Source organism: Serratia sp. BNK-4, assembly GCF_048685115.1.
Classification (GTDB): domain Bacteria; phylum Pseudomonadota; class Gammaproteobacteria; order Enterobacterales; family Enterobacteriaceae; genus Serratia; species Serratia bockelmannii.
This window is the reverse complement of sequence record NZ_JBLQTM010000001.1, coordinates 1,079,607-1,189,521: the sequence shown is the minus strand read 5'-3', so window position 1 is coordinate 1,189,521 and position 109,915 is coordinate 1,079,607. Positions and strand designations below refer to the sequence as shown.

Here is a 109,915-nt window from a genome sequence, read left to right as displayed (position 1 = left end):
TGTCTGAGTCCGGCATGCGTCATCACCCGGTCACGCCAATGACCGACAGCAACCTGCTTCGCCTGATGGAATCCCAGGCCACCGGACGCTGTGGGCTGGTGACGGCGGCAGAAATGGATCGCGGCGCCGAGGCGGTCAGCGAGAAGCTGCAGCAATTGGCGCAGGACGGCGTGCGCTACGCAGTGCTGGATACGCTCAACGAACGGCATCTGCTCACCCAGGGTGAAGCGTTGAAAACGATGAAGCTGGTGACCGGCGGTTCGGGCCTGGCGATCGGCCTGGCGCGTCAATGGGCGCAGAATGGCGAACGTTCGGCAGAGGCGGCCGGTGCGCCGCAGGGGGAAAAAGCGGCGGTGCTGTCGGGCTCGTGTTCTGTGATGACCAACCGGCAGGTGGCGCACTACCGTGAACGCGCGGCGGCGCAGGCCATCGATATCGGCCGCTGTCTCGATCCGCAGGCGCGAGCGGCCTACGCCGCCGAGTTGGCGCATTGGGCGCAGCGCCATGCCGGGGAAGCGCTTGCCCCGCTGATCTACGCCACTGCATCGCCGGAGTCGCTGCAGCAAACGCAACAACGGCATGGCGCCGCCGCCAGCGAAGCGGTAGAAGCCTTGTTCGCCGAACTGGTGATGCAACTGCATCAGTTGGGGTTCAACCGCTTTATCGTCGCCGGCGGCGAAACCTCCGGCGTGGTCACGCAGGCGCTGGGCATTCGCGGCTTCCATATCGGCCCCAGCATTTCCCCCGGCGTTCCCTGGGTGCGCGCCAGCGATCGGGCCATTTCCCTGGCGTTGAAATCAGGCAATTTTGGCGATGAAGCCTTCTTCTCACGCGCGCAAACGGAGTTTTCAGTATGAGCATGACCACCGAACAGCAGGCGCGTGAAGAGATGGTGCGCCTTGGCGCCTCGTTTTTCCAACGCGGCTACGCCACCGGCTCTGCCGGCAACCTCTCGCTGTTGCTGCCGGACGGCGCGCTGCTGGCGACGCCGACCGGCTCCTGTCTCGGCGAGTTGCAGGCCGACCGCCTGTCTAAAGTGAGCCTGAACGGCGACTGGCTCTCCGGCGACAAACCGTCGAAAGAGATCAGCTTTCATCGGGCGCTCTATCTGAACAACCCGGAATGCAAAGCGGTAGTGCACTTGCATTGCACCTACCTCACGGCGCTCTCTTGCCTGCAGGGGCTGGACGCCGACAACGCCATCAAACCGTTCACCCCCTATGTGGTGATGCGCGTCGGCAAGGTGCCGGTGGTGCCTTACTACCGGCCCGGCGACGAAAGGCTGGCACAGGATCTGGCCCGCCTGGCGCCGACCCACCGTGCCTTTTTGCTGGCCAACCACGGGCCGGTGGTGACCGGTAAAGACCTGCGAGCGGCGGCGGACAATGCCGAAGAGATGGAAGATGCGGCGCGACTGATCTTCACCCTCGGCGATCGTCCGATCCGCTATTTGACCGATGATGAAATTGCCGAATTACGGAGCTGAACCATGCCTAAATTTGCCGCCAATTTGTCGATGATGTTTACTGAGGTGCCATTCCTCGATCGCTTCGCCGCCGCTGCCGCACAGGGCTTCAACGCGGTGGAATTCCTGTTCCCTTACGAGCATCCCGCGGAGCTGTTGGCCGAGAAGCTGCGCGAACACGGCCTGCAACAGGTGCTGTTCAACACCGCGCCCGGTGATGCCGCCACCGGCGAGTGGGGGCTGGCGGCGCTGCCGGGCCGCGAGCGGGATGCGCGCGCCGATATCGATCGCGCGCTGGCCTACGCCATCGCCCTTTCCTGCCCCTGCGTGCACCTGATGGCCGGCGTAGTGCCCGCGGGCGCTGATCGACAGCGTTATCTCGACACCTTTATCGCCAATGCGCGCTATGCCGCCGACGCCTTCGCCCCGCACGGCGTCAAGGTGCTGATCGAAGCGCTCAGCCCGCCGGTCAAGCCCGACTACCTGTTCGCCAGTCAACATCAGGCGGCGGAAGCGGTGGCGGCGATCGAAAGACCGAACGTGTTCATTCAGTTCGACTTTTTCCACGCGCAGTTGGTGGACGGCAATATCAGCGGGCTGCTGGAGACGCTGGCCGGGCGCTACGCGCATATCCAGATAGCCTCGGTGCCGGATCGCCATGAGCCTGACGAGGGCGAACTGAATTACCCGTGGCTGTTCGACAAGCTGGATGCGCTCGGCTATCAGGGCTGGATCGGTTGCGAATACCGCCCGCGCGGCGACACCGCCGCCGGGCTCGGCTGGCTGAAGCCTTACCGCTAAAGCCGCACGCCGACACCAGGAAATCGATTTTATAACAATGAAACGCACCCGTATCGCCACGCGGCGATCGCGGTGCCAACGCTTACCCAACGAAAGGCTTTTTCATGTCTACCTCTCTGCTGTTGCTGATTGCCGTACTCGGCGTGGTGCTGCTGTTATTGATGGTGATTAAGGCGAAGGTGCAGCCCTTTGTCGCGCTGTTGGTGGTCAGTCTGCTGGTGGCGTTGGCCAGCGGCATTCCGACCGGTGAAGTGATGAAAGTAATGACCGCCGGGATGGGCGGCGTGCTCGGCTCGGTGACCATCATCATCGGTCTGGGGGCGATGCTCGGGCGCATGATCGAACACTCAGGCGGCGCCGAGTCGCTGGCGCAGCGCTTCAGCCAGGGGCTGGGGCCGAAACATACCGTCGCCGCGCTGACCCTCGCTGCATTTATCCTCGGCATTCCGGTGTTCTTCGACGTCGGCTTTATCATTCTGGCGCCGATTATTTACGGCTTCGCCAAGGTCGCCAAAGTGTCACCGCTGAAGTTCGGCCTGCCGATGGCCGGCGTGATGTTGACGGTACACGTCGCGCTACCGCCACACCCCGGCCCGGTCGCCGCCGCCGGCTTGCTCAACGCCGACATCGGTTGGCTGACCATCATCGGCCTCGCGATCTGTATCCCGGTCGGCGTGATCGGCTATTTCGCCGCCAACTACCTCAACCGCAAAACCTATCCATTATCGATAGAGGTGCTGGAACAGCTGCAGCTGGCGGCGCCGGAGCCGCGTCCGGAAGGGCAAGCGCCCCTCAGCGATCGCATCAACCCGCCTGGCGCCGGCCTGGTGGCGGCGCTGATCGTCATCCCGATCGCCATCATCATGCTCGGCACCGTCTCCGCCACGCTGTTGCCGGCTGGTTCGGCGCTGCGCGATGCGCTGTCTCTGCTGGGCTCGCCGGCGGTGGCGCTGATGATAGCCCTGCTGCTGGCCTTCTATTTCCTGGCGCTGCGCCGCGGCTGGAGCCTGCAACACGCCAGCGACGTGATGGGCGCCGCGCTGCCGACCGCCGCGGTGGTGATCCTGGTGACTGGCGCGGGCGGCGTGTTCGGCAAGGTGCTGGTGGAATCCGGCGTCGGCAAGGCGCTGGCCGAAGTACTGACGGCCATCGGCCTGCCGCTGGTACCCGCCGCCTTTATCATTTCGCTGGCGCTGCGCGCTTCACAGGGTTCCGCCACCGTGGCGATCCTGACCACCGGTGGCCTGTTGTCGGAAGCGGTCAGCGGGCTGAATCAGCTGCAGCTGGTGCTGGTGACGTTGGCGACCTGTTTTGGCGGGCTGGGGCTTTCCCACGTCAACGACTCCGGTTTTTGGATCGTCACGCGCTATTTGGGGCTGTCGGTGGCCGATGGCCTGAAGACCTGGACGGTGCTGACCACCCTGCTCGGTCTGAGCGGCTTTCTGTTCACCTGGCTATTGTGGCTGACGGTGTGATTTCTCTGGCATACTGAACGCCGTTGTTTTTCATCGCCTTTCACCCTGTGCAGGAGCAGCAACATGACCGTAATCAACACCGCGCCAACGCTTGTCACCGAACGCCTGCGGCTGGACGCACACACGCTGGACGACTTCGACTCGCTGGCCGCTCTGTGGGCCGATCCGCTGGTGGTACGCTATATCGGCGGCACCCCGCGCGACCGAGAAGACTCCTGGGGGCGCCTGATGCGCTACGTCGGCCACTGGGCGCTGTTGGGGTACGGGTATTGGGCGGTGCGTGACAAACAGAGCGGCGAGTATCTCGGCAGCATCGGCTTCTCCGACTTCCTGCGCGACATCACCCCAGCGCTCGATGCGCCGGAGATGGGCTGGACGCTGGTGAGTTCGGCGCACGGCAAAGGCTATGCCACCGAGGCGCTGCGGGCGGCGCTGGCCTGGGGGAAAACGCACCTGCCGGGGGAAAAAACCGTCTGCATCATCTCGCCTGAAAACCAGGCTTCGCTGGCGTTGGCGAAAAAGGTCGGCTTCAGCGAAAGCCACCGCAGCGAGTATCACCAGAGCCCGATCGTGGTGATGCATTGCCCGCTTTGAATACCTAAGCGCGTTGCACCGCCAACGCCGTCTGAATGAAGTTGTCCCGCAGCGCGTCGGTGCGCTGCGGATCCCAGGCGATACCGACCTGCCACTCCGTCTCCTCGCCGCTCAGCGGTAAAATGTCGATGCCGGCCGGCGCGATATGCGTGATGCTGTGCGGCAGCAGCGCGACACCGACGCCGGCGGCGACCAGCGCCAACAACGTTTGGATATCACCGGCCTGCTGCACCACGTTCGGCGTCAACCGGTGAGCGGCGATAAACCGCAGCGACTGATCGCTCAGCCCGCGCCCGCGTTTCGGCGTCAACTGCAACAGCGGCAGCAGATTGAAACGCGCCATCAGGTCGTCGGCACGTAGCGCCAGCGCACCCGGCGCAGCCAGCACCAACCGATCGCTCAACAACGCGACGCCGCACAGCGGCGTATTGACCGGCAAGCGCACGAACCCCGCCTGCAACTCTCCCTGCAGCAACAGCTGATACTGGCGTTCGGACGGCAAGTCTTCCAGGCCGATCGCTACCTCGGGGAACCGTTGGCGAAAGGCGGCCACCAGTTGCGGTGCCAGATGAAAACTAGAAAGGCCAAATCCCAGCGACAGCCGCCCCGCTTCCCCGAGCGCCACCCGCCGAGCGCGCTGCTGAAACTGCTGGTACTGCGCCACCAGCACCTGCGCCTCCGGATAGAGCCGCTGCCCGCCGGCGGTGAGCACCGCCCCCTGTCGGCCACGCTCGAACAATCGAACGCCGAGCTGGGTTTCCAGCGCCTGAATTTGCTTGCTCAGCGCCGGTTGGCTGATGCATAGCCGGCTCGCCGCCTGACGATAGTTGCCCTGTTCGGCCAGCGCCACCAGGGCGCGCAGTTGTTTTATATCCATTCCATTAAGTTATCGAATAGGGAATTTAATTGATTATACAGTAATCAATTCGCCTGCTGTAATCAACGCAGACCCTAACCGGAGAGACAACATGACCATCTCATTACGCGCCGCCACGGTGCAATTCCAGCATCGCGCCAACGATAAAAATTACAACCTGTCGACCATGGAGCGCTTTATCGCTCAGGCGGCCGAGCAGCAGGTACAGCTGCTGGCCTTCCCGGAAATGTGCGTCACCGGCTATTGGCACGTGCGCCATCTGTCCGACGCCGAAGTGCGGGCGCTGGCGGAGCCGATCGTGAGCAGCCCCTCGCTGGCGCGCATTCGCCCGCTGGCTGAGCGTTACAACATGGCGATTGGCGTCGGGCTGATCGAGCTGGGCGATGATGGCCGGTGTTACAACGCCTATGCCGTTTGTCTGCCGGACGGCGAACTGCATGTGCACCGCAAACTGCACGCCTTCGAGCACCCGGCTATCGCCAGCGGCGACCGCTATACGGTGTTCGATACCCCCTGGGGCGTACGCGTGGGCGTATTGATCTGCTGGGACAACAATCTGGTGGAGAATGTGCGCGCAACGGCGCTGCTGGGCGCGGACGTGCTGATCGCCCCGCACCAGACCGGCGGCACCCATTCGCGCAGCCCGCACGGCATGAAGCCGATCCCGCAGGCGCTGTGGCAGCGGCGGGTGGAAGATCCGCAGGCGATAGAAGCCGCCTTTCGCGGCGAACACGGCCGCGGCTGGCTAATGCGCTGGCTGCCATCGCGCGCTCACGACAACGGGCTGTTCTTGCTGTTCAGCAACGGCGTGGGCCGAGATGACGATGAAATACGCACCGGCAACGCGATGATCCTCGATCCTTACGGCCGCATCGTAGCGGAGACCTGGGCGGCGGAAGACCGGCTGGTCAGCGCCGATCTCGATCTGACGCTGATCCCGCTCAGCACCGGCCGCCGCTGGATTTACGGACGCCGCCCCGAGCTGTACGGGTTGTTGACCGAACCGCAAGGCTATGAACGCGATGCCCGCAACGCGCGCTTTTCGACACAGCCGACGGGGCGCGGCAGCCGATAACAGATAAAAAAAATCCGCCCGGAGGCGGATTTTTTATCGGTGCGACAAAAGCTGCCGCAGGTTCATGCCCTCAGGCACGAACACACTTAGAAGCGGTAGCCTACGCCAACGTTCCAGGTGCCAACGTCAACGCTACGAATGCGGTTCTGCTCGTAACCGACATCCAGGGCAACGTTCTCGATTGGGTTGAACTGCAGACCGGCACCGTAGGTGAAGCCGTAGTCAGCGGTATCGTGACGAGAAGTACCGTTCTGAGCGTTGGTAGTGAATTTACCGTAACCCAGACCAACCAGACCGTAGATGCTCGCCCAGTCATTGATGCGGTATGCTGGACCGGCAGAGATAGAGTTGTACTGAGCTTTGTTGTAGAAACCGTCCTGAGAACCGTCCTTTTCCAGGTGGGTAAAGGAACCGATTACGCCCAGTGGGTTGTTGTCGAACTCGTAACGGTATTTCAGGTTGAAACCGTCGGCCTTGTTAGCAACGCCTTGGAAATCACCCTGCGCATAGCCAGCGGATACGGTGCTCTGACCAGCGAATGCGGTACCTGCGCTAACTGCTAATACGCAAGCTGCTACTGCGGAAAGACATGCAATTTTTTTCATAACCACCTCAAACGCGTTTTATTATTAAGTACATCCATTTGTTCATGCTTTGAAAATATAACAAAAATTAGCGTGAAACTCTGCCTTGAAATGAGTGTCTAATGCTTTATATCGTGTAACAGAAGATTTCAAGAACAGTGTATCTGCTTCTTTTCGCTCTATTTTCGGCCATATTCTACGGCTTTCTGTGACAAAAATCACCAATTTAATATCCAGATAATTCTTAAGAAAAAGCGCACTTTTTGACCAAATCCACCCCATCTCATCCGAGGATCGGTGGATTTCACCGCGATGCGCGCTTTTCTCAGACAGATTTTCGCCATTTCATTTACACTGCTCGCATCCCCGTTTCGACCGTTTTCTCAAGGCTGAGGAACGGCGCATAAAAGGCCCGTTAAGGATGTCGTTATCTACTTCCGGCAGAGCGCCCTCCGCGCTGCTGCCTATCTGTCTGTTAATCATCGCCATGGTGTCTATCCAGAGCGGTGCCTCGTTGGCCAAAAGCCTGTTCCCGATCGTGGGTGCGGAAGGCATTACGACGCTGCGTCTTTTCATCGGCACCCTGATTCTGTTCATTATCTTCCGCCCATGGCGTATGCGCATCGCCGCCGGTAGCCGCTTGCCGCTACTGATTTACGGCCTGTCGCTCGGCGCGATGAATTACCTGTTCTACCTGTCGCTGCGCACCGTGCCGCTCGGCATCGCCGTGGCGCTGGAGTTTACTGGCCCGCTCGCGGTGGCCATGTTCTCCTCGCGGCGGCCGCTCGACTTCCTCTGGGTGGCATTGGCGATCGCCGGATTATGGTTCCTGCTGCCGCTCGGCCACGGCGTGGGCGGGATAGACCCCTTCGGTGCCGCCTGCGCGCTTGGCGCCGGCGCCTGCTGGGCGGTCTATATCATCTTCGGCCAGAAGGCCGGCGGCGATCACGGCCCCGGCACGGTGGCGCTCGGCTCGCTGATCGCCGCGTTGGTGTTCTGCCCGATCGGCGCCTGGCAAACCGGCAGCGTGCTGTTCAACGTTGAGATTCTGCCGATAGCCCTGGCGGTAGCCATCCTCTCCACCGCGCTGCCTTATTCGCTGGAGATCATCGCGCTGCCCAAAATTCCGGCGCGCACCTTCGGCACCTTGATGAGCCTGGAACCGGCGATGGCGGCGTTATCCGGCATGCTGTTCCTCGGCGAACACCTGAGCGGCGTGCAATGGCTGGCGCTGGCGGCGATCATCGCCGCCTCCATGGGCTCCGCCCTCACCATTCGCCCCAAACCTCGCCTCGAAAGCCTTTCCTGATCGCCCGACCCGCCTGCAGACCGCAACGTCGGAATGCAGGCGGGTTAACTGTTTTCCTCGTGACAAGTCGGCATACTTCCCCTTAGCCTGTATCGCAGGCTCTTTGGACTTTCGCTCACATGGAGAATAACAGTGATTCACAACAGCCTGTTCAACCCACGCTTCGGCCGCGGACTCGCGCCGGCGCTGGTTTCAACCCTGACCGAGTTGCGCCGATGCGACCTGCCCGAACTGGCGCTGGGGCATCACCCGATCGACGGCGACAACATCTTTATGGACGTGATGACGCTGACCACCGCGCCGGCGGCGGAAAAGCGCGCCGAAATGCATCAGGAATACATCGCGCTGCATCTGCTGATCACCGGTGAAGAACGAATCGAATACGGCCTGGCGGGCAACGGGCATCGTGAACACCCCCACGCGGAAAATAGCGATCTGCTGCTGCTGGACATTAAACGTCACCCGCAAACGCTGCACATGACGCACGGTATGTTCGCAATCTTTTTCCAGATGGAACCGCACAAGACCGGCTGCCTATGGCAGCGCCCGCAGCACATTAAGAAAGCGGTGGTGAGGATCCATCACCGCCTACTGCTGTGACCCTGCGGCAGCGCCCGTAGAAAATCGGCGGCCTGGCGGGGAGAGCGCAAGCGCTTGAAATGGCGCCCTACATCGGTACGGGCCATCTCCGCCAGGTATTTTCGCCGGTTCTTCGAGTAAGTGCGGATCGTCCACAGCACGATCGACTCACGGCTGAAGAAAGAACGGCGGAAACTTTCACGATTGCCGGTGCCCGGCCACAGCTCACGTTTGCTGGCCGCGCGTCGGCACGCCCGGCGCACGGCCTGCCACAGCGTGCGGCAGAAGCCGTAGTCCAACCACAGGATATAATCGACTTCGCGCCACTTAATCGGTTGCGTGCGGCTGTAGTTGCCGTCCAGCACCCAGCCTCCTCCCGCTTCGGCCAGCGTCTGCTCTAACCGCGCCAGGAACGCGTCATCGGGCGTACCCTGCCACTCGGGCCGCCAATACAGGCTGTCCATCTCGATATAGGGAACGTCAAGCCGTTCCGCCAATTGACGCGCCAGGGTGCTTTTACCGCTGCCGCTGGTGCCGACGACGTTAATTTTCATCACTCGCCAATAAAAACTGGGATAATTCCCTTACTTTAACCGCATCAATTACGGCTATCAATCTGAATAGGCTTACAATTAACAGCACGATAACAATATGGATATTTAGTCGAATCAGCCTATCCGCAGAAAATAAGATAACAGGGATAAATCGTCACTAACCAAAACAATAACAAAAAAAATAAAAATAGCAATTAAATTCATTGCATTACATAGAAACACAAACCAAATTAAAATATTGACATTAGACCAAGCCTATTTGTGCAATAGCCATTTTCGTACGGCAAAAATAAATACCCCTGCTATAATTGATCCCGTAACGAAATAGGACAACGACTAATCAAGAGGATATCTGATATGAGTACCGCTAAACTGGTGAAAACGAAATCTTCTGATCTGCTGTATACCCGTAACGATCTGGACGAAAAAGTCAAACTGGCCGCCATCAAGGCGCTGAACCATCAGGTCGTGCAATTTATCGATCTTTCGTTGATCACCAAACAGGCGCACTGGAACATGCGCGGCGCGAACTTCATCGCGGTTCATGAAATGCTGGACGGCTTCCGCACCGCCATCATCGAGCATCAGGACACCTTCGCCGAGCGCGTAGTGCAACTGGGCGGCGTGGCGCTGGGCACCGTACAGGTCGTTAACGATCAGACGCCGCTGAAAAGCTATCCGACCAATATCCACAGCGTGCAAGAACACCTGAAAGCGCTGGCCGATCGCTACGGCGCGGTGGCGAATGACATCCGTAAGGCCATTACCGAAGTGGAAGATGAAGACACCGCCGACATGTTCACCGCCGCATCGCGCGATCTGGACAAGTTCCTGTGGTTCATCGAATCCAATATCGAATAACGCCGCAACGCGTTGCAGACCGCCCGTCGTGCCGGGCAGAACAGGCTGGGCTTCGCCCGGCCTTTTTTCTTTTGCGCGGTCGTTGAATTGTGCAAAAAACGGCCCATATTAAACGGTAGGGTTCCCTTGTTAGGAGGTGATGATGGCCAGCGGCTGGGCGGCAGATGGCGCCGTACAAGATCAGATTGACTCCACCATCGACGATGCGGTGCAGCGTGCGCGTGATGCGCTCGGGCATGGCGAGAGCGAACGCTATTGCCAGGAATGCGGAGAACCGATCCCGGAAGCGCGCCGCAAGGCGTTAACAGGCGTGCGTTTTTGTCTCGCCTGCCAGGCAGAACAAGACAAAAAACACGCGGCCAATAGCCTGTACAACCGGCGCGGCAGCAAAGACAGCCAGTTGCGTTAGCATTATCTGCTCCCCTTTTTCTCCTCTCGCGGCCCCCGCTTGCACCGTCGGTGCATCATGAAAGTTAGAGTTAGTTATCAATATTGAAGCAAAAACGTTAAAGAACGGTTGTTTCACAGCCAAAATTTGGTTAATGATAGCCCCGTGCACCAAGATAATTCTTACGCACCATTTCGGTGCCTCATTGTGGTGCACAACCATAACAATTCGCCTTTTCGGCACAACATCACGAAGTAACTCTTTGTTTTTATAGTAGTTGAAAACATGGCACGATTTTTTCATGGCACCAACTGCAATATAAAAAATGGGTAATCCGCAACCTGTACAGGAATTCCTCTCATGAAGTCGATTTTTAAAGTCTCCCTGGCCGCACTCTCTCTGGCCTTTGCCGTAAGTTCCCACGCAGCAGACAAACTGGTGGTTGCCACCGACACCGCTTTCGTTCCTTTTGAGTTCAAACAAGGCGACAAATACGTCGGCTTCGACATCGATCTGTGGGCGGCTGTCGCCAAAGAGCTGAAGCTGGACTACACCCTGAAACCGATGGACTTCGGCGGCATCATTCCGGCGCTGCAGACCAAAAACGTCGATCTGGCGCTGGCCGGCATCACCATCACCGATGAGCGCAAGAAAGCTATCGACTTCTCCGACGGCTACTACAAGAGCGGCCTGCTGGTAATGGTCAACGCCGACAACAACAGCGTGAAAAGCATCGACGATCTAAATGGTAAAGTGGTGGCGGTGAAGAGCGGCACCGGTTCGGTGGATTACGCCAAGCAGCACATCAAAACCAAGGATCTGCGTCAGTTCCCTAACATCGACAACGCCTACATGGAGCTGGGCACCAAGCGCGCCGATGCGGTGCTGCACGACACGCCAAACATCCTATACTTCATCAAGACGGCCGGCGCCGGCAAGTTCAAAACCGTCGGCGATTCGCTGGAAGCGCAGCAGTATGGCATCGCCTTCCCTAAAGGCAGCGACGAGCTGCGTGAGAAGGTGAACGGCGCGCTGAAAACCCTGCGCGAGAACGGCACCTATAACGAAATCTACAAGAAGTGGTTCGGTACCGAACCTAAGTAAGCTGTGAATTTGGCAAGCTATTAACTTAAGCACAGGGGGTCGCTTAACCCCCTGCGCTTCGTTGTATCTGATACCCACGTTTGGGATCACCGGGAGAAATATCATGCAGTTCGACTGGAGCGCCATCTGGCCCGCCATTCCTATCTTGTTAGAGGGCGCCAAAATGACCCTGTGGATTTCGGTCCTCGGTCTGATTGGCGGCCTGATCATCGGCCTCGTCGCCGGCTTTGCCCGCACCTACGGCGGATGGATCGCCAACCACATCGCGTTGGTGTTTATCGAAGTGATCCGCGGCACGCCGATCGTGGTGCAGGTGATGTTCATCTACTTCGCCCTGCCGATGGCATTTAGCGACTTGCGTATCGATCCGTTCACCGCGGCAGTGGTGACCATCATGATCAACTCCGGCGCCTACATCGCGGAAATCACCCGCGGCGCGGTGCTGTCGATTCATAACGGTTTCCGCGAAGCCGGCCTGGCGCTCGGCCTGTCGCGCCGCGAAACCATCCGCTACGTCATTATGCCGCTGGCGCTGCGTCGCATGCTGCCGCCGCTGGGCAACCAGTGGATCATCAGCATCAAAGACACCTCGCTGTTCATCGTGATCGGCGTGGCGGAGCTGACCCGTCAGGGTCAGGAAATTATTGCCGGTAACTTCCGCGCGCTGGAAATCTGGAGCGCCGTGGCGGTTATCTACCTGATTATTACCCTGGTGCTGAGCTTCGTGCTGCGTCGTCTGGAAAGAAGGATGAAAATCCTGTGATTGAATTTAAAAACGTCTCCAAGCATTTTGGCCAAACCCAGGTGCTGCACAACATCGATTTGAAGATCGACAAAGGCGAAGTGGTGGTGATCATCGGGCCATCCGGCTCTGGCAAATCCACCCTGCTGCGCTGCATCAACAAGCTGGAAGAGGTGACCAGCGGCGATCTGATCGTCGATGGCCTAAAAGCCAACGATCCGAAAGTGGACGATCGGTTGATCCGCCAGGAAGCCGGCATGGTATTCCAGCAGTTCTACCTATTCCCGCACCTGACGGCGCTGGAAAACGTCGCCTTTGGCCCGATCCGCGTGCGCGGCGCGAAGAAGTCCGATGCGGAAAAGCTGGCGCGCGAGCTGCTGGCTAAGGTCGGTTTGGCGGAGCGCGCCCACCACTACCCGTCCGAACTGTCGGGCGGCCAGCAGCAGCGCGTGGCCATTGCGCGCGCGCTGGCGGTGAAGCCGAAAATGATGCTGTTCGACGAGCCGACCTCTGCGCTCGATCCGGAGCTGCGCCACGAAGTGCTGAAGGTGATGCAGGATCTGGCCGAGGAAGGCATGACGATGGTCATCGTCACCCACGAAGTCGGCTTTGCCGAAAAAGTGGCGTCGCGCCTGATCTTTATCGATAAGGGCCGGATTGCCGAAGACGGCAACCCGCACGACCTGATCAACCATCCGCCAAGCCCGCGTCTGCAGGAGTTCCTGCAGCACGTTTCCTGATCCTGGCGGTTTAACGGCGGGCGCGTGGCGCGCCCGCCGCTTTCATTCCGCACGCGTTCCCACGCCCCATCGCGTTTCCTTTCCTACTATATTCATTGTTTTCATCGTATTGCTCTGACATCCGCCGATCACAGAACGCCAAAGAGAGGAACAATGCCGCCAAACGCATACTCCCGACGAGGTTCTCATCTGCGAGAACACCTGCTTTTCCTGCTGCTGTTGCTGACCTTGAGCGTCTTCGCACCACCGGCGCTGGCGCAAAACGCGCCGCCTGCGCCCGCCGACAAGAGCGAGCAGCAGAAGGCCGCCTACGCCGCGCTGGCCGATCTGCTGCAAGACGACAAAGCGCGCGCGGAACTCATCAATCACCTGAAACAGACCGCCGGCGACGCCCCCGCCGCAGCGCCGGCAACGTCGGAGGAATCGACGCCAGCCACGCTGAGCGACAGCCTGAACTCGCTGGCGCAGGAAGGCATCGGCACCTTTAACCAGAAGCTCGGCGCGCTGCAAAAGCTGATCGACTCCGGCCCGAAGCGCGTTTTCAATCCCGCCGGCTTTTTCCGCGCGCTGGGCTACTTTCTGCTGACGGTGGCGGTCACCTTTGCGCTGTTCCACCTGATCCGGCGGTTGATCGCGCCGCTGTACAAACGCATGGGCAGTTGGGGACACAATGCGCGGCTGCAGCGCGGCCCGTGGTATAAGCGCCCCGCCGCCATTCTCGGCGCTTTCGCCGTCGATCTGCTGGTGCTGCTGCTGGCGCTGGCGGCGGGCAATCTGTTCGCCCGCCACGTCCACGCCGACAGCGCCACCATTCTGCGGCTGCAGACCCTGTTTCTCAGCGCCTTCGCGGTGATTGAATTTTTCAAGGCGGTGCTGCGGCTGATTTTCGCCCCTAACTTCGACTACCTGCGTCCCTTCCCCTTCAGCGACCGGAGCGCACGCTACTGGAACACGCGCCTCGCCTGGCTCAGCGGCCTGATCGGCTATGGCCTGATGGTGGTGGTGCCGGTGGTGGCGGTACAAATAAGCTACCCGGCCGCCGCCGCCGTCAACCTGGTGGTGATGCTGGCGCTGACGCTGTACGCCATTTGGCTGATCCTGCACAACCGCAAACCGATACAGCAACAGATCAACCTGCTGGCCGAACGGTCGATGGCGTTTTTCAGCGTGATCCTGCGCGGCCTGGGGCATATCTGGCACCTGCTGGCGATCGCCTATTTTCTGGTGTTGTTCGTGCTGTCCCAGTTCGACATCGGCAACAGCCTGCGCTTTATGATGAGCGCCACGGTGAAAAGCCTGCTGGTGGTCGGCGTCGGCGCCCTGCTGTCCGGCATGCTGACCCGCTGGATCTTCCGCCGCATTTCGCTGCCGACCGACGTCAATCTGCGCTATCCGATGCTCGAGCGGCGCATCAACTCCTACATCCCCAACGGGTTGAAGATACTGCGGGTGATGGTGGTGCTGGCGGTGACGCTGTTTCTGCTCGACGCCTGGCACCTGATCAACCTGTACCAGTGGGCGGGCAGCGAAAATGGCCAGCGGACGCTCGGCGGGCTGGTGCATATCCTGCTGATCCTGCTGATTGCCGTCTTCAGCTGGACGCTGATGGCCAGCATCATCGAACACCGCCTGGCGCTGGAACTGAGCAACGGCGTGCGGCCGAGCGCGCGTGAACGCACGTTGCTGACGCTGTTTCGCAACGTGCTGGCTATCGTTATCAGCACCATTACCGTGATGATCGTACTGTCGCAGGTCGGGCTGAACATCGCGCCGCTGCTGGCGGGCGCCGGCGCGCTGGGGCTGGCCATCAGCTTCGGCGCCCAGACGCTGGTGAAAGACGTGATCACCGGCGTGTTCATCCAGTTCGAAAATGGCATGAACACCGGCGAATACGTCACCGTCAGCGGCATCACCGGCACCGTGGAGCGCATGACCATCCGCTCGATCGGCCTGCGCGACGACTACGGCGTCTATCACATCGTGCCGTACTCTTCGATCACCACGCTGGCCAACTATGCGCGTGAGTTCGGGGTGTATCGCGCCAACTACACCGTCAGCCGCGACGAGGACATCGATCGGGTCAATGAGGTGCTGCATCAGGCCATCGAGGCGCTGAAGCAGGATGAACAGGTGAAGCATTTCCTGATTGGCGAGCCGGTCTTCAACGGCGTGGTGGCGCTGGGAGACCGCTCGTTCACCACCCGCGTGACGGTGCGCACGCAGGCGCTGAAACAGTGGGTGGTGCAATACGCCCTCGACCGGCTGGTGAAAATCCATTTCGATCGGGCCGGTATCGGCATGCCGCAACAGGCTATGCAGATCTCCCGCGCGCCGCAGCCGCACGAAGAACAGGCGCCGCCCGCGGCGATCTGAGGTTAGCGCCCGCGCCCGCAGGGCTGAGCTGCCAGGAAGGCCGCCACGTCCTGCCGGTAGGCATCGTATTGCACCGAGCGCGGCGCAAACAGGCCCACCACGTTGATCAGCCACGGATGGCGCGCGAACAGCGGTTTGATCATCACGTGGTCGGCTTCGTCGATGCGCGTCACCGTCAACAGCGAGGCCGGGACCGTTTGCCGATAAACGCGCTCGGTTTCGTCCGCGTCCACGTTGACGTCACGCCCGCCCAGTATCAGGTGTACCGGCGTGTTGAAATTTCGTAATCCCGCCGTCGCATCGCTGGCCATGTTGGCGCGAATAAAGCGCCAGCGGTCGGCGCTCAATGCGGCGGTGGCGCCATACTCACGGCGGTACTGCGCGTAGCCGTCCGGTTGTTCGAGCAGCGTTTGAATGTGGCGCCAGTGCGCCTCGCGCGCGGCGATCGACGCTTCATTGTCCCCTGCCGCCACCATCGCTGCCCGGGTGTTATAACGCCCTTGCCGCAGCCAGTTGATCGCCGGCGCCAACGCCAGCGTGAAGGCGATGTCGGGGCGCAAACGCGCCACCTCCGGCATCACCCACCCCGCCTGGCTGGTGCCCCAGAGCCCCACGCAGCGCGCATCGAAGCGCCCGTCCCGCCGGGCCCAGTCGATGATATCGGCGGTTTCCCGTGCGCGATCCGCCATGGTCTGATGCAGCCAGTTGCCGCCGGAGCCGCCAACGCCCGGCTTATCGAAGGATAAAACCGCATAGCCCTGCTGCGCCATCACCTCCCAAATGCCGTAATAGCCTTCGTCGCGGCTGGCGTTAGCCGGCCCATCGCCGTGCACGAACACCACGATGCCGGGCTTGATCGGCGCATGCTGCGGCAACACCAGCGTGCCGGTCAACCGGTTGCCGCCGGCGGTCACCACGACCGGTTCGGTGACAAAGCGAAAGTCGTTGACGTAAATCACCCAGCCAAGCGCCGCCAAAACCAGCGCCACGAGGCACAGCCCTATTTTGCGCACGTCGCCTCCCCGTTGCGTTTCTCCATCAATATCCAATCGGCCTGGCCGAACAGTAAGCCCAGCGAGGCGTAATGCTCTTCGCGCCGCACCTGAAAGCCGCAGCGCCGGTACAGACGCTGAGCATCCACGTTGCGCCGGCTGACGTGCAGGCTCAGACGCCGGCCTGTGCCTTGTTCGGCGGCGTAGTCGTTCATCCACTGCAGCAGCCGCCTGCCCACCCCTTTACCGCGCTGGTTCTCGGCCACCGCCAGGTAAGAGAGATACAGCTCACCGGCCGCCGGAGTGTGCTGCAGCACCGCAATTTGCAGATACATGCGCCTAACGTTTAGCCAGCCATAGCGGCGGCACAGCCGCCAAATCGGCAAGGTGCGCGGACGCAACCCGACGTTGTTCTCGCCAGCGGCCGCATTGAGCGCAAAGGCCGCCACCACCTGTTCATCTTGCTTCACCACGAAGCTGCGCTCCCGGCTGCCGCTTTGCTGCCAACTCCACAGCCGATAGAACAGACGCCACTGAAGGCGGGCGCTGAGACGGCGCGCGCGCTGAAACTTGTCGCTGAACGCGGCGTAGATCAGCGCCGCCGTTTGCAGGCGATCAGCGTCGCGATAAGGATCAATATGCAACATATCAACCTCGTCTAGGGTTGGCGGTAGAGCAGCTGCTCCAACAGCCGCACCGGCGCGGTCTCCTCCGGCGCAGGCGACGCAAAGATCGCCTGCCGCCAGGCCTGGCTTTCGATCACGTCCAGCACCAGCTGCGCGAGCGGTAACGGCGCTATCGCCGCCGCGATCTCACCGGTTTGCTGAGCCTCGGCGATCGTCGTCGCCAGCGCCTCAATCAGTTGCCGCTGGTTGGCGCTGAACGGCTCGGCCAACGCCGGGTTGCGTGCCACCTCCGCCACGATTTCCGCCGACAGTTGCACATTGGCCGGCTCGGCGACAAAGGCGTGATAGGCGGTGAAAAAGGCCGACAGCGCCTGTTTCGGCCGCGTTCTGTCGGCCCGCAATCCGGCGGCGAACTCGGCGAATATACCGTTTTCCAGCAGCGCAATTTCGCCGATCAACGCCTCCTTGCCGGAAAAATGGTTATAGAGGTTGCCGACGCTGACGCCCGCTGCCTGCGCGATATCTCGCATGCTGGTCTGGTGAAATCCCTTATGGGTAAAGCTGTGCAGCGCGGCCTCGACAATCTTTTCTCGATTTCCCATCGTCAGTTCCCGAAACGGTGAAGGGGCGCCTGGCGCCACAAATTGACATCAACAAATGAACGAACGTTCGTTCATTTTCAAGTCTAGCATAGACCGATAAAATTGAACCGCAGCTCAACGGCGCAGGAATCGGTAGGAAGAGGCAAACGCCGCCCCGCTTTTAGGGGCGGCGCCCGGCACACTCAGTGCAGCGCGTCGCCCTGCTTCACTGACGTAAATGCTTGCATCAGCTTCACGACGTCGTGCATGCCGATGTTGACCTGGTTGATCACTTCTCCGGCGTCATGGGTCAATGCCACGCCGCCGCCAGCCTGTTCCACGCAGGTCGCCATGCCGGCGATCGCCGCCGCCACGCCCTGCTGGATAGACTTGGTCATGCGTTCGATCTCGGTCGCCGCCTTGCGCGACTGCTCCGCCAGCGTGCGCACTTCGTTGGCCACCACGGCAAAACCGCGCCCGTGCTCACCGGCGTGGGCGGCTTCGATGGAGGCGTTAATCGCCAGCAGGTTGGTTTGGGAGGCGATTTTACGAATGGCTTCGACGATGGTGCCGATCTGCTGAGAGCACTTACCGAGCTCGGTGACCACGTCTGAGGTTTCGCGCGCCGCCGCTTCGACCTGCTGCATGCCCTTCACCGCCTGCTGCACGATGATCGCGCCCTGCGCCGCCTGCCGATCGGTATCGAGCGACAGATGATGCGCGTTGCGCACCATCTCTTCTTCGTGCTGCTGCTGTTGCATCAGCCGGGTGATGTCCTGGGCGATCTTCACCACTTTCACCACCTGGCCGTCGTTGTCGAGGATCGGGTTATAGCTGGCCTCCAGCCATACCTGTTCACCGCGCCGGTTGACGCGCTCAAAACGCCCGGTGATGAACTCGCCGCGCGCCAGGCGCTGCCAATGCCGCCGATAATCGTCGGAAGCGGCGAACTCCGGCGGGCACAGCACCGCATGCGACTGCCCACACGCCTCTTCCAGCCGATAGCCCATCAGCGCCAACATATTGTCGTTGGCGCTGACAATGGTGCCCTGCGGCGTGAAAGAAATCATCGCCATCGAGCGATTCAACGCCGCCAGCAGGCTGCGGTGCTCCTGTGCCTGCGTCACTCGCTCGGTCACTTCGCTGGCGATCTTGACGATTTCCACCACCTTACCCTGTTTATTCAGCACCGGCGCATAGGTGCCCTGCAGCCACACCGCCTCGCCGTTTTTCGCGATGCGCTTTATGGTGTCCGTGATGGGTTGGCCTTTATTCAGCGTCTCCCAATGTTTGCGATATAACGGGCTGGCGACATAGTTCGGATCGCAGAAAATACGGTGATGCTGACCTATCACGTCATCACGTTGAAATCCCAGCGTGCTGAGGAAAAGATCGTTGGCGCGCAAGACCGTGCCGTCGAGCGAAAATACGATCATCGGAACGGCGTGTTCTATCGCGCTCAGCTCGGCGCCTTTGTGGGTAGTTAACTGACTGAATCGTAACAGCATAAGGTGTAGTCCTTGTGGCAGATGATGGCGCTTTTCTTATTTTTCCTGGCCACATGCCGCGCCCACACGCAGACGTGCCATCGCGGAAGGAACGGGCAGCGCCGCTCCTTCTGGTTATTGCTCTTAACCGGATTAAATTTATTTATTCAGTAAAGTAATTATTCGAATTTAAATAAACCAACAACCTAAGATTTTTATTATGAAAACTGTATTGAGAATAACGTAAGTGATGAAAATTGAAAGGTAAAATGCGGATTTTTGTCGGCGCCGGCAGGATAACCGGCGCCGGGAAGATTAGCGCCAGCGTTCGGCTGCCCAGGCGGCCTGTTGCTCGGCGTCGTGGAAGGTCCAGGCGACGAAGCGGCTGATCTTCTGCCCTTGCGCCATCTCGATGGTGCGTACCTCGGCCGCCCCCGCCACTTTCAGCGCATGGTAGATGGCCGGCAGCGTGGTGTTTTTCGAGATGAGCGAAGTGAACCACAGGCAGTTGTTGGCCTTGCTGACGCTCTCTTCCACCATCTTGCGCACAAAGGCTTCTTCGCCGCCTTCGCACCACAGCTCGTTGTTCTTGCCGCCGAAGTTTTGCACCGGCTTGTCGGCCACTTCCCCTTTGCCCAATTTATGCAGCTTGCGGCGGGTGCTGGCGCGCGCTTCCTGCTCGGACGCGTGGAACGGCGGGTTGCACAGGGTGGCGTCGAATTTCTCGGCCGCGCCGATGATGCCGCTAAAAATCAGCTCAGGCTGTTTTTGCAGCCGCAGACGCACGCTATTGCGCAGTGTCGGGTTCATCTCGACGATCATCTTGGCCGCGTTGAGCGACACCGGATCGATTTCAGACCCGGTGAAACGCCAGCCGTATTCGCGCAGGCCGACGATCGGGTAGATGCAGTTGGCGCCGACGCCGACGTCGAGGATCGCCACGCCCTTGCCGCGCGGGATCTCGCCGCCGTTGCTGGTCGCCAGCAGATCCGCCAGGTGGTGCAGATAGTCGGCGCGGCCGGGGATCGGCGGGCACAGGTAGTCCGCCGGAATATCCCAGTGTTCGATGCCGTAAAAGTGTTGCAGCAACGCACGGTTGAGCATTTTCACCGCCGCCGGATCGGCGAAATCCACCGAGACATCGCCCCAGGCGTTCGGTTTCACGAACGGCGCCAGCGCAGGGCAGCTGGCGATCAGCGCCGGGAAGTCGTAGCGCGAACGATGACGGTTGCGCGGATGCAGGCCGCTTTTCTGCTGCGGGAAGGTTTTCTTTTTTTCCACCGTGACGGGCTCTCTTGAAGGGATTTCCGGCGCGTAAGATAACACATCCGGCCCGCAATGGCGCAGCGGCGGGAAACCCGGCACAATGAAAGCTTCATCGATTGCCGCAGGGTCCCCCATGAACCGTGAATCTCGTTATTATTATGAACCCGCCGCCGGCCACGGCCTGCCGCACGATCCGCTGAACGCCATCGTCGGCCCGCGCCCCATCGGCTGGATCTCTTCCCGCAGCGCCGCCGGCTTGCGTAATCTGGCGCCCTACAGCTTTTTCAACTGCTTCAACTACCGCCCACCGATCATCGGTTTCGCCAGCACCGGCTGGAAAGACAGCGTGGCGAATATCGTGGAAACCGGCGAGTTCGTTTGGAACCTGGCGACGCGCCCGTTGGCGGAAGCGATGAACAACAGTTCCATCACCCTGCCGCGCGGTGAGGACGAATTCGCCTTCGCCGGCGTCACGCCGCTGCCCGGGCGCCGGGTCAAAGCCGAGCGCGTGGCCGAAAGCCCGGTGAACTTCGAATGCCGGCTGACCCAATGCATCCAACTGCAAACCGCCGCCGGGGAACAGGTGGAGACCTGGCTGGTGTTGGGCGAGGTGGTGGCGGTGCATCTCGATCCGGCGCTGCTGGATGAACACGGCGTCTACCAGACCGCCGCCGCCGAACCTATCCTGCGCGCCGGCGGCCCGACCGCCTACTACGGCATTTCCGAACAGCACCGTTTCGATCTGACGCGCCCGTCACGCTGATCGTTTCCCCCGTTTATGCAGAAGATAAACGGGGCAATTAACGATCAAAAATTCTGAATAAAACTATCAACACTCTCCGATTTCATCCCGCCTGTCACTGCGCAATAATCTTCCCATCGAAAGGCAAACCCTTTCTCCCTAATTCACTTTGACAGGAATGACGAACATGAAAACCATCAAAACTTTTGCTGCTGCTATTGCTCTGGCCACCGTTTCTTTCACCACTTTTGCCGCTGAACACGTCAGCGCCCAGGATGCCGCCCAATTCGAAAAAGCCGGCGTGATCGTCGCCAGCGGCGCAACCGACCTGAGCAGCCTGACCTCTCAGCTGGCCGCCAAAGCCGATGCCGTAGGCGCCAAGGCTTTCACCATCACCTCTACCAGCGGCAATAACCTGATGCACGCCACCGCGGTTATCTACAAATAATCGCCGCCCCAGACGTCAAAAAGCCCGCCGGATATCATCCCGGCGGGCTTTTTTTATGTTCGCGTACGTCAGCGCTGAATGGGTACGACAGCAATTTTCCTATCGTCCGCTTTGTCAGCAACCCACGCGTCAACGACCCGGAAAATACCGTCGCCAACAGGCAGAAACCCTTTATTTAATGGGGTTTGCAGGCAGTTAAGCACACATTTTTTTACCACCCCATTGCTGGACTAACGGGAGAGGATGATTATCATGTTACGCAGACTACAGATGCAGAGAGCGTTGTATGCAACATATCATTGAAGGTTTCCTCAGTTTCCAGAAAGAGATTTTCCCGCAGCGTAAGGAACTCTTTCGCAGCCTGGCCTCCAGCCAAAATCCTAAAGCGCTTTTCATCTCCTGTTCTGACAGCCGTCTGGTGCCCGAGCTGGTGACGCAGCAAGAACCTGGGCAGCTTTTCGTTATCCGTAACGCCGGTAACATCGTCCCTTCCTTTGGCCCGGAGCCGGGTGGGGTTTCTGCGACTATTGAATACGCGGTGGTGGCGCTGGGCGTGACTGATATCGTGATTTGTGGCCACTCGAACTGTGGCGCCATGAAGGCTATCGCATCCTGTCAGTGCCTCGATCCCATGCCTGCCGTTGCCCACTGGCTGCACTACGCGGATGCGGCCAAAGCGGTGGTCGAGAAGAAAACCTGGAATAGCGAAACAGACAAAGTGAACGCTATGGTGGAAGAGAACGTTATTGCTCAGCTAAATAATATCAAAACCCACCCTTCTGTGGCGGTGGGTCTGCGCAACAGTGGGCTGCGCCTACACGGCTGGGTATACGACATCGAAAGCGGCGAAATTCGCACGCTGGATAGAAACACCAAGAGCTTCGTGTCTCTGGCCGATAATCCCGACGTCTATTTCGAATAAAATAACGCCCGGTTTTTATCATTAAATAAAATCCACGCCGCGGCGTGGATTTTATTGTCAGCCTTAAGGCAAGCGCGCCTCTATCGCCGCAGCGAAGTCGCGGCACATCCGCTCGTCACCCTCGGCGTTGTCCGCCAATACCGTCTCGCCATCCACCACCCGGATGTGCGCCTGCAAATCGAAATCTGCCGGCGGCTGCGGGCGCTTGGCCGCGGCGGCCATCGTCTGCTGCGCCTCATGCCACGCCTGTGCCACCGTCTGGTTGCAGGCCTGCGCCAGATAGTCAGGATTAAACCCTTCGCCGGTCAGGCTGCGCAGCGTGTCGTCATGGCTGACGCTGTTGCCCGGCAACCAGTAGTGTTGCGCCAGATCCGGGCCAATGGCCGGGTTGTCCGTCAGGTAACCGTCGCGCTGCAGGAAGAAGTGACGGGTTTGCTCTACCGCCATCATCGCCAGCAGATAGCCCTGGTAGGAACAGGCGGATTCTAGCGACAGCAGGTGCGGGATCGCCAACGTCGGGCGCGGGCTGCCGCTGATGCCGAGGATCTTTTGCTCGACCTCGCGCGCCAGCGCGGTAATGGCTTCCGGCGTGCGCTGCTCGTCATCCCACTGGTACAGCGCCCACTCGAAGTACGGCACCAGCAGGATGTGGCGTTCGTTGAACGCACGCATCGGCTGGCGCGCCGCGATGCCGGCCTCGATCAGCGCATCAGGCACCGCTTCGCCGGCGGCGTTTTTCGCATAGCGTTTCAGCCAGTCGGCGTCGTCCAGCAGGCTGTCGCAGAACATCGACTGGGTTTCGGCATAGGCCATCGAGGTCGGTGGGAACTCCTGCGAGAAGCACGGCGCATTCTGGCGAATGTTGGCGAAGTGCGCCGCGTGGCCGCCCTCGTGGAACAGGGTGTTGAGCCCGTAAGCGCCGCTGCCCACCTGCCCCGGCTGCGCCAGGCTGGTGAAGTTGATGCGCGCCGGCACCCATTCCCCCTGGCGCACAAACGGCGGCACCGGGCCGTGCATAAAGCCGTTCTCATACTTGCCTTTGCGCACCAGCAGATCGAGGTTCATCTCGGCGCCGCCAAAGCCGATGTGCAGGCGTTTGAAGCTGTCGACCCAGCGTTCCAGCGAACGAGAAAACGGGAAGTAAGGATCCAGTTGACGGGTGACGTCGCCGGCGCTGGCGAAGCGTACGTTCCACGGCTCCAGCGCCTGGCCGCCCTTGTCGGCCGCCAGCTGTTGCAGGCTGCGCGCGTTGGCCTCGCGGGTTTCCCGCTCGAAACGATCCAGAATGGCGAACAGCTGCTCCGGCGTCATGCGCTCGGTTTTGTTCACCTTGTAGTCGAAATAGTTGCGATAGCCCATCTGGCGCGCAAAGCGGTTGCGCAGGCCAATCAGCTCCGGCAGGCCGTTATGCAGCAGCCATTGCTCCAGGTCGCGCAGCGCCTGCTGCGAGCTGCGGCGGTAGTCTTCGTTCGGGTTGGTCGCCTGGTTGGTCAGCAGCTCGCCGAGCGAGGCCGCCACCCGCTGGCCGTCGGCGTTCAGGTGCGTGACCTGATAGCCCTTGCGGCGCGAGTAGAGATCGGATTCGGCATGGATGATCTGATCCAACAGCGCCTGCGCCTGCGGATCTTCAATGGCGTTACAGTCGAAGAAACGCAGCCAACCTTGCAGACCGAGGATCAGCGCATCGCGCTGCGCCTCCTGCGGCAGCGCTTCCAATCCGGCCAGCAGATTGCGGATCTCGGCCAGCCGGCGCGGTTCGGCGATAAAGCGCTTATAGGCGCTTTCCGCGGCGGAAAAGCGCGCCGACACGCCTTCATCGCCGGTGCCCATGTAGTTTTGCCAGAACAGCTCTTCTTTGGCGCGGTGAACGTCGAGGTAATCCTGGTTCAATTGATTGAAGTAATCGAGAGCCTGTTGCATAACCGTCCTTCTCAGCCGATGAGGAAATATCCCAGTATAGTCGCGCTTAGGCCTGACGCAGGCGCTGCAGCCCCTGCTCAAGCGTCTCGCTCTCGCCGGCGGCCACTAGGCAACAGGCGACCTGCCGCTGGATGGCCTGCGGGATCGCCACCTCGCCCGCCAGGCAGCGCTCGGTCCAGCGTGCGGTGGTTTCCGCGTCTTTCGCCGCCGGCAATGCCGGCGTTTCATCCTGCAAGGTGCGCTCCAGCAATACGTGCTGTTCGCCGCCGACGATATGGTGAATCTGCGGGCAGCGCTGCGGGTTGGCGTAGGCTTCGCCTTCGGTGCCGTGCATCAACAGCCCGCGGGCGCCGATCTGGCGGAAAAACGACGCCACCCGGCCAACATACTCCGGGTGAGAGACGCTGGCGAGGCGCAGCGCATCCTGTTCGCCGAACGGCGTCGCCAGCTTGGCCAGCGTATGGGCGCTGTTGCGCACCCCCATGCGCCAACGCAGCCCAAGCTGCTGCGCCAACGGCGCCGACAGCGCGGAAACCGGCATGAATACCGCCTCGCCGTTATCGAGGCGCTGCTGGGCATGAGCGGCCTGTTCCGACCACGGCAGCCCCAGGGCACGGAAAATCTCGGCGCTGGTCACACGGGTGCTGTCGTCCAGGATGCCGTGCACCACCACCGGCAGGCCCACTTTCGCGAGCAGCAGCGCCAGCAGCGGCGTCAGGTTGGCCTGCTTGCGCGCGCCGTTGTAGCTCGGCAGCACCACCGGCAGTGGCCGCCCCTGCGGCGCCTGCAGCGGCAAGACCTGCTGCTGCATCGCCTGATAGAAGCCCAGCATCTCCTCTTCGGCTTCGCCCTTGATGCGCAGCGCGATCAGAATGCCGCCCAGCTCCAGCTCGGGGACCTCCCCGGCCAGCATCGCCTGATACAGCTCAAAGGCGGTCTGCCGGTCCAGGTCGCGCGCATGATTTTTGCCGCGGCCTATTTCTTTGATAATTTTGGTGTAATCCATCCGAAGGTTCCCTCAGCTCACTCTTCGGTTAGCATACCCTATCCGCGCCGCCGCTCAACCTCCGCCGCCAGTCGCCGCTGCGCGTCATCGCCCTCGCGCAGCCCGGCGATCACCCCGCCGGCATCGTCGGCGCTGCGGTTTTGGCTCATTTTCCATTTGCCTTCGCGCCGGGTGACGGCAATCTCGATACCGACGATGCCTTTAAGCTGTGCGGCGATATAGTTGGCCGGCGCGTCGTCGAGCCGCCAGGGCGCCGGGCGGCGCCCTTCCTGTTGTGCCGTCAGGTCGATCAGCTGGCGGCGCAGCCAGACCGGATCGTCCGTCACCGTCGGCACGCCATACAGCTGCACCATGCTGTAATTCCAGGTCGGCACCACTTTGCCGGTCTGGCGCTTGCTCGGGTACCAGCCGGGGGACACATAGCCCTCCACGCCCTGAAAAATCACCAGGCATTCCGCCGCGTGCTGCAGCCGTCGCCAGTGCGCGTTGGCGCGCGACAGGTGCGCCCGCAGCCGGATCTGCCCCTGTTCGACATCGGCCAGAAACGGCAGCGGATCGGCCGTTAATCCCTGCTCGCCGTGGCTGACCAATAGCCCCAACGGGTGGGCGCGCACCAGCGCCAGTTGGGCATCCAGATTGTCTTCGCGAAATGTGGCGGGTTGAAACATCAGTGTGGCTCCTTATCGCTCTCTCATGATGACAACAGTAAAGCACCCGCCGGCGGCCTACTTAAGATCCGCTTTCTGAGTATTTCGAGTGATCCGGTTTAACAACAGCAGGGCGATGCCCATCGCCAACAGATTAAATACCATGGCGCCGGCAAAGGCCTGGGCATAGCGCTCCGCTGCGCCGCCGCTCGCCAACAGCGGCACAAAAGCGACGCCGCTGACCACGATGCCCAGCGCGCCCCCCACCTGCTGCACGGTGGCAACCAGACCCGCCGCCATGCCCGCCTGCCGCTCCGGCGCCAAACCCAGCACCAGATTCAGCAGCGGCGTCATGCTCAGCGCCTGACCGAATCCCAGCACCACTAACCCCGGCAGCAGCCGCAGAGGGTGCGCCAGCGCCTCACCCCACAGCGCCTGCGCCATCAATAGCGCCAACCCGGCGGCGTAAATCGCCACGCCCACGCTCAGTACGCCATTGCCCCAACGCAGCGCCAGCCGGGGCGCCAGCATCGACGCCAGCATAAAGGCCGCGCTGGCCGGGGCGAACAGGCTGCCCGCCTGAAAAGGCGTCAGCCCCGCCCCCGCCTGCAGCAGCAGTGCGAAACACAAGAAAAACGAGGAGGCGGTGGCATAAATCGCCAGCACCACCGCCATGCCCGGCGCGAAGCCCGCCTGACGGAACAGCGCCGGATCGAGCACCGCATCATCACCGCGCTGCGCCAGACGGCGCTCCCAACGCAGAAAGCCCCACAGCGTCAGCATCGCTAACGCCAACATCGGCGCTATCCACCACGGCCAGCCGCGCGCCGGCCCCTCCAGCAACGGCAGCAACAACAGCGACAGGCCGGTCGCCGCCAGCCACAGGCCAACGCCGTCCAGCCGCTGCGCCTGCGCCACGCGCGATTCGGGAATGCGCCGCGCCGCCCACAGCGCCAGTGCGCCGATCGGCAAATTGATCAAAAAGATCATGCGCCAGCCGCTGCCGAACAGGTTAGCCTCGATGATAAATCCGCCGAGGATCTGGCCGAAGATCGCCGCCAATCCCAGCGTCATGCCCAGCCAAGCGAAGGCGCGCCGCCGCTGTTGCGGCGCGTACAGGACCCGCATCAAGGCGTAAATTTGCGGGAACAACAGCGCCGCCGTCGCCCCCTGCAGAATACGCGCGGCGATCAGCAGGCCGAGCGATCCCGCCAGCCCGCACAACAGGGAGCTCAGCGTGAATCCCAGCATGCCGAGGCTGAACAAGCGCCGACGCCCGAAGCGATCGCCCAGACGCCCACCGGCGATCAACAGCACCCCAAACGCCAACTCATAACCGGCGACGATCAAACCGATCCCGGCGAAATCGGCGGCGAACTGCCGCTGGATCACCGGCGCCGCCACGTTGACCACGAACAGATCGAACACCGTGACGAACCCGCCCAACAGCAGCACCGGCAGGCCGGGCAGCCCTCGCCGCTCACGAGATAATGAATGTTCCATACCACCTCCAGAGATTATGATGGCCGCAGTATGGAACAAGGTTTAAACTGTTACTATATAGCCATTTATACTATTACTGACAGCAACAGGACGGCCGACATGCCCCCACGCACCCTCGAACGCACCCGCCACGAACTGGGGGATTTTCTGCGGCAAAAGCGAGAACAACTGTCACCAGAGTCAGTCGGCTTGCCAAGCGGCAGCCGCCGCCGCACGCCGGGATTGCGGCGCGAGGAGGTGGCGGCGCTGGCCGGCGTCGGCCTCACCTGGTACACCTGGCTGGAGCAAGGCAGGGAAATCAATGCGTCGGTGACGTTTTTGGAAAATCTGGCGCGGGTGCTGCAGCTCGACGCCGCCGGCCGCTACCACCTGTTCTTATTGGCGCATCAGCGCCCGCCGGTGCCGGTTGGGCATCAGTGGTGCCAGGTTTCGCCGTTGGTGCGGCGCCTGCTGGACGATTTGACGCTGCGGCCGGCCTACGTCATGAACCTGAGTTGGGACATCATCGCCTGGAATCCGGCGGCGCAGCGGCTGTTCGCCATCGGCGATCGCCCGGCGCAAGAGCGCAACATGTTGTGGATGCTGTTTGCCGATCCGCAGCTCAATGCGCGCCTGCTGGAGTGGCGGGCGCAGGCGCCGCAAATCCTGGCCAGCTTCCGCCGCGACTACGCCCGCGCGCCGGAGGATGAGGTGATGCGCCAACGGGTACAGGCGCTGGAGCAGGTATCGCCGCAATTCCGCCAGCTCTGGCGGCAGCATGACATTCACGGACGTTGCCAGGGGCGGCGCAGCTTCATCGTCCCGGCAATCGGCCCGGTCACCTTTGACCACGCCTCTTTCATCGTCGACGAAGAGAACCACCTGCGGCTGGTGATGTACAGCGCGCTGCAGGACGAACCGGCCAGCGCGGCGTTTGAAGCGCTGCTGCGCGAGGGTTAGCGGCGGCTGTCGAAAATGAGTTTGCAGGCCAGCCCGGCGAATACGCCGCTCAGCAGGTAGTTCGGCCAGCGGGCGCTGAAGCGGCGGCCGGCGAAGCGGCTTTTCATGCCGCTGACCGCCAGGATCACCCCGCCGTTAATCAGCAATCCCACCAGATTCAGCACCGTCGCCAGCGCCAGCATCTGTACCACCACCGAGCCGGCACGCGGATCGATAAACTGCGGGAACAGCGCCAGCACGAACAGCGCCATTTTCGGGTTGAGGATGTTGGTGAACAGTCCCTGCCGGAAAATTCGCGCCGTCGGCACGGCCTGCAACCCGGCAGAAGCCTGCAGACTGCTGCCGGATCGCAGCGTTTTCCACGCCAGGTAGAGCAGATAGGCGGCGCCCAACATTCTCACCGCGTCGTAAGCCAGCGGCACCGCGACGAACAGTTGCGACAACCCCAGCGCCGCCGCCAGCGCGTGGCAGTATGTGCCGAGCTGAATGCCCGCCAGCGAAGCGAAACCGGCGCGCCGCCCCTGGCTGACGCTGCGCGAAGCGATCAGCAGCATATCCGGGCCGGGGGTCAGCGCCAGCGCCACACAGGCACCGGAAAACAACAACAACGTTGCGGCATCAATCATGAATCACCTGATAAGAAGACGGACGGGGATGGAGCGTCCATCATAGCGACGCCGACGTGGCTTGTCAGCGCCGCTCACCTCAGATCACCCACAAATCGAGATACTCGTTGACCGGCATCTGCGCCAGCCGCTGGCGGTCCAGCGACACCTCGAGAATGCGCTGCTGCTGCAGGGCTGGGAACTGGCGCGCCAGGTTGGTTTTGAACTTCTCGATCAGCAGGGGGATGCCCTCTTCGCGCCGCCGCGCATGGCCGATAGGATACTCCACCGCCACCTCATCCAGACGGCTGCCGTCGGCGAACTCCACCGTCAGCGCATTGGCGATCGAGCGCTTTTCCGGATCGTGATAATCACGCGTGAAAGCGGGATCTTCATGGCAGTGGATCTTACTACGCAATGCGTCGATACGCGGATCTTCGGCCACCCGGTCTTCGTAATCCGCCGCCGTCAGCCGGCCGAACAGCAACGGGATCGCCACCATATACTGAATGCAGTGATCGCGATCCGCCGGGTTATCCAGCGGCCCCTGCTTGTCGATAATGCGCAGGCAAGCCTCGTGGGTGCGGATGCTCACCCTGGCGATGTCGGCGGCGGTTTTGCCGGCGGCCTGCATCTGGCGGTGCAGCGTCATGGCCGCCTCCACGGCGGTCTGGGCATGGAACTCCGCCGGGAACGAAATTTTAAACAGCACGTTCTCCATCACATACGCGCCGTACGGCCGCTGGAAGCGGAAAGGTTTGCCGTTGAACGAGACGTCGTAGAATCCCCAGGTCGGCGCCGTCAGCGCCGAGGGGTAGCCCATTTCGCCGGTGGCGGCCATCAGCGCCAGCCGCACCGCGCGGGCGGTCGCATCCCCCGCAGCCCAGGATTTGCGGGTGCCGGCGTTCGGCGCGTGGCGATAGGTACGCAGCGACTGCCCGTCCACCCACGCCAGCGACACCGCGTTCAGGATCGCCTCGCGGCTCAGACCGAGCAGCTGCGCCACCACCGCGGTGGACGCCACCTTCACCAGCAGCACGTGATCCAACCCTACCCGGTTGAAGGCGTTTTCCAGCGCCAGGCAGCCCTGGATCTCATGCGCCTTGATCATGGCGATCAGCACCTGCCGCATGGTCAGCGGCGCCTTGCCCGCCGCCACCGCCTGGCGCGATAGCCAGTCGGCCACCGCCAGGATCCCGCCCAGGTTATCCGACGGATGGCCCCACTCCGCCGCCAGCCAGGTGTCGTTGAAATCGAGCCAGCGGATCATGGCGCCGATATTGAACGCCGCCTGCACCGGATCCAGTTGGAAACGGGTGCCGGGCACCCGGCTGCCGTTCAGCACCTCGGCGCCCGGCACCACCGGCCCCATCAGTTTCTTGCAGGCCGGGTAGCTCAGCGCCTCCAGCCCGCAGCCGAGGGTATCGAGCAGGCAATAGTGAGCGGTGCGGTATGCCGCCGGGGTATCGACGGCCTCTTTCATCACATAATCGACGATATCGACCATTTCGCGATCGAACGGCGGACGGCGGGTATTGGCAGACTCAAGCATCATGATTCCCAAAGGCTCCAGAGTGAAAACGACACGATAACGACCGGCGCTCAGCGCTGATCCAGCGGTACGAACGCCCGCGCTTCCGGCCCGGTATAGTTGGCGGACGGGCGAATGATTTTGTTGTCCTGCCGTTGCTCGATGATGTGCGCCGACCAGCCGCTGACGCGCGCCATGACAAACAGCGGCGTGAACATTTCGGTGGGCACCCCCAGCTGGTGGTAAGACACCGCCGAGAACCAGTCGAGGTTGGGGAACATGTTTTTGGTGTCGTGCATCACGCTTTCCAGCCGATCGGCGATGTCATACAGCTTCATCGCGCCCGCTTCCTGCGACAGGCGCAGCGCGATCTCTTTGATCACCTGATGGCGCGGATCGGAGACGGTGTACACCGGGTGCCCGAAGCCAATCACCACCTCTTTGTTGTCGATGCGGCGGCGAATGTCGGCTTCCGCTTCGTCCGGCGTTTCATAGCGTTGCTGGATCTCCAGCGACACCTCGTTGGCGCCGCCGTGCTTCGGCCCGCGCAGCGCGCCAATGGCGCCAACGATCGCCGAATAGACGTCGGATCCGGTGCCGGCGATCACCCGGCCGGCGAAGGTCGAGGCGTTGAATTCATGCTCGGCGTACAGGATCAATGACGCGTGCATCGCCTGCTCCCAGCTGGCAGAAGGCGCCTCGCCGTGCAGCAGGTGCAGAAAGTGGCCGCCGATGGAATCGTCGTCGGTCTCCGGCTGAATGCGCTCGCCGTTGTGGCTGTAGTGATACCAGTAGAGCAGCATCGATCCCAACGACGCCAGCAGCCGATCGGCAATGTCGCGCGCGCCGGCCGCGCCGTGCTGCTCTTTTTCCGGCAGCGTGCAGCCAAGGGCCGAAACGCCGGTGCGCATCACGTCCATCGGGTGAGACGCCGCCGGCAGCGCCTCCAGCACCGTGCGCACGCTGGCGGGCAGGCCGCGCAGCGCCTTGAGACGGTGTTTATAGGCCTGCAGCTCGTCGCGGTTGGGCAACTTGCCGTGGATCAGCAGATGGGCGACCTCTTCAAACTCGCAGTGGCGCGCGAGATCGAGGATATCGTAACCGCGGTAGTGCAGATCGTTGCCGCTGCGCCCTACGGAACACAGCGCGGTATTTCCGGCGGGCACGCCGGATAACGCCACGGATTTTTTCGGCTTAACGCCAGTCGGGCTTTGCGGGGGGATCGCTTGGCTCATACTGTCCTCATTTGGCTTCTGCGTGAATGGCGCCTATTCGTCGCGCTGGCGAGCAAACAGGGCGTCGAGTTTCTCTTCGAACAAATAGTAGTTGATGCTTTCGTACAGCTCGTTGCGGGTCTGCATGGTGTCGATGACGCTTTTCTGCGTGCCCTCCTCGCGCAGGGCGCGGTACACCCGCTCCGCCGCCCGGTTCATCGCCCGAAAGGCCGACAGCGGATACAGCGCCATATCCACCCGAGCGCTGCGCAGCTCGTCGGTGGTGAACAGCGGCGTCGCGCCGAATTCGGTGATGTTGGCGAGGATCGGCACCTGCGTCGCTTCGGCGAAACGGCGGTACATGCCCAGTTCGGTGATCGCTTCCGGGAACAGCATGTCGGCCCCGGCCGCCACGTAAGCTTGAGCGCGCTCGATGGCCGCCTCCAGCCCCTCCACCGCCAGCGCGTCAGTGCGCGCCATGATCACGAAGTCCGGATCGCTGCGCGCATCTACCGCCGCCTTGATGCGATCCACCATCTCTTCGGTGGAGACGATGGCCTTATTGGGCCGATGGCCGCAGCGCTTGGCGCCGACCTGATCTTCGATATGCAGCGCCGCCGCCCCGGCCTTGCTCACCGAGCGCACCGTGCGGGCAACGTTAAACGCCGATGCGCCGAAACCGCTGTCGACATCCACCAGCAGCGGCAGCGGGCAGACGTCGGTGATGCGGCTAATATCGGTCAACACATCGTCCAGCGTCGAAATGCCCAGGTCCGGCAGCCCCAGCGAACCCGCCGCCACGCCGCCGCCGGAAAGATAGATGGCCTGGAACCCGGCCCGCTGGGCCAGCAGCGCATGGTTGGCGTTGATCGCGCCGGCGATTTGCAGGGGTTTCTCTTTATTCAGGGCCTGACGAAAGGCGAGCCCGGGTGAGCGCAGCGTCATGACGTTCTCTCCGATTAGCTAGATGGAACAGACAGAGCAAGAGGCGGGCCAGGTTGTGCTTCGGTGAGAAGAAAAATTAAAAGCGATAAAAATAAAGGTGTTACAAAACCTGCTATGCCAATCGCCAGGCTAAGGGATAAAAAAACGTTTCAGTTAACGTTTCAATCATTGTTTCACGTAGCGCATTTGAAACAGAGTTGAAACCGGGCTACACCTATACCTAAATAATTGGAGCTGCATCAAGGCGGCAAGTCTGTAAGTCCCCAGGAACATAGACAACTATGTGACTGGGGCGCACAGGCGCAGCCAACAAAGAGGCGGCTTCAAGTATGACGGGTATAATGCAGCCACTTCCATTCGGTAACCCACCATGAGCGATCACATCACGCCATCCCGCGCGCCGGACAAACCGGTGATCTGGACTGTCTCCATCACCCGCCTGTTCGATCTGTTCCGGGACATCAGCCTCGAGTTCGACCATCTGGCGACCATCACCCCGATCCGTCTCGGCTTCGAGGAGGCGGTGCAGCACATCCGCGCACGCCTGGCTACCGAGCCTTGCGACGCCATCATCGCCGCCGGCTCCAACGGCGCCTACCTGAAAAGCCGTCTGTCGGTGCCGGTCATTTTGGTCAAGCCCGGCGGCTTCGACCTGCTGCAGGCGCTGAGCAAGGCGCGCAGAACCGCCGATCGGATCGGTGTCATCACCTATAAAACGCCCCTGCCCGCGCTGATGGAGTTCCAGCAAACCTTCGATCTGCCGCTGGAGCAGCGCAGTTACGTCACCGAAGAGGACGCGCGCGGCCAGATCGCCGAGCTGAAAGCCGCCGGTATTCAGGCGGTGGTCGGCGCCGGCCTCATCAGCGATCTGGCGGAAGAGGCCGGGCTCACCGCCATTTTTCTCTATTCCGCCGCCACCCTGCGCGCCGCCTTCAGCGATGCGCTGGACGTAACGCGCCTGATGCTGAGCGGCGGCAAACGCGGCGGCGATTACGCCGCACGCGATACCCTGCAGCCACGCTATGGGCTGGGCGATTTGCAGGGCAATTCCCCGCAGATGGAACAGACCCGGCGCACCATCATGCTGTACGCCCGCTCGCCGGCAGCGGTGTTGATTGAAGGCGAAACCGGCACCGGCAAAGAGCTGGCGGCGCAGGCGATCCACCGCGAATACTTTTCCCGGCGCGGCGCGCCGTCCAGGGGCGCGACGCCGCCGTTCGTCGCCATCAACTGCGGCGCCATCGCCGAATCACTGCTGGAGGCGGAGCTGTTCGGCTATGAGGAAGGCGCCTTCACCGGTTCACGGCGCGGCGGCCGACGCGGGCTGCTGGAAACCGCCAACGGCGGCACCCTGTTTCTGGATGAGATCGGCGAAATGCCGCTGCACCTGCAAACGCGACTGCTGCGCGCGCTGGAAGAGAAAACTATCACCCGGGTGGGCGGGCAACAGCCGGTAACGGTCGACTTTCGCGTCATCAGCGCCACCCACACCCGCCTGGAGCAGGCGATTCAACGGGGCGGTTTTCGCGCCGATCTGTTTTATCGCCTGAGCGCCCTGCGGCTGCAGCTGCCGCCATTGCGGGCGCGCGGCGACGATATTGCGATGCTGGCGGAACACTTTCTGAAACAGTCGCTGGCGGCGCTCGATGTGCCGCTGACGGAGCCGCTGCGCACCGCCCTGGCCGGCTGTTACGCCGCGCTAAGCCATTACGCCTGGCCCGGCAACCTGCGCGAACTGCGCAACATGATGGAACGGGTAGCGCTGATGCTGAGCACCGGCGCAGCGCCGAGCGGTGAAACGCTGCAGTGGCTGTTGCCGGAGCTGGCGGCGGTCACGCCGCCCGAGACGCAGGCGGCGCCCATCTCCGCCCACGAAGCCCTGGCGCGGTGCGGGGGCGACCACGCCGCCGCCGCCCGGTTGCTCGGGATCAGCCGCACCACCTTATGGCGCCGGCTGAAAAAACCGAACTGAGCATCAGCCGGCGCGCCGGCCGTCCGAGGCCGGCAGCAGTCGCGCTCGCCGATCGCCCAGCAGGTTCATGCCCGCCGCCGCCAGCAGGATGATCGCCGCGCCCAGCAGCTGCCACGCCGACAGGCGGTGGCCAAACGCCAGGCGATCCACCAACATGGCGGCGATCGGGTAGATAAACGACAGCGAGCCGATCAGGTTGGTGGGCAGCTTCTGCAGCGCACCGTACATCAACACGTACATCAGGCCGGTGTGCAGCACGCCGAGCGTCGCCAGCATCCCCCACTGCCCAACGCTAGCCGAAACATGGAAATCCACCAGCGGCAACAGCATCACCGCCCCTACCGTCACCTGGATCAGCGCAATGAGATGCGGCGGCGTGCCCTTCAGCCGCTTGGCCGCCAGCGCCATCAGGGCGTAGAAAAACGCCGCGCCGAGCGCCAGCGCGATGCCCGCCAGATAATGGCTCTGCTCCCCCGCCTGCCGCGGCTGCGCCAGCACCACCAGCATCATACCGCCGAACGCCAGCCCCAGCCACAGCAGCTTGCGGGCGGTCAGCCGTTCCCCCAAAAACAGCGCCCCCAGCCCTACCAGCATAAACGGCTGGGTGTTATACACCGCGGTGGCGATGGAAATAGAGGCATAGGAATAGGCGGCAAACAGCAGCAGCCAGTTGATCACCAGCGCGACGCCGCCGGCGATCGCCAGCAGCAGCGTGGCGCGCGTCAGCGCATCGCGTCGCAGCTGCCCCAGTACGCCGCACACCGCCAGCAGCACCAGCGCGCCTACCGCGCAGCGCCAAAACACCACGTTGATAACCGGCTGGCCGGACATCAACACAAACCAGCCGATAGAGCCGGAAATCAACATCGCCGCCGCCATCTCCAGCGATCCGCGTTTTATCTCTGCATTCATTCTGCATTCCTCGAAGCTTGCCCAGAGACATAGCTTGCGGCTTCGCGGGGCGGCTTTCCATAGCATAAAAAAGGCAGATATGCTTAACTGCCTTTTTCTCGCAGCTATAATAAAGAAAATACCTAACGGAGGCGTTATGGATGATATCGATCGCCAAATCCTGACCATTCTGGCGGAAGATGCGCGTGCATCGTTGAAGACGCTGAGCGCGCAGGTGGGGCTGTCGTCGCCGAGCACGTCGGAAAGACTGCGGCGGCTGGAGGAAAGCGGCGTGATCCAGGGTTATACCCTGAACGTCAATCTGCAGGCGGTAGGCTATGCCTTCGAGTCGCTGGTGCGCATCAAGCCGCTGCCGGGCATGCTGAAGAAGGTCGAGCAGCTGATTCAGGCGATCCCGGAAGTGGTCGAATGCGATAAGGTGACCGGCGAAGACTGCTTTATCGTGCGGCTGGTGGCGCACTCGATGGAACAGCTCGACCATACCCTCGATCGGCTGGCCGAGCATGCGCAGAGCAACACCTCGATCGTGAAAACCACGCCGGTCAAGCGCCGCCTGCCGCCGCTGCTCTGATCAACGCCGCCGTTTGCGGGCGAACGGGTTGCCGCGCTTCTTCTCTTTTTTGGCCGCGTCGGCGGCGGATTTCAGCGCCGCCAGATGCGCCTTGTCGGCCTCCGGCACCGCGCGCTGCTCAATCGGGAACACCGGCAGCGACGCCAACAGCCGCGAACCGTAGTTTTTGGTCAACAGCCGGCGATCGTAGATCACGATCTCGCCGTAGCATTGGTTACTGCGGATCAGTCGGCCGACCTGCTGGATCAGGTTGAACGAGGCGCTCGGCAGGCTCTGCACTTCGAACGGATAGCGCTTCAGTGATTTCAGCCACTCGCCTTCGGTGATGATCACCGGGCTGTCGATCGGCGGGAACGCGATTTTGTGAATATGCACCTGGGTCAGCAGTTCGCCTTTCAGATCCAGCCCTTCGGCGAACGATTGCAGCCCCACCAGCACGCTGGCGACGCCCCTCTCCACCCGCTTGCGGTGCTCTTCCACCAGCCGGTAGCGCGGCTGGTCGCCCTGCACCAGCAGCATCAGCCGCAGATCGGTCACGTAGCTGAGGAAAGTCTGCATCGCCCGGTGGCTGCTGAACAGGATCAGCATGCCTTTGTGCTTGCCGCTCGCCTGCTCGGCGCGGAAAAACCGCGCCATCTCCTCGAGGTGCTCCGCCTCGTTGGCGAGCGCCGGTTCATAGCGCATCTGCGGAATGACAATTTTGCCCTGTTCGACGTGATTGAACGGCGAAGAGAGCGTTTCGAAGCGATCGCCGGCCTTCTCGCTCAGCCCGCTCATCTCCTGCAAACGCGCGAAGCTGTTCAGTGAACGCAGCGTGGCCGAGGTGACCACCACGTGCGGCACCTTGCGCCACAGCAGCTTCTCCAGCTGGTCGCTGACGCGGATGCCGACGCAGTGCAAATACAGATGGGTAACGTTATCGCGCAGCTCGCGCGTGACCCATTTGGAGATCGGCGCGTTGGACGACTTGTCGAGCGCCGCCAGCCGCCACAGCTTGCTCATCGCCTCCAGATAGCCCAGCGTGCGGCTCATCTGAATGATCGCGCGATGCAGACGCACGATGTCGTGCTTGCCGGTCTGCTCGGTAAGATCGTTAAGCACGAACTCCGCCAGCCCGCGTAATGCATCGGTCATTTTAAACAGCCGTGCGCAGCTCTCCACCATCTCCGCGGGCAGCTCGCCCATTTCAAAACGGTGCTCGGCCGCCACGCTATCGCCGGGCAGGTAGGCGCTGACCTGATGCTCGAAGATCTGCACCAGCTCGCGCAGCTCCTCGCAATGGTTTTTCAGCCGTTCGCTGTTGGCCAGCCCCGGCGGATTCTTCGGCCGGTACTGCGTCATGCACTGCTCGACCTGGCGCACGATCATGTCCAACTGCAGGTTGGTCGACAGCGCGGTGATTTCCCCGTCGATCTCCAGCGCGTCGCGCGCCACCTCAGGCAAATGATGGCCTTCGTCCAGCACCAGCAGCAATTCTTTCGGGTTCGGCAGCACCGATTCCGTCTCCAGCGCCGCCATCACCAGCGCGTGGTTGGCCACCACCACGTCGGCGCTCTCGATCTCTTTGCGGGCAATATAGAACGGGCATTCGCGAATGTAGTGGCAGTTGCGCCCCAGGCAGTTGGCCTTGTCGGTGCTCAGCTTGGCCCACAGCGGATCGTCGATGCTCTGCTGATAGTGATCGCGCAGCCCGTCCCACTCGAAGCGAGCCAACACCTTGGTCAGTTTCTGGCACAGCGCCTGCTCTTCGCCGCTGGACGGCGCCAGTTCGTCGTCGAGGAACAGCGTCAGATCGCCCTGTTGACTGACGTCGGTGCTCATCGCCGCCAGGTTACGCGGGCAGACGTAACGCCCGCGGCCAAAGGCACCGGTAAATTTCAGATCGGGGATAATCTTCTTCAGCAGCGGCAAATCTTTGCTGTAGATCTGGTCCTGTAGCGCCACGTTGGCGGTGCTCACCACCAGCGGCTTGCTCTCCGCCCGCCCGACGGCGATGCCCGGGATCAGATAAGACAGCGTTTTACCGACGCCGGTCGGCGCCTCGATCGCCAGATGGCGCGGGTAGTCACCGGCCAACGTCTTCGCCACCTCGGCGATCATCTGACGCTGGGGCGCGCGGGAAATGAAATCCGGTATTTGCTGCTGCAGGGCTTTGTACCACTGGCCAATCTGATCTTTAACTGCGGAGGAGAGCGCCATTCAACTCTTATCTAAACGAAATGATGGCGCTATTGTCCCACAGACCGCCGGCGACGTCAGCCCGAGTTACGCCTGCGGCTCGATCATCGAGACGCGACCACCGCCGAACGACCACTCGTCCAACTGGGTGGTGGCGATCACCACCATCACATCCTCGGGGTTCAGCCGCAGCTTTTCCATCAGCAACGCCGCCAGCCGTCGGTAGAAACGCCGCTTGGTGTCGCTGTCGCGCGGCCGCCCGGCGGTGATGTAAAACAGCACGAAATCCGCGCTGCGCGGCCCGCCGAGATAGTCGCGATCGTAGATAAGCTCACCGGGGCGGTATTGATCGATCACCTGAAATTTGTCCGTCGGCGGCACCTCGAACGCCTCTACCAGCGCCTGATGCAGGCTGTCGGACAAGGTTTGCAGGTAGTCAGCGGATTTGCCCTGATGCAGGGCGATGCGGCTAAACGGCATGGGGCGCCTCCGGTTCCAGCTCGCGCAGGCGCGCCACGGCCGATGCCGCTGCAGGCCAGCCGGCGTAGAACGCCAGATGGGTGATGAGCTCGGCCAGTTGCTGACGCGCCACGCCGTTGCGCTGCGCCAGCTGCAGGTGAAACGGCAGCTGTTCCACGCGGTTGAGCGCCACCAGCGCGGCGACGGTGATCAGGCTGCGCTCGCGCGGGCTCAGCTCTGGCCGCTGCCAGACATCGTCAAACAATATGTTGTCGCTGAGCTGCGCCAGCTTGGGGGCAATATCGCCGAACGCCTGTTGCCCGGCCTGGGATTCTGATGGCATCACACTCTCCTGTCAGTTGCGGATAGCCTTACGCTACCCGCCGCCGCAGCGAGTGAAAATCGGGATTTTCGGCAGTCTCGATTCAGAAAAACGGGAGGGTTCCCCGCCGGGCAGCGGGGAGGTTTCACGATTCCAGTGGGGCAACGCCGTCGAAATGGGCGCTCAGCAGCGCATTCAGCTCCGGCCGCTGCTCCACCCGTTCGGCGATGGCGTACAGCCGCGGGCAGTGCTGCCGGAACCATGCGCGGCCCGGCCGCCAGTTGCACATCACCGCCACGTACAGATCCAACGCGCTGAAGCTCTTGCCGAGAAACCACGGGCCCGCTGCGCCGGCGGCGGCGTTCAGCTGCTGCAATAAACGCTCGCGATAATCCATCACCGCATTTTTCAGCTGCTCCGCCCCCGCCGCCTGCGGCTGCCAGCGCTGCGGATGGTCGGCATAGGTGAAGGTGGGGTAAATCTCCGCGTTAATGAACAGCAGCCAGCGCAGAAAACGCGGCAACAGCGGCGAGCCGCCGGGCGGCGCCAGTTCAGCATGCGGTGCGCGATCGTGCAGCAGCAGGATAATCGCCGCGCTCTCCGTCATCACTTCGTCATTGGGCAACACCAAGGTAGGCACCTGGCCCAGCGGGTTTAGCGCCAGCAGGCGATCGCGCTCCGGGCCGTCCTGCGTGTAGTCCACCTCCTCATAGCCCCAGGGGAACGCGGTCAACGCCAACGCGGCGGCCACGATCGTCGAACCGCAACCCTGCGTGCCGAACAAAGTATAAGTATCGTGCATGATTCCTCCCGCAGCGGAACAAGGTATCGATAACTGTAGACCAGCCGCCGACCGTCGGCTGAAGAAAAAATTCACCCTTTGCGCGACTTTTTTAATCGTTCGACATGAAAATGAATTTTTTGTCATAAATGGATCACATTACTACGGTAAAAATTCTCCGCCGCCAACAATCAGGCGGCACAGTGAAACAGCAATGCAACTGATGATAAGCGTCTTTCAATCGAATAAAGCAGGGTAACCCATGAAACGTAATCTTCTGGCCGTTATTATTCCGGCACTTTTACTTGCGCAAGCGGCACAGGCAGCAGAAATCTACAATAAAGACGGCAACAAGCTCGATTTTTACGGCCGTGTAAAAGCCCTGCATTATTTCTCCGATGATGCCGGCAACGACGGTGATAAAACTTACGTCCGCATCGGCTTTAAAGGCGCGACTCAGATTAACGATATGCTGACCGGCTACGGCCAGTGGGAATATCAGATCGCCGCCAACCATACTGAATCCGACGGCACTAAAGACACCAAAACGCGTCTGGGCTTCGCCGGTCTGAAATATAAGGATCTCGGCTCCTTTGACTACGGCCGCAACTACGGCATCATTTACGACGTCGGCGCCTGGACGGATATGATCCCTGAATTCGGCGACGATGCTTATATCAAGACCGACAACTTCATGAACGGCCGCACCAACGGCGTCGCCACCTACCGTAATAACAACTTCTTCGGTCTGGTTGACGGCCTGAAATTTGCCGTGCAGTACCAGGGCAAGAACGAAAACGACGGCCGCTCCGCCAGCAAGGCGAACGGCGACGGTTGGGGCCTCTCCTCCAGCTACGAAATCATCGACGGTCTGAGCGTGGGTGCCGCCTATGCCTCTTCCAACCGCACCGCCACGCAAAAAGCGGGCACCTTCGGTAAAGGCGACAAGGCCGATATCTGGGCCGGTGGTCTGAAATACGACAACAACAACGTCTACCTGGCCGCGACTTATTCGCAGAGCCGCAATATTGCGCCTATTTCCGGCACCGCCACCATCAATAACAATTCGACTTCCGTTAGCGGCTTCGCCAATAAAGCGGAAGGGATTGAATTGGTCGCGCAATATCAGTTCGACTTCGGTCTGCGCCCATCGCTGGGTTACGTTCAGCAGAAAGGCAAAGATATTGAAGGCATCGGCGATGTCGATCTGGTGAAATATTTCGACGTGGCGGCGACCTATTACTTCAACAAAAACATGTCCACTTATGTCGAATATAAAATCAACCAGCTCGATGACGACAACAAGCTGGGCCTGAAAAACGACGACGTCGTTGTTCTCGCCCTGACCTACCAGTTCTGATGTGATGAATGAATAACCACCACTGCAAACTTTAGCGTCACTTGATACCCAGAGTTTTATTTCGCCGGGCGGCTGCGTCCGGCTTTTTTGTTTTTATTTTCCCCGCCAACGAATCCCCCCGCTTGCCTTGCAAAACAAACGGGTCTACATGTATAGCTTTCCCCCGAGCGGAATCAGCCATGCACAACGACGGACGCTTCGACTTCCACAACGCCGTGCGCTACAGCAGCGACGAGCTGGCCAATATCCTCACCCACTGTTTTGAAAACTACATTGTACGCTTCGTGCTCGACGGGCCGGCCTTCGCCGCCCGCTTCGGCGCCGAAGACCTCAGCCTGAACGACAGCTTGATCGTCACCCATCGCCAGGAACCGGTGGCGGTGGCGCTGATCGCCCGTCGCGGCCGACACAGCCGGGTCGCGGCCTTTTCCATACGCCCCGAGATGCGCGGTCAGGGGCTGGGTAAGGCGCTGATGCAGCGGGTGGTGGCGGATGCCCGTCAGCGCGGCGACCATCGGCTGTCGCTGGAAGTGATCGAAGGCAACGAAGCCGCGCTGGCGCTGTACCATCGCGCCGGGCTGCGCATCGTGCGCACCCTGACCGGCCACCAGGCGCCGGCGGAAGTGCCGCCAGGCACGGCGGTGCTGCAGGCGGTCGATACGTTGACCGTCAGCCATTGCCTGACGGCGGAAGGCGCCACCGACCTGCCCTGGCTGATTGCCCCCGAATCGCTGTTCAAGCTGCCGGGCACACCGCGAGCCTATACGCTCAATCGTCAGGCCTACGCCGTGGTGATGCCCGGCGCCGAGCACTGCTGGCTGCGCCTGATCTACGTGCCCCCGCAGCACCGCGGTCAGGGGCATGCCCGCGCCTTGCTGGCCGCCCTGCAAGCGCAGTTCGCCCCTTTGCCGCTGACCGCCAACGTCTTTGTGCCCGAGGTGGCCGCCCCCTTCTTTACGCATCTTGGCTGGCGTCAGGAGCCCCTGCGCCAGTTCGAGATGGATATGCTGCTGGACAGCCCACAAGACTAAAACCGAGAGAGAGAACGATGGCAGGAAAACAGGCAAGGAAACTCACCCTTGGCGCGGCAGTTGGCGTCGCGCTGCTGACGCTGGCCGGTTGCGCGCAGCCGCCGCATATCGACGCTCAGGCCCAGCAGCGGCTGGCGGATCAGTCGGTGCTGGCGGTGAACTGGTTCCAACAGTCCGGTGAATACCAGGCGCTGGCGCATCAGGCGTTCAACAGCGCGCAGCGCGCCTTCGATCAGGCCAAGGCCGCACCGGGCCGCAAAAAGGCGGTGGTGGTCGATCTGGATGAAACCCTGCTGGACAACAGCGCCTACTCCGGCTGGCAGGCGCAGCAGGGCCAGCCGTACGACGGCGCCACCTGGGCCCAGTGGACGCAGGCCGAACAGGCCGGCGCGGTGCCGGGTGCCGTGTCGTTCGCCCGCTACGTTAACGCTCATCAGGGAACAATGTTCTACGTCTCGAACCGCAAGCAGAGCGAATACGCTGCCACGGTGGCCAACATGCAGAAACTCGGCTTCACCGGCATGTCGGAAAAGACCGTCTTGCTCAGTACCGACACTTCCAATAAGCAGGCGCGCTTCGACGCCATCAAACAAGCCGGCTATGACATCGTGGTGTACGCGGGCGACAACCTGAACGACTTCGGCGCCGCGACTTACCACCAGGATAATGCGCAGCGCCGGGCGTTCGTCAGCGAGAACCAGAACAAGTTCGGCACCGAATTCATCGTGCTGCCCAACCCGCTGTACGGCGATTGGGAAAGCGGCCTGGCCCGCGACTACAACAAGCTGGCGCCACAGCAGAAGCTGCAGGTGCGCCAACAGGCGATCAAAGCCTGGCGCGGGCGCTGATTCAGGAATAGGGAGGAATGCTCCATATAACCTAATATTTTGTCAAAAAAGGATTAACGGCGCATGCCGCCGAACCAATGGGGACGTTAGTTCGGCGGCATGAACATGAAGAAATGCGTATGCTCAAATTTTGGGTTGTGGGTATCAGAAATGTGAGAAATCGGTATCGGCACCGCCCTGTGAGCCAATCCAACAACGCTTCCCGGTGAAACGAGTTCTTTCACTCTCCTTTCAGCAATATCAGAGAAGTTCGTCCCTTAACTCTCTCGATTTTAACCGCCCGAAAACCGTAGCGGCATCCGCTCTTTGATTTAATCTGGCCGTAACCTAAGCAGCAAAGCACGGCTCTTCAATGTCAAATGGCTATAGGGATTTGCAACATCATTACAGAACTTTTTCGAAACAGACCGCCTGCGCGTTACCTCGATAACGGCCATAGTTCTCGCGTACCCGATACCCCTGAGCCAGATAAAATTTGATGGCACGCAGGTTGACTCTTCGGGTTTCCAGCCACAGTTGTCGATACCCCAACCATCGAGCCTGCTGTTCCAGAGCATGCAATAATTTACGACCAATACCATTGCCAGGCTCACGTACATACATTCGTTTTAACTCTGCAACGCCCGACGTTAATCGACGCAGCGCTCCACAAGCTACGGCTTCATCGGCAGCATTGCGTACCAACATAAAACAACCTCCATCCGCTTCTATAGAAGCAGGATCAAACGAGGATGTACCGCTATCGCCGGTGATCTCAGCCAGTTGCACCGACAATTCCGCCATCAGGGGTTGTACGCCGGAACCCCGAATAGGGCTCTGACGCTCAATCGAACGATACTCACATTAAGGATTATACGCGGCAACTGAGATAATGGGCGCCGGGGCGCCCACTGAGGTTAGCGCTCTACTCCGCGACGTACAGCTATCTGGAGTGCTAATTACGCCCTTCATACCCATCCATGTATGCACCAGAGGTGTCTTCAGACATGGCTTTACGCCATTTTAGTGATGTATTGGTTGCATTGTATTCCTTGCCCGCGAATACGTTGTAGTTTTTAAAAGAAGAAAAAAAATCATCGCTGTAAAAATATTGTGCGCGTTTGTTTGCTTCTTCCTTTGTAATGCCGTTTTCCCGATCCTTTTTTCCTTCCTCCCAGAATTGCTTAAAGAACGGTACAGATAATTTTATCGAGTCATGTTTGCGCGTGACGAAATGGGGGTCGAATCCGTCATCAGCTGCATAGGTAAAGTGTTTGGCATGACGCTCGGCACTGGTCGTGGGAGTTTTGCATCCCGCCAGGATAAACAGACATGCGAGAAGTACGGCGGTCTTCCTAATTGGGTATGTTGTCACGGTGCTCTCCTGAGAGTAACGGTAACCACATCATGTAGTTATCGTGCATAAGAATACAGTATGCCTTAGCAGTTGACGATGTTTTCCATAAGGTGTAGGATCAAATTACTGTATGGATATACAGTATCAAATTCGATTAAATAGCCTAAAGAGGGAAATATTATGGGTGGTTTCAATTACGGTAAGGGTGATGGCACCAGCTGGAGTTCTGAACGTGGGGACAGTTTTTCGCCTGGTGGTGGTACAGGCGGCGGGAAAAATGATGGAAGTGATGCCAAAGCCGCGGGCTGGAATGTGATGCGTCCCGGTGACAGACATCAAACCAAATGGGGAACGGTTATTATTGATGGTGAAGGTCATGCCACCATGAATGGGATCGTCATGACAGAGGGTAACTCGTCATGGGTGGATTATGAAGGCGGCTCAACACGTATTCTTGACTCATTATTAAGAGATAACCCACCAACAGGCAGAAATATTGGTACACCAAAACAAGGTAAACTACGGCAGGGGTCTCCGGGGCATTCTAACGTTGCAGACGGTGGTCAACTGTATGGGGATAACCGTGATAAGCATCAATACTATTCTCGGTTAGGTGCAAAGACATATGCTGTCCTGGTTAATAAAGATAACAATGTTGATTTCGTCTCCATTGTATCAGGGACCGAAAGCGGAAATAACTCTGCGCGAAATAGCGATAAGAATAAAGCTGCTGATCAGGTACGAGAGTATTTGAAAGACGAGAAAGAATTTCTTACAGAAGCTAGCGCCATTATTGCCGACGCCGGTGAGAAAATAAGTAATCATATCGGCGGGCAATATAAGGGCTACGCAGACGAAATCGCCAATAATCTGCGGAACTTCCAGGGGCGCACGATCCGTGGCTACAATGACGCATTGGCTTCTTTTAATAAAGTTATGTCAAATCCTTCAATGAAAGTTAATCAAGGCGATAAAGAAGCCATTATCAATGCTATGAGAAACGTTAATGCTCAGGATATGGCAAATCGGTTTGGTCATTTCGGTAAGTTTTTCAAAGCAGCTGATATTGTTCTCAAGATTGAGAAAATCCGTGAAAAAAGCATTGTAGGCTATGAAACGGGCAACTGGGCGCCTCTTGCATACGAAGTTGAGTCCATGCTACTGAGTGGATTGGCCGGTGCTGTAGCGCTTGGCTTTGTTACAAGTGTACTTGCAGCCCTCGCCCTGCCAGTGACTGTAACTGTGGCTTTAGTGGTAGCATTCTCTATCGCAATTGCATACGGTACTTCATATATCGATGCTGGACTTGTTGAACGCTTTAATAATGAGGTGGTCCGAACTGCACATTAAATTATAGAGCCAGCCTTTATTAAGGCTGGCTTTTGTTTTTGATGGCTGCAGGAATTTTGATTGCAATCAAAATGAATAGCATTGAAAAACAATACACACCAACAAAAGAAACCAGATAATAAGATAGGAGTAGATAATCGTTTGATGATACAATTTTCAGCAACCTATTCCCTTTTGTTATATCCAGGTCGGAAAATGTCATGAAGTATATATATACAAAACATATAACCGCGAAAGGAATGAACCTTGTCAAAATAAATATTGATGTAATTATATTTTCTTTTAACTTAATTAGACTTCCATACTTGATTACAAAGTAAATGGCAAAGAAAATACCAAATACAATATATAAGCCCAAAGATTTGCTTAATGGTATGTTATTTGATGATATATTAACTTTCATGTTTTGCGTCAGGATTAACACATCATAAAAGACTGAGTTATTGGGAGATGCTTTAAAAAAAACAAAAATCAAAACCAATGGCATAATGCCTAAAAAACCTATTTTCGCGAATTTTTTCCATGCAAATAAATCATCGTTCATTGTAACACCTTAAAATATAATAATTAAAGTTTAAGCGTGTATCCCTAGGGTACAACGGCTACCCTTTAGAGCATGATTAGGTAGTATTGCAAAAGATCTTATTAAGATCATTTTTTTCATCGCGTTATCTATTGCTCTAAAACGAAACAGTTTAGCTGCACTTCGGCTCGGACTTCAAGAACGCCAGTAACAGAAATTTCGGCAATTCCGGCGTAGACCCCCATCAGTGCCAACGCGTCTGAGCTTTCGACTTCACTTAATAATATCCGAAACCTCACAGCAGTTTGTACATATAGCAGGTGGCCTCCAACGCCCCGCCGTCGCTGGCGCGGGCGTATTGCGGGATATCGCCCGCCGCCTCGAACCCCAATTGACGGTACAATCCCTGCGCCGCGCTGCCGCTCAGGGTGTCCAGCACCAACAGGCTGCGCCGATGACGCGCCGCCAGCGCCTGCACTTCCTGCATCAACAGCCGGGCGATGCCCTGCCGCCGCGCCTGCGGATGCACCATCAGCTTGACCACTTCCGCCCGGTGACGGCCGTTGTCCGGCATCGCCAACAGCAGTTGCACAGTGCCGACCGGCCGACCGTTCTCGAGCGCCACCAGCATCGCACGCTCTCCCCGCGCCAGGGCCGGCAGCAGCCCAAGCCAAAACGCCTGCGCCTGTTCCAACGTAAAGGGCATGACAAAACCGATGCTGGCGCCGTGCGCCACGCTGGCGTGCAGCATCTCGGCCAACTCGGCCATGGCACTTTGCGCCGCATCGGCGTCCCACTGTTGCAATTCAATCATGGCTATGGCCTGCAGATAACGAGCGTGTAATGGGCCGGCTCATCGCCGGGGACATGGAAACGGGAGGCGCCGAACAGGCGGTAGCGCAGGCAGTCGCCGGGCGACAGCCGGAAAACGCGCCCTTCCAGCGTCAATTCCAGCTGCCCGGACAACAGCCAGAGGTGGTGCTCCAGCGCTGGAATCGACGGCAGGTCGTAATCGATCTGCGCGCCGGCATCCAGCCGGGCTTCGATAAACTCGGCCTTATACAATGCGGCGGGCGGGGAAACGGAGCGACGGTGAAAACCACTGGCCCGATCGACCCACACCGGCTGTTGCGGCGGCCGCAGCAGCTCCGGCGGTTCGTCTTCGATTTCGCTCAACAGGCGCGACATGGTTAACCCGTAGGCGGCGCACAGCCGGTTCAGCAACGATGCCGTCGGGCTGGTCTCGGCGCGCTCCACCCGCGAGAGCGTCGCCCGGCTAAGGCCGGTGCGCCGCGCCAACTCCTCCAGCGACCACGCCCGCTGCTGGCGCAAATCCGCCAGCCGCTGCGCCAACCTCAGGTCGGCCATCTCCAAACCGTTATCCATCGTTCATACTCCGCCTAAAAATCCCATATAAGAGAAGTAATCTCAAATTAGAGATATGGCAAGCGAATTTTAAAAAATGCCGCGCAGCGCGATGAAAATCAGCATGCTCAGCAACACCACCGCCAGCATATTGCGTAGAAAGAACGCCAGTATCACCGCAAACACCGCCCCCCACAGGTAAGGGTTATCCGGCGCGGCACGCAGCTGGTCGCCGCTGAAGGCGACAATCGGCCCGCAGATCGCCGTCAGCACCGCCGGCACGGAAAAGCTCAGCAGGGTTTTAACGCGCGGCGACAGACGCAGCGGCAACCCGGGCGCCAGAAAACAGTAGCGGTTGAAAAACACCACCAGCCCCATCAAAACGATCGTCAGCCAGATCATCGGCGCCCCCCGCTGCACAGCAGCCCGACCAGCATCGCCGCCACGGTGGCGATCACCAATGCGCCCGGCGTCTGGAAATGGTGCAACACGATGGAAAGCAGCAGCGCGGTCAGCACGCAGGCCAACACCGGCAGGCTGCGCACCAGCGGCACCACGATGGCGATAAAGGTGGCGGCGATGGAGAAATCCAACCCGTAACCGTCCAGATCGCCGGCGCTGCCGGCGGCCACGATGCCAAGCAGCGTGGAGAGAAACCAGCACAGGTAAAAGGTCAGCCCGGCGCCCAGCGCATACCAGCGGTTGAAACGCGCCGGCGTCTGTTCGCCGGTCAGCGCGAACAGTTCATCGGTGAGCAAGAATCCCAGCGCCAGCCGCCAGCGCAACGGCAGCGGCGCGATACGCTCCCGCAGCCGCAGCGCGTAAAGAAAATGCTGGGCGGTGACGAAAAAGGTCGACAGCAAGATCGCCAGCAGCCCGGCGCTGCCCTTGATCATGCCCATCGCCACCAGCTGCGACGCCCCGGCGAACACGATGGCCGACATGCCCAGCCCCTGCGCCGGCGTCAGGCCGCTTTGCAGGGCCATCGAGCCCGCCAGTACTCCCCACGGCACCACCGCCAGGCACAGCGGCAAGATAGCCACCCCGCCCTGCAGCGCGGGGCGCAGGCGGGCGGAGGGCGGCGTGATGAGGGGGATTGAATCAGTCATGGACTTCTCCTTGAGTTGAAGAAGCCAGCTTACGGCGCAGGCGTACACGGGTATTGCACCCGATTGCCCGGCTATTTCAGCGATTTGACGTAGTCGCCCGGCGTGACGCCCATCGACTTGCGAAAATGGCGGTGGAAATGGCTTTGATCGTGAAAGCCGCAGCTCAACGCACTGTCCAGCACGCTGTTGCCGGCCTTCAGCATGCCGCGCGCCTTGCGCAGCCGCGCCTGAATTTGATAGGCGTGCGGCGGCAGGCCGGTGGCCTGCTGAAACTGCCGCAGCAGGTAATAAGGACTGAGCGCCACGCGCTCCGCCAGCTCCAGCAGCGAAATGTCCGCCTCGGGGAAATCGTCGAGAAAGGCTTTCACCCGCGCCACTTGGCTTTGCGCCCGGCTCTGCGGCGCAGGATCGATACGGCTTTTGCCGTGCCGCAGCATCAGCCAGGTCAGCGCCGAGAACACCATGGTCTCCTTCATCAGCCGGTTCTCATCGCTGCGCAGCAGGCTGAACGCCATGCGCAACTGGCCAGCCAGGCCGACGTCGTGCACCACCGGGTTGGGAAAATAAGGCGTCGCGCCGGCGCCGGTTTTCAGATCGCGCGATAAAAAGGCCAGTAGCTCCGGCGCCGGGTACATCGCCTGATACGACCAGCCCTCTTCGGTGGCGGAACTGCCAGTATGAATATCGTCGGCGTTGACCAGAATGATGCTGCCCAGCGGCGCCACGTGTTCGCCGCCGGTGCGGTAGAAGCGCTGGGCGCCATCGTCGATGACGCCCACGCAGAAGCCTTCATGGCTGTGGCGCGAGAAGGTTTGGCGGCGGTAGGTGGCCTGCAGCACTTCCAGCCCGCCAAGATCGTCGACGTGCATAAAATGAGCCTGCTCCCGGGATGCTTTGCGCGCTATGCCTTCCGCCTTCATCTTGCCTACCTCCGCTGAATGAGAGGCATTCTAGCACTCGCGCGAGGGCGGGTTTTGTACAAAATTGCCCGTCTCGGCCCCCGGCGGCGCGATCGCCGCGCAGCGCCAGGCGCTGAATACCGCCAGCAGCGGCGCCAGCGCGAACGCCAGGAACAGCCAACGCGCCGCCGATGCCGCGCCCGTCGCGCCACCCGGATCGTTCAGCCCCGCCAGGTTGGCGATCATCCCGGCCAGCGCCGCACCGAATGCGGTGGCGAACAGCTGCACCGTGGTAATTGAAGCGCCGGCGATATCTTTGTCCGCTTCAGGCGCCACCTGCAAAATGCGCGTCAGCAGGTGCGGCCAACCGAAGCCGATGCCGAATCCCACCAGCAACAGCGCAATGACGATCGGCGCCAACGCCTGCCAGTGGCCGCCGGACGGCATCGGCATCAGGATCGCCAGCGCCAGCAAGCCCACCAGCACGAACAGCGGCCCGCTGACGATCGCCCGGCGAATGCCCGCTCCGCGCCAGCCGGAGCTGAGGATCTCGGACAACGTCCAACCGGCGGCCATAGCGGCGGCGATATAGCCGGAGATCAGCGGCGACTGGCCGTGCAGCAGCTGCAGGAAATAAGGCACGAAGATTTCGCTGGTCATGCCGATCACCAGCAACGCGGTCGTGATGTACAACGCCGCCAGCGATGAGCCGCGCCGCAGTGCGCCGTGCGGCAACAGGCGGGCGCGCGAGTGCGCTTCGCGCTTCAGCAACCAGGCCATCAGCACCAGCGAGAGCGCGATGCCCGCCAGGTTGATCCAGGCACTGTGCGCCAGGCTGCCGGCGGACACCACCAGCACCGCCACGGTCAGCAACAGCAGCTGTGCGGTCGGCAACGGTGCGGCCGCCTGCTGCGCTTTGCCCTTGGGCAGGATCAGGAAGGTAAACGCGGCGTACAGCGCCATGATCGGCAGCAGAATGCCGAAGGCCCAGCGCCAGGCGTTCAGTTCGGCGAAAATACCGCCTACCGCCGGCCCCACCAGGGTGGCGATGCCCCACATCGCCGAGATGAGCGCCATGGCGCGCGGCCACAGCCGCTGCTCGAATACCAGATTGATCATCGCGTAGGAGAGCGCAAAGATCAGCCCACCACCAAAGCCCTGCACCGTGCGGCCGATCAGCATCACCGGCATGCTCGGCGCCAGCGCGCACAGCGCCGCCCCGGCGATGAAGAACAGCGAAGCCACCAGATAGGCGCTGCGCGCACCGTAGCCGCTGAGCAAGCGGGCCGACAGCGCGGAGCCGAGGATAGACGCCACCACGAACAGCGTGGTGTTCCAGGCATAGAGATCCAGCCCGCCGATATCCTGCACCACCGAGGGCAAGATGGTGGTGGCGACCAGAATATTGATGGCATGCAGCGCCACGCCGAGCGAGAGCGCGATCGCACTGGCCGCATTTTTGCCAGAGAAAAGGTCGCTCCAGCGGCTATCGTCATGGGTTATCACGGTTGTCGTCCTGTTTTCAGAGGAATGGCATTGAGTTGATCATAAGATTGCGTTAAATTTAACAAGAGTTATCTTGGAATAAGTTAGGGCGAGGCGGAGAAATATGTCAAGAATAAACTTGGAAAATAGCGGAAAGACCGCACAATCGGTCAGTGACCGCTTGCTGACGCTATTGAAAACCCGCGGCCCGCAGCAAGCTTCTGACGCAGGAAAGGTGCTCGGCACCACCGGTGAGGCGGCCCGCCAGCAGTTCGTCAAGCTGGCGAAAGAGGGGCTGGTCGAAGCGGTGGCGGAAACGCGCGGCGTAGGCCGCCCGGTACAGCTGTGGCATTTGACCTCGGCCGGCAATGCGCGCTTTCCCGATACCCATGCGGACCTGACGGTTCAGCTGCTGCGCACCGTGCGCGACAAGCTGGGCGAACAGGCGCTCGACGTGCTGATCGAAACCCGCGAGCAGGAAAACCGCATCAACTACAAGCAGGCGATGATTGGCGCCGCCGATCTGCAGGAGCGCGTGGCGCGCCTGACCGAGATCCGCTGTCGCGAAGGGTATATGGCCGAATGGCGCCAGGAGGAGGACGGTGCCTATCTGCTGGTGGAAAACCACTGCCCGATCTGCGCCGCTGCCACCGTCTGCCAGGGCTTCTGCCGGGCGGAGCTGAGTATCTTCACCGAAGTGCTGCAGGCGCAGGTGGAGCGCGCCGAACACATTCTGGCCGGCTCGCGCCGCTGCGCCTACCGGATTTCGCTCCTGTAACACCGGTTTTTGCCCACGTTTTCAACCGGTACAGATTATTCTGCTTGTGCACCCCACACCTTCCCTTCTAAGGTTGAATTAACGAACATTCAGGCAAACAGCGGGCTTCGCGCCCGCTTGGCAAATCCGTCGGCGCTAAGCGCGCAGCGGCAGAGTAACCCCACGGGAGTTGAACGATGAAGAAGCCGCATGCCGGATTCTGGCTGGCGACGCTGGGACTGGGCGTTTGCTGGCTGCTGGCGCTGCTGACTCGCGATCGGCTCAACGGCCTACTGCTGGCCGGCGCGGCGCTGGCGCTGATCTTTACCCCTGCCACCCGCCGTAAGGGCGCGGCTCTGGCTGCCCTGGGCGGTATCGGCATGGATGGGCTATGGAGCTACAGCGGCGTGCTGCACTACAGCGGGCAACACGGCCTGCCGCTCTGGACCCTCGCGCTGTGGATCGGCTTCGGCTGCTGGTGGTATTGGCTGCTGGACGTGGTCAGAGCGGCGCCCTGGCCGCTGGCGGTGCTGGGCGCCGCCGTCGGTCCTTTCGCCTACGCCGTCTCCTGGAAGCTGGGCGTGTTACTGCCCGGCGTGCCGCCGGAGTTCATGCTGCTGTTGCTGGCCGTCGGCTGGTCGATTTACCTGCCGGCCGTCAGTTGGCTGCAGTGGAAGCGGCGGAACAGCTGAACGGCTTGCGGCAGTCGGGAAAAATAATGCCGAAAGCCATTGCTTATCGGTTGCCCAATCGGGTTTACTGAGCGTTCTAATAATAATCATCCCTGCAAAAACACATCCCTATGCTTAGCCAACAAAGCCGTAGCGTCCTGCCGTTGATCGGGGCGTTGTTCACGTTATATATCGTTTGGGGTTCCACCTATTTCGTCATTCGCCTCGGCGTCGCGCAGTGGCCGCCGCTGATGATGGCCGGGATTCGCTTTCTGATTGCCGGCATCGTGCTGTTCAGTTTCCTGGCCTGGCGCGGCCACGCGCTGCCGACGCCGAAGCAGTGGCTGGCCGCCGGCGCCATTGGCATTCTGTTGCTGGCGGTAGGCAACGGCCTGGTGACGGTGGCGGAACACCAACATGTGCCGTCCGGCATCGCCGCGGTGATGGTGGCGACGGTGCCGCTGTTCACCCTCTGCTTCAGCCTGCTGTGGGGCATGCGCAACACCAAACTGGAATGGGCCGGTATTGCGCTCGGGTTAGTGGGCATCGTGCTGCTCAACACCGGCAACAACCTGGTGGGCAACCCGACCGGCGCGCTGTTGATCTTGCTGGCGTCGGCCAGTTGGGCCTTTGGCTCGGTATTGGGATCGCGCATCTCGCTGCCGGCCGGGCCGATGGCCGGCGCGGCGGAGATGCTGGTCGCCGGCGTGGTGTTATTGGTCGCCAGCCGGCTGAGCGGCGAGCACCTGGCTCAGATGCCGAGCACCGGCGGCTTTCTGGCGCTCGGGTACTTGATTGTCTTCGGCTCGATGCTGGCGATCAGCGCCTATATGTTCTTGTTGAAGAATGTGCGCCCGGCGGTCGCCACCAGCTATGCCTACGTCAACCCGGTGGTGGCGGTGCTGCTCGGCATCGGTTTCGCCGGTGAATCGCTGGCGCCGCGCGAGTGGCTGGCGCTGGTGATCATCGTGGCGGCGGTGGTGCTGGTGACGCTGGGAAAATACCTGTTCGCCCGCCCGGCCAACGTACAGGCCATCGACTGCGAACGGCGGTGATCACAAAGGGCGGTCTGCGGGCCGCCGTTAAAAACGATTCTTGTTTCACCCGGCGAAGGGGCTATAATTCCCGCTGTTCCAAGCAACCTGCGAAATTATTCCTATGCTGAAAAAAGCGTTCCTCATCGTCATCGCCCTGTGCGCCTTCGGTTCTCTGGGCGGCGTATTCCTCGCCGGGCTGAACATCTACACCCGTTCCACCACCCCGCATGAAGAAAGCGCGCCTGCCGGGGATACCGCCGCCACGCCGGCGCAAACCGAAACCCTTCAGGCCAAGTGATCGTCCATCCAACGCTGACAGCGCTGCTGTAAAAAGCGCTGCAGCTGCCTGACGCGTTCCGACACCTGCGAGCGATGCGGGCAGACCAGATTGATCGGCACCGCGTCGCTGCGCCATTCCGGCAACAGCTGCACCAGCCGCCCGGCGCGAATGTCGGCCACCACGTCGATCGCCGACTTGCGCACCACCCCGTGCCCGGCCAGCGCCCAGCGCCGCGCCACCTCGCCGTCATCGGTAAAATAGCTGCCGTTCAACGGCACTTCGATCAGTTCCTCACCGCGCCATAGCCGCCATTCCACCTGTCGTTTGCCGCTGGGCTGATACACCAGAATGCTGTGCCGAACCAGATCGGCCGGCGTTTGTGGCGCGCCATGCCGCCGCAGGTAATCCGGGCTGGCGCAGATCAGCCGCCGGTGCTGCGGCAAAATGGGCAGCGCCACCAGCGAAGAGTCGGCCAACGGCCCGAAACGGAGCGCCACATCCACCGGTTCGCGAAACAGATCGGCCTGCCGATCGTTGATCAGGAGCTGCAGCTGAATATGCGGGTGCTGCAGGCGGAACTCATCCAGCCAGCAGAGCAGCAAATTGCGGCCAAAATCCGACGGCGCGGAAATCTGCAGCACCCCGGATAGCCCCTGATGCTTCTCGCGGATCGCCTGCTCTCCTTCGGCCAACGCGCCCAGCGCCAGGCGCGCGCTGTCGAGATAGCGAGCCCCCTCCTCCGTCAACCTCAGACTGCGGGTAGAACGCACCAGCAGCCGCGCGCCCAGCTGCTGCTCCAGCCTTTTCACCGCAATGCTGGCCGCCGCCGGCGTCATGTCCAGCGCGCGCGCCGCGGCGGAAAAACTGCCGCCATCCACCGTGCGGACAAACACCTCGAGATCGACAAATGAGGTCATGTATTTCCCCTCTTTTTAGCCCAATCAATTATTAATATTAATTTACAAGTGTTTGCTATTAGGCGGGCTTTTTTCCTCATTTTCAATCAGGAAAGATAGATCCCGTTGAAACTTACCTAAAAAGAGGCCTTAACATGACGATTCCCGACTCCCCCCTGAAACGACAAAAGCTGGTGATCCTGGGCGGCACCAGCGGCATTGGCGCCGCGGTGGCCTACGCGGCGGCGGCGCGCGGCGCTGAAGTGGTGCTGGCTTCACGTCGCCTTCCCCACGCCGGGGAGAAAAACGACGCGCTGCATCTGATGCAGGCCGACCTGACCGATGAAGCATCACTGCATGCGCTGTTTGCCGCCGTCGGCGCTTTCGACCATCTGGTGATCACCGCCGGGCCGTTGGTGGACGCGAAACCGCTGGCGGAGACTGCCTTTGAGCAGGCGCAGGCCGACTTCAACGTCAAATTCTGGGGCAGCTTGCGCGCGGTGCAGGCGGCGCTGCCGACGCTGGCGCCGCAGGGCTCCATCACCCTGACCTCCGGCCAACTGTCGCGTAAATACCTTGGCGGTCAGTTGATCAAAACCGGCATCAACGCCGCGCTGGAAGCGGTCGGCAAACAGTTGGCGAAGGAGCTGGCGCCGCGGCGGGTGAACGTGGTCAGCCCCGGCATCACCGCCACCGAAGCCTACGACGGCATGAGCGCCGCGCAGCGTCAGGCGCTGTTCGAGCGCGTAAGCGGCAGCCTGCCGGTCGGCCGGATCGGCCAGGCGGCCGACGTCGCGGCGGGTTACCTGCTGGCGATGGAGAACGGTTTCGTCACCGGCAGCGTGATCGACATCGACGGCGGCGGCCTGCTGTAACGGCGGCTAGAGCGCCGTCACGCCCTGTGCGGCGGCCTGCTGCTCCAGCACGGTGATAATCTGGTAAGCCGAGCGCGGCACCAGGCTGAAATCGCCGATCAGCAGGCGGTCGCTGACCGCCTCATCCAGCATCGCTCGGGCGCCGGCGCGCAGGATGTCCACCTGTTCCGGCGGCGTGCCGGCTGCGGTGATCAGCGGCAAACCGGGCACCGCCGCCGTGCGGCCGATGATTTTCAGTCCCTCCAGCGCCTGTGGCTGCGCGCGGCGCAGCAGTTCCATGCTGATGGAATCGATGGCGGCGATATCCGCCTGCCCGCTGCGGATCAGCTTCAGCGACTGATAATGCGCGCCGGAGGCGATAGCCGCACCGAAGAATTTCCCGTCCTGCGCCAGCGGCGCGATCAGCGCGCGCAAGCCGTTGTAGCCGGACTGGGAATCGGTGCTGTTATACGTCACCGTCCGGCCGCGAAAATCCGCCAGCCGTTCGCCGGGGTCGCCTGCGCGCACCACCAGCCAGCTGCGGTAATTTGGCCCGTCGCACCCTTCCACCCGATAATGATAGGTTCCGATCAGCTGCACCTGCGGCAGGCTGCTGACCAACGGATAACCGCAGGTTTGGCTGAGCAAGAGATCCTCGCGCCGCCAATGCTGCGCCAGATCGTCCGGCCAGCTAAGCCGTTCCGGCGCCGCCGGCAACCCCAGCCGCAGCAGCTTGCCGCGCAAGACCTGCCAGAAGGATTCGGCCTGCTCCCGGCCAACGCCGTACATCGGTAGAGACACCTGCATCATTTCCCCCTTACCCCGCCGGAGTGGTCGCCAGCGTCTGCTGGCGCCAGGCGGTGAGATAACGCACCCAACGTTCGAACAGCATATCGGTGATAATAGCCAACAACGCCACGACCGCCGCGCCCTGGATCACATAGGCGGTGTTAAACCCGCTCAGGCCGATGATGATCGGCGAGCCGAGCGTCTTGGTGCCGACGGTGGAAGCGATGGCCGCCGTACCGATGTTAATGATCACCGACGTGCGGATCCCGGCGACAATCACCGGCGCCGCCAGCGGCAGTTCAACCCGCCACAGAATTTGCCAGGCGCTCATCCCCACGCCGCGGGCGATCTCGCGCGTGGCGGGCGGTACCGATTCGATGCCCGCCAGCGTGCCCTGCAGGATCGGCAGCAGGCCGTACAGCACCAACGCAATGATCGCCGGCTGCTCGCTGAAGCCCATCACCGGCACCGCTACCGCCAGCACCGCCACCGGCGGGAAGGTCTGCCCCACCGCCACTACCGTTTCCACCAGCGAACGAAACTCCCGGCCGCTGCGTCGGGTCACAGCGACGCCCGCCGCCACGCCGATTACCACCGCGATCAGGCTGGAGATCGCCACCAGCGACAGGTGCGCCCCCACCAGCGCGATAAAGCTGTCCTGCTGATAAATGGGCCGCTCCAAATCAGGGAACCAGGCGGCGAACAGGCCGCGCAGATGATCCATGCCGAACACCAGCGCCAACAGCAGCGCCAGCGTCCAGGGCAACGGATCGCGCAGCAGGCGCCCGATGCGCCCGCTCATGACAGCGCCTGCCCGGCGATCAGATCGTTGAAATGCAACACCCCCAACGCTTCGCCCCGTTCATCCACCACCGGCAGGCAGTCGCTGCCGCGCGCCACAAACACCGACAGCGCCTCGCGCAGGCTCATGGCGGCGGCGATCGGCTCGCCCCCAGCGACGCCGGGCCGCACCCGCTCCGCCACCGTACCCAGCGACAGCAGCTTGATGCCGCGATCGCTGCGCCCGAAGAAATCGCGCACGAAGTCGTTGGCCGGGGCGGTCAACAGCGCCAGCGGCGTGCCCTGTTGCACCACGCGCCCCTGATCGAGCAGCACCAGGCGATCCGCCAGGCCCAGCGCCTCGTCGATATCGTGCGTCACCAGCACGATGGTGCGGCCGGAGAGCTGATGAATGCGGGCGATCTCCGCCTGCAGCGCCGCGCGGGTGACCGGATCCAACGCGCCGAACGGTTCGTCCATCAGCAACACCTCGGGATCGGCGGCCAGCGCGCGCGCCACCCCCACCCGCTGCTGTTGCCCGCCGGACAGCTGGTGCGGATAGCGACGGCGAAACAGATCCGGCTCCAGGTGCAGCAGCTCCAGCAACTCGGTAACCCGATCGCGGATGCGCGCGCGCGGCCATTTCAGCAGCTGCGGCACGGTGGCGATGTTCTCCTCCACCGTCCAATGTGGAAACAGGCCGATCGATTGGATCGCATAGCCCATGCGCCGCCGCAGATCCTGCGGTTTAAACGACTGGATCTCTTCGCCGGCAAAGAGGATCTTGCCCCGATCGTGTTCGATCAGGCGATTGATCATTTTTAACGTCGTGGACTTGCCAGAACCCGAGGTGCCGATCAACACGGTGAATTCGCCCTCGGCGATGTGCAGCGTGAGATCGTCGACCGCCGGCTTGCCCTGAAAAATTTTGCTGACTTGCTCAAAGTGAATCATCGGCGCGATACGTCCAGGATTGAAACCCAAAATTTAAACAGCGAATCGACTATGACCGCCATCATGACCACCGGGATCACCCCCAGCAGAACCAGATCCAGCGCGCTGCTGAGCAGCCCCTGGAACACGATGGCGCCAAAGCCGCCGGCGCCGATCAGCGCCGCCACCACCGCCATGCCGACGGTTTGCACCGCCAGGATGCGCACGCCGGTCAGGAACAGCGGCAGCGCCAGCGGCAGCTGCACGCGCAGGAAGATCTGCCCGCGCGTCAGCCCCATGCCGGTGGCAGATTCGATCACCCCGGCCGGCACGCTTTGCAACCCCGCCACCACGCTGCGCACCAGCGGCAACAGCGCGTACAGCACCAGCGCCACGATCGCCGGCGCCATGCCGATGCCGCTGACGCCGTGCTCCGCCAGCCAGGGCACCGCCGTCGCCAGCCCCGCCAGCGGCGCGATCAGCAGGCCGAACAGCGCGATGGACGGCACGGTCTGGATAATGTTCAGCGCGGAGAAAATCGGCCGCTGCCAGCGTTCGGAGCGAAAACACAGCACCCCGAGCGGCACGCCGATCGCCAGCGCCGGCGCCATCGTCGCCAGCAGAATGGTCAGGTGCTGCAGCAGCGCAGCGTCAAACACCTCCTGACGATTGTGGTACTCCTTCAGCAGCGACAGCTGATCGAGCTGATGCCCGAACAGCAGCAGCGCCGGCGGCACCAGCACCAGCGCGTTGCCCAGCATGCGCCACAGGTGCGACGCGGTGAGGCGCGCCATGGCGTCGGCAGCGATCAGCAGGCTCAGCGCCATCGTCAGCCAGCACCCGCTGCCCCAGGAGGTGCGCGCCAGGCGCGACCCCTCCTGCGCCAGGTGCCCGGCGGCCTGCCCGCTGATCCAAAAGGCCAGCGTCAACACCCCGCAGGCGGCCAGCGCCGCCAGCAGCGCCCGCCCCCGCGTCGGCGGCAACAGGCTGAGGCTCGCCAACGCCGCCAGCGGCAACAGCAGCCACAGCGCCGGGCCGTGCAGCAGGGAGAACAAGGAGAGACTTTTGCCCGACAACAGGCGATTGGGGGCATAACTGAGGAACGGCAGGCCGAACGCGGCCAGCAGCAACAGCATGAACAGCGTCAACAAGACGCGATGTTTTACGGCGATAGTCAAAGAAACGCTCCGGCTCCCTCGGTTAACCCCCTCTCCCGACGGCAGAGGGGGCACCTCGGCATTATCCCTTAACAAACCCTTTCTCTTTCAGGTAAGCGGCCGCCACCTGTTTGGCGTCCTGGCCTTCCACGGCGATCTGGGCGTTGAGTTTTTGCAGCGTCGGCCCGTCCAGCGAGGCGAACACCGGCTTCAGCAGCTCAGGTAGATTGGCGTGCGCTTTCAGCGCCGCTTCGCGCACGATCGGCGCCGGCGCGTAGATCGGCTGTACCCCTTTCGGGTCCGCCAAGGTCTGCAACCCCAGCGCCGCTACCGGGCCATCGGTGCCGTAGGCCATCGCCGCGTTGACGCCGGAGGTCTGCTCCGCCGCCGCCTTGATGGTCACCGCCGTATCACCGCCGGCCAGGGACAGCAGCTGATCCTGATTCAGTTTGAAACCGTAGGCACTCTGGAACGCCGGCAGCGCATCCGGCCGTTCGATAAATTCCGCCGAGGCCGCCAGCTTGAACTTGCCGCCACCGTTGATCCACTTGCCGAGATCCGACAGCGTTTTCAGATGATTGGCCTCCGCCACGTCCTGGCGAATAGCGATGGTCCAGGTGTTGTTGGCCGGCGCCGCGTCCAGCCAGACGATTTTGTTTTTGTCGTAGTCGAGCTGTTTCACTTTCTCGAAGCCGGCCTGGGCGTTCTTCCACGCCGGATCTTTCTCATCGGAGAAGAAAAACGCGCCGTTGCCGGTGTACTCCGGGTAGATGTCGATCTCACCGGAGGTGATGGCGCCGCGCAGCACCTTGGTGGTGCCGAGCTGCAGCTTGTTGGTGGTCTTGATGCCGTTGGCTTCCAGCACCTGCACGATGATGTTGCCGAGCAGCGAACCTTCGGTATCGATCTTGGAGCCGACGCGCACCGAGTCGGCCGCCTGCGCCAGGCCGCCGGTGGCCAGCAGAGCCAGCGCGACGGCAAAGGAACGTCCGCGTGATAAGGTGATTGCCATACTTTTCCTCTGGTTATATGTTTTCCGGCTCATGGGCCAGTTAGGTTGGAAAATCCTGAGAAACGCGCTTCCAGCGCGCAATAAATTTTTCCGTCGGCAGGGCATCGCCTTCCCCCTGCGGTTCATCGGCGTGCAACGGATGCACGCCAACGTCGATCGGCGTCAGGGCGTAATCGCGCAGCCACTCGCCGTAGCCTTGCGTGACAAATCCCTGACTGCGCCGCTGATACGCCTCGCGCTCCGCCAGATAGACGTCGCGTAAACCATACCAGGGCAGGCCGGGCAGATCGTGATGCACTAAATGGTAGTTCAAATTGAGAAACAACAGCCGCCACGGCCAGCCCGCCTCATTAATAATAGAACGTGCCTGCGGTGCGTCCACGGCGCGATGCTCAAAAAACGATCTCACCTTGGTCAGCGCCAACGCCGGATAGCTGATGGCCAACAGGTAAAACGCCGTGCCGATACCCTGCATCTGCAACCAGTGCAGCAGTACCACCAACAGCGACAGGTGCGCTAACCACCTCGCCCAGGCGCGCCACTCCCCTCCGGCGAGCGCTTTCACCGCCCCGGCCAGGGTCGCGGCAATATCCAGCGCCGGGCCGAGGAGCACCCGGCCGATCAGCGTATTGCGCACCGCGGCCAGCAGCGGCAACAGGCGGGGATAACGCCGCCACTGCGCGGCGCTGAAGTAGTAGCTTTCGGGATCTTCGTGCGGATCGGTCAGGTGGTCGTTGCGGTGGTGGCGCAGATGCGAATCGCGATACAGCCCGTAGGGATACCACACCGCCAGCGGCAACAGGCCGAACAGCTGATTGACGCGCGGCCAGCGCGTCGGGTGGCCGTGGATCAGCTCGTGTTGCAACGACAGGTACCAGGTGGTCAGGAGGATCAGCAGCGGTGCGCCAAGCCACGGGCCCAGCGCCTGCCAAGAATACGCCACGCCGAACCAGCCGCCGTACACCGCCGCCATGATCCCCCAGGTGGGCAGCTCCAGCCGCCAATGCCGGCGCCGATAAAGCTGCCTGATTCGTTCGCGCTGTTCGGGGTGCAAATAGTGGGCGTGGGACATGCTGCGGCTCGCGGTAAGAGATTTTCTCTCAGTATCCGTGAGCCGTTGCGGCGTTCAAAATAACGAAAATGGCAAAGCTAAGTGAAAATTCAGCGGGTTGCGTACGCGGCATGCGGCTCACACGCCACCGGGAAATTCACCGAGTTGGCGATAAAGCACAGGTGATGCGCCTTCTCGTGAAGCTGTTGCGCCAGCTGCAGATCGTCGCCATCGCGCACCGTGACCTGCGGCCGCAGCGTCACCGAGGTGAAAAAGCCGCCGCGCGCGGCGTCTTCGCGCATCACGCCCACGGCATCGTCCTGATAGGCCAGCACCGAAATCCCCGAGGTGGCGCACAGATGCAGGTACCATAATTTGTGGCAAGCGCTGAGCGATGCTACCAGCAAATCCTCCGGATTCCAGCGCGTCGCGTCACCGCGGAAGGCCGGATCGGCTGAGCCGGCGATATCTGCCTTGCCCACGGCGCCGATCAGGTGATCACGTCCATAAGCGCGATAATCTTCCGTGCCTGCGCCCAGATTCCCCTGCCAGGTCACCGAGACCTGATAATGATGCTCGCCTTTCATGTCTTTTGCTCCCGTTGGCCGGCCAATGAAAAATTGTCTGGGTGCATGCCCGGAGAACACTATTGGCGGAAAAGCGTGAATACGCAAACGGCGAAACGAGAAAAAACGGGCCGCGCAGGCGGCCCGTCGGTCACATCCCTTCAGGGAACGAAATCGAGCACCACGGCGTTGAACAACGCGTATTCAGTGGCGCTGGCCATCGGCGGAAACTGCGCGCGCTGCACCGCCGCGTTGGCCGCCGCGCACAGCGGCGCATCGCCTCTTACGATCTTGCTGCTCGCCAGTTTCCCGTCCGGCCGCAGACGGATGCTGATGGTGCAGCGTTGGCCGCGCGCGTGTTCCGGCAAACGCAGCTCGCGGCTCACCGCGTTATGCACCCGCACCGGATAGCTGAGCGGCATCGCAGTCTGCGCCTCGGCCTGCGGCCCCGGCAACGGGGTGCCGGCCTGATGGCCGGCCCCCGCGCCGCAGCCGCTCAACAACAACAGCGCCAACAGGCTTAGTGTCTTTTTCATTCCCGATGTCCTTATTGGGGATTAATCTTTATCGAGCGCCCTTACTGCGCCGCTGGGTAAGCCTCACCGTCATCCGCGTAACGCTGCAGGCGCTCGCGCCACCACTTGGCCGCCAGGCCGCTGGCGCTTTCACGCCAGCCGAAATAGGCAGCGTCGCTGCAGCGCTCAGATTCAACGCGTTTCGCCACCAGTTCGCCGCTGTTCAGGTAAGGTTCTGCCAGAGAGCGCGGCAGATAGCCACAGCCCAGCCCGGCCAACTGCGCCTGCAGTTTGGCGTCAAAGCCGAAGACCGTCAGCGTATCCTGTTCTTCCAGCAGGTTCAGGCTCTGCGGCGCGTTGACGCGCGAGGTATCGCGCACCACCACCGCCCGGTGCTGACGGATCTCATCCTTCGGCAACGGTTCCGGCAGCGCCGCCAGCGGATGCTGCGGCGCGACGGCGAACACGTAATCCAGCTGCCCCAGGCGGCTGAACGCATAGCCCACCCGCGACGGCGGCTCGCAAATGGCGCCGATGATAATGTCGGCGCAGCCGTAAACCAGCGACTCCCAGGAACCGGCCAGCACCTCGTGGCTGAAACGCAGCCGGGTATGGTGATGCTGCCGATAGAACTCGTCGATCAGCGGCAACAGGCGGGCAAACGGGAAGGAGGCGTCGATCCCGAGCGTGATCTCGCTTTCCCAGCCGTTCTCCACGTAGCGCGCCTGCTGTTCCAGATCCTGCGCCGCGCGCAGCAGCACCCGCCCTTTTTCCAGCATCAGCTTGCCGGTATCGGTGAACTTCGCCCGATGGCCGGAGCGATCGAGCAGGGTGATGTCGAGATCGTTCTCGAGCTTTTGCACCATATAGCTCAGTGCCGAAGGGGTTTTAAACAGTGCGGCGGCCGCGGCGGCGAAAGATCCGTGCCGGTCCAGCGCGTCCAAAATCAGCAGCGCTTCCAGGTTTAATCTCATGCTTTCTCCCGTGTATAAAAAAACTCAACAAGTCGGCAAAAATTCTGCGGTATCTTTGAAATCGCCCTCTGCCTACCATGGGTTTTATCGGCGTTACACTCATCAGATGTTCAACCGAAATATCACTGGGAAGGTAAATTATGTCCAAGTTTCAACTGCTTGATAAAGACAATTCCGCACTGATTTTTATCGATCATCAACCACAAATGGCCTTCGGCGTGGCTAATATTGATCGTCAGCAACTGAAAAACAACGTTGTTGGTTTGGCGAAGGCAGGCAAAATTTTCAACGTCCCCACCCTTTTCACCTCGGTCGAAACCGAAAGCTTCAGCGGCTATATCTGGCCGGAACTGCTGGCGGTACACCCTGAAATCACCCCGATTGAACGTACCTCGATGAACTCCTGGGAAGACGCGGCCTTCGTTAAAGCCGTGGAAGCCACCGGCCGCAAAAAGCTGGTGATCTCCGCGCTATGGACCGAAGTTTGTTTGACCTTCCCGGCGCTGATGGCGCTGGAAGCCGGCTATGAAGTGTACGTGGTGACCGACACCTCCGGCGGCACCTCCGTCGATGCGCACGAACGCTCGATCGATCGCATGGTGCAGGCCGGCGCCGTACCGGTGACCTGGCAACAGGTGCTGCTGGAGTACCAACGCGACTGGGCACGCAAAGACACCTACGACGCGGTGATGGCGCTGGTGCGCGAACACAGCGGCGCGTACGGCATGGGCGTCGACTACGCTTACACTATGGTGCACCACGCACCGGCCCGCACGGTGAAATAATTCCCCCTGCCCCGGCCCCGCGCCGGGGTATTTTCAGGAGTCGGTTTTATGGCCCATCCGCAGCATGTCACGCTGGTGATCACCCACCGTTTGGCGCCGGGGAACGAGCAGGCCTATGAGGCCTGGCTGAACCGCATCATGCCGGACGCCGCGGGCTTCACCGGCCATCTGGGCGTCAACGTCATCCGCCCATCCGACAGCGAACAGGCCTATACGGTGCTGGTCCGCTTCGACAATGTCGACAATCTCTACCGCTGGCTCAACTCGCCGCTGCGCAAGCAATACATCGAAGAAGTCACTCCGTTGTTGCTGGAGAACGACCATATCGAGATCCGCCCCGGCGCGGAGTTCTGGTTTACCCCACCCAACCCCAACGTGCGCCAGCCGCCCCAGTGGAAGCAGTTCATCATCACCCTGCTGGTGATCTTCCCTTCCACCAATCTGGTGCCCTGGTTTTGGGGGCTGGCGCTGCCGCAGCTGGACGGCACGCTGCTCGGCCATTTTCTCAATGACGCCACCGTGGTCGCCCTGGTGGTGTACCTGTGGATGCCCATCGTGACTCGCGTCTTTCATCAATGGCTGATCCGCCGCTAGGCGGTTCGCCGGGAGAATGTTATGAACCACCACGCTTCATTGATCATCACCAACGGAAAGTTTCACACCGTCGATCGCCAAAATCCTACCGCACAGGCGGTCGCCATCCGCGACGGCAAGTTTCTGGCGGTCGGCAGCGAAGGCGAAGTCATGCAGCACGCCGGGCCGGAAACCCAGGTGATCGATCTGCACGGCCACACCGCCATTCCGGGCCTGAACGACTCGCACCTGCACCTGATCCGCGGCGGCCTGAACTACAACCTGGAGCTGCGCTGGGAAGGCGTGCCTTCGCTGGCCGACGCGCTGCGCATGTTGAAAGAGCAGGCGCTGCGCACGCCGAGCCCGCAATGGGTGCGGGTGGTCGGCGGCTGGACCGAATTCCAGTTTGCCGAACGCCGCATGCCAACGCTGGACGAAATCAACCAGGCGGCGCCGGACACGCCGGTATTTATTCTGCATCTCTACGATCGCGCGCTGCTCAACCGCGCGGCGCTGAAGGTAGTCGGCTACACCAAAGACACGCCGAACCCACCGGGCGGCGAGATCCAGCGCGACGCCAACGGCAACCCGACCGGCATGCTGATCGCCAAACCCAACGCCATGATCCTGTACGCCACGCTGGCGAAAGGGCCGAAGCTGCCGCTGGAACAGCAGGTCAACTCCACCCGCCAGTTCATGCGTGAGCTGAACCGCCTCGGCCTCACCAGCGCCATCGACGCCGGCGGCGGTTTCCAGAACTACCCGGAGGATTATCAGGTGATCGCCGAGCTGCACGAGAAAAAGCAGCTGACCATCCGCATCGCCTATAACCTGTTCACCCAGCGGCCGAAGCAGGAACTGGAAGACTTCGAGCTGTGGACTGATATGCTCAAGCCAGGCCAGGGCACCGATTTCTATCGCCACAACGGCGCCGGCGAGATGCTGGTGTTTTCCGCCGCCGACTTCGAAGACTTCCTGCAGCCGCGCCCGGATCTGCCGCCGGGCACCGAAGACGAGCTGGAGCGGGTGGTGCGCCATTTGGTCGAGCACCGCTGGCCGTTCCGCCTGCACGCCACCTATGACGAGTCCATCAGCCGCATGCTGGACGTGTTCGAGAAGGTGAACCGCGACATTCCGTTCAACGGGCTGCACTGGCTATTCGACCACGCCGAAACCATTACCGAACGCAATATCGAACGGGTCAAGGCGCTGGGCGGCGGCATTGCGGTGCAGCATCGCATGGCGTTCCAGGGCGAATATTTCGCCGATCGCTACGGCATCGAAGCCACCAAACATACGCCGCCGGTAGCGAAAATGCTGGCGGCTGAGCTGCCGGTCGGGCTGGGCACCGACGCCACCCGCGTCGCCAGCTACAACCCGTGGACGGCGCTGTACTGGCTGGTCTCCGGCCGCACCGTCGGCGGCATGGCGATGTACGACGACAGCGCCCGTCTGGATCGCGAAACGGCGCTGATGCTGTGGACGCAAGGGAGCGCCTGGTTCTCCACCGAACAGGGCAAGAAAGGCCAGATCAAGGTCGGTCAGTTGGCGGATATGGCGGTGCTGTCGCAGGACTATTTCAGCGTGCCGGAAGAGCAGATCAAAGGCATCGAGTCGGTGATGACGGTGGTGGATGGCAAAGTGGTCTACGCCGCTGGCAGCTTCTCGCCGCTGGCGCCACCGCCGCTGCCGGTGCTGCCGGAGTGGTCACCGGTCACCCAAGTGCCGGGCCACTACCGCTCCGCGCCGCCGTCGGCGGCAGCTCGCGTCGGGGTCGTGAGCCAGGCGCACCAATGCTGCGGCCCGTGCGGCGTACACGCGCATCAGCATGACATTGCGCGCCGCTCCAGCATCCCGGTGTCGGACGAGAATGCCTTCTGGGGCGCGTTCGGCTGTTCGTGCTTCTCGTTCTAAGTTGCCAGCCCAGCAACTTATTACGTAACTAGCTTAATAAGATACTAAGTTAGTAAAGTAGCAAAATTAATGGCGCTGTCCGCGGAGAGCGCCATTTTATTGTCAATCGCGGTTGATCTCCAGCCAGCACCGCTGCTCGGCGGAGGCGGCTATCGCATCAAGCACGCAAGACACCTTCCAGCCTTCTTCAAAGTCCGGCCACATGCGATCGCCCGCGGCGATGCCGTTGACCAGATCGCGGATCTCCACCGTCTTCTGATCGTTAAAACCAATGCCGTGCCCGGCGCTGATGCAAAACGCTGCATAGTCCGGGTGCTTCGGCCCCACCAGCAGCGTCTTGAACCCCTGCCGCTCCACCGGTTCATCGTGCCGATACAGCTTCAGCTCCGCCATCCGTTCCTGGGTATAGCTCAGCGTGCCTTTAGTGCCGGTGACCACATAGGTCAGCCCCATCTTGCGCCCGCAGGCGATGCGCGACGTTTCGATCGTGCCCATCGCCCCGCCGGCGAAACGCAGCAGTGCACTGGCCTGATCTTCGTTTTCCACCGGCAGCAGGCGCGCCGGGTCTTTCGGGTCCGGGCGCTGCTTGATCACGGTCTGCATATCGCCAGAGACCGCCACGATATCGCCCACCAGGTAGTGCGCCATGTTGACGATGTGCGCCGCCAGATCCCCCAACGCGCCCAGCCCGGCGCTGGCGCGGCGGCAGTGCCAGTCGATCGGCGTGCGCGGGTCGGCCAGATAATCCTCATTGTGGGTGCCGTAAAAATGCACCACCTCGCCGATTTCGCCGTTGGCGATGATCTCGCGCGCCAGCTGGCTGGTCGGGTTCTTCATGTAGTTGAAACCCACCAGCGTTTTCACCCCCTTGGCGCGGGCGGCCTGCACCATCTCCGCCGCGTCGGCGGCGTCCAGCGCCAGCGGTTTTTCCGAATACACGTGCTTGCCGTGGTGGATCGCCGCCAGCGCCATCTCTTTGTGTAAGAAGTTGGGGGCGCAGATATCCACCACGTCGATCGCCGGATCGGCCACCAGCTGCCGCCAGTCGCCGGTCGAACGCGCAAAGCCGAATTCGGCCGCGCGCTGCGCCGCCAGCTCGGGCGTCACCTCCGCCAGCATCTCCAGCACCAGATCCCCTTTAAGGGGAAAGACCGTGGGGGCCTGCGCATAGGCGATAGCGTGACAACGCCCGATATAGCCGGTGCCGATTAACCCAACGCGTACCTGTTTCATCATTTTCTCCCGTGACCGAAATTCTGTGTAGAACCAGGCGCGGCTCAATGAAACGCGCCGATTGATAACGGGTTTATATGGAATATAAATTTCAATAACAAGCACGCGGGAAAATAAAGTTCATATTCGTGATGCCGTTCATGAAACGTTGACGGGATGATACAATGAGGAAAGCCCGGACGCGGCTGGTCATATCCGGACGGGATAAAATGAACCATTTATTTCATATTACGGCAAACCGTTGGCACCGTGTTGCACGTAGCCAGGGCGTTGCAGCAGGCGCTGCTGATAGGCCGCCAGCGCCGCATAATTCGGCCGCTCGAACGGCGTCATCAGCCAGCGGTTCAGCGACAGCCCCAGCACCACGTCCGCCAGCGTGAAGGTAGCGCCGGCGGCATAAGGGCCGTGCTGCGCCAAATGCCTGTCCAGCAGCCCCATCAGCCGATTCCACTCGCGTTCGGCGGCGGCCAGGCTGGCGGCATCCTGATAATCCGCATGCCCACGTACCCGCGACATGAACACATAGCGCCAGGCGCCGTTCAGATCGGTGGCCTGCCAGTCCATCCACATCTCCACCGCCGCGCGCGCGCCGGGTTCCTGCGGCAGCAGATCGCGGCGCCCTTCCCGCCCCACCAGATAGCGGCAAATGGTGTTCGACTCCCACAGCACCCGCTCGCCGTCAATCAGCACCGGCACCAGGCCGTTGGGATTCAGCGCCAGAAACGCCGGCTCCTGCGTGGAGCGAAAGCCGCTGCCCCAGTCTTCCCGTTCCAGCGTCAGCCCCAGCTCCTGACAGGTCCATAACACTTTGCGCACGTTGATTGATGAAGCCTTGCCCAAGACTCTCAGCATCGGTTTTCCTCTTATCTATTCTTTCCAGAAAGGTTTACATCCTTCACGCAGCGCTTCTGCACGCGACAAACCAATATCGATCAGCCGCGCATCGTCCAGCAATAATAATTCTTTTCGCGTCCTGTAGCGTTGCAGATACAGACGCCAGCGTGACCCACCGAATGAGCGCCGCCGCGGCGCGCCAGTAAACAGAGCCATCTTGTTATTCTCCCTGATGTTTTCGCGTTGCAGTCATCATGCTCGCCGAGAGAAAAACAATACAGATTCACGCTGGCGCTATTTTTTTCATACAGCTGCACCAAAAAACCCACTGAATGGTTTACTTTGAAAGCATCTGTACCGGTTTTTTAATTCTTACCGCCGATGAGAGGCCTCTGTATGACACGCTACGCCACGCTGGCCGCCATTCTCAGCCAACGCATTCAGCAAGGGTTGTATCCGGCCGGCCATCGCCTGCCTTCGGTGCGCGCATTGAGCCAGGAGCACGGCGTCAGCATCAGCACGGTGCAGCAAGCCTACCGGCTGCTCGAGGAACAGCGCCTGGTGGAAGCGCGGCCGAAGTCGGGCTACTTCGTGCATACGCGGCGCGCGCAGGCCGAGCTGCCCGCTATGACGGCGCCGGTGCAGCGGCCGGTGGACATTTCGCAATGGGAGCAGGTGCTGGAGCTGGTGCGCAACCGGCCGCGCGAAGGCCTGATCCAACTGGGGCGCGGCATGCCGGACGTCGCCGAGCCGACGATGAAACCGCTGATTGTCGCCCTGCGCAACGCCGCCCGCCACGGCGACCTGCGCAGCCTTTATTACGACAGCATTCAGGGCGTGACCGCGCTGCGTGAACAGGTCGCTCGTCTGCTGCTGGATTCCGGCTGCCATATCGGTGCCGATCAGTTGCTGATCACCACCGGTTGCCAGGAAGCGATCTCCGCCGGGCTGCGCGCCGTTTGCCAACCCGGCGACATCGTGGCGGTCGATTCCCCCTGCTTCCACGGCACCATGCAAACGCTGAAGGGATTGGGCATCAAAGCGCTGGAAATCCCCACCGATCCGCTCACCGGCGTCAGCCTGGCCGCGCTGGAGATGGCCCTTGAACAGTGGCCGATCAAGGCCATTCTGCTGACGCCCAACTGCAACAACCCGCTGGGCTACATCATGCCCGACGCCCATAAACAGCGGCTGCTGACGCTGGCGCAACGCCACGATGCGGCGATCATCGAGGATGACGTTTACGGCGACATCGCCTATCACTACCCGCGGCCGCGCACCATCAAGTCGTTCGACGACGACGGCCGCGTGCTGCTGTGTAGCTCGTTTTCCAAAACGCTGGCGCCGGGGCTGCGCGTGGGCTGGATCGCGCCCGGCCGCTATCTGGAGCGGGTGCTACACATGAAGTTCATCGGCTCCGGCGCCACCGCCACCCAGCCGCAGCTGGCGATCGCCGAATTTATCCGCAGCGGGCACTATCTGCAGCACCTGCGGCGCATGCGCGCCCGCTATCAACAAAACCGCGATCGCATGACCGATCTGATCCTGAAACACTTCCCGGTCGGCACCCGCGTCAGCCGGCCGCGCGGCGGTTTTATGCTGTGGATCGAATTGGACGAGGCGTTCGATACCCTGCGGCTAAACCGCCATCTCGAGCAGCAAGGCGTACAAATCGCCGTCGGCAGCATTTTTTCCGCCGCCGGCAAGTACCGCAACTGTCTGCGCATCAACTATGCGCCGACGCTGACGACGGAGATCGAACAGGCGGTACAACGGGTCGGCGCCACCATCCAGGCGCTGATGCCAACCGACAGTTTGGCGCAATCGGATTAAATCTTGACGCGATCGGATTATCGGCGCACGGACAGGCTGTTTTAGAGTAATGCCTTCTCTTACCACTGGCAGGCAACAACCATGAGCAGCGATCAAATTCCGGTTTCCAACGCGTTGGCGGTGCGCCTCGCGGCGCAAGGCGTCGATCTCGAACGGGTCGGTCAGTTAGCCGGCTTGCCCGCCGGGCTGCTCAGCGAGCGGCGCGTAAAAGTGCGGTTGACCACCCACCAGTTCTTCGCCGTCTGGCGCGCCCTCGCCCAACTGAGCGACGATCCCGCCTTTGGTCTGCGGCTGGGCGGCGACGTCGCGCCGGAGCATTACGATATCGCGTCAGTCGCCGCACTGCACTCCGCCACGATGGGCGAGGCCCTGCGTAAAGTCGCGCGCTACAAACGGTTGGTGTGCCCGGAAGAACTGATGCTGGAGGAAGATGGCGACAGCGTTCGGCTGCATACGCGTTGGACGATGATCGAGGACCATACGCCGGAATTGCTGATAGACACCATGTTCGCCTCTATCACCACCCTGTGCCGCCGTGGCACCGGTTTACCGCTGCAGCCCAAGGCGCTTGAGGTGACCCGCCGTCGCGATCCCCACTCACCGCTGCTGCGCCACTTCGGCTGCCCGGTGCGATTCGACGCGCCGCTGGACGTGCTGGTATTTGACCGTGCGCTGATGCAGCAGCCGCTCATCACCCACGACCAGGACATGCTGGCGCTGCTGCTGCCGGAGCTGGAGGCCGAGTTGGCCGAAGCGCGCGCCGAGCAAGACTTGCCCACACAGGTGATGACGATCCTCGGCCGCAGCATGCGCGGCCAGCGCCCCAGCGTCAACAGCGTGGCCGCGGAGCTCTATCTCAGCCCGCGCACGCTGCAGCGCCGTCTGCAACGGCACGGCTACAGCTACCAGCAGCTGCTGGACAAAACTCGCCATCGTACCGCCTGCCGCTTGTTGGCGGATACCGATCTCGAGCCGGGCGAAATCGCCTTTGTGCTGGGATTCGAAGAGCTGAACTCGTTCAGCCGCGCCTTTATTCAGTGGGAAGCGCTGACGCCCAGCCGCTGGCGCACTCAGCGTGCAGCCGACCATCGGGAGGACAGAGCATGAAAGTGATTATCTTCGGCGCCAGCGGCATGGTGGGCCAGGGCGCGCTGCGAGAATGCCTGCGCGATCCGCGGGTCAGCGAAGTGCTCAGCATCGGCCGGCGCCCGTTGGCGCAGAGCCACGCCAAACTGCGCCAGCTCTCCCTGCCCGACCTGCGTGACCTGTCGGCGCTGGAGCCGCAGCTCGCCGGCTACGACGCCTGTTTCTTCTGTCTGGGGATTTCGTCCGCCGGCCTGAGCGAAGCCGAGTATCGCTCGGTAACTTACGACCTGACGCTGGCCGCGGCTCGCCCGTTGGCGACGCTGAACCCGACGATGGTCTTCATCTACGTTTCCGGCGTCGGCACCGACAGCAGCGAACGCGGCCGCAGCATGTGGGCCAGGGTCAAGGGCGCCACCGAAAACGCGCTGCTGGCGCTGCCGTTCCACGCGGTGATGTTCCGCCCCGGCGCCATTGTGCCGCTGCACGGCATTCGCTCCAAAGTCCGTACATACGATCTGATTTATCGGCTGTTCAAACCGCTGTGGCTCGGCGCATTGCGGCTGTTTCCCTCGCAGGTGAGCAGCACCGAACGAATCGGGCTGGCGATGCTGGCGGTGGCGCGCCGGGAAACCGCCTTGCGCATCCTGGAGCCGCCGCAGATCAATCAACTGGCGACGCGCTGAAATACCGTCATCCACCGCGCCGCCGCCAATACGCCGCCACCCGGCGGCGCAGATGCTCGATGCCCTGCGGATGCTCAATAAACTGCGCCACCGGCATCATCCGCCAGCGCTGGCCTTCGTCGCCAAAGCGAATGGCGGCGATCTGCGCCGGGGCGATCTCGCCGGCCATAAACCAGGTCGGCGGGGAGCCGGGCAGAACGCCATCGTAGCGCCGCCGCCAGACAACCTGACATTCCGCGATCGTCACGCCGAACTCTTCCTGCGTTTCCCGCTGCACGCACTGCAGCGGCGTTTCGCCGTTTTCCCGCCCGCCGCCAGGCAGATCCCATTGACCGGGCCATGGAATGCCCGGCTTGTCGTCCCGTTGGTAAACCAGCAAGCGATCGTCGCACAGCAGCGCGATCTTGGCCCCGCCAAACGCCTCGTCCGTCATGATTTCTCCGCTCCCGGCCCATCGCCTTTGACCGAACATCATACTTCATCCCCGCGCGGCCTGGTGTATAGTGAAAATCCGTTTTCACAACAGGCGAACAATAACGATGAACTCTCCGTTTCTGGTGACTCCCCAATGGCTTGCGCAACATATCAACGATGAAAATCTGGTGGTGATCGACGTTCGGATGTCGCCGGTGGGGCTAACGCCGAAAAAGGACATGCTTGCCGAGTTCGAACGCGGCCATATCCCCGGCGCGGTCTATTTTGATATCGACGACGTGGCGGACAAAAACACCGCGCTGCCGCACATGCTGCCGACGGCGGCGGAGTTTGGCGCGGCGGTGGGCAAGCTGGGCATCAGCGAGCGCGATACCCTGGTGATTTACGACGAGGGTAACCAGTTCTCCGCGCCGCGCGGCTGGTGGACCTTCCGCAATTTCGGCGCCCAGCATGTTTACGTACTGGACGAAGGGCTGAACGGCTGGACCGCGCAAGGCCAAGCGCTGGCAACCGGCCCGGCGCAGCCTGAACCGCAGACGTTCAACGCCCGGTTCAACGCCGACGCGGTGGTGGATATGCGGCAAGTGGAACAGGCGTTAGGCACGCCGGTGCAAATTCTCGACGCGCGCGCCGCGCCGCGTTTCCATGCCGAAGCGCCGGAGCCGCGTCCCGGCCTGCACCGCGGCCACATTCCGGGCAGCATCAACATTCCGTACGGCGAGCTGCTGGAGAACGGCCGTTTCAAATCGCTGGAGGCACTGCGCCAAACCTTCAGCGACAAGGGGGTGGACATCGATGGCCCGATCATCACCAGCTGCGGCTCCGGCGTGACGGCGGCGGTGCTGGCGTTTGGCTTGTTGTCGCTCGGCGCGCCGCAGGTCAAGCTGTATGACGGTGCCTGGAGCGAATGGGGCCAGCTGAGCGGCAAGCAGCCAATCGCCCAAGATTAGGTTTCGATCCGCTCGACCACGATCTGCGCCAGCCGCTGCACGGCGGCCGAAGGCTGATCCTCGGCGCGGTGCAGCACCACGCCGAGTTGGCCAAGAGCGGGCAGCAGATCGGGGGCCAGCGGTGACAGGCCGGGCGGTAAGCCCGCCGCCGTGCGCACCGTGACGCCCAACCCGGCGCTCACCGCCGCCCAAACGCCATTCAGGCTGCGGCTGGTAAAGGCGATGCGCCAGGGAATACCGGCGCGATCCAGCGCCTGCGTCGCCGCGCTGCGCATCAGGCATGGCGCGTCGAACATCACCAACGGCAAGGGCTCATCCCCTTCTCGCCACGGCGCCAGCGCGAAGCCGGGCGACGCTATCCAGTGCAGCTGCCGCTGCCCCAGCGCCTGATGAAACGGCGTGCTCAAACCGCCATCCCACGCCAGCGACAGGTCCAGCTGGCCTTTCAGCACCCAGTCGATCAGCTCGGCATTGCGGGCGATGCGCGCCTCGATGCGCACCTTCGGATTGGCGCGCGCGAAGCTGCCCAACACCTGCGGCAGAAACGTCTCGCCGAAATCCTCCTGCAGCCCCAGCCGCACCGTGCCCTGCAGATCCAACCCGCGCACCGCGGCGGCGGCTTCGTCATTGAGCTCCAGCAGACGGCGCGCGTAGCCGAGCAGGGTTTCCCCCGCCTCGGTCATCACCATGCCGCGCCCAGCCTTGCGCAGGATCGGCGCGCCGACCTGCTGTTCCAGCTTTTTCAGGTGGGCGCTGACCGCCGACGTCGAACGCCCCAGCCGTTCAGCCGCCTTGGCGAAGCTGCCCAGCTCGACGCCGGTGACGAAGCTGCGCAAATCCTCGAGATCGAACGTTATTCGCCCCATGCTGACCATCCTGATTTTCTGAACCATCAATCAAAATAATACCGATTTTACTGATAAAGATGGCGTGTCACGCTCTCCGGGTCAATGTCTTTCCGGAGAATCCTTATGCTCGCGATGCAATACCGTTTCACCCTGCCCGCCGGTTCCGCCCCTCTGTCTGCCCCCTTTGACCACACTGCGCCGCGGGTTGACAGCCAAACTTGATATTGATAATCATTATCAACATTAAACATTCACTTGCGGCTCGCGGGATGCGGGCCGCTCTCCGGGGTCAACCGCCATGTCGTCATCACCGATCACACCTTACGCCACCACCTGCTGCATCGTGGGGGGCGGCCCCGCCGGGCTGATGCTCGGCTATCTGCTGGCGCGGGCGGGGATCGACGTGACGGTGCTGGAGAAGCACGCCGACTTCCTGCGCGATTTTCGCGGTGACACCATTCACCCATCGACGCTGGAAGTCATGCACCAACTGGGCCTGCTCGACGAACTGCTGACGTTGCCGCACCAGCGTGCGGAGTCTCTGCACGCCGAAGTCGCCGGGCGCGACATCAAGCTGGCGGATTTCACCCGCCTGCCGACGCGCTGCAAATTTATCGCCTTTATGCCGCAGTGGGAGTTCCTCAACTTTTTGGCCCAGCAGGCCGCCGCCTTCCCCAACTTCAGGCTGCTGACCTCAACGCAGGTTCACCAGCTGCTGTACGACCGCGGCCATGTGTGCGGCGTGCTGGCCGACACGCCGGAAGGCCCGATCCGCGTGCGCAGCCAGTTGGTGATCGGCACCGACGGCCGCAACTCGGTGGTGCGCGAACAGGCGGCGCTCAGCAGCCGATCCTTCGGCGCGCCGCGCGACGTATTGTGGATGAAGCTCAGCAAGCAGCCGGGCGATCCGGCCTGGTCGATGGGCCACACCGGGCCGAAACAGAACTTCATCATGATCGATCGCGGCGACTACTGGCAGTGCGGTTATTCGATCGACAAAGGCAGCTTCGATGCGATCCGCCGCAGCGGGCTGGAGAAATTTTTACTGCACCTCGCCGAGGTGGCGCCATTCCAGGACGATCGCCTGCAGGAGATCGTCGAGTGGGATCAGGTCAAACTGCTGAGCATTCGCATCGATCGTCTGGATCGCTGGGCCAAACCGGGGGTGCTGTGCATCGGCGACGCCGCGCACGCCATGTCGCCGATCGGCGGTGTGGGCGTCAACCTGGCGATTCAGGACGCGGTGGCCGCCGCCAACGCCCTGATCCCGCCGCTGCGCCAGCATCGGCTGCAGCTGAAGCATCTGCTGAGCGTGCAGCGCCGGCGCGAATTCCCCACTCGCGCCATCCAGTTTTTGCAGATCAAAATGAGCCAGCGCAAGCCGGGCGAACGCCGCGCGGCGGGCGGCTCGCGCTTGATCGCCCGCGTCGGCAACAGCCGCTGGCTGCCGCGCCTGTTCGGCCGCATCATCGGCCTGGGTTTTCGCCGTGAAACACCGCGGCATCTGTCCAACGAAACCTGCCCGCCGGAATAGCATTGGTGATTTTTTCATCGCGCCGTATAATGGTTAAATCGAACGATTTAATTAACTGGAGCGATTAAATGTACGCACTCACCGCGAACGAGGCCAAAACCCAATTCGGCGATTTGCTGCTCAAGGCGCAGCGTGAACCGGTGCAAATCAATCGCAACGGCAAACCGGTCGCCGTCGTCATGTCTGTAGAAGATTACCAGGCGCTGGAAGATCTCAAATTAAGCGCACTGCAGCAAAAAATCGCGCAGGCTACCGCCGAGGAAGACGCCGGTAAAGCGGTAGACGGCGATGCCTTCTTCAACCGTCTGCTCACCGATGAAACAGACTGAGATGCCCGCGTTTCGCCTCACCCCGCAGGCCCAACAAGATCTGCTGGCTATTCGTCATTTCACCATCGAGCACTGGGGCCAAGCGCAATCTCGCCGCTATCTTGAGCAGTTGAGAGAGGTCATGCATCATTTGGCAGATATGCCGGAAGCGGGTAAAGCTCACTTCCACGATCTGGGCGAAGAGATACGCAGTTTTCCTTACGCCAGCCATAGGATCTACTACCGCAACCGCCCTGCCGGCATCACCGTTCTCGCCATTCTGCATCAGGCGATGGTGCCTCACCGGCATCTGGAACAACGGCTGTAATTTTTCTTACTCAAAGGGGCACTGATGTTCACCGTTCGTCAGGCATTGCTGGAAGATTTAACGCAAGTGCGCGATATCGGCATCCGCACCTACCGCGCCCACTTCGGTGAGCTGTGGCACTACCCGCACGAGCTGGAGGCCTTTTTGGCGGAGAATTTTTCCGTCTCCGCGCTGGAACAGACGCTGCGCGATCCCGACGTGTGCTGGCTGTTGGCCTATGAGAATGACGCCCTCGTCGGCTATGCGCGGCTCAACGTCGACAGCCTGCTGGCGCCAACGCAAACCCGTGGCGCAGAGCTGCAGAAAATCTATTTCCTGCCGGGCCATGCCGGCAATGGCTATGGCCAGCGCCTGTTCGAACAGGTGCAACAGCGGGCCATCGAGCGCCGGCAAAAGACGCTGTGGCTGGAGGTGCTGCAACGCAACACCGGCGCCCAACGCTTTTATCAGCGCCAGGGATTGAGCATTTGTGGCGAGACCTGCTACACCAGCGCCCAGGGCTCGATAGGCATCTGGTATATGAGCAAGGCGCTGTAACCGCGCCCCGCTCCGCCGTCGTTAGCGCGGCTCCCGCTGCAGCATCAGGAACAGCAAGGCAAACGCATTGGGCGCCAGGTAGATCAGCGCCCCCAGCTGCACCGCCAGCGGATCCTTCTTGGCCTGCCAGGCCATAAACCAGTCGCCGGCGACCACCATAAAACCGACGCCCCACACCGCAATTGCGCAAAGCGCCCCCAGCATCGCCCAGGCTTTGCCCTTGGCGAAGGCGGCGTAAGGGCCTTTCAATCGCCCGATCATCAGCACCACGCCCGCGGCCGCGAATAGGCCGGCCAGCGTTTCCAGCGTGGTGATGACCGCCAACCCCAACATGCAGGCCCAGTCGGCGCGGATCGCGCGCCACATCAGCCCCGGCGTTTGATAAGTATCCTGCATGGCAAGCAGCGGCCCCACCGCATTGCGCGCGGTGCCGGCGAAATCCGCCGTATTGTTCAACAGGCTGAACAGCCCCCACAGAGCCGGAAACAGAGACAGGACGATGCAACCGAGGCGTGACACAGTGATTTCGTTCATGGTTATCCTTAATGAATAAACGGGTGGCTCCCGTCCTCATGACGGGACCGCTATTGAGATCCTGATAGTTTGACGTGCACAATGTAAGAACTAATCTTACAATGACGCAGCATAGCCGAAAGTGAGGAGGAACAATGGGCAGAACACTAACGGTAGATCTGGGTGACGAACTGCGTAGCTTCGTCGAAGACCTGGTGGCCAGCGGCGATTACCGAACGCCCAGCGAAGTCATCCGCGAATCCGTGCGCACTTTGCGCGAACGTACCGCCGCCTCAAAACTGGAAGAGCTTAGGCGCTTGATCGCCGAAGGAGAGAACAGCGGCGAAGCCGTCGAATGGGATCGTGATGTGTTCATGGAAAGAATACGGAGCAAAGCAAAAGGATGCGCAGGAGAGTAACCGTTCGTCCAAAAGCGTTGGACGATATGGAAGAGATCTATTTTTACGGGTTGGCGCACTTTGGCTTGCAGGTGGCCGAAGATTATCTGCGCCGCCTGCATCAGGCTTTCGATAACCTTAGCCACCACCAACTCGGCAGAAACATCGATGCAATCGGCCCCGGCCTATGGGGATTGCCCGTCGCCAACCACCTGATTTATTTTCGACAGCACAGGCGGGAGGTGAATATCATCAGAGTGCTGCATCATTCCCGCGATCCGCTCAGCCAATCCTTTTTCAGCTGACCCAACGTTAAATCGCCACCAGCCCGCGGACGCCGTCCTGTTCCATAGCGCTGCCGGCGCCACGCTGCACGATGCTGCCGCGCGACATCACCAGATAGCTGTCCGCCAGGTCGGCGGCGAAGTCATAGAACTGCTCCACCAGCAGGATCGCCATATCGCCCCGCGACGCCAGCTGTTTGATCACCGCACCGATCTCCTTGATCACCGAAGGCTGGATCCCTTCCGTCGGCTCGTCGAGGATCAACAGCTGCGGCCGGCAGGCCAGCGCCCGGCCGATCGCCAGCTGCTGTTGCTGCCCGCCGGAAAGATCGCCGCCGCGCCGATCCTTCATTTGCCGCAGCACCGGAAACAGTTCATAGATCGGATCCGGCACCGCGCGCGCGTCGGCGCCGGAAAAACGCGCCAGCCCCATCAGCAGATTTTCCTCCACCGTCAGGCGCGGGAAAATCTCCCGCCCCTGCGGCACATAGGCGATGCCCGCCTGCACCCGCTGATGCGGCTTTTTACCGGTGATGGTTTCGCCCCGCCAACGGACGCTGCCGCTGCGCGCCGGGATCAGCCCCATCAGGCATTTCAGCAGCGTGGTCTTGCCCACGCCATTGCGCCCCAGCAGGCAGGTCACCTCGCCGATGCGCGCCTCGAACGACAGGCCGCGCAGAATGTGGCTGCCGCCGTAATACTGATTCAATTCCTCTACCTGCAGCATGATTACGCCTCCTCAGCGCCCCAGATATACCTCAATCACCCGTTCATCGGCCTGCACCTGCGCCAGCGATCCTTCCGCCAGCACCTGTCCCTGATGCAGCACCGTCACGCGATCGGCAATGGTTTCCACAAACCCCATGTCGTGCTCCACCACCATCAGCGAATGCTTGCCCGCCAGCTCGCGGAACAGTTCGGCGGTGTAGTCGGTTTCAGCGTCGGTCATGCCGGCCGCCGGCTCGTCGAGCAACAGCAGGTGCGGTTCCTGCACCAGCAGCATGCCGATCTCGAGAAACTGTTTCTGCCCGTGGGACAGCAGCCCGGCAGGCCGGTGGCGCTCATGCCCCAGCCGCAGGGTCTTCAGCATCTCGTCGATGCGGTCGCGCTGTTCGCTGCTTAAACGGGCGCGCAGGCAGGCCCACACCGACTTGCGGGTTTTCTGGGCGATCTCCAGATTTTCGAACACCGTCAGCGCCTCGAACACCGTCGGTTTTTGAAACTTGCGGCCGATGCCGGCGTGGGCGATCTGCATCGGCGCCAGCCGGGTCAGATCGACGGTCTGGTCGTAAAACACCCTGCCGCTGTCCGGCCGGGTTTTGCCGGTGATCACATCCATCAGCGTGGTCTTGCCGGCGCCGTTGGGGCCGATCACGCAGCGCAGTTCGCCGACGCCAATGCGCAGCGACAGATCGGTCAGCGCGCGAAAACCGTCGAAGCTGACGTTGACGTTATCGAGCTGCAGCACCGGATCGGTTTGCTGCCGGTATTTGTCCGCCGGCAGCGGATGGGTAAACAGTTCGTCGGTCACTTGCATCGCCTTCATGAGGATTTCCTCCGCCGCAGCAGGCCAATCACTCCTTTCGGGAGAAACAGCGTGACGACGATAAACATCAGGCCGAGAAAAAACTGCCAGTATTCGGGAATGGCCATGGTGAACCAGCTCTTGGCGCCGTTGACGATGCCGGCGCCGAGCAGCGGCCCCACCAGGGTGCCGCGCCCGCCGAGGGCGACCCAAATGGCGGCCTCGATCGAGTTGGTCGGCGACATTTCGCCGGGGTTGATGATGCCGACCTGCGGCACATAGAGCGCGCCGGCCAGCCCGCACAGCACCGCCGACAGCGTCCAGACGAACAGCTTGAAGCCCTTCGGATCGTAGCCGCAGAAGGTCAGGCGGTTTTCCGCATCGCGCACCGCGGTCAGCACCCGGCCGAACTTGCTGCGCGCCAGCGCAAAGCCGATGGCCAGGCTGGCGGCCAGCAGCAGCACCGTCGCCAGGAACAGCGCCACCCGCGTGCCGGCGGCGGTGATGGGAAAGCCGAGCAGCGTGGTGAAACCGGTAAAGCCGTTATTGCCGCCGAAACCGGTCTCGTTGCGAAAGAACAGCAGCATGCCGGCATAGGTCAGCGCCTGGGTCATGATCGAGAAGTACACCCCTTTGATTTTCGAGCGAAAGGCGAAGTAGCCGAACAGGAAAGCCAACAGGCCCGGCACCAGCACGATCAGGCACAGCGCCCAGGCGAAATGCTGGGTGCCGCTCCAGAACCACGGCAGCTCGTTCCAGGAGAGGAACGCCATAAACGCCGGCAGCCCGTCGCCCGCCGCCTGCCGCATCAGGTACATGCCCATGGCGTAGCCGCCGAGCGCGAAGAACAGCCCGTGGCCGAGCGACAGCAGCCCGGCATAGCCCCACACCAGATCGAGCGCCACCGCCACCACCGCGTAGCACAGGATCTTGCCCGCCAGCGTCAGGGTATAGGTGGACACCGCCAGCGGATGATCCGCCGGCAACAACGTCATGAACGGCATGACCAGCAGCGCCAGCAACGCCAGCCCGCCGATGCTCAACGCCAGCCGGGGCGCTTTCTGCACGCCGGTTACGGTCAATGGTTGGCTCATCAGTCAATCACCCTGCCCTTAAGGGCGAACAGCCCCTGCGGACGCTTTTGAATAAACAGAACGATCAGCACCAGGATCAGGATCTTGCCCAACACGGCGCCGATCTGCGGCTCGAGGATCTTGTTGACGATGCCGAGGCCGAAGGCCGCCGCCACCGTCCCCGCCAGCTGGCCGACGCCGCCGAGCACCACCACCAGGAACGAGTCGATAATGTAACCTTGCCCCAGCTCCGGCCCGACGTTGCCCAACTGCGACAGCGCCACCCCGCCAAGCCCGGCGATGCCGGATCCCAACCCGAAGGCCAGCATGTCCACCCGCCCGGTGGGCACGCCGCAGCAGGCCGCCATCGCGCGGTTTTGCGTCACCGCGCGCACGTTCATGCCGAGCCGGGTTTTGTTCAGCAGCAGCCAGGTCAACGCCAGCACCAGCAGCACGAACGCGATCACCGCGATGCGGTTCCACGGCAACACCAGGTTCGGCAACAGCTGCACGCCGCCCGACAGCCACGCCGGGTTGGCGACCTCGACGTTCTGCGCGCCGAACAGCACCCGCACCAGTTGGATCAGCACCAGGCTGATGCCCCAGGTGGCCAGCAGGGTTTCCAGCGGCCGGCCGTACAGGTGGCGGATCACCGTGCGCTCCAGCAGCATGCCGATCCCGGCGGTGATGGCGAACGCCACCGGCAGCGCCGCCAGCGGGTAGAGCGCCAGCCACTGCGGCGCAAATTGCTGAAACAACCCCTGCACCAGATAGGCGGAATAGGCGCCGAGCATCAGCATTTCGCCGTGCGCCATATTGATGACGCCGAGCAGGCCGTAGGTGATCGCCAGACCAAGCGCCGCCAACAGCAGGATCGAGCCGAGCGACAGGCCGCTGAACGCCTGGCCGAGCAGATCGCCGATCATCAGGCGGTGCTGCACGCGCTGCAGGCTGCGCTGCGCCTCGGCGCGCACCGCGGCGTCCGGCTCATTGGCCGCGTCGGTCAAGGCTTGCAGCCGCGCGCGGGTTTCCGGCTCGCCCGATTCCCCCAGCAGCCGCACCGCATTGAAACGCACCTGCGGGCTGGCGTCGGCCAATTGCAGGTTCGCCAGCGCAATGCTCAGCGCGTCGCGTACCTGCGGGTCTTTCTCCTGCGCCAGCCGCCGGGTCAACAGCGGCAACTGCTCGCCCTGCGCCTCGCGCTGCAGCGCGGTCGCCGCCTGCAGCCGCACCGCCGCGTCCGCGCTGACCAACCGCTGCGCCGACAATGCGTTGGCGATCAGAATGCGTAGCCGGTTGTTCAGCCACACCTTCTTCGGCTCGCCAACCGGGGCCGCCTCACCTTCAAGCGGCAGATAGCGGTCGCCCTGGCGGATAAAGGCGCGTTTCGCCCCGTCGATCGCCACGGTTTCCTGCTGCAGCCCCTGCAGCAACGGCAGGCGCGCGGCGTCCGGCTCGGCCGCCCACGCCTGCAGCAGTTTAGCCTGCTGCGCGCGAGTGGCCGCCGCGAACTCATCGGCCGGCCCGGCCTGCGCCAGCAGGGGCCAGGCGCACAACAGCCACAGCCCGGCGCGCAGAGAGGATAAAAACGGAGATTGCATCAGCTGCCTCTTCTGTTGGGCCGGCGCGCGTCGAGCCGCGCCGGCGCTGAGTGACGTTACTTGCCGCCTTTCACCGGGTAATCCGGTTTTTTGTCGTTGCCGGCAATATACGGACTCCACGGCTGCGCGCGCACCGGCGCCTCGGTCTGCCACACCACGTTGAACTGGCCGTTGCCCTCGATCTCGCCGATCATCACCGGTTTGTGCAGGTGGTGATTGGTCTTGTCCATGGTCAGCGTGAAGCCCGACGGCGCGGCGAAGGTTTGCCCGGCCATCGCCGCGCGCACCTTATCGACGTCGGTAGTGCCGGCTTTTTCCACCGCCTGCGCCCACATGTGGAGGCCGACGTAGGTGGCTTCCATCGGATCGTTGGTCACCGCGGTGGCGTAATTCGGCAGATTGTGCGCCTTGGCGTAGGCTTTCCACTGGCTGACAAACTGTTTGTTGGTCGGGTTATCCAGCGATTCGAAGTAGTTCCAGGCCGCCAGGTTGCCCACCAGCGGTTTGGTGTCGATGCCGCGCAGCTCTTCCTCGCCGACCGAGAAGGCGATCACCGGCACGTCCGTGGCCTTGACGCCCTGGTTGGCGAGTTCTTTGTAGAACGGCACGTTGGAATCGCCGTTGATGGTGGAGATCACCGCGGTATTGCCGCCGGCGGCGAACTTCTTGATGTTGGCGACGATGGTCTGGTAATCGCTGTAGCCGAACGGCGTATAGACCTCTTCGATATCCTTGTCCTGCACGCCTTTACTGTGCAGGAAGGCACGCAGGATCTTGTTGGTGGTGCGCGGATAGACGTAATCGGTGCCCAACAGGAAGAAGCGCTTGGCGCCGCCGCCGTCCTCGCTCAGCAGGTATTCCACTGCCGGGATCGCCTGCTGGTTCGGCGCCGCGCCGGTGTAGAACACGTTCGGCGACATCTCTTCGCCTTCGTATTGCACCGGATAGAACAGCAGCCCGTTCAGCTCCTCAAACACCGGCAGCACCGACTTGCGCGACACCGAAGTCCAGCAGCCGAACACCGCCGCCACCTTGTCCTGGCTCAGCAGCTGGCGCGCCTTTTCGGCGAACAGCGGCCAGTTGGAGGCCGGATCCACCACCACCGGCTCCAGCTTTTTGCCGAGCACCCCACCTTTGGCGTTGATCTCGTCGATGGTCATCAGCGCCACATCCTTGAGCGGCGTCTCGGAAATCGCCATGGTGCCAGAGAGCGAACTCAGAATACCGACCTTGATGGTGTCGGCGGCCTGCGCGCTCCAGGCCAGGCCCAGGCCGACAGCGGCGGCGGACAGCGCAAAAGCTTTGATAAAACGACGACGTTGCATAGTTCAAACTCCTGATGTGTGTGAAATCAAAATCGTTACGCCGAGCGCGCGGGCGGCTGAGCCCGCGCCTGGTGCAACATGTGCAGCGTTATTTTTCGCACTTCTGCCTTGCTGACGGCGATGTGCTCGCCGAGCAGCGTTTGCGCCTCCTCGCTTTGCCGCTGCAGGATCGCCTGCAAAATGGCGGCGTGCTCGCGGTAGGTGGCGTCCACCCGCGCCTGCTGGGTGAAATCCAGCCGGCGAATGATGCGGATCTTTTCGGTCAGCTCGCGGTGGATGCGCGCCATTTCGCCGTTGCCCGCCGCGGCCACCAACGCCTGATGAAACTGCTCATCGTGCTGCGACACCGCCTTGCCGTCCGCCAGGCGCGGCGCTTCGGTCCAAAAACGGCTCAGTGCCGCCAGCGCGTCCGGCGTTTCCCCGGCCGGGCGTTCGCACAGCCGTTTCACCGCCTCTTGCTCCAGCACGATGCGCAGGTCGTACAGCTCTTCGAAGTAGGCGAAGTCGAACGGCCGCACCTGCCAGCCGCTGCGAAACAGCACCTCGACATAGCCTTCGCGCTCCAGCCGAAACAGCGCCTGACGCACCGGCGTGCGGCTGGCCGCCATGCGCTGCGCCACGTCGCTTTCGCTGAAGCGATCGCCCGGCAGCAGGCGAAACTCGAAGATGTCGGCCTTGAGCTGCAGATAAATGCGCTCCGCCAGCCCCTCCGGGCGCGCCTTGTGCTCTCCGTTGGTGATTTGCATCATCGCTCCTCCGTTCAGACCGCCTTTTCCAGCCACAGCAGGGCGTCGCCCGGCCCGACCGGCCGCCCCTGCCGGCAGCTGATGCGTTTAACGATCCCGGCGCGCGGTGCGGTGACCGCCAGCTCCATTTTCATCGCCTCGACCACGATCAGCGGCTGCCCGGCCGCCACCGCCTGCCCCGGTTCCACCAGGATCTTCCACACGCTGCCGTTCAGATCGGCGCTGACCAGATCGCCGTCGATGGCGTCTTCTTCCTCCGGCGGCAACAGCTGCGCCTCGGCCTCGTCGTCATCGCTGCGCCAGCGCGCCACTTCGGCGCTGAACGCCTGCTGCTGGCGATGCTGGAAGTCGGCGATCGCCCCGGCGTTGTCGGCCAGGAAACGGGTGTAGGCGGCGAAGTCAAACTCGCTCTCTTCGATGCGCACCTGCATGCGCCCTTCACGGAACGCTTCGCGCTGCTCGTCCAGTTCTTGCTCGCTGACCGGGTAGAAGCGCACCTGATCGAAGAAGCGCAGCAGCCAGGGCTCACCGGCGGTGAACTGCGGGTTTTTGAGGAATTTGTTCCAGATCGGCAGCGTGCGCCCCACCAGCTGGTAACCGCCCGGCGAGTCCATGCCGTAGATGCACATGTACATGCCGCCGATGCCGACCGTCCCTTCGGCGGTGTGGGTGCGCGCCGGGTTATATTTGGAGCTCAGTAGGCGATGGCGCGGATCGAGCGGCACCGCGCAGGGCGCGCCGAGGTAGACGTCGCCCAGCCCGAGGATCAGGTAGCTGGCGTCGAACAGAATGTCGCGCACCTGCTCGCGTCGGCTCAGGCCATTGATGCGCTGAATGAAATCGACGTTGTTCGGCAGCCAGGGCGCCGAGGCGCGCACCGTCTGTTGATAGCGATCCACCGCCCCCAGCGTGGCCGAATCTTCGAACGCCATCGGCAGCCACACGGTGCGCGTCGGCACCTTCAGGCGGCTGACGTCCCCCAGCGCCCGTTCACGCGCCAGCAGGCGCTGCAGCAAGTCGGCCTGGCTAATCTGCCGGCTGTCGTAGCGGATCTGCAGTGAACGCACGCCCGGCGCCAGCTCCGCCACGCCCGGTATCACCTCCTCCCGCAGCGACTGCATCAGCAGATGAATGCGCAGCCGCAGCGCCAGATCGAGCACGTTGTCGCCGTACTCCATCAGGATGTAGCCGTCCCCCGCCTGGCGATACGCCACCGCCGGGCGCCCGTCCGCCGCCGGCAGCGCCGCCAGCACCGCGGCGGAAACGGTCTCCGCCGGGGCCAGATCCGGCGGCGGCAGGGTGATGGCCTTCACCGCCGCCAGCGCTTCGATGCTGCCGAGCTGCGCCTGCTCCAGCGACTGCGCCTGCCGGAAGCCGATCGGATGGAAACGGATGCGGTCGCCCGGCTTCACCTGCCCCACTTTCCACAGCTCGGCCTTGGCGATGGTCACCGGGCAGACGAAGCCGCCAAGGCTGGGCCCGTCGCGGGTCAGGATCACCGGGAAGTCGCCGGTGAAGTTGATGGCGCCGATGGCGTACTCGCAATCGTGCACGTTGGAAGGATGCAAACCGGCCTCGCCGCCGTCCTCCCGCGCCCACTCGGGCTTCGGCCCCGCCAGGCGCACCCCGAGGCGGTTGGAGTTGTAATGCACCTGCCAGTCGGTGGCAAAAAAGGCCTCTATCGATTCAGCGGTGAAAAAGTCCGGCGCGCCGTGCGGCCCGTACAGCACGCCGATGTGCCACTGGTCGCCGTAGTGCGGGATCAGGCTGTCGTCCATCGCCTGCGGCGCGGCGATCGGCGCCGGCGTAGTGCTGGCCGCCAGCGCCGGTTGGGCGATCGCCAACATGTCCGCCACGCGCAAGGTGCGCCCGGCGTGGCCGCCGAACTGGCCCAGCGCGAAGGTGGAGCGGCTGCCGAGATACACCGGCACGTCAAAGCCGTTACGTACCGCCAGATAGGTGCGGCAGCCTTGCGTGGCGCGCCCCAGCGTCAATACCTGCCCGGCCCGCACCGCGATCGGCCGCCAATACGCAACCGCTTCACCGTCCAGATCGGCCGGGCAGCTCGCGCCCGTCAGCGCGAGGGTGGCGTCGCAGTGAAAGCGCAGCGTCGGCCCCTGCAGGGTAAACTCCAACCCGGCGGCCGCCGGGTGGTTGCCGACGATGCGGTTGGCCAGCCGAAACGCGAAGTCGTCCATCGGGCCGGACGGCGGCACGCCGATGTCCCAATAGCCGAGGCGGCCGGGATAATCCTGCACGCTGCTGTAGGTGCCGGGTTGCAGCACTTCGAGGCAGTGCGGCTGGAAACGCACATCGTCCAGCAGGCGCGTCCAGACGTCGCCGCACTGAAATTGCGGCGTGGCGATCACCTGCCGCAGATAGTCGAGGTTGGTGGCGATGCCGTGCAAACGGGTCGCCGCCAGCGCCACGCGCAATTTTTCCAGCGCCTGCGCCCGATCGGCGCCGTGCACGATCAGCTTGGCGATCATCGGGTCGTAAAACGCCGACACTTCGCTGCCGGTCGCCACCCAACCGTCGAGGCGCACGTCGTCAGGGAAATGCACCTCGGTCAGCACGCCGGGGCTAGGCTGGAAGTTTTTCAGCGGATCTTCGGCGTAGAGGCGCACTTCGATCGCCGCGCCCTGCGGCGCGCGCTGCAACGCCGCCCAATCCAGCGCGTCGCCCGCCGCCACCTGCAGCATGCATGCGATCAGATCCAGGCCGGTGACCATTTCTGTAACCGGGTGCTCGACCTGTAAGCGGGTGTTCACTTCCAGGAAATAAAACTCGTCGCGCGCGGCGTCATAGATAAACTCTACGGTGCCGGCGCTGCGGTAATTCACCGACTCGCCCAGCGCCACCGCCGCCCGATGCAGCGCCTGGCGGGTCGCCGCCGGCAGGTGCGGCGCCGGCGTTTCCTCCACCACCTTTTGGTTGCGCCGCTGCAGCGAACAGTCGCGCTCGCCGAGCGCCGCCACCCGCCCCTGGCCATCGCCGAAAATCTGCACCTCGACGTGGCGCGCCCGATCGACAAAGCGTTCGATAAAGGCGCCGGCGTCGCGGAAGAATTGCTCTCCCAGCCGTTTGACGCTGTCGTACGCGTCGCGCAGCGCCGCCTCGTCGTCACAGCGCGTCAGGCCGATGCCGCCGCCGCCGGCGGTGCTTTTCAGCATCACCGGGTAGCCGATGCGCGCGGCGGCCGAGACCGCCTGCTCAACGCTCTCCAGCAAGCCGGTGCCCGGCGTCATCGGCACCCCGGCCAACGCCGCCAGCTCGCGCGCCCGGTGCTTGAGGCCGAACTCGCGGATCTGCGCCGCCGTCGGGCCGATAAAGGCGATGCCCGCCGCTTCGCAGGCATCGGCAAACTCGGCGCTCTCGGACAAAAAGCCGTAGCCGGGGTAGATCGCCTGCGCGCCGGTGGCCGCTGCCGCCGCGAGGATCTTGTCGATGCGCAGGTAGCTGTCGGCGGCCTTGTCGCCGCCAAGCGCCACCGCCCTGTCGGCCTCGGCGACGTGCGGCGCATTGCGGTCGGCGTCGGAATAGACCGCCACGCTGGTTACGCCCAGGCGTTTCAGGGTGCGAATGGCGCGGCAGGCGATTTCGCCGCGGTTAGCGATCAGTACGGTAGTAAACATGTTCATGCCCCCTTAACGCTGGCGAGATAGTCGCGCCAGCCGCCAAACTCAGTGATATCCGTCGCGTCTTCCAGCGCCCAGGCTTCGCAGATAAACCCCTTCACCCGCCGGCCGTCCGCCAGCAGCAGCGTGCCGATGCCCAATGGCGCCGGAATTTCCGCCACAAACTCGCCGAAACGGGCCAGCGGGATGTCCCACAGCTCAACCCGGATCGCCGCCCCCTGCGCCGCGCGCGCCAGCCCCGGCTTCGGCGGCTCGGTATCGGCCAGCGCATACAGGCGATAGCAGGGGGCGGTAGCGGTTTGCTCCACCTGCACCGCGTCGCGCTGTGTCAGCTGGACGTTGAGCGGCATGCCGCTAAGGTGAGCGCCCACTACCGCCAGACGCACGTGCCCTGTGGACGGCGCAGGCACAGGCTGCGGCGGCAATGCCCGGCCGATAGCGCCGAGCGGCAAGGCGCTTTGCCGTTGCCAGCGCAGGCCAAACGCCGCCAGCGCCCGGTCATGCCAGGCGGGCGCAATCAGGGTGATGCCCGCCGGCAGACCGTCTTCGCGCAGCGGCCCCGGCAGCGCCAGCGCGCTCAAATCGGCCAGGTTGGTGAAATTGGTGTAAGTGCCGAATTGCGAATTGAACAGCACCGGCTCCTGCGCCATCTCCGCCAGGGTGCGGATAGTGGGCGCGGTCGGCACCACCAGCGCGTCGAACGGCGCCAGCCGCTGGGCGATTTGCCGCGCCAGCTCGGCGCGCAGGTATTCCGCCTTGTAGGCGTCGCAGGCGCTGTAGCCGAGGCCGTTGCCGACGATGCCGCGCACCACCGGATCGATGGCCTGCGGGCTCGCTTCCAGCACCTGCTCAATGGCTACCGTGCGCTCCGCCACCCAGGGGCCGTAATACAGCTGTTCCGCCAGAGTGCGAAACGGCGCGAAATCGAGGGGTTCCAGCGTCGCGCCGCCCGCCTGCAGCTGCGCCAGCGCACGGTGAAACGCCCGCTCGGCCTGAACGTCGCCGAAAAACTCCAACTGGGCGGGAACGGCGAAACGCGGTGCGGCGGGGATATCCGCCGGCGCGGTATGCGGATCGGGGCGGGAATACGGGTCTGCCGCGTCAAAGCCGCTCGCCAACTCCGCCACCTGCGCGGCGTCGGCCACGGTCAGCGCGAAGACCGACACCGTATCGTTCAACCGACAGGCCGGCACCACGCCGCGGTTGGACAACCGCCCCTTGGTCGGCTTCAGCCCGACGATGTTGTTGAACCCGGCGGGCACGCGCCCCGAACCGGCGGTGTCGGTGCCGAGCGCGAACGGCACCAGGCCGCGTGCCACCACTGAGGCGGAGCCGGAGCTGGAACCGCCGCTGACGTAGCGGCTGTCGAAGCTGTTGACCACCGCGCCATACGGTGAGCGAGTGCCTACCAACCCGGTAGCGAACTGGTCGAGGTTGGTTTTACCGAGGGCGATCGCCCCGGCGGCGCGCAGGCGGGCGACCACGGTGGCGTCCGCCGCGGCCTGATAGGTGAACGCCGGGCAGGCGGCGCTGGTCGGCCAGCCGCCGACGTCGATATTGTCTTTGATGGCGAAGGGCACGCCGAACAGCGGCAGGCGGCTGAGATCGCCAGCGACCGCCTCGAGCCTCTGTGCCAGCTGCCGATACTGCTGCTCGCGCTGCGCCGGCGTAGCGAGATACAGCCAGGCGTTATCGTCTGGGTTCAGCCCGGCGACCAGCGTTTCGATCGTCGCACTGACGCAGGCAAGGCGCTCGCCCGCCGGGCGGGTTTGGTAATGGTGTTGCCATTCACTGAGGGTAAAACCGCACGCTACAACAGATTCGCTCATCGACTGAATTCCATCTGGTACACAAGATGGGATTCAACAGAGCAACCGGCGTGCCAATTTTTAATCTCATGATTTCAATAAATTATAATTAAAACTTATGACGACGAAGGTGAACGGCCTGCACCAGCGGCGCGCAGCGGGAGAACAAAAAGAGTGCAATAAGGGGATGATGCAGAGGAAAAAACGGGGCGACGACACTCGCCGCCCCGGAGGCCGATGTGGATAGGTCAACCGTCAACCGCAAGCTCAGCACCTACCATGTGGTGAGCGCTACCCTTCTCCAGGTATTGGCCGCCGTGCAAATATAAAAGAACGTGGAGTCTGCCGACCATTGGCCTATTTTACCGGGCGCAACGGCCGAAGCGGGGACAGCAACTCTGACACCTACAGGATCTCCGTTCACGTTCGCTGAATCATAAATATTCAACACTTTTATGTGGCCGGAGGAGAATTGGTTATTCGGCCCACCAATAGGATAAGCGCCGTTACCGGCCGGATAGATGCCATTATCCGCAACCGTTAACTGCTTGGTGTACAACCCGCTCCATTTAAATGAGGGTTGTCCTAAGGCGGTCGCGATATCCTTCTGCGGCGAAAAATCCGCCGGGGAGATGGACACGCCGCTGCTGGTCGTATTGTTATTAGCGCCAAGCGTAAACTTAGGTGAAAAACTAATTAAAGAAGCCCCGTCCTGAGCCAACCTGACGCCCGGTTCAAACCCCTGAAGGTTATTGCCTGGAGAAATGCCGCCAAAGTAATGGTAGCTGGTACTCCCTCCTTTGGCGGCATAGAACAGGTTATCGGATTCGCCCTTGATGCCATGGAAAATCGCCGGATAAGCGCCATGGCTGGCCCTGTCCGCCAAGGACCACGGAAGTTGCCTAGGAGCCATATCGGCGATTGCCGCGTTGGCGAATCTTGTCGTATTGCTCAGCATGTTATCAAACACAAATGCCGCCGCGATGCCGTTTACCGGTTCTGCAGCCACATTGTAAGTGGTATTACTCACATTATAGAAACCGCCTCGACATTCAAAAGTGCTTCCATCACTCGGAAGAATAGTTTCACCTTCGCAAGTAAACTGCCCCAGGATGTTATCGGTGTTGGTTCGGGTGAGTTTAATCGCCGTAGCGCCGACGCCACCGAACAGGTGGATATAGCAGAAACCGTTGTACCACGTTGCTCTGTTGGCGTTTCCTCTCAGCTCCAGCCCCACGCCGGCATCCGTATTTGTGCCACCATCGCCCGGATTGCCGGAGACTTTGATCTGACATTGAATTTCATGGAACCCCACGCCGTGGAAGGAGCTATCCCCGCCATTGCTCTCCATCAATATGTTGGACAGGCCGCGGTGGAACCGGCAAGAGTGAAAACTGACGAACTCGGTAAACGCACCGGCATAGCCGTTCAACAGATGTAAGTTCACAAAAAACTTCATAATCAGCAATCTTTCATGCCGCATGAAACAGGAACCATTGATCCGATAGCCGGTGCCCGTATATAACGCGCCCTTGGCCGGCGTAATCGTCACATCGCTGATATATCTGTTGGTATGGATCCCGGAACCGCCTTTCGACTCAAAACACGCATGATCATTAGACGTCGGCTTAAAGAAGAATTTCGTACTAATCCAATTTTCGCCCTCTATCGCAATGCCTTTATCTCCGGTGTAGTTTTCTCCCCCTAAATTTAAGGTATCTGTAATGTAATAGTTACCGGCAGGAACATAGAGCTTCTTGCAGCCTTGGCTAATCGCATAAGCGATAGCCTGTTTAAACGCCTGCGTATCATCCGTACCAACGCCAGCTGTATCATTCCAATCGCCCTTCGCGCCGAACATCTGAGGGGTAATGTGGGGCACGCCTTCATTCGGGAAGGAATACTGAATGAGTTGATTGCCCGTTACCCCTGCAATCGTAGAGAGAATCGGTTTAAAAGCGCAATCCCAGACGTTCTTGCCAATGAGAGTCGTTTCGTCAAATGCCCCGCCTAACTCCAGCGCCCGAGCAGGCGCAGCAAGCTTAATCACATTCCCTTCAATAATGGCGTTTTTCCCATTCAAAAAGCGGATATAGCCAAAATCAGAGTCCGTGACCCGGTTGCCGGAAAACACCGTACGGTCGCCATAGAGCTTGATCCATACCTGGCTGCTGGCCCACCCGGAGTTGGTTATCTTGTTACCGGTCATCACGCAGCTATTGGCGAACAGAGCGACCTTACAGTTATTGATAATATTGCCTGAAAGGGTCGCCTCCGTTGCGGCAATGCCATTGAAGGCCGACGTCGTGGAGGTACCACAGTAATTTAAAAAGTTATCTGCGATAACAGACTCCGCGACAGAAATATCGTTATTGCCGTGATAATCGATGCCATTCTCAACGGTATCTTCAACGTGATTCCCAATAATTCGTGAATTATTCGTAGAGATTTTGGTGGGGTTATTTACTAAGGAATAGTCTATCTGAATGCCGAACCTTTCGATCGTTTTGATGTAGTTATTAGAGATATTAATGTCACTGATTCCACCCAGCGAAATGCCATAGCTGGTATTAACAATATGGTTATTGGCAACGGTCAGGTTAGTGAATGAATGAGGCGTGCCGGTCACTTCATTATTCAATGTCACCCCGCCCCCTCTTTGCGTATGCCCGGCCCCAGCGGGTTTAGCGGGTTTATGTCCATCATGAATATGATTGTTCACAATCAAGATGTCATAAGCATCTCGGTTCACGCCCGTTTTCAGCAAGATCCCGTCACCCTGATGATTCGTCAGTTCGTTATTCTGGATTGTAATATGGCGTCCGCCACGAACGGCGATAGGTTCTTCACCCAGATCTTTAAGTAAATTGTTCTCAAGGGTAACTGACGTACAGTCAGAAAGGCCCAAAGCATCGGTATGCATGCTGATGACGCAATTTCTCACGGTGAAGTTTTCACAACGGGTGAAAGCCATGCCGGTACACGCGCGAGTGGCATACCACCAAATAGGATCTGCATCTTTCTGAGTCACCTTTCTCGTGATCCTCAGATCTTCCACGATGAAATTCGACTGTTCCACGGTATTAAAAATATTGATTTGAGGCGTATCGTCATCCAGGTGAATTTCACCACCGCCATAAATATGGCAGTTGCTGGGGATCTGTAGAGGCTGCCAAGCCGAACCCAACGTCAACCGATAGACATTCGCCATTCTGACCTGGCGTTTTTTCATCGAGTTAGCGGCGTCAATCGCCACTTTAGCGAACATGGCGCTGACGGCATCTCTATCGTCAGCCAGGCCATCGCCTACGGCGCCGAACTGTTCAGGGGTATATTCAGCGAATTCGCCGCCGTCATTGACCTGAGCGGCGGCATTTTTTGTGTTGAACTGTGGATCTTCTTTTGACATTTGAGCCATTGAATTACTCCTCTGGATTTTACGTTTCAATCGACATTGAACGAACCCTAGAAAAGTAAACGGACGGGCGGCTCGCCCTCCATCGATGACGGGTGGCTGAGGGCCAGTACAACAACGGCGAGCGGGAGAGCGGCAATAAAAAAGGCGCAACCTTGCGATTGCGCCTGATGTTCGGTGAACGCTGCGCGTTACTCGCCGCGAACGCGCTGCGCCAACCCTTTGAGGAAGTAGCGCAGCATCTGATCGCCGCACGGGCGGTAGTTCTTGGTGCCCTCTTTGCGGAACAGCGCGCTCAGCTCCGGCTTGGAGATGCGGAAGTCCACCGCGGTGAAAATCTGATGCATGTCGGTGTCTTTCAGCTCGAACGCCACGCGCAGCTTTTTCAGCACCAGGTTATTGGTGATCGGCAGTTCAACCGCCGGCGCCGGGAACTTGTCGTCCTTGCCGCGCTTGAAGAACACCAGGCCGTTGAGGAAGTGCGCCATCACTTCGTCAGGGCACTTCTCGTAGCCCGGCTCGCCTTCTTTGATCACGTAAGCGTCCATCGCCGACACCGCCACCTCGAAATCGTCCAGTTTGATAATCTCGACCATTTTGGCGTTGTTAATGCTCAGCATATAGCGCACGCTGCGCAGCACGTCGTTGTTCATCATGGGATTGCATTGCCTTTACTTGTCTAACGGGGACGTGCGCACATTGCGAAACGAAATGACTGCCACACACCTTGAATGTGCGGCAGTATAGGGATCGGCAAGGGGTTTCTCAATCGATTTGGCTTTTTTGCTGATACAGCGGGATGTCTTCGCCGATGATGTACTTGTTGCGCAGCATCGACGAGACCTTGTCCATGATCATCACCACCACCACCAGGATCAGGGTGATGAACATCACCACGTCCCAGTTCCACAGCCGCATGTTCTCCGCGTACACCAGGCCGATGCCGCCGGCGCCGACGAAGCCCAGCACCGCCGCTGAGCGGGTGTTGGACTCGATCTGGTACAGGCTGAGCGCCAGGAAGGTGGGGAACGATTGGGTGAAGATGCCGTAGCGGTGCTTCTGCAACCCGTTGGCGCCCACCGCCGTCAGGCCGCGGCTGGGGGACTTGTCCACCGCCTCGTGCCCTTCGGCGTACAGTTTGCCCAGCAGCCCGACGTCCTGCATCACGATCGCCAACACCCCGGCCAGCGGCCCCATGCCGACGGCGCGCACGAAGATCAGCCCCCAGATCGCCATGTCGATACCGCGCAGCACGTCCAGCAAGCGACGCACCAGCACGGAGATCGGCCGCAGCAGCGGCGTCGACATCACGTTGCGCGCGGCGAAAAACGACAGCGGCAGCGCGATCAGCGACGCGGTAATGGTGCCGGCGAACACGATGGCGATAGTAATGCCGATCTGCTGGAAGTAGTACATGAACGGCCAGTTGGCGAAGTCGTGCCAGACGAACATGCGCAGGAAATAGCGCCCCAGCTGCTGGCAGCCGTTGATAAACTGCGGCCAGCTAATGCCGAAGACCAGGAAGAAGAACACGTAATACAGCACGATCGCCAGTGCGATCAGGCCGACGGTGCGCAGGTAGCGCCCCTGCTGCGCGAAGATCGCCGGATGCTGCTGTTTCAACTGGTGCAGCGTTTCCGCCGATGCCGGAGTGCCCGCTATCATTTTGCCCCCTCCACCACGCGCTTGCGCAGCTCGCCCGACACATAGTCGAGCACGGAAACCACCACGATGATCAGCAGCAGCGTCATGCTGACCTGATCGTAGCGGTCGAGTTTAATGTTGGTCATCAGCTCCTGGCCGATGCCGCCCGCCCCCACCAGCCCCAAAATGGTCGACTGACGGAAGTTGATCTCCAGCCGCATGAAGCTGTAGGAGAGAAACACCGGCTTCACCTGCGGCCACAGGCCGAAGCGCATGCGCTGCAGCGGCGTGGCGCCACAGGCCGCCAGCCCGCGCACCGGTTTGTTGGAGGCGGTTTCGATCGATTCATAGAACAGTTTGGTCAGGCTGCCGATGGTGTGCAGCGCCAGCGCCAGGAAGCCGGGAATGGCGCCGATGCCGAACGCCATCACGAACATCACCGCCCACGCCAGCTCCGGCATGGTGCGCAAGAACGCCACCAGCGTGCGGATTGCCAGCCGCACCGAGGCCGGGGTATAGGTATTGCCGGCCGCCAGAAACGCCAGCACGGTCGCCACCAGCACCGAAAAAATGGTCGCCGCCAGCGCCAGCTGCAGGGTCTCCCAGATCAGCGGCAGCTGGATGTTCAGGCGGTAACCCCAATAGGCCAGCGAACCTTCGGTGCGCCCATCGGCGAACAGCAGGTGCCAGTGCAGCGTCGGCACGGTTTCGGCCAGGTAGTCGAAGAAGTGCGGAATAGACACCCAGACGGTGTGCAGGTTGAACTCGGCGAGGTTGCCGGCGCCCAGGTACAGCACCACCAGCCCGAGCGACCACAGCAGCGCTTCGCGTTTTTGCTTGCTGCGGATCCGTTGGTAATAGTGTGCGAAATCGGTATTCAAAGCAGGTCTTCCATCTTGATGGAACAAGGGGTTCAGCACGCTGAACCCCTTCATTCGGACGGCCGAGGCAGCCGGGAATTAACGGTCGCCTTTGGTCAGCTCGCGCTTCATATCGATGATGGTCTGGTATTCCGCCAGGGTAGTGTCGCCGATGTGCTGTTTGCCGCCCATCGCTTTGATAAAGCACTGGTGATCGTCTTTATCCAGCTTCTTGATGGCGGTGACCACTTTGGCTTTGAAGTCGGCCGGCAGCGAGTTGCTCACCAGGATCGGGCCGTTCGGGATCAGCGGCGACTGCCAGATGATGCGGATCTGTTTCATCAGGTCCGGGTGATCCATGCGGATCATGCGGGTGAACGCGCCGCTGGTGTAGCCGGTGTTGTAGTCGCCGATCATCGACGCCCAGGTCACCGCGCCTTCGAACTGGCCGTTCAGCACGCCAAGGATATCCTGCTCGTGGCCGCCGGAGAAGGTGACGCTGGAGAAGGTGTTGTTGTATTTGTTGTCGACCGTGCCGCCGAACAGCTTTTTAAACGCCTGATTCGGGATCAGGAAGCCGGAGGTGGAATCCGGATCGGCGAAGCCGATGGCCTTGCCCTTCAGATCTTCCAGTTTCTGGTACGGGCTGCCGGCCTTCACCACCACCACCGAGTGGTAGCCGCGCGACTGGTCGACGTCGTCGACCGCGATGCCGACGATGTCCACCGCTTTCGGATCCTTGATGTAGACCGAAGCGAACGATGACGGCGACATGCTCAGCACCAGGTCAATCTTGCCGCCCAGCAGGCCCTGGATCACGCCGGAATAGTCGGACGAGTTGCGCAGCTTGGTATCGACATTCAGTTCCTTGTCCAGGAACTGCTTCACGCACTGGTTATCGCCGATCTGCTGGGTGGCGTTCTGGCCGCCGAGAATGCCCAGGTTCAGCTCTTTCGGCGCATCCGCTGCGGCAGCATTAAATACCATCATCGCGCCGGCCATCAGGGTGGTCAGACTCAATACTTTTTTCATTAGGTGTGCCTTGTGTGTAAAGGTAAAGGGTAAAGGTCAAAAGTGCTTCAATGGATCTGATTGGCTTCTTCGCCATACAGCTGGTGCAGGATCCGTTCGTTCAGTTGCGAAGGATGCCCGTCAAACACGATCTTCCCGTGGGCGATGCCGATCACCCGCGAGCAATACTCTTTCACCAGTTCGACCGAGTGCAGGTTCACCATCACCGCGATGCCGTCTTCGCTGATTTTCTGCAGCGCGTCCATGATGCGGCGGGTGTTTTTCGGATCGAGCGACGCGACCGGCTCATCGGCCAGCAGGATTTGCGGGTTTTGCATCAGCGCGCGGCAGATGGCGACGCGCTGCATCTGGCCGCCGGAGAGGTGCTCGGCGCGCTGCAGCGCGTGCGGCAGCATGTTGAGCCACTGCAACAGCTCGATGGCGCGAGCGCGGTCGGCGTCATCGAACAGTTTGAAGAAGGATTTCAGGGTGGAGGTGTGGCTCAGGCGCCCCAGCAGCACGTTGGTCATCACGTCCAGCCGCGGCACCAGGCAGAAGTCCTGGAAGATCATGCCGCAGCGCGCGCGCCATTGGCGCATCTGGCGGCCGGCAAGCTGGGCGATATCCTGCGCTACGCCATCGTCTTCGAAGTGCAGCATCTCGCCGCAGCTGGAAGGAATGGTGCCGTTGAGGGTATGCAGCAGCGTGGACTTGCCTGCGCCGGAGCGGCCGATCACCGCCACGAACTCGCCGGCGTGCAGATCGAAATTGATGTCATCCAGCACGCGCTGCTGCGCTTTATAGGCCTTGCCGAGTCCCTTTACCGATAATACTTTGCGAGATGCGGCGGCGTGCTGCCCTGGAAAGTCGTGCTGTGCCAATTTTAACAGTGCCTGAGCCATATGATTTCTCTGGTTTCAGTGGCTAATCATTATGGGCACCTATTAACGGATAAGTTTATGACAGTGGGATGATCGTTTTATGGCCGGGGCGTGACGCGTGCCGCCCCGGCGTGCGCATCATTCCAGGCTAAAGAAGTCCAGCCCCAGCGCCATCTTGACCTGCTGCAGCGTCTGCTGGCTGACCTGATGCGCGCGGCGGGTGCCGTGCTGCAGGATACGCGTTAGCTCGCCTTTATCGGCAATGAATTCGGCGCGGCGGGTGCGGATCGGCTCGAGCAGGCTCTGCAGGCAATCCTCCAGCAGCCGTTTGATTTTCACGTCCCCCAACCCGCCGCGCCGATAGTGCGCCTTCAGCTCCGCCACCAGTGCGGCGTCTTCGCAGAAGGCGTCCAGATAGGTGAACACCATGTTGCCCTCCACCCGGCCGGGATCGCTGACGTTGAGATGGCCAGGATCGGTGAACATGCTCATCACCGCCTTGTGAACCTCGTCGGCGCCGGCGCCAAGCGGGATGGCGTTGCCGCGCGATTTCGACATCTTGCCCTGCCCGTCCAGCCCCGGCAGACGCCCGACGTTGCTCAACAGCGGCTGACACTCCGTTAATATCGGTTGGCCAACGATGTGGTTGAAGCGCCGCACGATCTCGTTGGTTTGCTCCAGCATCGGCAGCTGATCCTCGCCGACCGGCACGTGGGTGGCGCCGAAGGCGGTGATGTCCGCCGCCTGGCTGACCGGATAGATCAGAAAACCGGCCGGCAGGCTGCGGGCGAAATCCTTCTCGGCGATTTCGTTTTTCACCGTCGGGTTGCGTTCCAGCCGCGCCACGCTGACCAGATTGAGGTAGTACATCGTCAGCTCGGCCAACGCCGGCAGCGCCGACTGCAGGCAGATCGTGGTCTTGTGCGGATCGATGCCGACCGCCAGATAGTCGGCCACCACGTTGAGCACGTTGGCGCTGATTTTTTGCGGGTTGTTGCCGTTGTCGGTCAGGCCCTGCAGATCCGCCACCATCACCGTTTGGTTATGCTGGTGCTGCAGTTCGACGCGTTGGCGCAGCGAGCCGACAAAGTGACCTAAATGCAGTGGGCCGGTAGCGCGATCGCCGGTAAGAATGGTGTAGCTCATGACAGTGCTCCTGAAGGTCTGTAGACCGCCGGATCAACGCCACAAAAGATAATGCCGCCAAACCGGCGGCATTAAAAAGAGATGTGAATACTCGTGCCGCCTCAGAAGAGGCGCCACCATGACTGATTGTGGGTGGAGTGCATCGATATATTCATGCCATCAAGGTATACCCGCAGCGGCAATGCGTCAATAGCCCGCCGCCGGCGCGTAAGAAGGCGTTACACTCCGGCATTTGCGTTCCTGGCCCGGCGCGCTAGGGTAAAACCTTCAACCTGAAAAAGGAGCGCATGATGAAGATCGGATTTGCCGGACTGGGTGGGATGGGCAGCGCCATGGCGGCCAACCTGTTGCAGGCGGGCTTCGCGTTGACGGTATGGAACCGCTCGCCGCAGGCGGCGCAGCCGCTGGTAAACGCCGGCGCGCGACAGGCCGAACGGCCAGAACAGTTGGCCGATGCCGACGTGCTGATCACCATGCTGGCCGACGATGCCGCCACGCAACAGGTGGTGGTGGACAGCGGATTGCTGCAGCGGATGAAACCGGGCGCGCTGCATATCAATATGGCGACCATCTCGGTCGAGCTCGCCAAACGCCTGACGACGCTGCATGCGGAACACGGCATCGGCTATCTCGCCGCACCGGTGCTGGGGCGGATCGACGTGGCCGCCGCCGGCAAGCTGAATATTCTGGCAGCCGGCGATAGCGAACGGCTGAAGCAAGCGCAGCCGCTGTTCGATGCCCTCGGCCAGAAAACCTGGCACTTCGGCGCCGACCCGGCGCAGGCCAACGTGGTCAAAATCGCCACCAACTTTACGCTGGCCAGCGCCATTGAAGCGATGGCGGAAGGCAGCGCGCTGGTGCGCAACTACGGCGTTTCCGGCGCCGACTACCTGCAGATGCTGAGCAGCACCGTCTTCGCCGCCCCGGCTTACCAGGGCTATGGTGCGCTGATCGCCGCCGAGAAGTATTCACCCGCCGGATTCCGGCTGGCGCTGGGGCTGAAGGACGTCGGGCTGGCGCTGGCCGCCGGCGCCGACAGCCATACGCCGATGCCGTTCGCCGGAGTGCTGAAGGACAACTTCCTCGACGCGATGGCGCAGGGGGATGCGGATCTGGACTGGGCCGCGCTGGCCAAGGTGGCGGCGCGGCGGGCGGGCCTGAAATAACGAACGGGGGCGCTGGCCCCCGTTTTCCGTTCTCAGAACACGATGTCCGCTGCGGGCACGGCGCGGATCGGCACGCCGAAGCTGTCGATATTCGACAGCGTCTCGTTATGGTGGGTACGGATCAGCAGGCCGTCGGCATAGGATTTGTCGTGGCAGGTGTGGGCATCCGCCGCCAGCGTCACCGGATAGCCGTGCGCCGCGGCGCTGCGCACCGTGGAATCGATGCAAAACGGCGTGGAGTAACCGCAAACCACCAACTGCGATACGCCGTTGGCGATCAGCAACGCGCCAAGCGAAGTGCGCAGGAACGAGTCCGGCGTGGTTTTATCCACCCGATGGTCGCTTGGCGCCACCTTCAGCGCCGCGAGCACTTGCCAGGCGGCGCTGCCGTGCGGCAGCTCGTCGTCCGGCGTATGGTGCTGAATGACGACAACCGGCACGCCCGCCCGGCGGGCGCGCTCGCTCAGCTGATTAATGCGCGTAACGGTGCCCGTGGCATCCGCCGGCGGCGGCGTAAACAATCCTTCCTGCACATCGATAATCAACAGCGCGGTGGTCATGGCGGCTCCCGAAGATTAAGCCGCGTCAGCACACCGGCTGGCGCGGGCGGAAAATATGATCGACGCCCTGCTCACGCAACCGGTTCACCAGATCGTGCCCGCCGTTCGGCGTGGCGTGCGCCAGCTGGCGCTCGGCGGTAAACACCGGGCTGGCCCAAAACAGGTTCACCGGGTCGCCGTACTGCTGCGGCAGAGTCAGGTGCGCGTGATGCGGGTAGAAGGACGACGATAAAATATAGCCCTCGTAGCCCAGCGGCGCCACGTCCGACTCCAGCGTATGCCCTTCGCCGATCCAGGTCAGCCGCGCCCAAGGCGCGTGCGCGAAACCGGCCAGCGCGCTGGCCATCTGCACCGCGTTGTCTTCGGTCATGTATTGGCTGTCGATGGCGATCGCCATCTCCATGCGGCGATAGCGCGAAGCCTCGTCGTTGAACAGAATCTCCACCCACGGCATCGGCCGAATGCTGACGCCCATGGTGAGGAAGTAATAGATGCCGTCGCGCTCGTGCTGGGTGATGGCCATCGGCGGCCACTTGCCCTGATCGATGGCGTAGTATTTTACCGAAGGGCCGAAATGCGGCTCATAGCGCGCCTGAAAATCGCGCTGCATCTTCGGCCACGGGTTGCCCTCTTCACGCTGCCAGCTGCGCCAAAACTGGCGGGTGCTTTCCGCCTGCGCATATTGCGTGTTGGTCGAGGCCGAGCCGAGCGGATAGGCCAACGGGCTCTCCTTGATGCAGCTGGCCGAATAGCACACCGAATGGTCGATATACAGGCTCCAACCGGGGATCACCGCCAGCAGCTGGCCGTAATACCACAGGGCCGCGCCGTCGTCGCTTTCGCTCCACACCACCATCAACCCTTCCGGGTTCAGCGGCGCTTCCCCTTCCAGGTTGCGGCAAAATTCCGCCGCCAGCATCGGCGGCTGCCCCTGCTCCAGCGCGGCGCGATCTTCCTGCAGCGGCGCGGCGGCCAGATTGCGCAGCCAACAGGCGCGCACCTGATAGCGATCGCTGTAGGCTTCGGCGGGATAGATATAAAAATAGGCTGCCCGGTGATCTTGCTGAACCACCGCGACCAGCGTCTGGTTCTCATTGCTGACTTCAGCAAGTACGTATGACTCGTTCATATCACCTCAATAGGGTCAGGGCGCGGCAGAATCGGCTGCGCGCAAAAAATGGAATGTGGCTTTGCCCCCAAGTGTAAAACGCATTACTGGCCGGATCACCCGTAAAAGTCTCAAAAGCGGCCGTAAACGAAGATAAACAAAGACTAATTATAGCGGCTGTGGCTCATGACGGCCGAGTAATGCGCCTCACCGCGCGCTGATAGGAACCGTTGCGCATCGACGCGCCCAGCACTTTGCCGAGGCCTGCGGCCCCCGTTCGCACCAGCCGCCGCCGCAGTGCGCCCGGATGAAAGCCGAACTGCCGCTGCGCCCAATCGGGCAACAGATCGATGCCTGCCTGCATCACCACCCCGCCGAGCGGGCGCGCCAATGCGCTAGGTGCCGGCGCTTTCAGCAGAATGCGCGCCACCTCTTGCGTGCGTTCATCGCAGACCAGCTGCGGCCGCATCGCCTGCAGGTACTCTTCGACCTCCGCGCAGGACTGAGGAATGGCGGTCGCCCCCAGCGCGGCGGCCACGCGCGCCGCTTCGCGGTAGTATTGATCCTGCAAATCGCGGGAAAGATGCGGGTTACGGTAGCGCAGGTGGCTGGCCAGAAAACGGCTGCTCTCCGCCACGTGCACCCAGGTGAGCAGCGCCGGATCGCTGGCAGCATAAGGCGTGCCGTCGCTGCCGACGCCGGTCACCCGCAGATGGATGGCTTTGACTTTGGCGATCAGCCGCTCCGCCTCGGCGGTCGGGCCGAAGGTGGTGACCGACACGAACTGGCTGGTGCGGCGCAGGCGGCCAATCATATCGTCGCGGAAGTTGGAGTGATCCCATACGCCGGCCAGCGCCAACGGGTGCAGCATTTGCAACAGCAAGGCGCTGACGCCGCCGCACAGCATCGGGGTGAAATCGCGGTGTACCTGCCAGATGACCGACTGCGGGCCGAACAGCCCCGGATCGCCGGGCGGATTCTCAAAATCGACGCCGCCGAGCGCCAACCCGGTCAGGCTGAGCACCTGTTTTTCTATCGCTGCGCGTACCGCTTCCATCCTGCCGCCCTCTTGCTCATTCAGCGGCCAGTGTATCACGCGGCGAGCGCCTCATTGCGCCCTGCGGCGGTTGAAAGCATTAACTTACTGAATTACAGTTGTTATACCGCTTGCAACCAGGCGGGCCTATTCGATCCACTGCAGAGGCGCTTTGCAGGGCGTTAACCCACGTTAATTCGGCACTAACCCCACAAAACCTCTATCTAGTTTCTTTTCCTTCAACTTAGATAGCAGAGAGTTCGATGATTACCATCAGAGCACGCGCGGCGGAAGACAACGCGCAATTGGCAGATATCTGGCTGCGTTCGGTGCGCGCCACTCACCACTTTTTAACCGAAGACAACATCGCACAGCTGTTCCCGCTGGTGCTGAACGACTACCTGCCGGCGGTCAACGTTTGGGTGGCCGAAGAGCGGCCGGGGCATCCCTGCGGCTTTATCGGTCTGAACGGCAACAAGGTGGAGATGCTGTTTATCGACGCCGATCAGCGCGGCAAAGGGGTGGGCAAAGCGCTGCTGACCCACGCGGAAACGCTGCACGATGAGCTGCAGCTGGACGTGAACGAGCAAAATCCGCAGGCCAGCGGCTTCTACCGTCACTACGGTTTTGTCATCACCGGCCGCTCGCCGCTCGACGGCCAGGGCAACCCGTTCCCGCTGCTGCACATGAAGCTGGAAAAACGCTAGCCCTCCACCGGCCGCCCAGCGGCCGGTTTTCTCCCCCCATGACGCCCGCCGTTTAATATATCAAATCAGAATAAGTAATAGATTTTACATTCTTCCTGTCACTATCAACCCTCGGTAGGATTGCCCGGTATTCACCCGCAACAGAGGTTCCGTCCGCCACTTCCCGCCGGGTTGTGCCCCGCTGAAAAGCCGAACGATCCCTGTCCGGCGCAACGCGCTCCGGACGGAATGCTGTGATGTATCGATAAGGATCCGCTTCGTTATGATCGTTCTTTCGAACGTTTGCAAAACTTTTGACAGCGCACAGGGCCGCGTCGTGGCAGTTGACGACGTCAGTCTGGCGATAGAGGCCGGGCAAATTTACGGCATCATCGGCTACAGCGGCGCCGGGAAAAGCACGCTGATCCGCCTGCTCAACGGCCTGGAAACACCCACCAGCGGCCGCATTGACGTGGGCGGTTTCGATATCGCCCGCGCCAAAGGGAGCCATCTGCGCCAGGCGCGCCTGAAAATCAGCATGGTGTTTCAACACTTCAACCTGCTGTGGTCGCGCACCGTCAGCCAAAACATCGCTTTTTCCATGCAGATCGCCGGCGTGCCCAAGGCGCAGATTGCGCCGCGCGTGGCGGAACTGATCGCGCTGGTCGGCCTGCAGGGGCGCGAAAACGCCTATCCGTCGCAGCTCAGCGGCGGCCAGAAACAGCGCGTCGGCATCGCCCGCGCGCTGGCCAATAACCCGAGCGTGCTGCTGTGCGACGAGGCCACCTCGGCGCTCGATCCGCAAACCACCGACGCCATTCTCGACCTGCTGCTGGACATCAATCGCCAGCTGAAATTGACCATCGTGCTGATCACCCACGAGATGCACGTGGTGCGCAAAATCTGCCACCGCGTGGCGGTAATGGAAAACGGCCGCATCGTCGAAGAAGGCCCGGTGCTTGACGTGTTCACCCGGCCACAGCAGCCGATCACCCGGCAATTCGTCAAACAGGTGTCGCAGTATGCGGACACGGAAGAGAGCTTCAATCCGCTGCTCACCGCTCATCTGCCGGGGGCGATTTTCAAGCTGACCTTCGTGGGCGTGCAAACCCATCAGGCGGTGATCTCCGAAGTGATCCGGCGCTACGCCCTGACCGTCAACATTCTGCACGGCAAGATCAGCCACACCCTCAACGGTTCGTTCGGCGAACTGTACATTCACGCCGAAGGCAACGAACAACAAGTCGCCGACATGCTCAGCCTGCTGCACGAAAGAGATATCGCCGTCGAGGTTATCCAACATGATTGAATCCCTGTTCCCCCACCTGCGCCTGGACCAACTGTGGGACGCCACCTGGGAAACGCTGTACATGACCGGCATCGCCGGTTTGGCCACGCTGGTGCTGGGCATCGTGCTCGGCGTGCTGCTGTTTTTAACCTCGAAGGGCCAGTTGCTGCAGAACCGGGCGGTCTACTCGCTGATCTCCGTACTGGTCAACGTCTTCCGCTCCATTCCGTTCATCATTCTGATCGTGCTGCTGATCCCGTTCACCAAGTCGCTGATCGGCACCATTCTCGGTGCGGACGCCGCCCTGCCGGCGCTGATCGTCGGCGCCGCGCCGTTCTACGCCCGGCTGGTGGAGATCGCGCTGCGCGAGGTCGATAAAGGGGTAATCGAAGCGGCGCGCTCGATGGGCGCCAAAAACCGCACCCTGATTTTCCGCGTATTGCTGCCGGAGAGCTCGCCGGCGCTGGTTTCCGGCATCACCGTCACCCTGATCGCACTGGTGAGCTACACCGCGATGGCCGGGGTGATCGGCGCCGGTGGCCTGGGCAACCTGGCCTATCTGGAAGGCTTCCAACGCAACCACAGTGACGTGACGCTGGTGGCGACGCTGACGATCCTGCTGATCGTTTTCGTCATTCAGTTCATTGGCGACACCCTGACAAGAACGCTCGATAAACGTTAATTAACCAAGGAAAACGATGATGAAAAAGCACCTACTGATGTTGGCTTTCGCCTCTGTCGCCACCCTCGCCTCTTACGGCGCCGCCGCGGCGACCAAGCTGGTGGTCGGCGCCTCCAACGTGCCGCACGCCGAGATCCTCGAACAGGCCAAACCGATACTGGCGAAGGAAGGCATCGATCTGCAGATCAAGCGCTTCCAGGATTACATTCTGCCGAACACCGCCTTGGCCAGCCACGACATCGACGCCAACTACTTCCAGCACGTGCCTTACCTGAACTCGGTGCTGAAAGACCACGCCGACGACAAGAGCTACGACTTCGTCAGCGCCGGCGCGATCCATATTGAGCCTATCGGCATCTACTCGAAGAAGTACAAGAGCCTGAAAGATCTGCCGGAAAACGGCAAAATCATCATGCGCGACGCGGTGGCGGAAGAAGGCCGTATTCTGTCAATCTTTGAGCAGCAAGGCGTGATCAAGCTGAAACCCGGGGTGAGCAAGGTGGACGCGCGCATCACCGACGTGGTGGAAAACCCGAAACACCTGAAGTTCCAGGCGAACGTTGAAGGCGCGCTGCTGCCGCAGATGTACAACAACAACGAAGGTGACGCGGTGGTGATCAACGCCAACTACGCCATCGACGCCGGGCTGAATCCGACCAAGGATCCAATCGCGGTCGAAAGCGGCGAAAACAACCCGTACGCCAACATCATCACCGTGCACAAAGCCGACGTGAACAAGCCGGAGATCGTGGCGCTGGTGAAGGTGCTGCACTCCAAGCCGATTCAGGACTTTATCCGCGAGAAATACCAGGGCGCGGTGATCCCGGTCAACCAGTAGTAGGTTATACGGCCCGGTGAAAACCGGGCCTGTTGTTACACCTTATTGCCAATCTGGCTGAGCCGCGGCCACACCAGCATCAGCGCCTCCAGCAACCGCAACAGATCGCTCCGGCTTGCCCCTTCTCGCGCCTGCACCGACATGCCTTCAATGGTGCAAATTACGTATTTCGCTAGCAGCGCAGTATCGGTTTTCGCCAGCAATTCGCCCTGCTGCACCTTGCGATCGAAGCAGACTTTCAGCGCCGCTTCCTGGGCATGATGTTTTTTGCGCAGCATCTGGGCGACGTCGTCGGAAGCGGACGACAGTGCCGCGGAGGCGCACACCATAAAACAGCCTGACGGCGTATCGGGGTCGGTAAACACTTCGACGGAAGAGCGCACGTAGGCCTCGACGATCTCGGCCACCGGCACATCCTGTTCCAACAGCTGGTTGGTGCAGGTGGTGTATTTTTGCAGATAGCGTTCCACCGCCGCGCGGAACATCCCCTCTTTGTTGCCGAATTCCGCATACAGCGTCGGCGCCTTGGCGCCGGTCACTTCCACCAGATCGGCCAGCGAGGTGGCTTCATAACCGTGCCGCCAGAACAGATCGAGCGCGCTTTCCAGCGCCCGGTCGCGATCAAATTGTTTTGGTCTGCCACGGCTTTTCTTGCCGCAGACCGCTTCATTGATGCTCATCGTTCCTCTCCTATCCCGCTCCACGGCAGGCTTAGCACAAATAACTTAACGATCATTATAAAAAAATATTGCGCGCTCGTCGAGAACCGATTAGCATTTAGTTATCGATCGTTAAGATAATTTAACGAAGCAGATTAAAACCCTCTATTGACCGTTATCGGAAAGGAATTAACATCATGAAAAACTTAAAATTAACCTTAGCAGCTCTCACTCTGGCCAGCGTTTCCTTCGGCAGCTTCGCCGCCGATTTAGTCCAGAACCAACCGGCAGACCAGCAGAAAGTGGGCGTTATCACCGTCAGCGGCGCATCCGATCTGACCTCGCTGGAAAACAGCCTGGCCGCCAAAGCCGATCAGGCCGGTGCAAAATCCTTCCGCATCATCGGTGCCGGCGGTAACAACCAGCTGCATGGCACCGCAGAAATCTATCAATAACAAAGTATTAAGCCAACTGATTGCCTGTCCTTTTGCTCACAACGCCAGGGCGTAAAAAAATTAATTAACGAGCATTAAAAAAATACTTGCAATCCGTCAAACCGGCATCTAACATTAAATTATCGATCGTTAATCAATTTAACGACCTTACAAAACAAACATCGTAAAGAACAAAGATAGGAAATAAGACCATGAAAAACCTGAAAATGACCATCGCAGCCATCGCACTGGCTTCCGTCTCCTTCGGCAGCTTCGCCGCCGATCTGGTTAACGCACAACCCGCCGACCTGCAAAAAGCCGGCGTCGTCACCGTCAGCGGTGCGTCCGACCTGAGCAGCCTGGAAAACAAACTGGCGGCCAAAGCCGACGCGGCGGGCGCCAAATCCTTCCAGATCATCGCCACCACCGGTGACAACAAACTGCACGGTACCGCGATCATCTACAATTAATGGCCAGATAGGCAATCGTGCAAAAGGGCGGCTCAGGCCGCCTTTTGTTTGTTTTGACGCCAACATTCTGTTGTAAGCTGTAGCCACCTTTTCTTGCTGAGCCGAGCAACGCCATGACTCCCCTGCTGTTTCACAAATATCACGGCCTGGGCAACGACTACCTGGTCTGCCACCGTTCGGTCGCCGATCGTCTGAGCCAGGAACAGATCCGCCTGTTGTGCCACCCGCATTACGGCATCGGTTCCGACGGCCTGCTGATCGACAGCGGTGACGCCGTCAATCCCACCCTGCGCATCATCAACCCGGACGGCTCCGAAGCGGAGAAAAGCGGCAACGGCCTGCGTATCTACGCGCGCTATCTGTTTGACAACGAGCGCGTAGGGCATCAGCCGTTTCTGGTGCACACCGCCGGCGGCGACGTGCGTTGCCAGGTGGCGGAAGACGCGCATCAGATAACCGTGGAGATGGGGCGCGCCAATTTCAGCCCGGCGGCGCTGCCGGCCTTGATCGATCTGCCGGAGGCACTGAACTATCCGCTGCCCCTGAGGGAGGAGACGTTAAGCGTTTCGCTGGTGTCGATGGGTAACCCGCACTGCGTGGTGCCGGTGGAAAAACTAGATCTGGCGCAGGTGCATCGGCTCGGACCGCTGATTGAACGCCATCCGCTGTTCCCGAAACGCACCAATGTACAACTGGTGGAAGTGGTCGATCGCCAGACGCTGCGCATCGGCATCTGGGAGCGCGGCGCCGGCTTTACCCTCGCCTCCGGCAGCAGCAGCTGCGCCGCCGCCAGCGTGATGCGCAAGTTGGGACGAGTCGGCGATCGGGTTAGCGTGCGGATGCCGGGCGGCGAACTGCAGATCGCCTTCAGCGGCGATTTTCAGGTCAGCATGCGCGGGCCGGTGCATAAAATCGCCACCCTGACGCTGGACGAAGACTGCTTTGCCGGCGGCGCGGGGCTGTTTACGGGATCCACCCCAGCAGCCTGAACCACAGATAGTCCAACGGCACCAGCAGTGCGAAGCTGAGCGCAGCCAACAGCAGGCACAGCTTTAGCCCTTCGCGCGCCGGCACTTTGCCCATCCCCATCGCCACCACGATCGGCGAGGCCTGATACGGCAGCAGCGGGGTGGCATAACCGATCACCTGGGTCATCAACACCGTCAGCAGCGGCAGGCCGCTGCCCGCGGACAGCGCCTGCGCCAGCGGGGTAAACAGCGCCGGCACGCCGTTGGCGGTCACCACGAAATTCAACAGCGCGGTGATCCCCACCAGCGAACCGAATGCGGTAAACGGCTTGCCGTGCAGATCCGGCATCATCGCCAGCAGCGCGCCACCCAACCGATCGCCGAGCCCCGAGTGGCTGACCAATGCGGTCAGCCCCAGGATCCCCGCCACGTAAATGCAGGTGCGCACGTTAACGCCGGCGGCGAACTGTTCGCCGTTGAGAAAACCGATGCGCGGCAGCAGGCAGACGCAGGCCGCTGCCAACCCTATCCAGGCCGGGGCGATGCCGTGCCAGCTGTCGGTCATCCACAGCAACACCGTCATGCCCAACAGCGCGATCAGTC

Annotated in this window: 116 protein-coding genes (2 of these 116 only partly in view); 50 read left to right on the top strand and 66 right to left on the bottom strand. The window is 61.5% G+C overall.

Annotated elements, in window-relative coordinates:
* From otnK to ACMGGW_RS05780, 5 genes are all read left to right on the top strand, one after another.
* Positions 1-857: the 3' portion of a 3-oxo-tetronate kinase gene (gene otnK, locus ACMGGW_RS05800; RefSeq protein ID WP_025302096.1), read on the top strand. 403 nt of this gene lie to the left of the window's left edge; 857 of the gene's 1,260 nt are visible here — the last part of the coding sequence; its start codon lies beyond the left edge, outside the window; the stop codon is at positions 855-857.
* Positions 854-1,486, top strand: a complete 633-nt coding sequence (locus tag ACMGGW_RS05795) for an aldolase (protein ID WP_038629064.1) — start codon at positions 854-856, stop codon at positions 1,484-1,486. Before otnK ends, ACMGGW_RS05795 begins: the two co-directional genes overlap by 4 nt.
* A 3-nt stretch (positions 1,487-1,489) precedes the next feature.
* On the top strand, positions 1,490-2,266 hold the full coding sequence (gene otnI / locus ACMGGW_RS05790) for a 2-oxo-tetronate isomerase (RefSeq protein ID WP_025302094.1): 777 nt from the start codon (positions 1,490-1,492) through the stop codon (positions 2,264-2,266).
* Positions 2,267-2,370: 104 nt separating this feature from the next.
* The gene (locus tag ACMGGW_RS05785) at positions 2,371-3,741 is read left to right on the top strand and encodes a GntP family transporter (protein ID WP_025302093.1); all 1,371 of its coding nucleotides are present in this window, start codon (positions 2,371-2,373) and stop codon (positions 3,739-3,741) included.
* A 63-nt stretch (positions 3,742-3,804) separates the two neighbouring features.
* Entirely contained in the window at positions 3,805-4,335 is a 531-nt protein-coding gene (locus ACMGGW_RS05780; RefSeq protein WP_025302092.1) for a GNAT family N-acetyltransferase, read from the top strand.
* A 4-nt stretch (positions 4,336-4,339) separates the two neighbouring features.
* On the opposite strand, the gene ACMGGW_RS05775 is transcribed toward ACMGGW_RS05780, so the two are convergent.
* Positions 4,340-5,212, bottom strand: a complete 873-nt coding sequence (locus ACMGGW_RS05775; RefSeq protein WP_127146407.1) for a LysR family transcriptional regulator — start codon at positions 5,210-5,212, stop codon at positions 4,340-4,342.
* A 91-nt stretch (positions 5,213-5,303) separates the two neighbouring features.
* Between ACMGGW_RS05775 and ACMGGW_RS05770 the strand changes: the two genes are divergently transcribed.
* The gene (locus ACMGGW_RS05770) at positions 5,304-6,287 is read left to right on the top strand and encodes a nitrilase family protein (protein WP_197832351.1); all 984 of its coding nucleotides are present in this window, start codon (positions 5,304-5,306) and stop codon (positions 6,285-6,287) included.
* Positions 6,288-6,373: 86 nt separating this feature from the next.
* Here the strand turns inward: ACMGGW_RS05770 and ompX are convergent, their stop codons facing one another.
* A complete protein-coding gene (gene ompX, locus ACMGGW_RS05765) occupies positions 6,374-6,892 on the bottom strand; it encodes an outer membrane protein OmpX (RefSeq protein ID WP_019454480.1) in 519 nt (172 codons plus the stop codon).
* 400 nt (positions 6,893-7,292) lie between these two features.
* On the opposite strand from ompX, the gene rhtA reads away from it, so the two are divergent.
* Positions 7,293-8,180: a threonine/homoserine exporter RhtA gene (gene rhtA / locus ACMGGW_RS05760; RefSeq protein ID WP_167324953.1), complete on the top strand. Its 888-nt coding sequence runs from the start codon at positions 7,293-7,295 to the stop codon at positions 8,178-8,180.
* Positions 8,181-8,312: 132 nt separating this feature from the next.
* On the top strand, positions 8,313-8,780 hold the full coding sequence (gene nanQ / locus ACMGGW_RS05755; protein ID WP_025302088.1) for an N-acetylneuraminate anomerase: 468 nt from the start codon (positions 8,313-8,315) through the stop codon (positions 8,778-8,780).
* On the opposite strand, the gene ACMGGW_RS05750 is transcribed toward nanQ, so the two are convergent.
* Positions 8,762-9,313 carry an AAA family ATPase gene (locus ACMGGW_RS05750; protein WP_025302087.1) on the bottom strand — a complete coding sequence of 184 codons (552 nt, stop codon included), beginning with the start codon at positions 9,311-9,313 and terminating at the stop codon, positions 8,762-8,764. The genes nanQ and ACMGGW_RS05750 overlap by 19 nt on opposite strands.
* Positions 9,314-9,670: 357 nt before the next feature.
* On the opposite strand from ACMGGW_RS05750, the gene dps reads away from it, so the two are divergent.
* From dps to ybiO, 6 genes are all read left to right on the top strand, one after another.
* On the top strand, positions 9,671-10,174 hold the full coding sequence (dps, locus tag ACMGGW_RS05745) for a DNA starvation/stationary phase protection protein Dps (protein ID WP_025302086.1): 504 nt from the start codon (positions 9,671-9,673) through the stop codon (positions 10,172-10,174).
* Positions 10,175-10,316: 142 nt separating this feature from the next.
* Entirely contained in the window at positions 10,317-10,583 is a 267-nt protein-coding gene (locus ACMGGW_RS05740) for a DksA/TraR family C4-type zinc finger protein (RefSeq protein WP_025302085.1), read from the top strand.
* A gap of 339 nt (positions 10,584-10,922) precedes the next feature.
* A complete protein-coding gene (gene glnH, locus ACMGGW_RS05735) occupies positions 10,923-11,666 on the top strand; it encodes a glutamine ABC transporter substrate-binding protein GlnH (RefSeq protein ID WP_004939223.1) in 744 nt (247 codons plus the stop codon).
* 103 nt (positions 11,667-11,769) lie between these two features.
* On the top strand, positions 11,770-12,429 hold the full coding sequence (gene glnP, locus ACMGGW_RS05730) for a glutamine ABC transporter permease GlnP (protein ID WP_019454487.1): 660 nt from the start codon (positions 11,770-11,772) through the stop codon (positions 12,427-12,429).
* Positions 12,426-13,148 carry a glutamine ABC transporter ATP-binding protein GlnQ gene (gene glnQ / locus ACMGGW_RS05725; RefSeq protein WP_004939230.1) on the top strand — a complete coding sequence of 241 codons (723 nt, stop codon included), beginning with the start codon at positions 12,426-12,428 and terminating at the stop codon, positions 13,146-13,148. Before glnP ends, glnQ begins: the two co-directional genes overlap by 4 nt.
* Positions 13,149-13,301: 153 nt before the next feature.
* Positions 13,302-15,521, top strand: coding sequence for a mechanosensitive channel protein (ybiO, locus tag ACMGGW_RS05720; RefSeq protein WP_053085973.1), 2,220 nt, complete (start codon positions 13,302-13,304; stop codon positions 15,519-15,521).
* A 2-nt stretch (positions 15,522-15,523) separates the two neighbouring features.
* Here ybiO and ACMGGW_RS05715 read toward each other — a convergent pair whose 3' ends face one another.
* The 5 genes from ACMGGW_RS05715 to rlmF form a co-directional block, all read right to left on the bottom strand.
* Positions 15,524-16,534, bottom strand: coding sequence for a CocE/NonD family hydrolase (locus tag ACMGGW_RS05715; protein ID WP_197832350.1), 1,011 nt, complete (start codon positions 16,532-16,534; stop codon positions 15,524-15,526).
* The gene (locus ACMGGW_RS05710; RefSeq protein ID WP_197832349.1) at positions 16,522-17,160 is read right to left on the bottom strand and encodes a GNAT family N-acetyltransferase; all 639 of its coding nucleotides are present in this window, start codon (positions 17,158-17,160) and stop codon (positions 16,522-16,524) included. Before ACMGGW_RS05710 ends, ACMGGW_RS05715 begins: the two co-directional genes overlap by 13 nt.
* 11 nt (positions 17,161-17,171) lie before the next feature.
* A complete protein-coding gene (locus ACMGGW_RS05705; RefSeq protein WP_025302081.1) occupies positions 17,172-17,741 on the bottom strand; it encodes a TetR/AcrR family transcriptional regulator in 570 nt (189 codons plus the stop codon).
* Positions 17,742-17,923: 182 nt separating this feature from the next.
* On the bottom strand, positions 17,924-19,228 hold the full coding sequence (locus tag ACMGGW_RS05700) for a PAS domain S-box protein (protein ID WP_197832348.1): 1,305 nt from the start codon (positions 19,226-19,228) through the stop codon (positions 17,924-17,926).
* A gap of 294 nt (positions 19,229-19,522) precedes the next feature.
* Positions 19,523-20,488 carry a 23S rRNA (adenine(1618)-N(6))-methyltransferase RlmF gene (gene rlmF, locus ACMGGW_RS05695; protein ID WP_167325058.1) on the bottom strand — a complete coding sequence of 322 codons (966 nt, stop codon included), beginning with the start codon at positions 20,486-20,488 and terminating at the stop codon, positions 19,523-19,525.
* Positions 20,489-20,606: 118 nt separating this feature from the next.
* Between rlmF and ACMGGW_RS05690 the strand changes: the two genes are divergently transcribed.
* From ACMGGW_RS05690 to ACMGGW_RS05680, 3 genes are all read left to right on the top strand, one after another.
* Positions 20,607-21,236, top strand: coding sequence for a flavin reductase family protein (locus ACMGGW_RS05690; RefSeq protein WP_043137081.1), 630 nt, complete (start codon positions 20,607-20,609; stop codon positions 21,234-21,236).
* Between the two features lie 166 nt (positions 21,237-21,402).
* Positions 21,403-21,663: a multiple stress resistance protein BhsA gene (bhsA, locus tag ACMGGW_RS05685; RefSeq protein ID WP_025302077.1), complete on the top strand. Its 261-nt coding sequence runs from the start codon at positions 21,403-21,405 to the stop codon at positions 21,661-21,663.
* A 286-nt stretch (positions 21,664-21,949) separates the two neighbouring features.
* Complete coding sequence (locus tag ACMGGW_RS05680; protein WP_004939270.1) at positions 21,950-22,585, top strand: carbonic anhydrase; 636 nt, start codon at positions 21,950-21,952, stop codon at positions 22,583-22,585.
* 63 nt (positions 22,586-22,648) lie between these two features.
* Here ACMGGW_RS05680 and ACMGGW_RS05675 read toward each other — a convergent pair whose 3' ends face one another.
* From ACMGGW_RS05675 to ACMGGW_RS05660, 4 genes are read right to left on the bottom strand one after another with little or no spacing between them, the layout of a single operon-like run.
* Complete coding sequence (locus ACMGGW_RS05675; protein WP_197790568.1) at positions 22,649-24,505, bottom strand: M3 family metallopeptidase; 1,857 nt, start codon at positions 24,503-24,505, stop codon at positions 22,649-22,651.
* A gap of 46 nt (positions 24,506-24,551) precedes the next feature.
* A complete protein-coding gene (ybiB, locus tag ACMGGW_RS05670) occupies positions 24,552-25,511 on the bottom strand; it encodes a DNA-binding protein YbiB (RefSeq protein WP_167324949.1) in 960 nt (319 codons plus the stop codon).
* A 38-nt stretch (positions 25,512-25,549) separates the two neighbouring features.
* On the bottom strand, positions 25,550-26,179 hold the full coding sequence (locus ACMGGW_RS05665; RefSeq protein ID WP_197832347.1) for an FMN-binding negative transcriptional regulator: 630 nt from the start codon (positions 26,177-26,179) through the stop codon (positions 25,550-25,552).
* A gap of 57 nt (positions 26,180-26,236) precedes the next feature.
* A complete protein-coding gene (locus ACMGGW_RS05660) occupies positions 26,237-27,661 on the bottom strand; it encodes an MFS transporter (protein WP_025302072.1) in 1,425 nt (474 codons plus the stop codon).
* A gap of 99 nt (positions 27,662-27,760) precedes the next feature.
* Between ACMGGW_RS05660 and ACMGGW_RS05655 the strand changes: the two genes are divergently transcribed.
* Entirely contained in the window at positions 27,761-28,600 is an 840-nt protein-coding gene (locus tag ACMGGW_RS05655) for a helix-turn-helix transcriptional regulator (protein WP_043137060.1), read from the top strand.
* Here the strand turns inward: ACMGGW_RS05655 and ACMGGW_RS05650 are convergent.
* The 4 genes from ACMGGW_RS05650 to prpB form a co-directional block, all read right to left on the bottom strand.
* Positions 28,597-29,226, bottom strand: a complete 630-nt coding sequence (locus ACMGGW_RS05650; RefSeq protein WP_025302070.1) for a LysE family translocator — start codon at positions 29,224-29,226, stop codon at positions 28,597-28,599. The two genes, ACMGGW_RS05655 and ACMGGW_RS05650, sit on opposite strands and share 4 nt — an antisense overlap.
* Before the next feature lie 79 nt (positions 29,227-29,305).
* Positions 29,306-30,757, bottom strand: a complete 1,452-nt coding sequence (locus ACMGGW_RS05645) for a bifunctional 2-methylcitrate dehydratase/aconitate hydratase (protein ID WP_147823035.1) — start codon at positions 30,755-30,757, stop codon at positions 29,306-29,308.
* Between the two features lie 50 nt (positions 30,758-30,807).
* On the bottom strand, positions 30,808-31,971 hold the full coding sequence (gene prpC, locus ACMGGW_RS05640) for a bifunctional 2-methylcitrate synthase/citrate synthase (protein WP_089180679.1): 1,164 nt from the start codon (positions 31,969-31,971) through the stop codon (positions 30,808-30,810).
* 33 nt (positions 31,972-32,004) lie between these two features.
* A complete protein-coding gene (gene prpB, locus ACMGGW_RS05635) occupies positions 32,005-32,895 on the bottom strand; it encodes a methylisocitrate lyase (protein WP_197832346.1) in 891 nt (296 codons plus the stop codon).
* A gap of 370 nt (positions 32,896-33,265) precedes the next feature.
* Here prpB and prpR point away from each other — a divergent pair, with 370 nt between their 5' ends.
* Positions 33,266-34,867, top strand: coding sequence for a propionate catabolism operon regulatory protein PrpR (gene prpR, locus ACMGGW_RS05630; RefSeq protein WP_197832345.1), 1,602 nt, complete (start codon positions 33,266-33,268; stop codon positions 34,865-34,867).
* Between the two features lie 3 nt (positions 34,868-34,870).
* Here prpR and ACMGGW_RS05625 read toward each other — a convergent pair whose 3' ends face one another.
* A complete protein-coding gene (locus ACMGGW_RS05625; RefSeq protein ID WP_025302065.1) occupies positions 34,871-35,779 on the bottom strand; it encodes a DMT family transporter in 909 nt (302 codons plus the stop codon).
* A gap of 136 nt (positions 35,780-35,915) precedes the next feature.
* Here ACMGGW_RS05625 and ACMGGW_RS05620 point away from each other — a divergent pair, with 136 nt between their 5' ends.
* The gene (locus ACMGGW_RS05620) at positions 35,916-36,350 is read left to right on the top strand and encodes an Lrp/AsnC family transcriptional regulator (protein WP_025302064.1); all 435 of its coding nucleotides are present in this window, start codon (positions 35,916-35,918) and stop codon (positions 36,348-36,350) included.
* Here ACMGGW_RS05620 and dinG read toward each other — a convergent pair whose 3' ends face one another.
* The 4 genes from dinG to ACMGGW_RS05600 all read right to left on the bottom strand — a co-directional run bounded on the left by dinG (position 36,351) and on the right by ACMGGW_RS05600 (position 40,111).
* Positions 36,351-38,549, bottom strand: a complete 2,199-nt coding sequence (dinG, locus tag ACMGGW_RS05615) for an ATP-dependent DNA helicase DinG (RefSeq protein WP_127146411.1) — start codon at positions 38,547-38,549, stop codon at positions 36,351-36,353.
* Between the two features lie 66 nt (positions 38,550-38,615).
* Positions 38,616-39,008 carry a tautomerase family protein gene (locus ACMGGW_RS05610; protein ID WP_089195663.1) on the bottom strand — a complete coding sequence of 131 codons (393 nt, stop codon included), beginning with the start codon at positions 39,006-39,008 and terminating at the stop codon, positions 38,616-38,618.
* On the bottom strand, positions 38,998-39,330 hold the full coding sequence (locus tag ACMGGW_RS05605) for a carboxymuconolactone decarboxylase family protein (RefSeq protein WP_025302061.1): 333 nt from the start codon (positions 39,328-39,330) through the stop codon (positions 38,998-39,000). The genes ACMGGW_RS05610 and ACMGGW_RS05605 overlap by 11 nt, the downstream gene beginning before the upstream one ends.
* A gap of 124 nt (positions 39,331-39,454) precedes the next feature.
* Entirely contained in the window at positions 39,455-40,111 is a 657-nt protein-coding gene (locus ACMGGW_RS05600; protein WP_025302060.1) for a glutathione S-transferase family protein, read from the bottom strand.
* Positions 40,112-40,352: 241 nt separating this feature from the next.
* On the opposite strand from ACMGGW_RS05600, the gene ompC reads away from it, so the two are divergent.
* The 3 genes from ompC to ACMGGW_RS05585 all read left to right on the top strand — a co-directional run bounded on the left by ompC (position 40,353) and on the right by ACMGGW_RS05585 (position 43,329).
* Entirely contained in the window at positions 40,353-41,450 is a 1,098-nt protein-coding gene (gene ompC / locus ACMGGW_RS05595; protein WP_025302059.1) for a porin OmpC, read from the top strand.
* A 179-nt stretch (positions 41,451-41,629) separates the two neighbouring features.
* A complete protein-coding gene (locus ACMGGW_RS05590) occupies positions 41,630-42,481 on the top strand; it encodes a GNAT family N-acetyltransferase (protein WP_197790576.1) in 852 nt (283 codons plus the stop codon).
* Positions 42,482-42,498: 17 nt separating this feature from the next.
* Positions 42,499-43,329 carry a 5'-nucleotidase, lipoprotein e(P4) family gene (locus ACMGGW_RS05585; protein WP_197832344.1) on the top strand — a complete coding sequence of 277 codons (831 nt, stop codon included), beginning with the start codon at positions 42,499-42,501 and terminating at the stop codon, positions 43,327-43,329.
* A 384-nt stretch (positions 43,330-43,713) separates the two neighbouring features.
* Here ACMGGW_RS05585 and ACMGGW_RS05580 read toward each other — a convergent pair whose 3' ends face one another.
* Positions 43,714-44,112, bottom strand: coding sequence for a GNAT family N-acetyltransferase (locus tag ACMGGW_RS05580; RefSeq protein WP_072008228.1), 399 nt, complete (start codon positions 44,110-44,112; stop codon positions 43,714-43,716).
* A gap of 151 nt (positions 44,113-44,263) precedes the next feature.
* Positions 44,264-44,683, bottom strand: a complete 420-nt coding sequence (locus tag ACMGGW_RS05575) for an Exc2 family lipoprotein (protein WP_197790577.1) — start codon at positions 44,681-44,683, stop codon at positions 44,264-44,266.
* 162 nt (positions 44,684-44,845) lie between these two features.
* Here ACMGGW_RS05575 and ACMGGW_RS05570 point away from each other — a divergent pair, with 162 nt between their 5' ends.
* Positions 44,846-46,015 carry a colicin-like pore-forming protein gene (locus ACMGGW_RS05570; protein ID WP_240275385.1) on the top strand — a complete coding sequence of 390 codons (1,170 nt, stop codon included), beginning with the start codon at positions 44,846-44,848 and terminating at the stop codon, positions 46,013-46,015.
* A gap of 19 nt (positions 46,016-46,034) precedes the next feature.
* Here ACMGGW_RS05570 and ACMGGW_RS05565 read toward each other — a convergent pair whose 3' ends face one another.
* From ACMGGW_RS05565 to ACMGGW_RS05535, 7 genes are all read right to left on the bottom strand, one after another.
* Positions 46,035-46,559 carry a hypothetical protein gene (locus ACMGGW_RS05565; RefSeq protein WP_197790578.1) on the bottom strand — a complete coding sequence of 175 codons (525 nt, stop codon included), beginning with the start codon at positions 46,557-46,559 and terminating at the stop codon, positions 46,035-46,037.
* Between the two features lie 274 nt (positions 46,560-46,833).
* A complete protein-coding gene (locus ACMGGW_RS05560; protein ID WP_197790579.1) occupies positions 46,834-47,352 on the bottom strand; it encodes a GNAT family N-acetyltransferase in 519 nt (172 codons plus the stop codon).
* 2 nt (positions 47,353-47,354) lie between these two features.
* Positions 47,355-47,924 carry a helix-turn-helix domain-containing protein gene (locus ACMGGW_RS05555; RefSeq protein ID WP_089195661.1) on the bottom strand — a complete coding sequence of 190 codons (570 nt, stop codon included), beginning with the start codon at positions 47,922-47,924 and terminating at the stop codon, positions 47,355-47,357.
* 69 nt (positions 47,925-47,993) lie between these two features.
* Positions 47,994-48,305, bottom strand: coding sequence for an AzlD domain-containing protein (locus tag ACMGGW_RS05550; RefSeq protein WP_043137027.1), 312 nt, complete (start codon positions 48,303-48,305; stop codon positions 47,994-47,996).
* Entirely contained in the window at positions 48,302-49,012 is a 711-nt protein-coding gene (locus tag ACMGGW_RS05545; protein WP_043137025.1) for an AzlC family ABC transporter permease, read from the bottom strand. Before ACMGGW_RS05545 ends, ACMGGW_RS05550 begins: the two co-directional genes overlap by 4 nt.
* A 71-nt stretch (positions 49,013-49,083) precedes the next feature.
* On the bottom strand, positions 49,084-49,932 hold the full coding sequence (locus ACMGGW_RS05540) for a helix-turn-helix transcriptional regulator (RefSeq protein WP_151429128.1): 849 nt from the start codon (positions 49,930-49,932) through the stop codon (positions 49,084-49,086).
* Between the two features lie 30 nt (positions 49,933-49,962).
* A complete protein-coding gene (locus tag ACMGGW_RS05535) occupies positions 49,963-51,417 on the bottom strand; it encodes an MFS transporter (protein WP_025302051.1) in 1,455 nt (484 codons plus the stop codon).
* 103 nt (positions 51,418-51,520) lie between these two features.
* Here ACMGGW_RS05535 and ACMGGW_RS05530 point away from each other — a divergent pair, with 103 nt between their 5' ends.
* The 4 genes from ACMGGW_RS05530 (at position 51,521) to ACMGGW_RS05515 (ending at position 54,159) form a co-directional block, all read left to right on the top strand.
* Entirely contained in the window at positions 51,521-52,174 is a 654-nt protein-coding gene (locus ACMGGW_RS05530) for a helix-turn-helix transcriptional regulator (protein ID WP_025302050.1), read from the top strand.
* Between the two features lie 176 nt (positions 52,175-52,350).
* Complete coding sequence (locus tag ACMGGW_RS05525) at positions 52,351-52,845, top strand: DUF2878 domain-containing protein (protein WP_025302049.1); 495 nt, start codon at positions 52,351-52,353, stop codon at positions 52,843-52,845.
* A gap of 110 nt (positions 52,846-52,955) precedes the next feature.
* The gene (gene yedA / locus ACMGGW_RS05520; RefSeq protein WP_025302048.1) at positions 52,956-53,879 is read left to right on the top strand and encodes a drug/metabolite exporter YedA; all 924 of its coding nucleotides are present in this window, start codon (positions 52,956-52,958) and stop codon (positions 53,877-53,879) included.
* Positions 53,880-53,982: 103 nt separating this feature from the next.
* The gene (locus ACMGGW_RS05515) at positions 53,983-54,159 is read left to right on the top strand and encodes a hypothetical protein (protein WP_162837922.1); all 177 of its coding nucleotides are present in this window, start codon (positions 53,983-53,985) and stop codon (positions 54,157-54,159) included.
* Here ACMGGW_RS05515 and ACMGGW_RS05510 read toward each other — a convergent pair.
* The gene (locus tag ACMGGW_RS05510; RefSeq protein WP_025302047.1) at positions 54,147-55,058 is read right to left on the bottom strand and encodes a LysR family transcriptional regulator; all 912 of its coding nucleotides are present in this window, start codon (positions 55,056-55,058) and stop codon (positions 54,147-54,149) included. The genes ACMGGW_RS05515 and ACMGGW_RS05510 overlap by 13 nt on opposite strands.
* Positions 55,059-55,192: 134 nt before the next feature.
* Here ACMGGW_RS05510 and ACMGGW_RS05505 point away from each other — a divergent pair, with 134 nt between their 5' ends.
* Positions 55,193-55,912, top strand: a complete 720-nt coding sequence (locus ACMGGW_RS05505) for an SDR family oxidoreductase (RefSeq protein WP_025302046.1) — start codon at positions 55,193-55,195, stop codon at positions 55,910-55,912.
* 6 nt (positions 55,913-55,918) lie between these two features.
* Here the strand turns inward: ACMGGW_RS05505 and ACMGGW_RS05500 are convergent, their stop codons facing one another.
* From ACMGGW_RS05500 to ACMGGW_RS05460, 9 genes are all read right to left on the bottom strand, one after another.
* Entirely contained in the window at positions 55,919-56,680 is a 762-nt protein-coding gene (locus ACMGGW_RS05500) for a PhnD/SsuA/transferrin family substrate-binding protein (RefSeq protein WP_197832374.1), read from the bottom strand.
* A 28-nt stretch (positions 56,681-56,708) separates the two neighbouring features.
* Entirely contained in the window at positions 56,709-57,482 is a 774-nt protein-coding gene (locus ACMGGW_RS05495) for an ABC transporter permease (protein ID WP_025302044.1), read from the bottom strand.
* Complete coding sequence (locus tag ACMGGW_RS05490; protein ID WP_049203911.1) at positions 57,479-58,414, bottom strand: ABC transporter ATP-binding protein; 936 nt, start codon at positions 58,412-58,414, stop codon at positions 57,479-57,481. The genes ACMGGW_RS05495 and ACMGGW_RS05490 overlap by 4 nt, the downstream gene beginning before the upstream one ends.
* The gene (locus tag ACMGGW_RS05485) at positions 58,411-59,571 is read right to left on the bottom strand and encodes an ABC transporter permease (RefSeq protein ID WP_197832343.1); all 1,161 of its coding nucleotides are present in this window, start codon (positions 59,569-59,571) and stop codon (positions 58,411-58,413) included. Before ACMGGW_RS05485 ends, ACMGGW_RS05490 begins: the two co-directional genes overlap by 4 nt.
* Positions 59,572-59,632: 61 nt before the next feature.
* Positions 59,633-60,562, bottom strand: a complete 930-nt coding sequence (gene osmF / locus ACMGGW_RS05480; protein ID WP_025302041.1) for an ABC transporter substrate-binding protein — start codon at positions 60,560-60,562, stop codon at positions 59,633-59,635.
* Positions 60,563-60,602: 40 nt separating this feature from the next.
* Positions 60,603-61,634: a fatty acid desaturase gene (locus ACMGGW_RS05475; protein WP_197832342.1), complete on the bottom strand. Its 1,032-nt coding sequence runs from the start codon at positions 61,632-61,634 to the stop codon at positions 60,603-60,605.
* Between the two features lie 89 nt (positions 61,635-61,723).
* On the bottom strand, positions 61,724-62,200 hold the full coding sequence (locus tag ACMGGW_RS05470) for an OsmC family protein (RefSeq protein WP_049295238.1): 477 nt from the start codon (positions 62,198-62,200) through the stop codon (positions 61,724-61,726).
* 140 nt (positions 62,201-62,340) lie between these two features.
* The gene (locus ACMGGW_RS05465) at positions 62,341-62,715 is read right to left on the bottom strand and encodes a cell envelope integrity TolA C-terminal domain-containing protein (protein ID WP_197832341.1); all 375 of its coding nucleotides are present in this window, start codon (positions 62,713-62,715) and stop codon (positions 62,341-62,343) included.
* A gap of 41 nt (positions 62,716-62,756) precedes the next feature.
* On the bottom strand, positions 62,757-63,668 hold the full coding sequence (locus tag ACMGGW_RS05460; RefSeq protein WP_025302038.1) for a LysR substrate-binding domain-containing protein: 912 nt from the start codon (positions 63,666-63,668) through the stop codon (positions 62,757-62,759).
* Positions 63,669-63,808: 140 nt separating this feature from the next.
* Between ACMGGW_RS05460 and ACMGGW_RS05455 the strand changes: the two genes are divergently transcribed.
* Genes ACMGGW_RS05455 through ACMGGW_RS05445 form a run of 3 tightly spaced genes read left to right on the top strand, consistent with a single transcriptional unit; the run spans position 63,809 to position 66,940 of the window.
* Entirely contained in the window at positions 63,809-64,453 is a 645-nt protein-coding gene (locus ACMGGW_RS05455) for a hydrolase (RefSeq protein ID WP_004939390.1), read from the top strand.
* Positions 64,454-64,501: 48 nt separating this feature from the next.
* A complete protein-coding gene (locus tag ACMGGW_RS05450) occupies positions 64,502-65,047 on the top strand; it encodes an antibiotic biosynthesis monooxygenase (protein ID WP_043136985.1) in 546 nt (181 codons plus the stop codon).
* Positions 65,048-65,068: 21 nt separating this feature from the next.
* Complete coding sequence (locus ACMGGW_RS05445) at positions 65,069-66,940, top strand: amidohydrolase (protein WP_049203907.1); 1,872 nt, start codon at positions 65,069-65,071, stop codon at positions 66,938-66,940.
* 102 nt (positions 66,941-67,042) lie between these two features.
* Here ACMGGW_RS05445 and ACMGGW_RS05440 read toward each other — a convergent pair whose 3' ends face one another.
* From ACMGGW_RS05440 to ACMGGW_RS05430, 3 genes are all read right to left on the bottom strand, one after another.
* A complete protein-coding gene (locus ACMGGW_RS05440; RefSeq protein WP_127146418.1) occupies positions 67,043-68,173 on the bottom strand; it encodes a Gfo/Idh/MocA family protein in 1,131 nt (376 codons plus the stop codon).
* A gap of 228 nt (positions 68,174-68,401) precedes the next feature.
* Positions 68,402-69,025 (bottom strand): glutathione S-transferase family protein, encoded by a 624-nt coding sequence (locus ACMGGW_RS05435; RefSeq protein WP_025302034.1) that lies wholly within the window; start codon positions 69,023-69,025, stop codon positions 68,402-68,404.
* Positions 69,026-69,040: 15 nt separating this feature from the next.
* A complete protein-coding gene (locus tag ACMGGW_RS05430; protein WP_016928567.1) occupies positions 69,041-69,223 on the bottom strand; it encodes a DUF1127 domain-containing protein in 183 nt (60 codons plus the stop codon).
* Between the two features lie 180 nt (positions 69,224-69,403).
* Between ACMGGW_RS05430 and ACMGGW_RS05425 the strand changes: the two genes are divergently transcribed.
* The 3 genes from ACMGGW_RS05425 (at position 69,404) to ACMGGW_RS05415 (ending at position 72,609) form a co-directional block, all read left to right on the top strand.
* Positions 69,404-70,840 (top strand): PLP-dependent aminotransferase family protein, encoded by a 1,437-nt coding sequence (locus tag ACMGGW_RS05425; protein WP_025302033.1) that lies wholly within the window; start codon positions 69,404-69,406, stop codon positions 70,838-70,840.
* Positions 70,841-70,921: 81 nt separating this feature from the next.
* Complete coding sequence (locus ACMGGW_RS05420) at positions 70,922-71,947, top strand: AraC family transcriptional regulator (protein WP_025302032.1); 1,026 nt, start codon at positions 70,922-70,924, stop codon at positions 71,945-71,947.
* The gene (locus ACMGGW_RS05415; protein ID WP_025302031.1) at positions 71,944-72,609 is read left to right on the top strand and encodes an epimerase; all 666 of its coding nucleotides are present in this window, start codon (positions 71,944-71,946) and stop codon (positions 72,607-72,609) included. The genes ACMGGW_RS05420 and ACMGGW_RS05415 overlap by 4 nt, the downstream gene beginning before the upstream one ends.
* A 7-nt stretch (positions 72,610-72,616) precedes the next feature.
* Here the strand turns inward: ACMGGW_RS05415 and ACMGGW_RS05410 are convergent, their stop codons facing one another.
* Positions 72,617-73,042, bottom strand: a complete 426-nt coding sequence (locus tag ACMGGW_RS05410; protein ID WP_164099763.1) for an NUDIX hydrolase — start codon at positions 73,040-73,042, stop codon at positions 72,617-72,619.
* Between the two features lie 106 nt (positions 73,043-73,148).
* Here ACMGGW_RS05410 and sseA point away from each other — a divergent pair, with 106 nt between their 5' ends.
* On the top strand, positions 73,149-73,994 hold the full coding sequence (sseA, locus tag ACMGGW_RS05405; protein ID WP_025302029.1) for a 3-mercaptopyruvate sulfurtransferase: 846 nt from the start codon (positions 73,149-73,151) through the stop codon (positions 73,992-73,994).
* Here the strand turns inward: sseA and ACMGGW_RS05400 are convergent.
* Positions 73,991-74,860 (bottom strand): LysR substrate-binding domain-containing protein, encoded by an 870-nt coding sequence (locus tag ACMGGW_RS05400; protein ID WP_025302028.1) that lies wholly within the window; start codon positions 74,858-74,860, stop codon positions 73,991-73,993. The genes sseA and ACMGGW_RS05400 overlap by 4 nt on opposite strands.
* A gap of 280 nt (positions 74,861-75,140) precedes the next feature.
* Here ACMGGW_RS05400 and ACMGGW_RS05395 point away from each other — a divergent pair, with 280 nt between their 5' ends.
* The 4 genes from ACMGGW_RS05395 to ACMGGW_RS05380 all read left to right on the top strand — a co-directional run bounded on the left by ACMGGW_RS05395 (position 75,141) and on the right by ACMGGW_RS05380 (position 77,549).
* On the top strand, positions 75,141-76,376 hold the full coding sequence (locus tag ACMGGW_RS05395; protein ID WP_197832340.1) for an FAD-dependent oxidoreductase: 1,236 nt from the start codon (positions 75,141-75,143) through the stop codon (positions 76,374-76,376).
* Positions 76,377-76,444: 68 nt separating this feature from the next.
* Positions 76,445-76,705: a type II toxin-antitoxin system Phd/YefM family antitoxin gene (locus tag ACMGGW_RS05390; RefSeq protein ID WP_016928576.1), complete on the top strand. Its 261-nt coding sequence runs from the start codon at positions 76,445-76,447 to the stop codon at positions 76,703-76,705.
* Positions 76,692-77,012 carry a type II toxin-antitoxin system RelE/ParE family toxin gene (locus ACMGGW_RS05385; protein ID WP_016928577.1) on the top strand — a complete coding sequence of 107 codons (321 nt, stop codon included), beginning with the start codon at positions 76,692-76,694 and terminating at the stop codon, positions 77,010-77,012. The genes ACMGGW_RS05390 and ACMGGW_RS05385 overlap by 14 nt, the downstream gene beginning before the upstream one ends.
* A 24-nt stretch (positions 77,013-77,036) precedes the next feature.
* Complete coding sequence (locus tag ACMGGW_RS05380) at positions 77,037-77,549, top strand: GNAT family N-acetyltransferase (RefSeq protein ID WP_197826235.1); 513 nt, start codon at positions 77,037-77,039, stop codon at positions 77,547-77,549.
* Positions 77,550-77,570: 21 nt separating this feature from the next.
* On the opposite strand, the gene ACMGGW_RS05375 is transcribed toward ACMGGW_RS05380, so the two are convergent.
* Positions 77,571-78,083 carry a DUF2165 family protein gene (locus ACMGGW_RS05375; protein ID WP_004939438.1) on the bottom strand — a complete coding sequence of 171 codons (513 nt, stop codon included), beginning with the start codon at positions 78,081-78,083 and terminating at the stop codon, positions 77,571-77,573.
* A 134-nt stretch (positions 78,084-78,217) separates the two neighbouring features.
* Between ACMGGW_RS05375 and ACMGGW_RS05370 the strand changes: the two genes are divergently transcribed.
* Positions 78,218-78,481: a type II toxin-antitoxin system ParD family antitoxin gene (locus ACMGGW_RS05370; protein WP_004939442.1), complete on the top strand. Its 264-nt coding sequence runs from the start codon at positions 78,218-78,220 to the stop codon at positions 78,479-78,481.
* A complete protein-coding gene (locus ACMGGW_RS05365; protein ID WP_197812818.1) occupies positions 78,466-78,765 on the top strand; it encodes a type II toxin-antitoxin system RelE/ParE family toxin in 300 nt (99 codons plus the stop codon). Before ACMGGW_RS05370 ends, ACMGGW_RS05365 begins: the two co-directional genes overlap by 16 nt.
* Positions 78,766-78,772: 7 nt before the next feature.
* On the opposite strand, the gene urtE is transcribed toward ACMGGW_RS05365, so the two are convergent.
* From urtE to trpS, 15 genes are all read right to left on the bottom strand, one after another.
* Positions 78,773-79,471 carry an urea ABC transporter ATP-binding subunit UrtE gene (urtE, locus tag ACMGGW_RS05360; protein ID WP_043136939.1) on the bottom strand — a complete coding sequence of 233 codons (699 nt, stop codon included), beginning with the start codon at positions 79,469-79,471 and terminating at the stop codon, positions 78,773-78,775.
* Positions 79,472-79,483: 12 nt separating this feature from the next.
* Positions 79,484-80,290 (bottom strand): urea ABC transporter ATP-binding protein UrtD, encoded by an 807-nt coding sequence (gene urtD / locus ACMGGW_RS05355; protein ID WP_015377102.1) that lies wholly within the window; start codon positions 80,288-80,290, stop codon positions 79,484-79,486.
* Positions 80,287-81,363 (bottom strand): urea ABC transporter permease subunit UrtC, encoded by a 1,077-nt coding sequence (gene urtC, locus ACMGGW_RS05350; RefSeq protein WP_025302022.1) that lies wholly within the window; start codon positions 81,361-81,363, stop codon positions 80,287-80,289. The genes urtD and urtC overlap by 4 nt, the downstream gene beginning before the upstream one ends.
* Complete coding sequence (gene urtB, locus ACMGGW_RS05345; protein WP_060447578.1) at positions 81,363-82,943, bottom strand: urea ABC transporter permease subunit UrtB; 1,581 nt, start codon at positions 82,941-82,943, stop codon at positions 81,363-81,365. The genes urtC and urtB overlap by 1 nt, the downstream gene beginning before the upstream one ends.
* A 56-nt stretch (positions 82,944-82,999) precedes the next feature.
* Complete coding sequence (gene urtA, locus ACMGGW_RS05340) at positions 83,000-84,268, bottom strand: urea ABC transporter substrate-binding protein (RefSeq protein ID WP_025302020.1); 1,269 nt, start codon at positions 84,266-84,268, stop codon at positions 83,000-83,002.
* A 35-nt stretch (positions 84,269-84,303) separates the two neighbouring features.
* A complete protein-coding gene (locus ACMGGW_RS05335; RefSeq protein WP_043137204.1) occupies positions 84,304-85,014 on the bottom strand; it encodes a GntR family transcriptional regulator in 711 nt (236 codons plus the stop codon).
* A gap of 14 nt (positions 85,015-85,028) precedes the next feature.
* Entirely contained in the window at positions 85,029-88,649 is a 3,621-nt protein-coding gene (gene uca, locus ACMGGW_RS05330) for an urea carboxylase (RefSeq protein WP_148123230.1), read from the bottom strand.
* 2 nt (positions 88,650-88,651) lie between these two features.
* A complete protein-coding gene (atzF, locus tag ACMGGW_RS05325) occupies positions 88,652-90,481 on the bottom strand; it encodes an allophanate hydrolase (protein ID WP_148123229.1) in 1,830 nt (609 codons plus the stop codon).
* Positions 90,482-90,734: 253 nt separating this feature from the next.
* Positions 90,735-93,878, bottom strand: a complete 3,144-nt coding sequence (locus ACMGGW_RS05320; RefSeq protein ID WP_420279236.1) for a right-handed parallel beta-helix repeat-containing protein — start codon at positions 93,876-93,878, stop codon at positions 90,735-90,737.
* A gap of 188 nt (positions 93,879-94,066) precedes the next feature.
* Positions 94,067-94,531 carry a DUF1456 family protein gene (locus tag ACMGGW_RS05315; protein ID WP_004939471.1) on the bottom strand — a complete coding sequence of 155 codons (465 nt, stop codon included), beginning with the start codon at positions 94,529-94,531 and terminating at the stop codon, positions 94,067-94,069.
* Positions 94,532-94,640: 109 nt separating this feature from the next.
* The gene (phnE, locus tag ACMGGW_RS05310; protein WP_169540383.1) at positions 94,641-95,540 is read right to left on the bottom strand and encodes a phosphonate ABC transporter, permease protein PhnE; all 900 of its coding nucleotides are present in this window, start codon (positions 95,538-95,540) and stop codon (positions 94,641-94,643) included.
* On the bottom strand, positions 95,537-96,400 hold the full coding sequence (phnE, locus tag ACMGGW_RS05305) for a phosphonate ABC transporter, permease protein PhnE (RefSeq protein ID WP_021503954.1): 864 nt from the start codon (positions 96,398-96,400) through the stop codon (positions 95,537-95,539). The genes phnE (ACMGGW_RS05310) and phnE (ACMGGW_RS05305) overlap by 4 nt, the downstream gene beginning before the upstream one ends.
* 78 nt (positions 96,401-96,478) lie before the next feature.
* On the bottom strand, positions 96,479-97,411 hold the full coding sequence (phnD, locus tag ACMGGW_RS05300) for a phosphonate ABC transporter substrate-binding protein (RefSeq protein WP_025302014.1): 933 nt from the start codon (positions 97,409-97,411) through the stop codon (positions 96,479-96,481).
* A 47-nt stretch (positions 97,412-97,458) separates the two neighbouring features.
* Positions 97,459-98,292 carry a phosphonate ABC transporter ATP-binding protein gene (phnC, locus tag ACMGGW_RS05295; RefSeq protein WP_019454697.1) on the bottom strand — a complete coding sequence of 278 codons (834 nt, stop codon included), beginning with the start codon at positions 98,290-98,292 and terminating at the stop codon, positions 97,459-97,461.
* 117 nt (positions 98,293-98,409) lie between these two features.
* The gene (gene trpS / locus ACMGGW_RS05290; RefSeq protein WP_043136919.1) at positions 98,410-99,417 is read right to left on the bottom strand and encodes a tryptophan--tRNA ligase; all 1,008 of its coding nucleotides are present in this window, start codon (positions 99,415-99,417) and stop codon (positions 98,410-98,412) included.
* Positions 99,418-99,707: 290 nt separating this feature from the next.
* Between trpS and ACMGGW_RS05285 the strand changes: the two genes are divergently transcribed.
* Entirely contained in the window at positions 99,708-100,583 is an 876-nt protein-coding gene (locus ACMGGW_RS05285; RefSeq protein WP_197832373.1) for an NAD(P)-binding domain-containing protein, read from the top strand.
* Positions 100,584-100,615: 32 nt separating this feature from the next.
* On the opposite strand, the gene ACMGGW_RS05280 is transcribed toward ACMGGW_RS05285, so the two are convergent.
* From ACMGGW_RS05280 to ACMGGW_RS05270, 3 genes are all read right to left on the bottom strand, one after another.
* Entirely contained in the window at positions 100,616-101,143 is a 528-nt protein-coding gene (locus tag ACMGGW_RS05280) for a cysteine hydrolase family protein (protein WP_043136914.1), read from the bottom strand.
* Positions 101,144-101,168: 25 nt separating this feature from the next.
* Positions 101,169-102,272: a suppressor of fused domain protein gene (locus ACMGGW_RS05275; RefSeq protein ID WP_025302009.1), complete on the bottom strand. Its 1,104-nt coding sequence runs from the start codon at positions 102,270-102,272 to the stop codon at positions 101,169-101,171.
* A gap of 163 nt (positions 102,273-102,435) precedes the next feature.
* Complete coding sequence (locus ACMGGW_RS05270) at positions 102,436-103,308, bottom strand: oxygenase MpaB family protein (protein ID WP_025302008.1); 873 nt, start codon at positions 103,306-103,308, stop codon at positions 102,436-102,438.
* 242 nt (positions 103,309-103,550) lie between these two features.
* Here ACMGGW_RS05270 and ACMGGW_RS05265 point away from each other — a divergent pair, with 242 nt between their 5' ends.
* The 4 genes from ACMGGW_RS05265 to ACMGGW_RS05250 all read left to right on the top strand — a co-directional run bounded on the left by ACMGGW_RS05265 (position 103,551) and on the right by ACMGGW_RS05250 (position 106,781).
* Complete coding sequence (locus ACMGGW_RS05265) at positions 103,551-103,994, top strand: acetyltransferase (protein ID WP_016928596.1); 444 nt, start codon at positions 103,551-103,553, stop codon at positions 103,992-103,994.
* A gap of 262 nt (positions 103,995-104,256) precedes the next feature.
* On the top strand, positions 104,257-105,282 hold the full coding sequence (locus ACMGGW_RS05260; RefSeq protein ID WP_049295227.1) for a methionine ABC transporter ATP-binding protein: 1,026 nt from the start codon (positions 104,257-104,259) through the stop codon (positions 105,280-105,282).
* A complete protein-coding gene (locus tag ACMGGW_RS05255; RefSeq protein WP_004939505.1) occupies positions 105,275-105,943 on the top strand; it encodes a methionine ABC transporter permease in 669 nt (222 codons plus the stop codon). The genes ACMGGW_RS05260 and ACMGGW_RS05255 overlap by 8 nt, the downstream gene beginning before the upstream one ends.
* A 19-nt stretch (positions 105,944-105,962) precedes the next feature.
* Positions 105,963-106,781: a MetQ/NlpA family ABC transporter substrate-binding protein gene (locus ACMGGW_RS05250; protein ID WP_043136906.1), complete on the top strand. Its 819-nt coding sequence runs from the start codon at positions 105,963-105,965 to the stop codon at positions 106,779-106,781.
* Between the two features lie 35 nt (positions 106,782-106,816).
* Here ACMGGW_RS05250 and ACMGGW_RS05245 read toward each other — a convergent pair whose 3' ends face one another.
* On the bottom strand, positions 106,817-107,461 hold the full coding sequence (locus ACMGGW_RS05245) for a TetR/AcrR family transcriptional regulator (RefSeq protein WP_025302005.1): 645 nt from the start codon (positions 107,459-107,461) through the stop codon (positions 106,817-106,819).
* Between the two features lie 176 nt (positions 107,462-107,637).
* On the opposite strand from ACMGGW_RS05245, the gene bhsA (ACMGGW_RS05240) reads away from it, so the two are divergent.
* The 3 genes from bhsA (ACMGGW_RS05240) (at position 107,638) to dapF (ending at position 109,333) form a co-directional block, all read left to right on the top strand.
* Positions 107,638-107,895: a multiple stress resistance protein BhsA gene (gene bhsA, locus ACMGGW_RS05240; RefSeq protein WP_016928600.1), complete on the top strand. Its 258-nt coding sequence runs from the start codon at positions 107,638-107,640 to the stop codon at positions 107,893-107,895.
* Between the two features lie 191 nt (positions 107,896-108,086).
* Positions 108,087-108,344, top strand: a complete 258-nt coding sequence (bhsA, locus tag ACMGGW_RS05235) for a multiple stress resistance protein BhsA (RefSeq protein WP_016928601.1) — start codon at positions 108,087-108,089, stop codon at positions 108,342-108,344.
* 113 nt (positions 108,345-108,457) lie between these two features.
* Positions 108,458-109,333 (top strand): diaminopimelate epimerase, encoded by an 876-nt coding sequence (dapF, locus tag ACMGGW_RS05230; protein WP_167324930.1) that lies wholly within the window; start codon positions 108,458-108,460, stop codon positions 109,331-109,333.
* On the opposite strand, the gene ACMGGW_RS05225 is transcribed toward dapF, so the two are convergent.
* On the bottom strand, positions 109,308-109,915 hold the end of the coding sequence (locus ACMGGW_RS05225) for an SLC13 family permease (RefSeq protein WP_025302003.1). Its footprint extends 691 nt past the window's final position; only the last 608 of its 1,299 coding nucleotides appear in the window; its start codon lies beyond the right edge, outside the window; it ends in the stop codon at positions 109,308-109,310. The genes dapF and ACMGGW_RS05225 overlap by 26 nt on opposite strands.

Coding starts and splice junctions, on each gene's coding strand:
- urtA (WP_025302020.1), bottom strand. CDS start 84,268: ATGCAACGTCGTCGTTTTATCAAAGCTTTTGCGCTGTCCGCCGCCGCT.
- prpB (WP_197832346.1), bottom strand. CDS start 32,895: ATGACGCTGCGCTCACCCGGGCTCGCCTTTCGTCAGGCCCTGAATAAA.
- otnI (WP_025302094.1), top strand. CDS start 1,490: ATGCCTAAATTTGCCGCCAATTTGTCGATGATGTTTACTGAGGTGCCA.
- ACMGGW_RS05690 (WP_043137081.1), top strand. CDS start 20,607: ATGAACCGTGAATCTCGTTATTATTATGAACCCGCCGCCGGCCACGGC.
- trpS (WP_043136919.1), bottom strand. CDS start 99,417: ATGAGCTACACCATTCTTACCGGCGATCGCGCTACCGGCCCACTGCAT.
- atzF (WP_148123229.1), bottom strand. CDS start 90,481: ATGAGCGAATCTGTTGTAGCGTGCGGTTTTACCCTCAGTGAATGGCAA.
- ACMGGW_RS05450 (WP_043136985.1), top strand. CDS start 64,502: ATGGCCCATCCGCAGCATGTCACGCTGGTGATCACCCACCGTTTGGCG.
- ACMGGW_RS05785 (WP_025302093.1), top strand. CDS start 2,371: ATGTCTACCTCTCTGCTGTTGCTGATTGCCGTACTCGGCGTGGTGCTG.
- ACMGGW_RS05445 (WP_049203907.1), top strand. CDS start 65,069: ATGAACCACCACGCTTCATTGATCATCACCAACGGAAAGTTTCACACC.
- phnD (WP_025302014.1), bottom strand. CDS start 97,411: ATGAAAAAAGTATTGAGTCTGACCACCCTGATGGCCGGCGCGATGATG.
- ACMGGW_RS05515 (WP_162837922.1), top strand. CDS start 53,983: ATGCTGAAAAAAGCGTTCCTCATCGTCATCGCCCTGTGCGCCTTCGGT.
- ACMGGW_RS05550 (WP_043137027.1), bottom strand. CDS start 48,305: ATGATCTGGCTGACGATCGTTTTGATGGGGCTGGTGGTGTTTTTCAAC.
- glnH (WP_004939223.1), top strand. CDS start 10,923: ATGAAGTCGATTTTTAAAGTCTCCCTGGCCGCACTCTCTCTGGCCTTT.
- bhsA (WP_016928600.1), top strand. CDS start 107,638: ATGAAAAACTTAAAATTAACCTTAGCAGCTCTCACTCTGGCCAGCGTT.
- ACMGGW_RS05410 (WP_164099763.1), bottom strand. CDS start 73,042: ATGACGGACGAGGCGTTTGGCGGGGCCAAGATCGCGCTGCTGTGCGAC.
- ACMGGW_RS05440 (WP_127146418.1), bottom strand. CDS start 68,173: ATGAAACAGGTACGCGTTGGGTTAATCGGCACCGGCTATATCGGGCGT.
- bhsA (WP_016928601.1), top strand. CDS start 108,087: ATGAAAAACCTGAAAATGACCATCGCAGCCATCGCACTGGCTTCCGTC.
- phnC (WP_019454697.1), bottom strand. CDS start 98,292: ATGGCTCAGGCACTGTTAAAATTGGCACAGCACGACTTTCCAGGGCAG.
- ACMGGW_RS05320 (WP_420279236.1), bottom strand. CDS start 93,878: ATGGCTCAAATGTCAAAAGAAGATCCACAGTTCAACACAAAAAATGCC.
- ACMGGW_RS05380 (WP_197826235.1), top strand. CDS start 77,037: ATGTTCACCGTTCGTCAGGCATTGCTGGAAGATTTAACGCAAGTGCGC.
- ACMGGW_RS05710 (WP_197832349.1), bottom strand. CDS start 17,160: ATGTTGCATATTGATCCTTATCGCGACGCTGATCGCCTGCAAACGGCG.
- ACMGGW_RS05270 (WP_025302008.1), bottom strand. CDS start 103,308: ATGGAAGCGGTACGCGCAGCGATAGAAAAACAGGTGCTCAGCCTGACC.
- ACMGGW_RS05420 (WP_025302032.1), top strand. CDS start 70,922: ATGAGCAGCGATCAAATTCCGGTTTCCAACGCGTTGGCGGTGCGCCTC.
- ACMGGW_RS05665 (WP_197832347.1), bottom strand. CDS start 26,179: ATGTTTCAACCCGCCACATTTCGCGAAGACAATCTGGATGCCCAACTG.
- ACMGGW_RS05770 (WP_197832351.1), top strand. CDS start 5,304: ATGACCATCTCATTACGCGCCGCCACGGTGCAATTCCAGCATCGCGCC.
- ACMGGW_RS05590 (WP_197790576.1), top strand. CDS start 41,630: ATGCACAACGACGGACGCTTCGACTTCCACAACGCCGTGCGCTACAGC.
- ACMGGW_RS05650 (WP_025302070.1), bottom strand. CDS start 29,226: ATGATTGATGCCGCAACGTTGTTGTTGTTTTCCGGTGCCTGTGTGGCG.
- osmF (WP_025302041.1), bottom strand. CDS start 60,562: ATGGCAATCACCTTATCACGCGGACGTTCCTTTGCCGTCGCGCTGGCT.
- ACMGGW_RS05540 (WP_151429128.1), bottom strand. CDS start 49,932: ATGAAGGCGGAAGGCATAGCGCGCAAAGCATCCCGGGAGCAGGCTCAT.
- dps (WP_025302086.1), top strand. CDS start 9,671: ATGAGTACCGCTAAACTGGTGAAAACGAAATCTTCTGATCTGCTGTAT.
- ACMGGW_RS05280 (WP_043136914.1), bottom strand. CDS start 101,143: ATGACCACCGCGCTGTTGATTATCGATGTGCAGGAAGGATTGTTTACG.
- phnE (WP_169540383.1), bottom strand. CDS start 95,540: ATGATAGCGGGCACTCCGGCATCGGCGGAAACGCTGCACCAGTTGAAA.
- ACMGGW_RS05390 (WP_016928576.1), top strand. CDS start 76,445: ATGTACGCACTCACCGCGAACGAGGCCAAAACCCAATTCGGCGATTTG.
- yedA (WP_025302048.1), top strand. CDS start 52,956: ATGCTTAGCCAACAAAGCCGTAGCGTCCTGCCGTTGATCGGGGCGTTG.
- ACMGGW_RS05495 (WP_025302044.1), bottom strand. CDS start 57,482: ATGAGCGGGCGCATCGGGCGCCTGCTGCGCGATCCGTTGCCCTGGACG.
- ACMGGW_RS05775 (WP_127146407.1), bottom strand. CDS start 5,212: ATGGATATAAAACAACTGCGCGCCCTGGTGGCGCTGGCCGAACAGGGC.
- urtB (WP_060447578.1), bottom strand. CDS start 82,943: ATGCAATCTCCGTTTTTATCCTCTCTGCGCGCCGGGCTGTGGCTGTTG.
- ACMGGW_RS05370 (WP_004939442.1), top strand. CDS start 78,218: ATGGGCAGAACACTAACGGTAGATCTGGGTGACGAACTGCGTAGCTTC.
- ACMGGW_RS05620 (WP_025302064.1), top strand. CDS start 35,916: ATGGATGATATCGATCGCCAAATCCTGACCATTCTGGCGGAAGATGCG.
- ACMGGW_RS05475 (WP_197832342.1), bottom strand. CDS start 61,634: ATGTCCCACGCCCACTATTTGCACCCCGAACAGCGCGAACGAATCAGG.
- ACMGGW_RS05660 (WP_025302072.1), bottom strand. CDS start 27,661: ATGGAACATTCATTATCTCGTGAGCGGCGAGGGCTGCCCGGCCTGCCG.
- ACMGGW_RS05465 (WP_197832341.1), bottom strand. CDS start 62,715: ATGAAAAAGACACTAAGCCTGTTGGCGCTGTTGTTGTTGAGCGGCTGC.
- ACMGGW_RS05555 (WP_089195661.1), bottom strand. CDS start 47,924: ATGGATAACGGTTTGGAGATGGCCGACCTGAGGTTGGCGCAGCGGCTG.
- ompC (WP_025302059.1), top strand. CDS start 40,353: ATGAAACGTAATCTTCTGGCCGTTATTATTCCGGCACTTTTACTTGCG.
- ACMGGW_RS05700 (WP_197832348.1), bottom strand. CDS start 19,228: ATGCTGTTACGATTCAGTCAGTTAACTACCCACAAAGGCGCCGAGCTG.
- ACMGGW_RS05530 (WP_025302050.1), top strand. CDS start 51,521: ATGTCAAGAATAAACTTGGAAAATAGCGGAAAGACCGCACAATCGGTC.
- dapF (WP_167324930.1), top strand. CDS start 108,458: ATGACTCCCCTGCTGTTTCACAAATATCACGGCCTGGGCAACGACTAC.
- ACMGGW_RS05510 (WP_025302047.1), bottom strand. CDS start 55,058: ATGACCTCATTTGTCGATCTCGAGGTGTTTGTCCGCACGGTGGATGGC.
- ACMGGW_RS05605 (WP_025302061.1), bottom strand. CDS start 39,330: ATGCCATCAGAATCCCAGGCCGGGCAACAGGCGTTCGGCGATATTGCC.
- ACMGGW_RS05645 (WP_147823035.1), bottom strand. CDS start 30,757: ATGCTTGAGTCTGCCAATACCCGCCGTCCGCCGTTCGATCGCGAAATG.
- ACMGGW_RS05285 (WP_197832373.1), top strand. CDS start 99,708: ATGAAGATCGGATTTGCCGGACTGGGTGGGATGGGCAGCGCCATGGCG.
- ACMGGW_RS05385 (WP_016928577.1), top strand. CDS start 76,692: ATGAAACAGACTGAGATGCCCGCGTTTCGCCTCACCCCGCAGGCCCAA.
- ACMGGW_RS05740 (WP_025302085.1), top strand. CDS start 10,317: ATGGCCAGCGGCTGGGCGGCAGATGGCGCCGTACAAGATCAGATTGAC.
- ACMGGW_RS05680 (WP_004939270.1), top strand. CDS start 21,950: ATGCAACATATCATTGAAGGTTTCCTCAGTTTCCAGAAAGAGATTTTC.
- ACMGGW_RS05425 (WP_025302033.1), top strand. CDS start 69,404: ATGACACGCTACGCCACGCTGGCCGCCATTCTCAGCCAACGCATTCAG.
- ACMGGW_RS05275 (WP_025302009.1), bottom strand. CDS start 102,272: ATGAACGAGTCATACGTACTTGCTGAAGTCAGCAATGAGAACCAGACG.
- dinG (WP_127146411.1), bottom strand. CDS start 38,549: ATGGCGCTCTCCTCCGCAGTTAAAGATCAGATTGGCCAGTGGTACAAA.
- bhsA (WP_025302077.1), top strand. CDS start 21,403: ATGAAAACCATCAAAACTTTTGCTGCTGCTATTGCTCTGGCCACCGTT.
- prpC (WP_089180679.1), bottom strand. CDS start 31,971: ATGAGCCAAGCGATCCCCCCGCAAAGCCCGACTGGCGTTAAGCCGAAA.
- ACMGGW_RS05490 (WP_049203911.1), bottom strand. CDS start 58,414: ATGATTCACTTTGAGCAAGTCAGCAAAATTTTTCAGGGCAAGCCGGCG.
- ybiB (WP_167324949.1), bottom strand. CDS start 25,511: ATGGATTACACCAAAATTATCAAAGAAATAGGCCGCGGCAAAAATCAT.
- ACMGGW_RS05335 (WP_043137204.1), bottom strand. CDS start 85,014: ATGCAAATCACCAACGGAGAGCACAAGGCGCGCCCGGAGGGGCTGGCG.
- ACMGGW_RS05315 (WP_004939471.1), bottom strand. CDS start 94,531: ATGATGAACAACGACGTGCTGCGCAGCGTGCGCTATATGCTGAGCATT.
- ACMGGW_RS05400 (WP_025302028.1), bottom strand. CDS start 74,860: ATGGGGCGAATAACGTTCGATCTCGAGGATTTGCGCAGCTTCGTCACC.
- ACMGGW_RS05625 (WP_025302065.1), bottom strand. CDS start 35,779: ATGAATGCAGAGATAAAACGCGGATCGCTGGAGATGGCGGCGGCGATG.
- ACMGGW_RS05545 (WP_043137025.1), bottom strand. CDS start 49,012: ATGACTGATTCAATCCCCCTCATCACGCCGCCCTCCGCCCGCCTGCGC.
- ACMGGW_RS05375 (WP_004939438.1), bottom strand. CDS start 78,083: ATGAACGAAATCACTGTGTCACGCCTCGGTTGCATCGTCCTGTCTCTG.
- ompX (WP_019454480.1), bottom strand. CDS start 6,892: ATGAAAAAAATTGCATGTCTTTCCGCAGTAGCAGCTTGCGTATTAGCA.
- ACMGGW_RS05460 (WP_025302038.1), bottom strand. CDS start 63,668: ATGAGATTAAACCTGGAAGCGCTGCTGATTTTGGACGCGCTGGACCGG.
- ACMGGW_RS05245 (WP_025302005.1), bottom strand. CDS start 107,461: ATGAGCATCAATGAAGCGGTCTGCGGCAAGAAAAGCCGTGGCAGACCA.
- urtD (WP_015377102.1), bottom strand. CDS start 80,290: ATGAAGGCGATGCAAGTGACCGACGAACTGTTTACCCATCCGCTGCCG.
- prpR (WP_197832345.1), top strand. CDS start 33,266: ATGAGCGATCACATCACGCCATCCCGCGCGCCGGACAAACCGGTGATC.
- ACMGGW_RS05780 (WP_025302092.1), top strand. CDS start 3,805: ATGACCGTAATCAACACCGCGCCAACGCTTGTCACCGAACGCCTGCGG.
- ACMGGW_RS05455 (WP_004939390.1), top strand. CDS start 63,809: ATGTCCAAGTTTCAACTGCTTGATAAAGACAATTCCGCACTGATTTTT.
- ACMGGW_RS05580 (WP_072008228.1), bottom strand. CDS start 44,112: ATGGCGGAATTGTCGGTGCAACTGGCTGAGATCACCGGCGATAGCGGT.
- ybiO (WP_053085973.1), top strand. CDS start 13,302: ATGCCGCCAAACGCATACTCCCGACGAGGTTCTCATCTGCGAGAACAC.
- ACMGGW_RS05600 (WP_025302060.1), bottom strand. CDS start 40,111: ATGCACGATACTTATACTTTGTTCGGCACGCAGGGTTGCGGTTCGACG.
- ACMGGW_RS05250 (WP_043136906.1), top strand. CDS start 105,963: ATGAAAAAGCACCTACTGATGTTGGCTTTCGCCTCTGTCGCCACCCTC.
- glnP (WP_019454487.1), top strand. CDS start 11,770: ATGCAGTTCGACTGGAGCGCCATCTGGCCCGCCATTCCTATCTTGTTA.
- ACMGGW_RS05260 (WP_049295227.1), top strand. CDS start 104,257: ATGATCGTTCTTTCGAACGTTTGCAAAACTTTTGACAGCGCACAGGGC.
- ACMGGW_RS05435 (WP_025302034.1), bottom strand. CDS start 69,025: ATGCTGAGAGTCTTGGGCAAGGCTTCATCAATCAACGTGCGCAAAGTG.
- ACMGGW_RS05430 (WP_016928567.1), bottom strand. CDS start 69,223: ATGGCTCTGTTTACTGGCGCGCCGCGGCGGCGCTCATTCGGTGGGTCA.
- ACMGGW_RS05750 (WP_025302087.1), bottom strand. CDS start 9,313: ATGAAAATTAACGTCGTCGGCACCAGCGGCAGCGGTAAAAGCACCCTG.
- ACMGGW_RS05795 (WP_038629064.1), top strand. CDS start 854: ATGAGCATGACCACCGAACAGCAGGCGCGTGAAGAGATGGTGCGCCTT.
- ACMGGW_RS05255 (WP_004939505.1), top strand. CDS start 105,275: ATGATTGAATCCCTGTTCCCCCACCTGCGCCTGGACCAACTGTGGGAC.
- ACMGGW_RS05655 (WP_043137060.1), top strand. CDS start 27,761: ATGCCCCCACGCACCCTCGAACGCACCCGCCACGAACTGGGGGATTTT.
- urtE (WP_043136939.1), bottom strand. CDS start 79,471: ATGCTGCAGGTAGAGGAATTGAATCAGTATTACGGCGGCAGCCACATT.
- ACMGGW_RS05570 (WP_240275385.1), top strand. CDS start 44,846: ATGGGTGGTTTCAATTACGGTAAGGGTGATGGCACCAGCTGGAGTTCT.
- urtC (WP_025302022.1), bottom strand. CDS start 81,363: ATGAGCCAACCATTGACCGTAACCGGCGTGCAGAAAGCGCCCCGGCTG.
- ACMGGW_RS05265 (WP_016928596.1), top strand. CDS start 103,551: ATGATTACCATCAGAGCACGCGCGGCGGAAGACAACGCGCAATTGGCA.
- rhtA (WP_167324953.1), top strand. CDS start 7,293: ATGTCGTTATCTACTTCCGGCAGAGCGCCCTCCGCGCTGCTGCCTATC.
- ACMGGW_RS05505 (WP_025302046.1), top strand. CDS start 55,193: ATGACGATTCCCGACTCCCCCCTGAAACGACAAAAGCTGGTGATCCTG.
- ACMGGW_RS05705 (WP_025302081.1), bottom strand. CDS start 17,741: ATGGGAAATCGAGAAAAGATTGTCGAGGCCGCGCTGCACAGCTTTACC.
- ACMGGW_RS05610 (WP_089195663.1), bottom strand. CDS start 39,008: ATGCCGTTTAGCCGCATCGCCCTGCATCAGGGCAAATCCGCTGACTAC.
- ACMGGW_RS05395 (WP_197832340.1), top strand. CDS start 75,141: ATGTCGTCATCACCGATCACACCTTACGCCACCACCTGCTGCATCGTG.
- ACMGGW_RS05675 (WP_197790568.1), bottom strand. CDS start 24,505: ATGCAACAGGCTCTCGATTACTTCAATCAATTGAACCAGGATTACCTC.
- ACMGGW_RS05560 (WP_197790579.1), bottom strand. CDS start 47,352: ATGATTGAATTGCAACAGTGGGACGCCGATGCGGCGCAAAGTGCCATG.
- sseA (WP_025302029.1), top strand. CDS start 73,149: ATGAACTCTCCGTTTCTGGTGACTCCCCAATGGCTTGCGCAACATATC.
- ACMGGW_RS05470 (WP_049295238.1), bottom strand. CDS start 62,200: ATGAAAGGCGAGCATCATTATCAGGTCTCGGTGACCTGGCAGGGGAAT.
- ACMGGW_RS05565 (WP_197790578.1), bottom strand. CDS start 46,559: ATGAACGATGATTTATTTGCATGGAAAAAATTCGCGAAAATAGGTTTT.
- ACMGGW_RS05365 (WP_197812818.1), top strand. CDS start 78,466: ATGCGCAGGAGAGTAACCGTTCGTCCAAAAGCGTTGGACGATATGGAA.
- ACMGGW_RS05415 (WP_025302031.1), top strand. CDS start 71,944: ATGAAAGTGATTATCTTCGGCGCCAGCGGCATGGTGGGCCAGGGCGCG.
- ACMGGW_RS05585 (WP_197832344.1), top strand. CDS start 42,499: ATGGCAGGAAAACAGGCAAGGAAACTCACCCTTGGCGCGGCAGTTGGC.
- ACMGGW_RS05500 (WP_197832374.1), bottom strand. CDS start 56,680: ATGTACGGCGTTGGCCGGGAGCAGGCCGAATCCTTCTGGCAGGTCTTG.
- ACMGGW_RS05525 (WP_025302049.1), top strand. CDS start 52,351: ATGAAGAAGCCGCATGCCGGATTCTGGCTGGCGACGCTGGGACTGGGC.
- uca (WP_148123230.1), bottom strand. CDS start 88,649: ATGTTTACTACCGTACTGATCGCTAACCGCGGCGAAATCGCCTGCCGC.